This window comes from Sorangium sp. So ce119 (genome assembly GCF_051524405.1).
GTDB lineage: Bacteria > Myxococcota_A > Polyangia > Polyangiales > Polyangiaceae > Sorangium > Sorangium cellulosum_G.
The window spans coordinates 5,532,420-5,644,926 of sequence record NZ_CP150310.1 but is presented as its reverse complement, the minus strand read 5'-3'; the positions used below and the strand labels follow the sequence as shown (position 1 = coordinate 5,644,926).

The 112,507-nt window shown below is 72.6% G+C and carries 105 protein-coding genes (2 of these 105 only partly in view); 53 read left to right on the top strand and 52 right to left on the bottom strand.

Features of this window, described 5'->3' with window-relative positions:
* A protein-coding gene (locus tag WME76_RS21260) for an AraC family transcriptional regulator (RefSeq protein ID WP_437961898.1) crosses the window boundary here: on the top strand, positions 1-537 show its 3' portion. It extends 429 nt beyond the left edge of the window; the window shows 537 of its 966 coding nt (coding positions 430-966); the start codon falls outside the window, past its left edge; its stop codon occupies positions 535-537.
* 3 nt (positions 538-540) lie between these two features.
* On the opposite strand, the gene WME76_RS21255 is transcribed toward WME76_RS21260, so the two are convergent.
* On the bottom strand, positions 541-1,131 hold the full coding sequence (locus WME76_RS21255) for an ATP-dependent Clp protease proteolytic subunit (RefSeq protein WP_437962136.1): 591 nt from the start codon (positions 1,129-1,131) through the stop codon (positions 541-543).
* Between the two features lie 126 nt (positions 1,132-1,257).
* Here WME76_RS21255 and WME76_RS21250 point away from each other — a divergent pair, with 126 nt between their 5' ends.
* A complete protein-coding gene (locus WME76_RS21250; RefSeq protein ID WP_437961897.1) occupies positions 1,258-2,142 on the top strand; it encodes an AraC family transcriptional regulator in 885 nt (294 codons plus the stop codon).
* Positions 2,143-2,450: 308 nt separating this feature from the next.
* Complete coding sequence (locus tag WME76_RS21245; protein ID WP_437961896.1) at positions 2,451-3,404, top strand: transposase; 954 nt, start codon at positions 2,451-2,453, stop codon at positions 3,402-3,404.
* A 502-nt stretch (positions 3,405-3,906) separates the two neighbouring features.
* Here WME76_RS21245 and WME76_RS21240 read toward each other — a convergent pair.
* Positions 3,907-5,136 (bottom strand): hypothetical protein, encoded by a 1,230-nt coding sequence (locus tag WME76_RS21240; protein ID WP_437961895.1) that lies wholly within the window; start codon positions 5,134-5,136, stop codon positions 3,907-3,909.
* A 192-nt stretch (positions 5,137-5,328) separates the two neighbouring features.
* On the opposite strand from WME76_RS21240, the gene mazG reads away from it, so the two are divergent.
* Positions 5,329-6,183 carry a nucleoside triphosphate pyrophosphohydrolase gene (mazG, locus tag WME76_RS21235; protein ID WP_436623163.1) on the top strand — a complete coding sequence of 285 codons (855 nt, stop codon included), beginning with the start codon at positions 5,329-5,331 and terminating at the stop codon, positions 6,181-6,183.
* A gap of 34 nt (positions 6,184-6,217) precedes the next feature.
* Here the strand turns inward: mazG and WME76_RS21230 are convergent, their stop codons facing one another.
* Both WME76_RS21230 and WME76_RS21225 read right to left on the bottom strand, forming a co-directional pair.
* A complete protein-coding gene (locus tag WME76_RS21230; RefSeq protein WP_437961894.1) occupies positions 6,218-6,817 on the bottom strand; it encodes a hypothetical protein in 600 nt (199 codons plus the stop codon).
* Positions 6,814-7,401 carry an RNA polymerase sigma factor gene (locus tag WME76_RS21225; protein ID WP_437961893.1) on the bottom strand — a complete coding sequence of 196 codons (588 nt, stop codon included), beginning with the start codon at positions 7,399-7,401 and terminating at the stop codon, positions 6,814-6,816. The genes WME76_RS21230 and WME76_RS21225 overlap by 4 nt, the downstream gene beginning before the upstream one ends.
* A 290-nt stretch (positions 7,402-7,691) precedes the next feature.
* On the opposite strand from WME76_RS21225, the gene WME76_RS21220 reads away from it, so the two are divergent.
* From WME76_RS21220 to WME76_RS21205, 4 genes are all read left to right on the top strand, one after another.
* Positions 7,692-9,326, top strand: coding sequence for a SulP family inorganic anion transporter (locus WME76_RS21220; RefSeq protein ID WP_437961892.1), 1,635 nt, complete (start codon positions 7,692-7,694; stop codon positions 9,324-9,326).
* 105 nt (positions 9,327-9,431) lie between these two features.
* Positions 9,432-12,503, top strand: coding sequence for a YbcC family protein (locus tag WME76_RS21215; RefSeq protein ID WP_437961891.1), 3,072 nt, complete (start codon positions 9,432-9,434; stop codon positions 12,501-12,503).
* Entirely contained in the window at positions 12,493-13,926 is a 1,434-nt protein-coding gene (locus tag WME76_RS21210) for an NADH-quinone oxidoreductase subunit 5 family protein (protein WP_437961890.1), read from the top strand. The genes WME76_RS21215 and WME76_RS21210 overlap by 11 nt, the downstream gene beginning before the upstream one ends.
* Complete coding sequence (locus tag WME76_RS21205; protein ID WP_437961889.1) at positions 13,923-15,470, top strand: complex I subunit 4 family protein; 1,548 nt, start codon at positions 13,923-13,925, stop codon at positions 15,468-15,470. Before WME76_RS21210 ends, WME76_RS21205 begins: the two co-directional genes overlap by 4 nt.
* A 74-nt stretch (positions 15,471-15,544) precedes the next feature.
* Here the strand turns inward: WME76_RS21205 and cysK are convergent, their stop codons facing one another.
* Positions 15,545-16,435 carry a cysteine synthase A gene (cysK, locus tag WME76_RS21200; protein ID WP_437962135.1) on the bottom strand — a complete coding sequence of 297 codons (891 nt, stop codon included), beginning with the start codon at positions 16,433-16,435 and terminating at the stop codon, positions 15,545-15,547.
* 234 nt (positions 16,436-16,669) lie between these two features.
* On the bottom strand, positions 16,670-17,530 hold the full coding sequence (locus WME76_RS21195) for an endonuclease/exonuclease/phosphatase family protein (protein ID WP_437961888.1): 861 nt from the start codon (positions 17,528-17,530) through the stop codon (positions 16,670-16,672).
* Positions 17,531-17,642: 112 nt separating this feature from the next.
* Here WME76_RS21195 and WME76_RS21190 point away from each other — a divergent pair, with 112 nt between their 5' ends.
* The 3 genes from WME76_RS21190 (at position 17,643) to WME76_RS21180 (ending at position 20,457) form a co-directional block, all read left to right on the top strand.
* On the top strand, positions 17,643-18,074 hold the full coding sequence (locus tag WME76_RS21190; protein WP_437961887.1) for a hypothetical protein: 432 nt from the start codon (positions 17,643-17,645) through the stop codon (positions 18,072-18,074).
* A 151-nt stretch (positions 18,075-18,225) separates the two neighbouring features.
* Complete coding sequence (locus WME76_RS21185; RefSeq protein WP_437961886.1) at positions 18,226-19,224, top strand: SDR family NAD(P)-dependent oxidoreductase; 999 nt, start codon at positions 18,226-18,228, stop codon at positions 19,222-19,224.
* 87 nt (positions 19,225-19,311) lie between these two features.
* The gene (locus tag WME76_RS21180; protein WP_437284030.1) at positions 19,312-20,457 is read left to right on the top strand and encodes a DegT/DnrJ/EryC1/StrS family aminotransferase; all 1,146 of its coding nucleotides are present in this window, start codon (positions 19,312-19,314) and stop codon (positions 20,455-20,457) included.
* Here WME76_RS21180 and WME76_RS21175 read toward each other — a convergent pair.
* Positions 20,446-21,156 carry a nucleotidyltransferase family protein gene (locus WME76_RS21175; RefSeq protein WP_437961885.1) on the bottom strand — a complete coding sequence of 237 codons (711 nt, stop codon included), beginning with the start codon at positions 21,154-21,156 and terminating at the stop codon, positions 20,446-20,448. The genes WME76_RS21180 and WME76_RS21175 overlap by 12 nt on opposite strands.
* 188 nt (positions 21,157-21,344) lie before the next feature.
* On the opposite strand from WME76_RS21175, the gene WME76_RS21170 reads away from it, so the two are divergent.
* Both WME76_RS21170 and WME76_RS21165 read left to right on the top strand, forming a co-directional pair.
* Positions 21,345-21,698 carry a hypothetical protein gene (locus WME76_RS21170; RefSeq protein WP_437961884.1) on the top strand — a complete coding sequence of 118 codons (354 nt, stop codon included), beginning with the start codon at positions 21,345-21,347 and terminating at the stop codon, positions 21,696-21,698.
* An 11-nt stretch (positions 21,699-21,709) separates the two neighbouring features.
* Positions 21,710-22,078, top strand: a complete 369-nt coding sequence (locus tag WME76_RS21165; protein ID WP_437961883.1) for a hypothetical protein — start codon at positions 21,710-21,712, stop codon at positions 22,076-22,078.
* 8 nt (positions 22,079-22,086) lie between these two features.
* Here the strand turns inward: WME76_RS21165 and WME76_RS21160 are convergent, their stop codons facing one another.
* Complete coding sequence (locus tag WME76_RS21160; protein WP_437961882.1) at positions 22,087-22,830, bottom strand: tetratricopeptide repeat protein; 744 nt, start codon at positions 22,828-22,830, stop codon at positions 22,087-22,089.
* A 121-nt stretch (positions 22,831-22,951) separates the two neighbouring features.
* Between WME76_RS21160 and WME76_RS21155 the strand changes: the two genes are divergently transcribed.
* Together WME76_RS21155 and WME76_RS21150 are read left to right on the top strand one after the other, a co-directional pair.
* On the top strand, positions 22,952-23,377 hold the full coding sequence (locus tag WME76_RS21155; protein WP_437284026.1) for a tellurite resistance TerB family protein: 426 nt from the start codon (positions 22,952-22,954) through the stop codon (positions 23,375-23,377).
* 160 nt (positions 23,378-23,537) lie between these two features.
* Positions 23,538-24,395 (top strand): serine/threonine protein kinase, encoded by an 858-nt coding sequence (locus tag WME76_RS21150; RefSeq protein ID WP_437961881.1) that lies wholly within the window; start codon positions 23,538-23,540, stop codon positions 24,393-24,395.
* 168 nt (positions 24,396-24,563) lie between these two features.
* On the opposite strand, the gene WME76_RS21145 is transcribed toward WME76_RS21150, so the two are convergent.
* Positions 24,564-25,196: an FKBP-type peptidyl-prolyl cis-trans isomerase gene (locus WME76_RS21145; protein WP_437961880.1), complete on the bottom strand. Its 633-nt coding sequence runs from the start codon at positions 25,194-25,196 to the stop codon at positions 24,564-24,566.
* A gap of 121 nt (positions 25,197-25,317) precedes the next feature.
* Between WME76_RS21145 and WME76_RS21140 the strand changes: the two genes are divergently transcribed.
* From WME76_RS21140 to WME76_RS21095, 10 genes are all read left to right on the top strand, one after another.
* Positions 25,318-27,180, top strand: coding sequence for a hypothetical protein (locus tag WME76_RS21140; protein ID WP_437961879.1), 1,863 nt, complete (start codon positions 25,318-25,320; stop codon positions 27,178-27,180).
* 15 nt (positions 27,181-27,195) lie between these two features.
* Positions 27,196-28,077, top strand: coding sequence for a matrixin family metalloprotease (locus WME76_RS21135; protein ID WP_437961878.1), 882 nt, complete (start codon positions 27,196-27,198; stop codon positions 28,075-28,077).
* Positions 28,078-28,125: 48 nt separating this feature from the next.
* Entirely contained in the window at positions 28,126-29,448 is a 1,323-nt protein-coding gene (locus tag WME76_RS21130; RefSeq protein WP_437961877.1) for a hypothetical protein, read from the top strand.
* A gap of 146 nt (positions 29,449-29,594) precedes the next feature.
* Positions 29,595-29,834 (top strand): hypothetical protein, encoded by a 240-nt coding sequence (locus tag WME76_RS21125; protein WP_437961876.1) that lies wholly within the window; start codon positions 29,595-29,597, stop codon positions 29,832-29,834.
* A gap of 18 nt (positions 29,835-29,852) precedes the next feature.
* Entirely contained in the window at positions 29,853-30,377 is a 525-nt protein-coding gene (locus tag WME76_RS21120) for a DUF6596 domain-containing protein (RefSeq protein WP_437961875.1), read from the top strand.
* Complete coding sequence (locus tag WME76_RS21115) at positions 30,377-30,661, top strand: hypothetical protein (protein WP_437961874.1); 285 nt, start codon at positions 30,377-30,379, stop codon at positions 30,659-30,661. Before WME76_RS21120 ends, WME76_RS21115 begins: the two co-directional genes overlap by 1 nt.
* 216 nt (positions 30,662-30,877) lie before the next feature.
* Positions 30,878-31,450, top strand: a complete 573-nt coding sequence (locus tag WME76_RS21110; protein ID WP_437961873.1) for a hypothetical protein — start codon at positions 30,878-30,880, stop codon at positions 31,448-31,450.
* Between the two features lie 4 nt (positions 31,451-31,454).
* Positions 31,455-32,738 carry a radical SAM protein gene (locus WME76_RS21105; RefSeq protein ID WP_437961872.1) on the top strand — a complete coding sequence of 428 codons (1,284 nt, stop codon included), beginning with the start codon at positions 31,455-31,457 and terminating at the stop codon, positions 32,736-32,738.
* A 142-nt stretch (positions 32,739-32,880) separates the two neighbouring features.
* Positions 32,881-33,513, top strand: coding sequence for a TetR/AcrR family transcriptional regulator (locus tag WME76_RS21100; protein WP_437961871.1), 633 nt, complete (start codon positions 32,881-32,883; stop codon positions 33,511-33,513).
* On the top strand, positions 33,510-34,469 hold the full coding sequence (locus WME76_RS21095; protein ID WP_437961870.1) for an alpha/beta fold hydrolase: 960 nt from the start codon (positions 33,510-33,512) through the stop codon (positions 34,467-34,469). Before WME76_RS21100 ends, WME76_RS21095 begins: the two co-directional genes overlap by 4 nt.
* Before the next feature lie 31 nt (positions 34,470-34,500).
* Here WME76_RS21095 and WME76_RS21090 read toward each other — a convergent pair whose 3' ends face one another.
* From WME76_RS21090 to WME76_RS21080, 3 genes are all read right to left on the bottom strand, one after another.
* Complete coding sequence (locus tag WME76_RS21090) at positions 34,501-35,430, bottom strand: aldo/keto reductase (protein ID WP_437961869.1); 930 nt, start codon at positions 35,428-35,430, stop codon at positions 34,501-34,503.
* Between the two features lie 94 nt (positions 35,431-35,524).
* Positions 35,525-36,358: an ABC transporter permease gene (locus WME76_RS21085; RefSeq protein ID WP_437961868.1), complete on the bottom strand. Its 834-nt coding sequence runs from the start codon at positions 36,356-36,358 to the stop codon at positions 35,525-35,527.
* A complete protein-coding gene (locus WME76_RS21080) occupies positions 36,351-37,220 on the bottom strand; it encodes an ABC transporter ATP-binding protein (RefSeq protein WP_437961867.1) in 870 nt (289 codons plus the stop codon). Before WME76_RS21080 ends, WME76_RS21085 begins: the two co-directional genes overlap by 8 nt.
* Positions 37,221-37,583: 363 nt before the next feature.
* Between WME76_RS21080 and WME76_RS21075 the strand changes: the two genes are divergently transcribed.
* A complete protein-coding gene (locus WME76_RS21075; protein WP_437961866.1) occupies positions 37,584-38,789 on the top strand; it encodes a PAS domain S-box protein in 1,206 nt (401 codons plus the stop codon).
* Between the two features lie 64 nt (positions 38,790-38,853).
* On the opposite strand, the gene WME76_RS21070 is transcribed toward WME76_RS21075, so the two are convergent.
* Positions 38,854-39,762 (bottom strand): LysR substrate-binding domain-containing protein, encoded by a 909-nt coding sequence (locus WME76_RS21070; protein ID WP_437961865.1) that lies wholly within the window; start codon positions 39,760-39,762, stop codon positions 38,854-38,856.
* 119 nt (positions 39,763-39,881) lie between these two features.
* On the opposite strand from WME76_RS21070, the gene WME76_RS21065 reads away from it, so the two are divergent.
* Positions 39,882-40,085, top strand: a complete 204-nt coding sequence (locus tag WME76_RS21065) for a hypothetical protein (RefSeq protein ID WP_437961864.1) — start codon at positions 39,882-39,884, stop codon at positions 40,083-40,085.
* Here the strand turns inward: WME76_RS21065 and WME76_RS21060 are convergent.
* The 4 genes from WME76_RS21060 to WME76_RS21045 form a co-directional block, all read right to left on the bottom strand.
* A complete protein-coding gene (locus tag WME76_RS21060; protein ID WP_061617136.1) occupies positions 40,058-40,294 on the bottom strand; it encodes a hypothetical protein in 237 nt (78 codons plus the stop codon). The genes WME76_RS21065 and WME76_RS21060 overlap by 28 nt on opposite strands.
* A gap of 29 nt (positions 40,295-40,323) precedes the next feature.
* Positions 40,324-40,593: a hypothetical protein gene (locus WME76_RS21055; RefSeq protein WP_155798462.1), complete on the bottom strand. Its 270-nt coding sequence runs from the start codon at positions 40,591-40,593 to the stop codon at positions 40,324-40,326.
* Between the two features lie 256 nt (positions 40,594-40,849).
* On the bottom strand, positions 40,850-42,904 hold the full coding sequence (locus WME76_RS21050) for an OPT family oligopeptide transporter (protein ID WP_437961863.1): 2,055 nt from the start codon (positions 42,902-42,904) through the stop codon (positions 40,850-40,852).
* A gap of 193 nt (positions 42,905-43,097) precedes the next feature.
* Positions 43,098-43,763: a hypothetical protein gene (locus WME76_RS21045; protein WP_437961862.1), complete on the bottom strand. Its 666-nt coding sequence runs from the start codon at positions 43,761-43,763 to the stop codon at positions 43,098-43,100.
* A gap of 102 nt (positions 43,764-43,865) precedes the next feature.
* On the opposite strand from WME76_RS21045, the gene WME76_RS21040 reads away from it, so the two are divergent.
* Positions 43,866-45,326: a thioredoxin family protein gene (locus WME76_RS21040; protein WP_437961861.1), complete on the top strand. Its 1,461-nt coding sequence runs from the start codon at positions 43,866-43,868 to the stop codon at positions 45,324-45,326.
* Between the two features lie 20 nt (positions 45,327-45,346).
* On the opposite strand, the gene WME76_RS21035 is transcribed toward WME76_RS21040, so the two are convergent.
* The 5 genes from WME76_RS21035 to WME76_RS21015 all read right to left on the bottom strand — a co-directional run bounded on the left by WME76_RS21035 (position 45,347) and on the right by WME76_RS21015 (position 48,840).
* Positions 45,347-46,156 carry a hypothetical protein gene (locus WME76_RS21035; RefSeq protein WP_437961860.1) on the bottom strand — a complete coding sequence of 270 codons (810 nt, stop codon included), beginning with the start codon at positions 46,154-46,156 and terminating at the stop codon, positions 45,347-45,349.
* A 148-nt stretch (positions 46,157-46,304) separates the two neighbouring features.
* Positions 46,305-46,496: a YgiT-type zinc finger protein gene (locus tag WME76_RS21030; protein ID WP_433937795.1), complete on the bottom strand. Its 192-nt coding sequence runs from the start codon at positions 46,494-46,496 to the stop codon at positions 46,305-46,307.
* A gap of 12 nt (positions 46,497-46,508) precedes the next feature.
* Complete coding sequence (locus WME76_RS21025) at positions 46,509-46,826, bottom strand: DUF4258 domain-containing protein (RefSeq protein WP_437961859.1); 318 nt, start codon at positions 46,824-46,826, stop codon at positions 46,509-46,511.
* A gap of 213 nt (positions 46,827-47,039) precedes the next feature.
* Positions 47,040-47,885 (bottom strand): aldo/keto reductase, encoded by an 846-nt coding sequence (locus WME76_RS21020; protein WP_437961858.1) that lies wholly within the window; start codon positions 47,883-47,885, stop codon positions 47,040-47,042.
* Positions 47,886-47,934: 49 nt separating this feature from the next.
* Complete coding sequence (locus tag WME76_RS21015) at positions 47,935-48,840, bottom strand: PP2C family protein-serine/threonine phosphatase (protein ID WP_437961857.1); 906 nt, start codon at positions 48,838-48,840, stop codon at positions 47,935-47,937.
* A gap of 57 nt (positions 48,841-48,897) precedes the next feature.
* Here WME76_RS21015 and WME76_RS21010 point away from each other — a divergent pair, with 57 nt between their 5' ends.
* The 3 genes from WME76_RS21010 to WME76_RS21000 all read left to right on the top strand — a co-directional run bounded on the left by WME76_RS21010 (position 48,898) and on the right by WME76_RS21000 (position 53,206).
* Positions 48,898-49,794: a phosphotransferase family protein gene (locus WME76_RS21010; RefSeq protein ID WP_437961856.1), complete on the top strand. Its 897-nt coding sequence runs from the start codon at positions 48,898-48,900 to the stop codon at positions 49,792-49,794.
* A gap of 227 nt (positions 49,795-50,021) precedes the next feature.
* Positions 50,022-51,833 carry a protein kinase domain-containing protein gene (locus tag WME76_RS21005; protein WP_437961855.1) on the top strand — a complete coding sequence of 604 codons (1,812 nt, stop codon included), beginning with the start codon at positions 50,022-50,024 and terminating at the stop codon, positions 51,831-51,833.
* On the top strand, positions 51,830-53,206 hold the full coding sequence (locus WME76_RS21000) for a sigma 54-interacting transcriptional regulator (RefSeq protein WP_437961854.1): 1,377 nt from the start codon (positions 51,830-51,832) through the stop codon (positions 53,204-53,206). The genes WME76_RS21005 and WME76_RS21000 overlap by 4 nt, the downstream gene beginning before the upstream one ends.
* On the opposite strand, the gene WME76_RS20995 is transcribed toward WME76_RS21000, so the two are convergent.
* Positions 53,166-54,194 carry a hypothetical protein gene (locus WME76_RS20995; protein WP_437961853.1) on the bottom strand — a complete coding sequence of 343 codons (1,029 nt, stop codon included), beginning with the start codon at positions 54,192-54,194 and terminating at the stop codon, positions 53,166-53,168. The two genes, WME76_RS21000 and WME76_RS20995, sit on opposite strands and share 41 nt — an antisense overlap.
* 1,453 nt (positions 54,195-55,647) lie before the next feature.
* Between WME76_RS20995 and WME76_RS20990 the strand changes: the two genes are divergently transcribed.
* A complete protein-coding gene (locus tag WME76_RS20990) occupies positions 55,648-56,619 on the top strand; it encodes a glycoside hydrolase family 43 protein (protein ID WP_437961852.1) in 972 nt (323 codons plus the stop codon).
* Between the two features lie 181 nt (positions 56,620-56,800).
* Here the strand turns inward: WME76_RS20990 and WME76_RS20985 are convergent, their stop codons facing one another.
* The 5 genes from WME76_RS20985 to WME76_RS20965 form a co-directional block, all read right to left on the bottom strand.
* Complete coding sequence (locus WME76_RS20985; protein ID WP_437961851.1) at positions 56,801-57,418, bottom strand: glutathione S-transferase family protein; 618 nt, start codon at positions 57,416-57,418, stop codon at positions 56,801-56,803.
* 138 nt (positions 57,419-57,556) lie between these two features.
* A complete protein-coding gene (locus WME76_RS20980) occupies positions 57,557-58,327 on the bottom strand; it encodes a YkgJ family cysteine cluster protein (RefSeq protein WP_437961850.1) in 771 nt (256 codons plus the stop codon).
* A gap of 6 nt (positions 58,328-58,333) precedes the next feature.
* Positions 58,334-59,017, bottom strand: a complete 684-nt coding sequence (gene ung, locus WME76_RS20975) for a uracil-DNA glycosylase (RefSeq protein ID WP_437961849.1) — start codon at positions 59,015-59,017, stop codon at positions 58,334-58,336.
* 7 nt (positions 59,018-59,024) lie between these two features.
* Positions 59,025-59,657, bottom strand: a complete 633-nt coding sequence (nth, locus tag WME76_RS20970; protein WP_437961848.1) for an endonuclease III — start codon at positions 59,655-59,657, stop codon at positions 59,025-59,027.
* A gap of 36 nt (positions 59,658-59,693) precedes the next feature.
* Complete coding sequence (locus WME76_RS20965; protein WP_437961847.1) at positions 59,694-60,836, bottom strand: penicillin-binding transpeptidase domain-containing protein; 1,143 nt, start codon at positions 60,834-60,836, stop codon at positions 59,694-59,696.
* A gap of 780 nt (positions 60,837-61,616) precedes the next feature.
* Here WME76_RS20965 and WME76_RS20960 point away from each other — a divergent pair.
* Both WME76_RS20960 and WME76_RS20955 read left to right on the top strand, forming a co-directional pair.
* Entirely contained in the window at positions 61,617-63,959 is a 2,343-nt protein-coding gene (locus tag WME76_RS20960) for an SdrD B-like domain-containing protein (protein ID WP_437961846.1), read from the top strand.
* Between the two features lie 145 nt (positions 63,960-64,104).
* A complete protein-coding gene (locus WME76_RS20955) occupies positions 64,105-64,608 on the top strand; it encodes a hypothetical protein (RefSeq protein ID WP_437961845.1) in 504 nt (167 codons plus the stop codon).
* A 34-nt stretch (positions 64,609-64,642) separates the two neighbouring features.
* Here the strand turns inward: WME76_RS20955 and WME76_RS20950 are convergent, their stop codons facing one another.
* Positions 64,643-65,188 (bottom strand): EF-hand domain-containing protein, encoded by a 546-nt coding sequence (locus WME76_RS20950; protein WP_437961844.1) that lies wholly within the window; start codon positions 65,186-65,188, stop codon positions 64,643-64,645.
* Between the two features lie 217 nt (positions 65,189-65,405).
* Here WME76_RS20950 and WME76_RS20945 point away from each other — a divergent pair, with 217 nt between their 5' ends.
* Positions 65,406-66,389 carry an aldo/keto reductase gene (locus tag WME76_RS20945; RefSeq protein ID WP_437961843.1) on the top strand — a complete coding sequence of 328 codons (984 nt, stop codon included), beginning with the start codon at positions 65,406-65,408 and terminating at the stop codon, positions 66,387-66,389.
* 33 nt (positions 66,390-66,422) lie between these two features.
* On the opposite strand, the gene WME76_RS20940 is transcribed toward WME76_RS20945, so the two are convergent.
* Positions 66,423-67,172, bottom strand: a complete 750-nt coding sequence (locus tag WME76_RS20940) for a hypothetical protein (protein ID WP_437961842.1) — start codon at positions 67,170-67,172, stop codon at positions 66,423-66,425.
* 238 nt (positions 67,173-67,410) lie between these two features.
* On the opposite strand from WME76_RS20940, the gene WME76_RS20935 reads away from it, so the two are divergent.
* The 4 genes from WME76_RS20935 (at position 67,411) to WME76_RS20920 (ending at position 70,210) form a co-directional block, all read left to right on the top strand.
* Positions 67,411-67,902 carry a hypothetical protein gene (locus WME76_RS20935; protein ID WP_437961841.1) on the top strand — a complete coding sequence of 164 codons (492 nt, stop codon included), beginning with the start codon at positions 67,411-67,413 and terminating at the stop codon, positions 67,900-67,902.
* Between the two features lie 140 nt (positions 67,903-68,042).
* Complete coding sequence (locus tag WME76_RS20930) at positions 68,043-68,924, top strand: DUF2391 family protein (RefSeq protein WP_437961840.1); 882 nt, start codon at positions 68,043-68,045, stop codon at positions 68,922-68,924.
* Complete coding sequence (locus WME76_RS20925) at positions 68,921-69,361, top strand: hypothetical protein (RefSeq protein ID WP_437961839.1); 441 nt, start codon at positions 68,921-68,923, stop codon at positions 69,359-69,361. Before WME76_RS20930 ends, WME76_RS20925 begins: the two co-directional genes overlap by 4 nt.
* A 12-nt stretch (positions 69,362-69,373) precedes the next feature.
* Positions 69,374-70,210 carry a class I SAM-dependent methyltransferase gene (locus WME76_RS20920; protein WP_437961838.1) on the top strand — a complete coding sequence of 279 codons (837 nt, stop codon included), beginning with the start codon at positions 69,374-69,376 and terminating at the stop codon, positions 70,208-70,210.
* Between the two features lie 711 nt (positions 70,211-70,921).
* On the opposite strand, the gene WME76_RS20915 is transcribed toward WME76_RS20920, so the two are convergent.
* The 6 genes from WME76_RS20915 to WME76_RS20890 all read right to left on the bottom strand — a co-directional run bounded on the left by WME76_RS20915 (position 70,922) and on the right by WME76_RS20890 (position 77,032).
* Positions 70,922-71,245, bottom strand: a complete 324-nt coding sequence (locus WME76_RS20915) for a hypothetical protein (RefSeq protein WP_437961837.1) — start codon at positions 71,243-71,245, stop codon at positions 70,922-70,924.
* Positions 71,242-71,907, bottom strand: coding sequence for a hypothetical protein (locus tag WME76_RS20910; protein WP_437961836.1), 666 nt, complete (start codon positions 71,905-71,907; stop codon positions 71,242-71,244). Before WME76_RS20910 ends, WME76_RS20915 begins: the two co-directional genes overlap by 4 nt.
* A 217-nt stretch (positions 71,908-72,124) precedes the next feature.
* Entirely contained in the window at positions 72,125-73,135 is a 1,011-nt protein-coding gene (locus WME76_RS20905) for a DUF6602 domain-containing protein (RefSeq protein WP_437961835.1), read from the bottom strand.
* Positions 73,136-73,272: 137 nt separating this feature from the next.
* Complete coding sequence (locus tag WME76_RS20900; protein ID WP_437961834.1) at positions 73,273-74,562, bottom strand: vWA domain-containing protein; 1,290 nt, start codon at positions 74,560-74,562, stop codon at positions 73,273-73,275.
* A gap of 185 nt (positions 74,563-74,747) precedes the next feature.
* Positions 74,748-76,106 carry an AAA family ATPase gene (locus WME76_RS20895; protein WP_437961833.1) on the bottom strand — a complete coding sequence of 453 codons (1,359 nt, stop codon included), beginning with the start codon at positions 76,104-76,106 and terminating at the stop codon, positions 74,748-74,750.
* Between the two features lie 338 nt (positions 76,107-76,444).
* Positions 76,445-77,032: a hypothetical protein gene (locus WME76_RS20890; RefSeq protein WP_437961832.1), complete on the bottom strand. Its 588-nt coding sequence runs from the start codon at positions 77,030-77,032 to the stop codon at positions 76,445-76,447.
* Between the two features lie 352 nt (positions 77,033-77,384).
* Here WME76_RS20890 and WME76_RS20885 point away from each other — a divergent pair, with 352 nt between their 5' ends.
* Positions 77,385-77,978: a Uma2 family endonuclease gene (locus WME76_RS20885; protein ID WP_437961831.1), complete on the top strand. Its 594-nt coding sequence runs from the start codon at positions 77,385-77,387 to the stop codon at positions 77,976-77,978.
* 70 nt (positions 77,979-78,048) lie between these two features.
* On the opposite strand, the gene WME76_RS20880 is transcribed toward WME76_RS20885, so the two are convergent.
* Positions 78,049-79,044: a hypothetical protein gene (locus tag WME76_RS20880; RefSeq protein ID WP_437961830.1), complete on the bottom strand. Its 996-nt coding sequence runs from the start codon at positions 79,042-79,044 to the stop codon at positions 78,049-78,051.
* A 160-nt stretch (positions 79,045-79,204) separates the two neighbouring features.
* On the bottom strand, positions 79,205-80,245 hold the full coding sequence (locus tag WME76_RS20875; RefSeq protein WP_437961829.1) for a hypothetical protein: 1,041 nt from the start codon (positions 80,243-80,245) through the stop codon (positions 79,205-79,207).
* Between the two features lie 491 nt (positions 80,246-80,736).
* Between WME76_RS20875 and WME76_RS20870 the strand changes: the two genes are divergently transcribed.
* Positions 80,737-81,216 carry a DUF3995 domain-containing protein gene (locus WME76_RS20870; RefSeq protein ID WP_437961828.1) on the top strand — a complete coding sequence of 160 codons (480 nt, stop codon included), beginning with the start codon at positions 80,737-80,739 and terminating at the stop codon, positions 81,214-81,216.
* Between the two features lie 4 nt (positions 81,217-81,220).
* Positions 81,221-81,814 carry a TetR/AcrR family transcriptional regulator gene (locus tag WME76_RS20865; RefSeq protein ID WP_437961827.1) on the top strand — a complete coding sequence of 198 codons (594 nt, stop codon included), beginning with the start codon at positions 81,221-81,223 and terminating at the stop codon, positions 81,812-81,814.
* A gap of 20 nt (positions 81,815-81,834) precedes the next feature.
* Here the strand turns inward: WME76_RS20865 and WME76_RS20860 are convergent, their stop codons facing one another.
* From WME76_RS20860 to WME76_RS20850, 3 genes are all read right to left on the bottom strand, one after another.
* The gene (locus tag WME76_RS20860; protein WP_437961826.1) at positions 81,835-82,548 is read right to left on the bottom strand and encodes a hypothetical protein; all 714 of its coding nucleotides are present in this window, start codon (positions 82,546-82,548) and stop codon (positions 81,835-81,837) included.
* Between the two features lie 4 nt (positions 82,549-82,552).
* Positions 82,553-83,029, bottom strand: coding sequence for a MarR family winged helix-turn-helix transcriptional regulator (locus WME76_RS20855; protein ID WP_437961825.1), 477 nt, complete (start codon positions 83,027-83,029; stop codon positions 82,553-82,555).
* 159 nt (positions 83,030-83,188) lie between these two features.
* Positions 83,189-84,400, bottom strand: coding sequence for an epoxide hydrolase family protein (locus WME76_RS20850; RefSeq protein ID WP_437961824.1), 1,212 nt, complete (start codon positions 84,398-84,400; stop codon positions 83,189-83,191).
* A gap of 625 nt (positions 84,401-85,025) precedes the next feature.
* On the opposite strand from WME76_RS20850, the gene WME76_RS20845 reads away from it, so the two are divergent.
* Positions 85,026-87,104: a TonB-dependent receptor plug domain-containing protein gene (locus WME76_RS20845; protein ID WP_437961823.1), complete on the top strand. Its 2,079-nt coding sequence runs from the start codon at positions 85,026-85,028 to the stop codon at positions 87,102-87,104.
* A 121-nt stretch (positions 87,105-87,225) separates the two neighbouring features.
* Here the strand turns inward: WME76_RS20845 and WME76_RS20840 are convergent, their stop codons facing one another.
* Together WME76_RS20840 and WME76_RS20835 are read right to left on the bottom strand one after the other, a co-directional pair.
* Positions 87,226-87,858 carry an NUDIX hydrolase gene (locus WME76_RS20840; RefSeq protein ID WP_437961822.1) on the bottom strand — a complete coding sequence of 211 codons (633 nt, stop codon included), beginning with the start codon at positions 87,856-87,858 and terminating at the stop codon, positions 87,226-87,228.
* An 83-nt stretch (positions 87,859-87,941) separates the two neighbouring features.
* The gene (locus WME76_RS20835; RefSeq protein ID WP_437961821.1) at positions 87,942-89,639 is read right to left on the bottom strand and encodes a carboxylesterase/lipase family protein; all 1,698 of its coding nucleotides are present in this window, start codon (positions 89,637-89,639) and stop codon (positions 87,942-87,944) included.
* Positions 89,640-89,983: 344 nt separating this feature from the next.
* Here WME76_RS20835 and WME76_RS20830 point away from each other — a divergent pair, with 344 nt between their 5' ends.
* Positions 89,984-91,966, top strand: coding sequence for a hypothetical protein (locus tag WME76_RS20830; protein ID WP_437961820.1), 1,983 nt, complete (start codon positions 89,984-89,986; stop codon positions 91,964-91,966).
* An 81-nt stretch (positions 91,967-92,047) separates the two neighbouring features.
* Here the strand turns inward: WME76_RS20830 and WME76_RS20825 are convergent, their stop codons facing one another.
* The gene (locus WME76_RS20825; RefSeq protein WP_437961819.1) at positions 92,048-95,116 is read right to left on the bottom strand and encodes a GAF domain-containing protein; all 3,069 of its coding nucleotides are present in this window, start codon (positions 95,114-95,116) and stop codon (positions 92,048-92,050) included.
* A 338-nt stretch (positions 95,117-95,454) separates the two neighbouring features.
* On the opposite strand from WME76_RS20825, the gene WME76_RS20820 reads away from it, so the two are divergent.
* Complete coding sequence (locus tag WME76_RS20820) at positions 95,455-95,862, top strand: hypothetical protein (RefSeq protein ID WP_437283968.1); 408 nt, start codon at positions 95,455-95,457, stop codon at positions 95,860-95,862.
* A gap of 57 nt (positions 95,863-95,919) precedes the next feature.
* On the opposite strand, the gene WME76_RS20815 is transcribed toward WME76_RS20820, so the two are convergent.
* Positions 95,920-96,408, bottom strand: a complete 489-nt coding sequence (locus tag WME76_RS20815) for an N-acetyltransferase family protein (protein ID WP_437961818.1) — start codon at positions 96,406-96,408, stop codon at positions 95,920-95,922.
* 108 nt (positions 96,409-96,516) lie between these two features.
* Here WME76_RS20815 and WME76_RS20810 point away from each other — a divergent pair, with 108 nt between their 5' ends.
* Positions 96,517-98,376 carry a hypothetical protein gene (locus WME76_RS20810; RefSeq protein WP_437961817.1) on the top strand — a complete coding sequence of 620 codons (1,860 nt, stop codon included), beginning with the start codon at positions 96,517-96,519 and terminating at the stop codon, positions 98,374-98,376.
* Positions 98,377-98,425: 49 nt separating this feature from the next.
* Here WME76_RS20810 and WME76_RS20805 read toward each other — a convergent pair whose 3' ends face one another.
* From WME76_RS20805 to WME76_RS20785, 5 genes are all read right to left on the bottom strand, one after another.
* Entirely contained in the window at positions 98,426-100,228 is a 1,803-nt protein-coding gene (locus tag WME76_RS20805; RefSeq protein WP_437961816.1) for a carboxypeptidase-like regulatory domain-containing protein, read from the bottom strand.
* A gap of 64 nt (positions 100,229-100,292) precedes the next feature.
* Positions 100,293-100,904 carry a DUF4382 domain-containing protein gene (locus tag WME76_RS20800; RefSeq protein ID WP_437961815.1) on the bottom strand — a complete coding sequence of 204 codons (612 nt, stop codon included), beginning with the start codon at positions 100,902-100,904 and terminating at the stop codon, positions 100,293-100,295.
* A 357-nt stretch (positions 100,905-101,261) separates the two neighbouring features.
* Positions 101,262-102,539 carry a sulfate reduction electron transfer complex DsrMKJOP subunit DsrP gene (gene dsrP / locus WME76_RS20795; protein ID WP_437961814.1) on the bottom strand — a complete coding sequence of 426 codons (1,278 nt, stop codon included), beginning with the start codon at positions 102,537-102,539 and terminating at the stop codon, positions 101,262-101,264.
* Positions 102,540-102,554: 15 nt separating this feature from the next.
* Entirely contained in the window at positions 102,555-103,457 is a 903-nt protein-coding gene (locus WME76_RS20790) for a 4Fe-4S dicluster domain-containing protein (RefSeq protein ID WP_437961813.1), read from the bottom strand.
* Positions 103,454-104,080, bottom strand: a complete 627-nt coding sequence (locus WME76_RS20785) for a hypothetical protein (protein WP_437961812.1) — start codon at positions 104,078-104,080, stop codon at positions 103,454-103,456. The genes WME76_RS20790 and WME76_RS20785 overlap by 4 nt, the downstream gene beginning before the upstream one ends.
* 228 nt (positions 104,081-104,308) lie before the next feature.
* Between WME76_RS20785 and WME76_RS20780 the strand changes: the two genes are divergently transcribed.
* From WME76_RS20780 to WME76_RS20760, 5 genes are read left to right on the top strand one after another with little or no spacing between them, the layout of a single operon-like run.
* A complete protein-coding gene (locus WME76_RS20780) occupies positions 104,309-104,551 on the top strand; it encodes a hypothetical protein (protein WP_437961811.1) in 243 nt (80 codons plus the stop codon).
* Positions 104,551-106,971, top strand: coding sequence for a molybdopterin-dependent oxidoreductase (locus WME76_RS20775; protein WP_437962134.1), 2,421 nt, complete (start codon positions 104,551-104,553; stop codon positions 106,969-106,971). Before WME76_RS20780 ends, WME76_RS20775 begins: the two co-directional genes overlap by 1 nt.
* Positions 106,968-107,741, top strand: a complete 774-nt coding sequence (locus WME76_RS20770) for a diheme cytochrome c precursor (RefSeq protein WP_437961810.1) — start codon at positions 106,968-106,970, stop codon at positions 107,739-107,741. Before WME76_RS20775 ends, WME76_RS20770 begins: the two co-directional genes overlap by 4 nt.
* Positions 107,738-108,250 carry a 4Fe-4S dicluster domain-containing protein gene (locus tag WME76_RS20765; RefSeq protein ID WP_437961809.1) on the top strand — a complete coding sequence of 171 codons (513 nt, stop codon included), beginning with the start codon at positions 107,738-107,740 and terminating at the stop codon, positions 108,248-108,250. The genes WME76_RS20770 and WME76_RS20765 overlap by 4 nt, the downstream gene beginning before the upstream one ends.
* Positions 108,243-108,584 (top strand): hypothetical protein, encoded by a 342-nt coding sequence (locus WME76_RS20760; protein WP_437283956.1) that lies wholly within the window; start codon positions 108,243-108,245, stop codon positions 108,582-108,584. The genes WME76_RS20765 and WME76_RS20760 overlap by 8 nt, the downstream gene beginning before the upstream one ends.
* Before the next feature lie 172 nt (positions 108,585-108,756).
* On the opposite strand, the gene manA is transcribed toward WME76_RS20760, so the two are convergent.
* Together manA and WME76_RS20750 are read right to left on the bottom strand one after the other, a co-directional pair.
* A complete protein-coding gene (gene manA, locus WME76_RS20755) occupies positions 108,757-109,956 on the bottom strand; it encodes a mannose-6-phosphate isomerase, class I (RefSeq protein ID WP_437961808.1) in 1,200 nt (399 codons plus the stop codon).
* A gap of 45 nt (positions 109,957-110,001) precedes the next feature.
* Entirely contained in the window at positions 110,002-110,985 is a 984-nt protein-coding gene (locus WME76_RS20750) for a PAS domain-containing protein (RefSeq protein WP_437961807.1), read from the bottom strand.
* A 428-nt stretch (positions 110,986-111,413) separates the two neighbouring features.
* Here WME76_RS20750 and WME76_RS20745 point away from each other — a divergent pair, with 428 nt between their 5' ends.
* Positions 111,414-111,539 carry a hypothetical protein gene (locus tag WME76_RS20745; protein ID WP_437961806.1) on the top strand — a complete coding sequence of 42 codons (126 nt, stop codon included), beginning with the start codon at positions 111,414-111,416 and terminating at the stop codon, positions 111,537-111,539.
* Between the two features lie 9 nt (positions 111,540-111,548).
* A protein-coding gene (locus WME76_RS20740) for an MmcQ/YjbR family DNA-binding protein (protein WP_437961805.1) crosses the window boundary here: on the top strand, positions 111,549-112,507 show its 5' portion. The gene runs 202 nt beyond the window's last position; 959 of the gene's 1,161 nt are visible here — the first part of the coding sequence; the start codon lies at positions 111,549-111,551; the stop codon falls past the right edge of the window.

Here is a 112,507-nt window from a genome sequence, read left to right as displayed (position 1 = left end):
GCGGCCGACCAAGATGGCTCCTCGTCGGGCGCTGACGCCCGCACGGACGAGGAGATGATCATGAACGTGACGGTGAAGACGCTGCCGAGCTACCACGTGGCCTATATCCGGAACATCGGCCCGTATGGCCCGGAAGGCGGCGTCCGCGAGACCTGGCAGCGCCTCGCGCGCTGGGCGGCGGCGCGCGATCTGTGGACCGCGGACCGCCTCTGCCTCGGCATCGCGCACGACAATCCCAAGGTGACAGCGCCGGCCAGGTGCCGCCACGATGCGGCGATCGTGATCCCGGATGGCCTCAAGGCCGATGGCGACGTCAACGTGACCGAGGTCGCCGGCGGCAAGTACGCCGCGGGCCTGTTCGTCGGCGGCGGGAGCGAGATCGGCGCCGCGTGGGACCACCTCTTCGGGCGGTGGCTCCCGGAGAGCGGTTATCAGCCCGACCACCGGCCCTGTTTCGAGCTCTACCAGGGCGAGTTCCACGATCCCAAGACGAACACGTTCCGCTGCGAGCTCTGCTTGCCGGTGCGGCCGCTCTAGCGACTAGACCTCCAGCGCGCTCTCGATCACGCGGTGCACGAGGCCGTATTCCTTGGCCTCGCGCGCCGTCATCCACAGGTTGCGCTCGGTCTCCTGCGCGATCTTCGCGGGCTCCTGGCCGGTCGCCTCGGCGAAGATGCGGTTGAGCCGCGCGCGCACGGCCATGATCTGGGCCGCCTCGATCTCGATCTCCGACGCGGGGCCGCGCACGCCGCCGAGCGGCTGGTGCAGGAGGAAGCGCGTGTTGGGGAGCGCGAACCGGTTCTCCCTCCGCGCGGCAACGTAGATGAGGGCGCCCGCGCTGGCGACCCATCCGGAGCCGATCATCTTGACCTCGGGCCGGATGAAGCGGATCACGTCGTGGATCGTGTCCCCCGACTCGACGTGCCCTCCGGGCGAGTGGATGAGGACCCGGATCGGCTCCTCGCTCTCGTTCGCGAGCGCGAGGAGCTGCGCGGTCGTGGTCTGCGCCAGCTCGCTCGTGATCTCCCCGAAGATCAGGACCGTCCGGCTCCTGAGGAGCCTGTGGCGGATCTCCTCAGGCAACGCGCGGGGGAGCGGCTGCTCCTCGCTGGGGGGCGCCTCGAAACGCATCATGGGAAGGATGTTGCGGCCGCTCCCGCCCGCGCGCCATGACCGGGAAGCGCGGAGTCATGCCCGCGCGTCTCGACCCGCGAACGAGCGCTGGACGAGCGGGCCCGGGGCGGGCAACCATGCGCCATGGCGGACGAGATGGAGCGGCAGCTTCCTCGCGGCGTGGCGGTCTCGCGGCGCCATGGGGCGCCGCCGTGGGGCGTGAGCGCGGGCGATCCGCCGAGCCTTCACGTCGTCGTGCAAGGCTCGTTTTTCCTCGCGCAGGACGGGGCGCGCGTCCTCGGGATCGAGCCCGGCGACGTCGTGCTCCTCGGGGCCGGCCCGCGTGGGGACGCGCCCCGCGAGCACAGCCTCCGCTGCGTCGCGCCGCCGTCCGGCGCCGCGAGCGCGCCGGCGGAGCTGCTCTCGGCGACGTACGCGGCCGAGCCCGATGGGGCGCTCGCCGGCCTCGCGTCGGTGGTGCACCTGCCCGCGGGCGAGGTGCGGCGCGCGCAGGGGCTCTCGGCCGTCGTGAGCCTGCTGCGCGCCGCGCTCGCGGAGCCGTCCGCGGGGCAGGAGCGGCTGGCGCGCTCGCTCCTCGAGCCGCTTCTCGCCTACACGCTGCACTGCCACGGGCGCGCGCGCGACGGGGGTGCGGCGCGCGCGTTCGATCGGCGCGTCGCGCGCGCCCTCCAGCTCATCCAGGAGAAGCCGGCGGCGCGGTGGACCATCGAGGCGCTCGCGAGGGCGGCGGGCCTCTCCCGCGCGGCATTCGCGCGGCGCTTCCTCGCCGAGCTCGGTGTGCCGCCGCTCCGCTACGTCGCGGAGCTCCGCATGCAGCGCGCGGCCGAGCTGCTCGCCGAGGGCGACCGCTCGCTGGCCTCGGTCGCGGCGGAGGTCGGGTACGACTCGGAGTTCGCGTTCAGCCGCGCGTTCAAGCGCCACACCGGAGAGGCGCCGGGCGCGTTCCGCCGGCGCAGCCGCTCTCAGGGCGCCCCGTTCCGCGTGCCGCCGGTCCGCGCGGCGGCGTGAGCGCCTCTCGCGGGGCGACCCGACCCGGGTTGGGCGGGGGGGGCGACCCGACCCAGGTTGGTCGATCCGACCCAGGTTGGGAGCAACCAGCAACCCGACCCACGTTGGGCGACCTGACCGAGATCGAAGCGACCCGGTGACCGACCTCGGGCTCGCAGTAACGTGGGGCGCGCAGCAGCCCAGGTTGGGGCAGGGGCCAGCTGCCCAGGGTGGCGGACCGCCAGGCGGGCGCCACCCACGGCAATCCGCAAGTCATTGAATTCATTGACCGCGATCCCCGGCACGGCATTTGTCAATGTACGCCAGCCATGAGCCAGCCCCGTGAGATCGCTGCCGGCGCCACGTACCTGATCACCCGTCGTGTCCTGCGACGCCATCTTCTCCTCCGCCCCGACGCGGCCATCACCCAGCTCCTTGTCTACGCCCTCGCAGTTTCGAGCCGCCGCTACGGCATTGAGGTCCACGCGTTCTGCGCAATGTCATCGCATGTGCATCTCGTCGTGACCGATACGGAGGGCGTCCTGCCGCGTTTCTTGCAATTCTTCCACCGCATCGTCGCGCTCGGCACGAAGGTGCTGCGCAAGTGGGAAGGACCCGTCTGGGACCACGAGGCGACGAGCGTGGTGCGGCTGCTGACGCGCGCGGCGGTGGTGGAGAAGATCGCCTACGTCCTCGCGAATCCTGTTGCCGCAGGCCTGGTCCGGCATGCGCATGAGTGGCCGGGCGCCCACGTGGATGTGGGCGAGCTTGGCCGCGGGGTGCTACGCGCGGCACGTCCCGCTGCGTATCTCGATCCACAAAATCCGCAGTGGCCGGATGAAGTAATGCTCCCGCTCGCGCTGCCGTCCGTCATCGAGCAGGACGGCGCAGAGGGCTTTCGCTGCCAGGTAGCAGCCGAGATCGAGCGACAGGAGGCGCAGGCTCATGCGGAGCTGCAGAAGCAAGGGTTCCGCTTTCTGGGCGCCGATCGCGTCACCAGGATCTCCCCTTACGAGCGGGCTACGAGCTTCGAGGTTCTGCGAGAGCGCAACCCGACATTCGCGGTCGGCCGTGGGCAGGGGGGCGCATGGCAAGCCGCAGCTGCTGCGGTGCGGGCATTTCGTGCATCGTATCGCGCGGCGCTCGAACGGTGGCGTGCCGGTGTACGCAGCGCTGTATTCCCGGCGGGGACCTGGTGGATGCGCATCTTCCACGGCGCAAGCGTCACCGGGATGCGCGCGTTTCATGGCGACGGTCTGAACGACGTCGTGCTTCCGGCATAGGCACTGAGCGGGTGCGCCACAGCACAATGGGCAAGTGCGGGCCGTGGTTTGACGCCTCGTCGTGATTGCGTACGCCTGCGGAGACGAAGAGAGCGGCTGAGAATTCGCGCGCTGCATGCACGGATGCATGTGATGTGCCGCGTTGGCCACGAACGCAGCGGCTTCAGGGCCGGGTTGGTACAGGCTCGGCTTGAGCGCTTCTGTTTGGGCGCGTAGACGTGTCCAGGCCGACCTGGGTCACTCGCCCCAACCTGCACTCACCCCAACCTGGGTCACTCACCCCAACCTGGGTCACTCACCCCAACCTGGGTCACTCACCCCAACCTGGGTCACTCACCCCAACCTGGGTCACTCACCCCAACCTGGGTCGGGTCACTGCCAACCTGGGTCGGGCTGTGAACCCGCACTTACTACTCACCCCAACTTCGGTCGGACCGAGAGCCCGGGTCGGATCATCCCGGGGCAGGACCACCCCGGTCGCGTCACCCCGTCGCGGGTCGCGTCATCGGGCCAACCCGGGTCCGTCACTCCCCGCCTGGCCTTTTCCCGTCGCGATTCCCGCGAAGGCTGCCGCGAAGCGCCGCCGGTACTCCGCATCTTCGATCAGCTTGTCGCGCAGCGTCCGCGACATCTCGACATGGTAGAACGGCGCGCCCATCTGCCGCGACCAGCGTGCCTGCACGTTCGTGGCGCCGCCGAGCTTGTTGATATCGGCGGGGTAGGCGAGGACCTTCCCGTCGCTCACGACCGCCCGCAGCGGGGCGAGCAGCCGCTCCAGGTCGGCGCCGGGCCCCACGGCGCTGGCGATGGCAGCGGCGTCTGCCGCCGAGCTATCCTGAAATCCGTGGAGCTGTACCGCCGGCATGCCGGGGAAGCTCTGCAGCAGCGCCCGGTGCGCCGACAGGAAGAACGACCGCTCGGCGTGCGCCACATCCGCGAAGGCGAGCGACGCGACCAGCCGCTCGCGGGCGGCGCGTCTCTCCCCCCGGGCGCCGCCGCCCGCCCCCAGATCGCCGCCGCCCCCGCCGTGGCCCCGCCCGCCGGCCGTCCTGGCGCCGCCGCCCGTCGTCTCGCCGTCCGCGCCCTCATCTCCGGCGCCCTCGCCGCCCGCGCCCTCTCCTTCTTCCGCGCCCTCGTCGTCCCCGGCGGCGTCACCCGGCTTGGGGCCCCCGCCGTACCGGTGTGACGTATTGACGACCAGCGCCCGCGCCCGTTGCGCGTCGAACACGGCGAGCGCGACGGGCAGCGTCCCTCGGTCGAAGAAGGTGTGCGGCGCCTCGACGATCAGCGGCGCCGCCGCCCCTGTGCGCAGCACGACGGCGGCCGCGCCCCGGCGGCGCTTCTTCTCCTTCGGCTCCTCGGAGAGCACCCAGAGGTCGCGCCCCGGGACCGCCCGCAGCCCGAACCCCGGTGGGGCTACCGGCGGCGGCAGCTTGTTCTGCGCGGCGAGCCCGGCCGCCGCGACCCACGCCACATACGCCGTGTCCTCCGCGTCGTCCGGCGGCTCCGCGATGAGCCGGCGCCCCCCCTTGCGCAGCGGGGCGATCTGCTCCCCCAGGGCCTCCTGCTCGCCGCTGTCCGGCTGGGCCGCGATCACGGGCTCCGCCGCGGAGTCACCCGGGTTGGGCGCCGCGGGGTTCGGCGCCGCGCCCGGCGCGCTCCCGATGCTCCGACACACCCCCTGCGAGCACCCGGCGATCGTGAACAGCACCACATAGACTGCGCTCTTCATGGGCGTCCTCGCCGCCGGACTCCGACCACCTCTGCACTTTTCGCATGCCACGACCCGTGAATCCAGGCTGACCGCTCGGCGGCCGGACCTCCCGTCCCTGCGGCCGCCCCGGCCCCCCGGCCGGCTCGCCCGTCCCCTCGGCTGGGCCGCCCCGCCTCCTCAGCGGGGACGGTTTGCGCTAGTAGCTTCCGCATGCCGCGTCCCTTCGAGCCCGTGGAGGCGCCGCCGCTCGCTGAGCAGGCGGGCCGCACGTTCCCGCGCCTTGTCGAGCTGATGCAGCGCCTCCTGGCGCCCGACGGGTGTCCGTGGGACCGCGAGCAGAGCTTCGCGACGCTCCGGCGCTACGTCCTCGAGGAGGCCTGCGAGGTCATCGACGCGATCGACGGCGGCGACCGCAAGGAGCTGTGCGCCGAGCTCGGCGACCTCCTGCTCCAGGTCGTCTTCCAGGCCGAGCTCGCCCGGGCCGAGGGGGCGTTCGGCCCGGACGATGTGGTCGCGGCCATCTGCGAGAAGCTCGTGCGGCGCCACCCCCACGTGTTCGCCGACGAGAGCGCCGAGAACGCCGACGAGGTGCTCCAGAACTGGGAGCGCATCAAGGCCGCGGAGCGGGCCCGCCAGGGCAAGGACCGCGGCGTGCTCGGCGGCGTTCCCCGCAGCCTGCCGGCGCTCACGCGGGCGCAGCGGGTGGGCGAGAAGGTCGCGCGCGTCGGCTTCGACTGGCCGGACGCGCGGGGCTCGCGCGCGAAGGTGGAAGAGGAGCTCGGGGAGCTCGACCGGGCCTTCGAGAGCGGCGATCCCGCCGCGATCGAGGAGGAGCTCGGCGACGTGCTCTTCGCGCTCGGGAACCTGGCGCGCCACGCCGGCGTCGACGCCGAGGGGGCGCTGCGCCGGACGACCGACAAGTTCACCCGGCGCTTCGAGCACGTCGAGCGGCGGGTCGTCGAGCGCCACGGCGGCTGGCCCGCCAGGGCGTCGGACGACACGCTCACGCTGGAGGAGCTCGACGGCTACTGGGACGAGGCCAAGCGCGGCGAGCAGCGGACCTGACCGCCGCGCGCCGGCTTCCGGGGCTCGCTCGGGCTCAGTCGCGCACCGCGGTCAGCACGAAGCGCTCGCGCACGCGCGCCTCGTTCGACTCGTGACGCACGTGGATCTCGTAGCGGCCCGGCTGGGCGACCGCCACGCTGAGCGGCGCCTCGCCGCGGTAGCGCGTCAGCCGGTGCGAGCAGCGCTCCTGCTGACAGTGCCGCTCCAGCGCGCCGCCCTCGCCGTCCGGCAGCCGCACGCGCACGTCCTCGGGCACCTCGAGGTGAACCACCGCCGGCTCGTCGGCGTGGCGATGCGTCCACAGATCGAGGTGCATCCACGCGTGCCCGTCGTCGGGCAACGCGAGGGCGCGCTCCTCGGAGCGCTCGATCGCCGGCGAGCTCACGCCCCTGTCCACCGCCACGACGATCGCGAGCGCGACGGCGGCGAGCGCCGGCGCTGCGATGAGCGCGCTCCACCCCCATCGGCCGCTCGCCCGCCGGGGGGCCGGCGCGACAGGGCGCTCCGGCGGCTCGGGGAGCCTGCTCAGCGCGCGCTCGACGAGCGCCTCCGACGGGCTCACCGAGCGCAGCGCTCGCAGGCTCGCCGTCAGATCCGGCGGAATCGGAGGCAGATCATGGTCGTGTCCGCTCACGTCGAGCCCTCCCGCACCGCGATGACCCGTTGCGCCGCCAGACGCTCGTAGGCGTCGCGTAGCCGCGCGCGCCCGCGGGCATGGCGGCTCTTCACCGTCCCCTTGGGGATCCCGAGCACCTCGGCCACGTTGTCATAACCGAGATCCTCGATATCGCACAGCACCACCACGGTGCGAAACTCCTCCGGTATCTCTTGAAGGCAGGCGAGGAGCACCCCCGTGTCCTGGCTCAGGATCGCGATCTCCTCGGGGCTCTGGACCTCGGCGTGGGGCACCACGCCGAGCACCTCGGTGCACGCCTCGATGAGCCGATCGAGCAGGCCGCGGCGCCGCGCCTCGGTCCGGTACGCCTCCAGGTACTCGTGACGCGCGATCCCGCAGAGCCACACCCCGAGGTCCGCGCGCCCCTCGAACGACGCCGCGTTCAGGTAGGCCTTGAGCAGCGCGTTCTGGAACAGATCGTCCGCCTGATCCCGAGCCCCGCACAGCGAGATGCAGAATCGATAGAGGCGCGGGAGCGCCGGGCGCACCGCCGACTCGAACTGCGCGCGCGATTCACCGAGGAGGGGTCGCGATCCGGTCATGAGGGCCGTTCGAGCATCGGGAGCGTCGAGGGCCTGGACTCTAGCGTGGAATGGACGACGGGGTAGCGCTCGCTTGTCGCGCCGCGGCGGCGTGACGAGCGGCGCCTCGATCGGGGCAGCGCTGTGCATCGGCGTCCCTGGGACGGAACGGACCCGCGGGGAGGTTCCGACGCATCGCGCGAAATTTCATCACCCGAGCGGGAACCTCGGACCGGGTGGTCCCGTCCTGGGGCGTGTCCTGACGAACAGCGGGCCCACACCATCCCCGTAACTCCGAGGCCGAGCACCGCATGCCCACGTCGAGCATCTCGAGCGCACCTGTGTCTTCAACCTGGAAGGACGACCTGGTCTCCGGGTTCCTCGTCTTTCTGATCGCCCTGCCGCTCTGCCTCGGCATCGCGATGGCGAGCGGATTCCCCCCCATCGCAGGCGTGCTGACCGCCGTCGTGGGCGGGATGGTCGCCACCTGGCTCGGCAGCGCGCCGCTGACCATCAAGGGGCCCGCCGCGGGCCTCATCGTCATCGCGCTGGGCGCCGTCCAGGAGCTCGGCGCCGGGGACAACGCCGTCGGCTACCGCCGCGCGCTCGCCTGCATCGTCGTCGCCGCGGTCACGCAGATCGCCTTCGCGCTGGCGCGCGCCGGCAAGCTCGGCGACTTCTTCCCTTCCTCGGTTGTGCACGGGATGCTGGCGGCCATCGGGATCATCATCTGCTCGAAGCAGATCCACACGCTCCTCGGCGTCGCGCCCGCGGCGAAGTCGCCGGTCGGCCTGCTCCTGGAGATCCCGCGCAGCGTGGCCCGGCTGAACCCCGAGATCGCCGCGATCGGCGTCCTCTCGCTCCTCCTCCTGTTCGGCTATCCGCTGGTGGCCGGGAAGGCGCGGTGGGCGCAGAAGATCCCCGCGCCGATGCTGGTGCTGGCGATCTCCGTGCCGCTCGCCTACGCGTTCGATCTCGAGCACGAGCACACGTACACGCTCGCGGCGACCCACACGACGTACGCGATCGGGCCGAGCTTCCTGGTCAACCTGCCGGGCAACCTGCTCCAGGCGTTCGTGTTCCCGGACTTCAGCCACGTCGGCACGCCCGCGTCGATCAAGTACATCATCATGTTCTCGCTGGTGGGGAGCATCGAGTCGTTGCTCTCCGCCAAGGCCGTCGACTCGCTCGATCCCGAGAAGCGCCGCTCCGACCTCGACAAGGATCTGCTCGCCACGGGCGCCGGCAACCTCATCGCGGGCCTGCTCGGCGGACTGCCGATGATCTCCGAGATCGTCCGCAGCTCCGCGAACATCGGATACGGCGCGAAGAGCCGCCTGTCGAACTTCTTCCACGGCGCGTTCCTCCTGCTCTTCGTCGCCTTCGCGCCGGGCCTCATCCACCGGATCCCCCTCGCCGCGCTCGCCGCCATGCTCACCTTCACGGGCGTCCGCCTCGGGTCCCCGAAGGAGTTCGTGAAGACGCTCCGCATCGGCAAGGAGCAGCTCGTCATCTTCGCCACCACGGCCGCGCTGTGCATCGCCGCGGATCTGCTCGTCGGGGTCGCGGCCGGCATCCTCGTGAAGATGCTCATCCACCTGATCAACGGCGCCCCGCTGCGGATCCTCTTCCGGCCCGAGGTGGAGGAGCGCGTCGAGGGAGGGCGGGTCGTGCTGCGCGTCAAGCACGCGGCGGTGTTCAGCAACTACCTCGGCATCCGGCGGCGGCTCGCGAAATACGCGGACGCCTCGAGCATCGAGATCGATTTCGCGGACGCCCGCCTCGTCGATCACACGACCATGTCCAACCTGCATGAGCTGGAGAGCCTGATGGCGCGCCAGGGCCGGACCTTGACCCTCGCGGGCCTCGGCGATCATTTCCAGATGTCGTCACACCCGCTCTCCGCGCGGAAGAGGGTCCTTGTCAGCCCCGTCGCGGGGCGCTGAGTCGAGGCGACGCCCGACGTCGACCGCCGCGAGAGGGGCGCACACGGGCGAGGCTCTCCAGGAACAACCCTCCTCCGGCATGAACAACCCTCCTCCGGGATCGCCATGAGCAGCGAGCTTTCTCACGATCTCCCCGCGAGCGCCGCCCGCGAGGAGCGCCTGCGCGCCGCGGTCGATCGCGCCGGGCACTTCCTGCCAGCGCAGGGGCCCATCGGCGTGTTCGTCCACCACAACACGCTGCACGCGTTCCAGCACCTGCCGTTCCACGACGCGCTGGCCGCGGCGAGCGCCGTCTTCGACGCCGAGCCGTACCTCTCCGAGGCGGAGTACCGCGCCCACATCGCGGCAGGTCGCATCGACGACGAGGACCTCGAGGCGGCGCTCGCCGAGCGGTTCGCCGCGCACCCGGACGAGCGCTCTCCGGGATGTAAAATGCCGCTGTCACGGCACGAAATCGAGCGGATCGCCCTGCGCCACCCGATCGAGGAGGAGACCGCGGCGGGCCTCCTGTGGCGCATCTCCGAGGCGGGGGAGACGCGCAGGCTCCGGGCCGACGTCCCGTCCGAGCGGCGCAGGCGCATCCTCCAGCGCACGGAGCGCTGGCTCGAGGAGCACCCCGAGATCGCGGCGGGCCTCCTCGACCGAGGCGCTCGCGATCCGGAGTCGCGCGCCGCCCTCGCGCTCTGGGACGCGTGCCGCGCGGCGCCGCTGCCGCCCGCCCCGCCCGCGGAGCCGCCGCTTGTCGAGCGCGTGGGCGTCGACAGGTCGCACCGCGATCTGCTGCTCGCGCTCGCGGTCGAGGACCCGGCCGACCTCGTCGATCCGCTCCTGATCCGGTTCCTCTGCGCCTACCTCGACGAGGGCGTCGCGCACTGGACCATGCCCGATCGGGCGCAGGGGCTCTGGCGCTGCTTTCGCGGCATGGTGCTGGAGGGCTCGCGGCCCGCCGCCCCGGCCTTCGCGGGGCTCGACGCGGAGCTCCGCCGCCTCGACGCGGAGGGCCTGTCGCCGCCGGCCATCGCCGCCCGCGCCCTCGACGAGCTCGGCGTCGCCGAGGAGCGCTGGGAGGGCTACGCGACGCGCGTGCTGCTCGAGCTGCCGGGCTGGGCCGGGATGATCCACCGCCTGGAGCACACCCCGGGCGACCGGCCCGCGGGCGCGCCGCCCGCGTCGCTGATCGAGTACCTCGCCGTGCGCCTGACCCTCGCCAGACGCGCGCTGCGCGACGTCGCGCGCCGGCGGCTCGGGTACGAGGGGCCCCTCGCCGGGCTCGTCGAGCACGCCCGGCGCGCCGCGCGGCCGCCAGCGCCGCCGCCGCGCTCGCCCGACCACGCGCGGCCGTTCCGCCTGTTCCAGCTCGCCCAGCTCGCCGGCCTCTCGGCCGCCGAGATCGAGCCGCTCTCCACGGCGGAGCGCGCCTGGGCGCTCGAGGCGCTCGAGGCCTTCGACGAGGTCGCGCGGCGGCGCGCGCTGCACGAGGCGTACGAGCGGCACCACCGGGTCGAGGTGCTGCACGGGATCGCCGCGAACCTCCGCCGCCCGGAGGAGGACCGCGCCGTGACGGAGCCCCGCTTCCAGGTCGCCTTCTGCATCGACGACCGCTGCGAGGGCCTCCGGCGGCACTTCGAGGAGCTCTCGCCGCGGCACGAGACCTTCGGCGTCGCGGGGTTCTTCGGCGTGCCGATCCGCTACCGAGGGCTCGACGACGCCGGCCACGTGAGCCTCTGCCCCGTCGGCGTGGAGCCGGCGCACGAGATCGTCGAGCGACCCCACGAGGAGGAGGCGGCGCGCCGCCGACAGGCCCGCCGCAAGCGGTGGGCGCGGCTCCTGCACGCGCTGGGGCGCGGCAGCCGCACCATGGCGCGCGGGATGCTGCTCACGCCGACCCTGGGCCTGCTCTCCACCGTCCCGCTGGTCGGGCGCATCCTCTTCCCGCGGGCGGCGGCGCGGCTGCGCCGCGCGCTCGAGCGGCGCCTGCTCCCGGCGGTGCCGACGCGGCTCCACAGCCCGCGCGGCGAGGGCTCCCCCGCGGCCGGCGAGGGGCGGCCGTTCACCGCCGCGGACAGGGCGGCCCGGGTGGCGGCCACGCTCGAGAACATGGGGCTCACCCGCGGGTTCGCGCCGATCGTGGCCGTGCTCGGCCACGGCTCGACCAGCGTGAACAACCCGCACCAGTCGGCGTACGACTGCGGCGCCTGCGGCGGCCGCCACGGCGGCCCGAACGCGCGGCTGTTCGCGGCCCTCGCGAACGACCCCGAGGTGCGCGCGCTGCTCGCCGCGCGCGGGATCGACATCCCGGAGGGGACCTTCTTCGTCGGCGGCATGAACAACACGACGACGGACGAGATCGTCCTCTACGACGAGCACCTCGCGCCGGCGTCGCGCCGCGGCGAGCTCGCGGCGCTGCGGGCCGCGCTGGACGCCGCGCGCGAGCTGCACGCGCACGAGCGCTGCCGGAGGTTCGCGTCGGCGCCGCGCGAGGGCGACCCCGCGCGGGCGCTCGCGCACGTCGAGGCGCGCGCCGCGGACCTCAGCGAGGCCCGGCCCGAGCTCGGGCACGTGACCAACGCCGTCTGCGTGGTCGGCCGCCGCGCGCTCACCCGCGGGCTGTTCCTCGACCGCCGGGCGTTCCTCGTCTCGTACGACCCGACGCAGGATCCGGCCGGCGCGATCCTCGAGCGCGTCCTGCTCGCGGTCGGGCCGGTCGGGGCGGGGATCAACCTCGAGTACTACTTCTCCTGCGTCGACAACCGTCGCTACGGCGCCGGCACCAAGCTCCCGCACAACCTGGCCTCGCTGCTCGGGGTCATGGAAGGGTCGCTGAGCGACCTGCGCACCGGGCTGCCGAAGCAGATGATCGAGATCCACGAGCCGGTGCGCCTGCTCGTCGTCGTCGAGGCGAGCACCGAGCTCGCCGCCGCGCTCTGCGCGCGGCAGCCGGCCCTGCGCGAGCTCATCTGCAACGGCTGGATCCAGCTCGCCTGCGTCGATCCGGCGACGCGCAGGATCGCGCGCTTCACGGGCGACGGCTTCGCGCCGTTCGCCCCCCCGGATCACCCCTTGCCGGCGGTCCAGCGCTCCGCCGACTGGTACGCCGGGAGGTCCGGCTTCGTCCCGCCTGCGCTCGTCCGCGCCGCGTCCACGCGGCCCCCCGAGGTCCTCCGCCATGCCATCTGACATGCTGCTCGGCCAGCTCGCCGCGCTCGCCGTGCTCTCCCCGGCGGCGGCGTTCGCCGCGCTCGGCTCCTACCTGCTGCTGCTGCGCGCGCCGAGCGAGCGCGTCGTGTCGCGCGTCGTGCTGTCGGCGCTCTCGATCTCGCTCGCGGCCTCGCTGGCGATCTGGGGCTCGGCCGTGGCGGCGCCCTACGCCTTCACGCCGGTGGCGCTCGGCCGCTGGTTCGAGACCGGCAGCTACGCGTTCGAGATCGTCCTGCTCGTCGATCGGCTGTCGGCGACGATGATGGTGCTCGTCTCGCTGATCGCGCTCCTGGTCGGCCGGTTCTCGGTGGCGTACCTGCACCGGGAGGCGGGGTTCGCGCGGTTCTTCCTGCTCCTCGCGCTGTTCTCGACGGGCATGCTGGCGCTCGTGTCGGCGGGCACCATCGATCTGCTGTTCGCCGGCTGGGAGCTGGTCGGCGCGACGAGCGTGCTGCTCGTGGCGTTCTTCCACGAGCGCGCGGCGCCGCCGCGGGCCGCGCTGCGCGTCTACGTCACGTACCGGCTCTGCGACGTCGGGCTGCTCGGGGGCGCGGTGCTCATGCACGACGTCGCCGGCTCCTCGCAGTGGGGCGAGGCCTTCGGCGCCGCTGCCTGGCCCGGGACGGCCGCGCCGCTCGGCCCGGGGGCGGCCACGGCGCTCGCGCTGTGCCTGCTGCTCGCCGCCATGGGCAAGAGCGCGCAGTTCCCGCTGGGCAGCTGGCTGCCGCGCGCCATGGAGGGGCCGACGCCCTCGAGCGCGCTCTTCTACGGCGCGATCTCGGTGCACGCGGGCGTGTACCTGATGCTGCGCGCGGCCCCGCTGCTCCAGCGCACGCCCGCCGCCAGCGCGGTGATCGCCTGCGTCGGGGCGGCGACGGCCCTCTACGGCACCCTGGTGGGGCGCGCGCAGGCGGACGTGAAGAGCGCGCTCGCGCACGCGACCATGTCGCAGGTGGGGCTCATGTTCGTGGAGATCGGCCTCGGCCTCTACTGGCTCGCGCTCGTCCACCTGTTCGCGCACGCGTGCCTGCGCTGCCTCCAGATGCTGCGCGCCCCCTCGGCGCTCCGCGACGCGCAGGAGATCCGGGCCGCGCACGCGGGCGAGCCGCTGCTGCCCCTCGGGGTGGCCGGCCGGCTCCTGCCCGCGGCGCTCGTGCGGCGCGCGTACTGGCTGTCCCTGGAGCGGTTTCACCTCGAGGCGCTGCAGGAGCGGTTCATCGCGGCGCCGCTGATGCGCCTCGGGCGCCTGCTCGACCAGAGCGAGCGCCGCTGGGTGGCGGCGCTGAGCGGCTGGCCCGAGCGGGCCGCCGTCGATCCCGGGGAAGAGGGCGCGCCCGGCGCCCCCGAGCGCGCGATGGCCTTCGAGCCCCCCGCGCCCGGCGCGAAGCGGGCTCGCTCGTGAGCGCCTTCCCGCTCCTCGCGGCGCTCATCCTCGCGCCCGCGGCCGCGGCGTTGCTCGCCTCCCGGGCGCGCGGCGACGAGGGCGCGCGCCGCGTGGCCCTCGTCGGCGCGGCGCTCACCTTGCTCCTCTCGCTCGCGCCGCTCGCGCTCTCTCTCTCCGGCGTCACGCTGGAAGCCGGCGGTCCCGCCCTGCCGCTCCTCGGGGCGCGCCTCCGGCTCGGCCTCGACGGCTACACCGTCGCCCTGCTCCCGCTGCTCGGCGTCGTCCTGCTCGCCCTCGTCGCCGCGGGCCCGCGCGCCGCGCTCGATCGGCCCACCGCCGCGGCGCTGCTCGCCACCGCGAGCGCCGCCCTCTGCGTGCTCTGCGCGCTCGACCTCGCCCTGCTCGCCGTCGCGTGGATCGCCGCGCTCGTGCCCGTGGAGCGCCTGGTCGCCAGGAAGGGCGCCGAGGACGCGCTCCTCCGGCGCACCTGCCGCATCTTCCTGCTGGGCGGCACGGCGCCGCTCGTCGTGGCGATCGGCGCGATGGCCGCGCTCGCCGCGCGCCGCGGCGCTGCCCTGCCGTTCGACGTCGAGGAGATCGCCCGCGTCGGGATCCCCGAGGCGTGGCAGTCGCCGCTGTTCGCGCTGGTCGGGATCGCCGTGCTGATGCGCATGGCCGCCGTGCCGTTCCACGGCTGGCTGCCCGTGCTGCTGGAGCGCGGGCCGCTCGGCGTGACCGTCCTGCTCGCCGAGGTGCAGGTCGGCGTCTGCGTGCTCCTGCGCGTCGGGGTGAAGCTCCTGCCGGCGGCCTGCGCCGAGGACATGCCGATCCTCGCCGTCATCGGACTGATCAGCGCGCTGCACGGCGCGGTGCTCGCGCTCGCCCAGACCGATCTGCGCCGGATGCTCGGCTACCTGGTCTCGAGCCAGAAGGGCCTCGTGCTCCTCGGGATCGCCACGCTGAACGCCGAGAGCGTGAGCGGCGCGCTCCTGCAGAGCGTCGCGTCGACGATCGCGATGACCGGGCTCGCGATGGTCATCGGCGCGCTCGAGGCGCGCACCGGCACGACGGACACGCGGGAGCTCGGCGGCCTCGTGGCCCGGACGCCGCGCCTGGCGGCCTTCTTCTTCCTGCTCGCGTGCGCGGCGATCGGGACGCCGGGGGCGCTCTCGTTCGTGAGCGAGGATCTGCTCCTGCATGGAATTTTACACGTCCACCCCGTGCTGGCGGTGCTCGCCCTTGCGGCGGCGGCGATCAACGGGATCACGCTGTTCCGCACGTTCCAGCGCGCCTTCCTGGGCCCGCCCGCGCGTCGCCGACCGGGCGCCGCGGTGGAGGCGCTCGTGCTTCGTGAGCGCGCGTTCCTGCTGGCCTTCGTGGCGCTCACCGCGGTCCTCGGCGTGGCCCCGACGCGGCTGCTCGCGCTGCACGAGCCGGTGGTCGAGCGGGTCCTCCACGACGTCGCCCGCGACGGGCGGCGCGCGCGCCGGGGAGGTGAGGAGAGGACGTCCCTCGACGAGGGCCGCCGGGCTCCTCGTCCGGAAGGAGCTCCGTCGCGCTGAGGGGGCGCGCGTGCAGGCCGCGCGCCGCAGCCCCACGCGGTCCCGCGCGGCTCGGCCGCGTGGCCTCGCGCGGCTCAGAGCAGGTAGCGCTCCCCCGAGTCGGGCAGCACCGTCACGATCGTCCCCTGGACCCTGCGCGCGATCTCCACGGCCGCGTGGACGTTGGCGCCGGAGCTCGGCCCGACGAGGAGCCCCTCCTCGCGCGCGAGCCGGCGCACCATGCGGGACGCGCCCGCCTCGGTCACCGTGAGGATCTCGTCGATGAGCGAGCGCTCGAGGATCGCCGGCACGAAGCCGGGGCCGAGGCCCTGGATGCCGTGGGGGCCGGCGCCTCGCCCCGAGAGCACGGCGCTCTTCGTCGGCTCGACGGCGCAGATGCGGACCGCGCCGCCGAGCCGATCCCTGAGCACGCGCCCGCAGCCGGTCAGCGTGCCGCCGGTGCCCACGCCGGCGACGAAGGCCGCGATGTCGCCGCCGGTCTGCGCCAGGATCTCGAGGCCGGTGGCGCGCGCGTGGGCGCCGGGGTTCGCCGGGTTCTGGAACTGCTGGCTCATCCAGGCGCCGGGGGTCGCCTCGCAGATCTCGATCGCGCGGGCGACGGCGCCCGCCATGCCCTGGCCCTCGGGCGTGAGGACGATCTCCGCGCCGTACGCGCGGAGGATGTGCCGGCGCTCGACGCTCATGTCCTCGGGCATGACCACCACGCACCGGTAGCCGCGCACGGCGGCGATCATGGCGAGGCTGATCCCCGTGTTGCCGCTCGTCGCCTCGACGATGGTCGCCCCTTGTTTGAGGGCCCCCTCGCGCTCGGCGCAGAGCACCATGCCGAGCGCGGCCCTGTCCTTGACGCTGCCGCCCGGGTTCATCGACTCGAGCTTGCCGTAGATGACGCCGCCCCCCTCCGGCGAGACGCGGGCGAGGCGGACGAGCGGCGTGCCGCCGATGAGCGACAGCGCGTCGGGCACCACCGGGCCGACGCGCAGGGCGGGCGAGGGAGCTGAGCGCTCGTCGGGCGCGTCGGGCGCGTCGGGCGGGCTCGGCGCGCCGCCGCCCGGGGCTCGAGGAGACGACATGCAGCCAGTGTACACGTGAACAGGGCGCCCTCGAGAAAGCCGGGGAGGGCGACCAGGAAGCCGGGGAGGGCGGCAGGGGAGCCGGGCGCGCGACAGCGACCGCGGACCAGCCCGCCGGGCAGGCTCCTACATCGAGATCTCCGACAGCACCCCGTAGTGATCTGACGCGGCGACGCCGTCCTCGATCTCCTCGAAGACGACCCGCGACGAGAGCGGCTTGCCCCGCCCCTGCTTGTCCGGGCCGCGCACGAAGATGTAGTCGATGCGGCGCGGGTACTCGTTCGTGACCGCCGCGAACGGGTTCCGCACGGGATCGAACGTGAACCCCGGGCCCTTGCCCGTCTGGTCGAACGTGTCGGCGAAGTACACGCTCTTCTGGTTCAGGGCGTGCAGCCCCTTCATGAACCGGATCTCCGTGGCCTCGGGCTGCGCGTTGAAGTCGCCGACGACCACGGGCGGCAGCCCCTCCATCGGCGCCTCGCGCAGGACGATCTCGGCCACGGCCGCGACCTGCGCCTCGCGCACGGCGCCGTGGTGGAACTTCCAGTTCAGGTGGGTGACGAAGAACGGGAGCACGCCGTGCGGCGACGCGAGCTCCGCGAGCAGGATCGCGCGCTTCTCGTCGGTCTCGCCCGTGGGCAGCGGGAACGCCTGGCTCCGCGCGACCGGCCAGCGCGACAGCACGGCGTTGCCGAAGAGCACGCCGCCGCCGAGCTCGTGCGCGGGGCCGAACGCGACCTCGTAGCCGAGCCCCTCGGCGATGTCGTCGGCCAGCGATCGGCCCTCGTACGACATCACCTCCTGGAGCCCGACGATGTCGGGCGCGAGCTCGCGGACGCCCTTCCGGATGAGGCCGAGGCGCGCCTCCCACGGATCGTGGCGGTTCCAGATGTTCAGCGTGAGCACGCGCAGGGAATTGCGGGCAGCGACGCCGGCGCGGCCGTGCGCGGAGCCGCCGGCGCCGGAGCCTTCTCGCGGACCTTCCATGCCGACGGGCTACGCCAGATGCGCGTCCGAATCCAGCCGTGATACGAAGGGGCCCGGCGCAAGCCGCCGCCCTTCCGGCGCGGAAGGGCGACCTTGACCGGGAGAACCCTGAATGATCGCGTGTGCTCCTCGACGGGGGCGGCCTGGAACGGCCTCCTCCGGATCTCGAACCCCGTTCCGCCTCGCCGGCGGCCTCGTCCTGCTCGCGCTGCTCGCCGGCTGTGACAGCAAGATGGAGCCCAAGGAGTGCGACAAGCTCCGCGGCGACGCCTTCGAGATGGTGAACAAGGCGCAGCACTGCAACACGGACGCCGACTGCCGCCAGAGCGAGTGGCCGGGCTGCGCGAAGCCCATCAGCAACGCGACGTTCGACAAGATCAAGCCCCTCGCGGAGAGCTACAAGACGGGCAAGTGCGAGGAGCCCAAGGTCGACTGCAAGAGCCCGCCGCAGTCCTACTGCAAGCAGGGGCTCTGCGTGCACCGCGAGCTCGGCGCGCCCGAGGGGGCGGGGAACACGCCCACCGACCAGATCCAGATCCAGTGATCGCGGCCGCGCCGCGGTCCGGCCTGCGCTGCGGTCCGGGCGGCGCCGCGCGTCGGCCGGCGCGCGGCCGGGCGGCGTGGCCGAGCGCAAACCTGCGCGCCGCGTCGCTACGCGCTTGACGCGCGAACCGGCAGGGGCCACGCACGCGGCCGTGAGCGAAGGCTTTTATCGCGGCAAGCGCGTCGTGGTGACCGGCGCCGGCGGGTTCATCGGCAGCCACCTCGTCGAGGCGCTGGTCCGGGAAGGCGCGCGCGTGAGGGCGCTCGTCCGGTACACCTCGGGCTCGCGGCGCGGGCACCTCGACCGGCTCCCCGAGGACGTCCTCGCGGGCGTGGAGGTCGTCCCCGGCAACGTGGAGGACGCGGGCGCGGTCCGGTCGCTCGTGCGCGGCGCCGACGTCGTCTTCCACCTCGCGGCCCTCATCGGGATCCCCTACTCGTACGTGGCCCCGCAGCAGTACGTCGCGACCAACGTGCAGGGCACGCTGAACGTCCTCGAGGCGGCGCGCGAGCACGGCGCGCGCGTGGTCCACACCTCGACCAGCGAGACCTACGGCACCGCGCGCTACACGCCGATCGACGAGGCCCACCCGCTGACCGGGCAGTCCCCGTACTCGGCCACCAAGATCGGCGCCGACAAGCTCGCCGAGAGCTACTACCTCTCGTTCGGGCTCGAGGTCGCGACGATCAGGCCGTTCAACACCTACGGCCCGCGCCAGTCGTCGCGCGCGATCATCCCGAGCGTGATGCAGCAGCTCGCCGCCGGCAGCGCCGCGCTCCGCATCGGGAGCACCGCGCCGGTGCGGGACCTCAACTTCGTGACCGACACCGTCGCGGGCTTCCTGCTCGTCGGATCGAGCGCCCGGGCCGTGGGGCAGACGCTCAACGTCGGGAGCGGGCGCGCCATCTCCATCGGCGATCTGGTCCGGCTCATCTTCGAGGTGACCGGCAAGCGCGCGGAGCTCGTGACGGACGAGGCCCGGGTGCGCCCCGACGCGAGCGAGGTGATGGTGCTGCTCGCCGACTTCCGCCGCGCCGCGGAGCTCGTCGGCTACGCGCCCCGCGTGTCGCTCGAGGAGGGGCTCGCGCGCACGTACGCCTATGTCGAGCGCCACCTCGCCGACTACCGTCCCCGCGAGTACGCAATCTGACGTTGCCGCCGTCGCCGTGACGCACGCCGCGCCGACCCGCGCGCAGCCGTAGACCGACCGACCGACCGGCCGGATGGATGACACACCATGTGGAAGATACCTCTCAGCGATCTCTCGTTCGGGCCTGAGGAAGCCGAGGCAGCGCGGCAGGTCGTCGCGTCGGGCTGGCTGACCATGGGGGAGCGCACGGCGCAGTTCGAGCAGAAGCTCGGCGAGGCGCTCGGCACCCCGCGGGTGCTCGCGGTGACGAACTGCACCGCCGCGCTGCACCTCGCGTACACGGCGCTCTCGGTGGGCCCCGGCGACGAGGTGATCTGCCCGAGCCTCACGTTCGTGGCGACCGCCAACGCCGCGCTCCTCTGCGGCGCCAGCGTGGTGCTCGCCGACATCGTGGGCGAGGGCGACCTCGGCATCGACCCCGCCGACGTCGCCCGCAAGATCACGCCGAGGACGAAGGCCATCGCGGTCGTCCACTACGCCGGCTACCCGTGCGACATGGACGCGATCTGCGCGATCGCGGCCGAGCGCGGGATCGCGGTGGTCGAGGACGCGGCGCACGCGCCGCTCGCGACCTTCCGGGGCAGGGCGCTCGGGACGATCGGCGACATCGGCTGCCTGAGCTTCTTCTCGAACAAGAACCTCGCGGTCGGCGAGGGGGGCGCCGTGATCGCGCGGGACGACGCGCTCCACGCGCGCATGCGGCTCCTCCGCGCGCACGGGATGACGACGATGACCCTCGACCGGCACAAGGGGCACGCGTTCACGTACGACGTCGTGGACGCGGGCATGAACTACCGCATCGACGAGATCCGCAGCGCCATCGGCCTCGTGCAGCTCGGCCGGCTGGCGGACGGCAACGCGCGGCGGCGGGCGCTCGTGGCGCGCTACCACGAGCGCCTCGCCGGGGTGCGCGGCCTCGGGCTCCCGTACCGCGATTTCTACGCGCGCGGGGTGGGGGAGAGCGCGCACCACCTGATGGCGGTGCTCCTGCCCGAGGGCGCCTCGCGCGAGGCCGTGATGGAGGCGATGAAGGCGCGCGGCGTCCAGACGAGCGTGCACTACCCGCCGATCCACCGCTTCTCGCACCACGGCGCCTCGGACCGGGTGCGCAAGGAGGGCCTCGCGCGCACGGACGCGATCGCGGGCCGCCAGCTCACGCTCCCGCTGCACCCGCGCATGCAGGACGCCGACGTCGACGCCGTGTGCGAGGCGCTCGCCGCGTCAGTCCGGTAGGTAGCGCTGCCGGTTCTTCTCGAACTCGTCCTGCGCCTCGGCGAAGTCGTCGCTCCTGCCGATGTCGAGCCAGTGGCCCCGGAAGGGGAAGGTGGCCACCTGCTCGCCCGCGTCGAGCAGCGCGTGCATGAGGTTGTCGAACCCGAACGGCCGGCCCTCCGGGATGAAGCGGAGCACGCTGCGGCTCATCGCGTAGATGCCCATGCTGACCCAGAACGTGTAGGTGGGCTTCTCGCGGAAGCCGACGACGCGCCCCTCGGGGCCGAGGTCGAGCACGCCGAGGTCGATCTTCGACGCGCGCTCGCACACGGCGACGGTGAGCGGCGCGCCGGCCGCCTCGCCCGTGCTGTGGAGCGCCGCGAAGTCGACGTCGCTCAGGATATCGCCGTTCATCACGAGGAAGCGCTCCGGCAGGTCGCGCTCGATGACGCGGAGCGGGCCCACGGTCCCGAGCGGCGTCTCCTCGCGCTGGTACGAGATGCGCAGCCCGTACCGGCTCCCCTCGCCGACGACGGCCTCGATGAGGGCGGCCTGGTGGCCGACGCACATCACCACGTCGGTGACCCCGGCGCGCGCGAGTTGCCGGAGGAGGATCTCGACGATCGTGTGATCGCCGATCGGCATCAGCGGCTTCGGGATAAGGGCGGTGTAGGGGCGGAGCCGGGAGCCTTTGCCGCCGGCGAGCACGACTGCCTTCATGCGGTGACCTATACCCACGCGCTGCTCGGACGGGGGACGATTCCGCAGAAATTCTCGCTCTCCCGGTCCGCCCCGTCCTCTCCGATTGACTCTCTTCCGGCTGCTCTTTAGTACTCGAAGAGCGTCCCGCGGCAGGCCAGCCCCCGCGAGGCGCAACTCCACTCTTGCAGGCGACTTGGGCAGCAATCATGACGATGGTACCCCCCTCCCGTACCCCCGCCAGGAAGCGCCGGAAGCTCGGATATCGAGGCAGCGGCACCTTCGCCATGTGCAGCCCCGGCCCGCTCCCGGGCGGCCCGCTCTTCCGGCAGCTCTGCACGCTCGCCGATCGCTTCGCCGCGTCCGACGATCCGGCCGCGGCGCAGATCGGGAGCGTGCTCTCGCTGCTCGCGTTCTACGCGACCAAGCCGAACGACCGGGATTTCCGGCTGCCGCTCGGCTCCTTCCTCATGGACATCGCCCTCGATGAGGAGGCGCGCGCGCAAGCTCAGGCGCCGCGCCCCGCGCCCATCCCGTACGGGCGCCGGCTCATCGCTCGCTGATCGGGGCTGGGATGAGCTCGCGAGAACTCCCGACGCGCCCTGCGGGGCGGAGCAAGCGGACGGCATCGGCCTCGGTCGTGCTGATCGTGAGCGCGAGCGAGCAGCTCGCCGAGCGTTGCCGCCGGCTGGTCTTCGTCGAGGGCGCCGACCTGCTCGCCTGCGACCTCGTGTCGCTGCGCGGGAGCGCCGCCTGGCTCAACCCGCTCGCCATCGTGATGACGCAGGACGTCCGGGCGTTCGATCCCGACGGGTTCACGGAGCTGTCGCGGCGCATCGGCGCCGAGCTCGTTGTGCTCCCGAGCGAGAGCGTCTCGGACACGCAGCTCACCGCGATGATCACGGCGGCGCTCGACATCGCGCAGCGCCGCCGGACCGACTGACGGCCGCGTCAGTCGCGCGGCGGCAGGACGTCGCCGGACCGGCTCGCCAGCAGGCATCCCTCGTCCAGGCCGAGCTTGCACGCCTTCGTGAACAGCTCGACCGCCTTCGAGCCGTCGCGCTCCACGCCCTCGCCCTTCGCGTGGAGGTGCCCGAGCTCGACGCAGGCCGGGGCGTTGCCGCGCTCGCAGACGCGCCGGAACAGCGCCGCTGCGCGCCCCGGGTCGGCGCTGGCGCCCTGGCCCTGGAGGTAGGCCCTGCCGGCCGCGAGGCAGCCGAGGTTCGCGCCCGCGTGGCACGCGCGCACGTGCCAGTAGAGCGCCGCCTCGTCGGCCCCGCCCGCGCCCTCCGCCCCGCCCGACGCGTCCGCGCGCGCGAGCCGATCGTGGTACGCGTCGCCGAGCCGCAGGCACCCGCGCGCGCTCCCCTCGACGCACGCGTCCTTGAACAGCCCCACCGCGCGCTCCACGTCCATCGAGACGATCGCGCCGCCCAGGTACATCGAGCCCAGCGTCACGCAGTCCTCGATCTGGTGATCGGCGCAGCCGTTCGTGCAGCCGACGAGATCGTCCCCCTCGCACGGCAGCCGCAGCGGCGGCGGGGCTGGTTCGGCCGGCGCCTCCGCGCGCGGCGCCGCAGCGGGGGCAGGTCGGGCGCCCCCCGCGGCGTGGCGCGGCGCGGGCGCGGCCGCGCCGCCGCAGCCGCCGAGGAAGAGCGCGACGAGGAGCGCCTGGGCGAGTTCGCGCACGTGCATGCTCGAACTCATGACACACCGGCCGCGCTCTCCCAATGCCCGCTCCGGGACGCGTCCGCCCGCGGCGCCCGCGCTCGCTCCGGGGCTGGTCCCGCGCCGGGCCCCGGTGTAGACGGATCCGATGCCCCAGATGAGCCCTCCTCCGCTCAAGACGCTCGACGAGCCCAACCTCGAGGCGCTGATCGAGCTGATGTTCCTCGCGGCCTTCGCCGACGGCGAGTTCAGCCAGGAGGAGAAGCTGCATTTCTTCCGGAGCGTGGAGTCGCTCACGGACCGCCGGATCCCCCAGAGCACGATGGACGAGCTCATCCAGACGGTCGTGACGCAGCTCCAGAAGGAGGGCCGCGCCGCCCGGCTCGCGTCGCTCAAGGAGCGGCTCCCCAGCCCGCAGGCCCGGAAGGTCGCCTTCTCCCTGGCCGCCCAGGTCGTCGTCGCCGACGGGATCGTCAGGACCAGCGAGCGCGAGCTCCTGCTCGACGTCGCCGCCGCGCTCGAGCTCGACCAGACCGAGGCCGCGGAGGTCGTGCGGAGGCTCGCCGCTTCATGAGCGTCCGGCCGCCCCCGGCGCGTCGCGCCCGGGGCGCTCGTGTGACTCGGCCAGGGAGCACAGCGCGCGCCGCGCGGGCGGCGCTGGCCGCGCGGCGCGTCCCGGCCCGCGCGCCGCGGGGTGAACGGCCGCGGACGTTTTCGGTTACGATGGCGCTGCCGTGACCTGGTCCTCCACTGGCAGCTTCCTGATCCCGTTTCCGATTCCGGGCTCAGCGCTGACCTCCACCCGGGGGACGTACGTCATCGGGGCGCTCATCGGCGACGGCCAGTACGGCTCGGTCTACGAGTGCAGCGGGCCGTTCGATCAGGTGTACGCCCTGAAGATGCTGCGGCCGGCCAACAAGCCCTACCAGGTCGTCAAGGACGAGTGGTCGCGCGAGATGCTCCGCCTGGAGAGCTTCCGCCACCCGAACATCGTCTACATCCACGACGCCTTCGAGGTGAACTACCTCTTCTACCTGGCGCTCGAGCGGTGCGACACGAGCCTCCGGGCGCTGCTCGGCACCCCGTTCCAGCCGCCGCTGCTCCTCGAGCTCGCGCGCCAGCTCCTGATGACGCTGCAGTACCTGCACGACAACGGCGTCGTGCACGCCGACCTGCACGCGGGCAACGTCCTCATCTCCCAGCTCGACCACAAGCCGATCGTCAAGCTCACCGACTTCGGCGTCGCCCACCAGCTCGACGGCGTGACCCGCTGGTTCCGCCCGCAGGTCGCGAACCCGAAGATCCTCGTGCCCGAGCTCGTGACGGCCGGCTACACGACGACGCAGAGCGACCTCTACCAGCTCGGGCTGCTCATGTACCAGATGCACACCGGCCAGCCGGCGATCGACGTGAACGCCTCGTACGAGGAGATCACGCGCCAGATCGCCGAGGGCACGCCGCGGCAGAAGGCCGAGGCGCTCGGCACGCCGCTCAGCCAGGTGATCGCCAAGCTGCTTCGCCGCCGCGACGCCTACCGCTACTACTGCGCGCGCGACGTCTGGGACGACCTGCGGCAGCTCCGCTGGGCGTAGCGCGATCGGCGCTGCGCCGCGCGCGCGTTCCGGGCCACGGGGCGAGTACCCGCTCGAGGTCTACGAGATCTTCCTCGAGGCGCTCGCGCGCGTCGCCTGAGCGCGGCGCCCTCCCGGCGCGGCCCCGCCGGGCGCGGCGCCGTCCGCGGGGACCGGCGCCGCGGCGGCTCACTTCGCCTCCGCCGGCGCCTCCTTCTTCTCGGCCGGCGCGGCGGCGGGCTTGTCCGCCTTGGCCGCTTCCGGCTTGGCCGCCTTGTCGGCCGCGGGCTTGGCCGCCTTGTCTGTCGCGGCCTTGCCGCCCTTGTCGGCCGCGGCGGCCGCGTCGTTCGGCGCGTCGCCGACGCCGAGCAGCTCGATGTCGAAGACGAGCGTCGCCTTGCCCGGGATCTTCGGCGGGCTGCCCGACTCGCCGTAGGCGAGGCGCGACGGGATCGTCAGCTTGCGCTTGCCGCCCACCTTCATCCCGACGACGCCCTCGTCCCAGCCCTTGATGACCTCCGTGTTGCCGAGCCTGAACTCGAACGGCTCCCGGCCGACGGACGAGTCGAACTCGGCGTTGTTCTTCAGCAGGCGCCCCGTGTAGTGGACGCGGACCCTGTCGCCGTCCTTCGCCTCCGGGCCGGTGCCCACGACGAGGTCTTCCTTGATCATGTCGGCCGGCTCCGGCTCGGCCGGCTTCACCGCCGGGATGGCGCTGCCCGGCGGCAGATCCGGCTCGGGGACCTTGTCCTCGCAGCCCGCGACCGGGCCGAGGACGACAGCGCAGGAGAGGGCGAGGAGGACGTTTCGAAGAGGCTTCATGGCGCCACGTCTTACGCACCCCGCGCGGGGCGATCAACGGTCACCCGCCGCGTCCGGCTCCTCCGGCGGGGCCGGGTTTCCGTTGCAGCGCTCCGCCCCGCGCGGTTAGGGTGCGCCCACCTTGGCTCGCGCGTTCTCCGTCGCCGCCCTGGCGATCGCCGAGGGCGGCGCCAATGCCGTCGGTGCGGTGCGCTTCACCTGCGCCGAGACGGAGCTCGAGGTGGAGCTGGTGCGCGTCGCCGGCTACGCCGAGGGGTTCGCCCTGGGCGCCGTGGCCGCGCCGGTCCGCTTCGGGGTCCCCTACACCGCCGTCCGCGGGCTCTTCCGGCGCGGCAAGGCCCTCTGCGTCGCCCTCGACCCGTCCGCGTGCTCGCCGCACAACTGCTTCGTCCTGGCGCGCTTCGAGGGCGATCTCCCCGGCGTGCCCGGCGTGTTCTCGCCGGCGGCGATGGAGGCGATGGAGAGCGCGTACCGCGCGCGCCTCCGCGCCCGCCTGGCGAGCTGGATCGCGCCGGCGCCGGTCGGCGTGCTCGCGGCGGCCCTGTCGCCCGACTACCTCGCGAGCGGCCCGCTCGGCACCGCGTCGCTCGCGCTGCTCGTCGCGCTCGCGACCTGGCTCGGGCTGCGCTTCGCCGCGCGGCTCGCGACCTGGGGAGGGCCGCCCTCGGACCGCCTGCGCGACGCGCTCGTCATGGAGCTGTCGCGCCGCATGGGCTTCGCTTCCGACCGGCTCGCCGCCTCGGACCCCGGCGCGCCGGCCGCGGCCGTGTTCGCGCCCCGGCCGACGCCGCTCGGCGCGCTGCCCGCGGCGCCGCGCGGCGCCGAGGAGGGCCTCGACGCGCTCCCGCTCCGGGCCCGCGTGCTCGTGCCCGCGGCGCTCGCGGTGGTCGGCATCGTGGCGACGATGGCGTTCGTGCAGCGGTTCGCGGCCCCCCGGGACCTCCCCCCGGCGGAGCGGCGGGCGGCGCGCGGCGTCGGGCAGGCGGCCCGCGGGGCCACCGCCGCGGTGCTCGCGAGCGAGGCCCGCGAGCGCGCCGAGCCGGAGTTCCCGCACTGCCTGTGCGACCGCGCCGACTCGCCGCTCTGGCGGGACGGGGTGCCGATCCTCAGCGTGCTCGGGTCGACCGGCCCGGACGACGGCGCGGGGGTGATCGCGCCGATCCTCGTGCGGGACCGCGAGGGCGACGAGGACGACGAGGACGACGAGCCCCGCGCGCGGGCGGGCGCGGCCGACGCGGACGACGCCGAGCGGGGCGAGGGGCCTGCCGACGCCGGCGCGGAGCCGGCCGACGCCGGCGTGCCCAGGCCGCGGCCGGCGCGCGGTCGCTACGATTTCGAGCTCGCGGTCGTGAACAACAGCGGCGCGTCCGTCAGCGACTTCCGCGTGCTGCTCACGTTCGCGCGGCGCGATCACCGCGGCGAGCGCGCCGGGATCACCGAGCGCGGGCTGTTCTGGGAGGGCGCGCTCCTGCCGGGGCGCGCGGTGAAGTGGCACGTCGAGGCGCCCGGCACGGAGGTGAAGATCGAGCCCGGCGTGACGGGCATGCTCGACGGCGAGACCGGGGTGGCCTCGCCCGACGCCTTCTTCCAGCTCACGCGCGCGCGCTACCGCGTCGTGCGCATCCACGCCGCGATGATGCTCGCCTGGCTCCGCGACCCGCGCGCCCGCGACGCGCTCGTGTCGCTCCTGCCCGCCCCGCCCCTGGAGGAGGCGAAGCTCGAGCGGATCCGGCGCGCGACGGCCGACGTCATCCCGTGCTCGGTGACGGCGGAGGAGGGGCGGCTGCGCGCGTGCCTCTTCAACGGCGGCGTCACCCCGGTGCGCGGCGTCACGCTGCGCGAGGCCGCCGCCGGCGAGGGCCGGACGCCGCGCGCCTGGCCGATCCCGGCGTCCCTGCCGGTCCACGAGGGGGTGGAGGTGAGCGTGCCCCTCGAGGGGGGCGAGGCCCCCGAGGAGCTCGAGGTGGTGCCGCAGGGCCGATGAGCCGATGATGAGGGGATGAAGCGACGCACCAGGGCCGCGATCGCCCTCGTCGCGGCGCTCGCCGTGCTGGCGCTGCTCGCCGGAGCCCGCGAGGCCGCCGCGTGGGCGCCGCTCGACCTCGAGGCCGCCCCGCGCTGGGGCGAGCTGCCGGTCCGCTATCACATCCACCAGAAATCGATCCCGGGGCCGCTGTCCGGCTTCGCGGCGGCCGGCATCGAGGCCGGGTTCGCGGCGTGGTCGAGCCCCGCGTGCACGGCGTGGCAGACCGAGCTCCTCGGCGACACGGACGACGGCCACGCCTTCGACGACGGCAAGAACGTGTTCCTCTGGATCAGCGACGTCTGGCCGGACGAGCTCGGGGCCGCCGACTCGATCATCGCGATCACGATGCCGGTCTGGGATGCCGACGGCGTCATCGACGACGCCGACATGGTGTTCAACGACGTGGGTTTCTGCTGGAACGGCACGGGCGAGGGCGGCTGCATCGACGTGCGGTCGATCGCCACCCACGAAGAGGGGCACTTCCTCGGCCTCGGCCACACGAACGTGCGCGGCGCGACGATGCTGGGGTTCTACCCGGGCGGCACGTCGGCGCGCACGCTCGAGGACGACGACATCGAGGGCGTCTGCGCGCTGTACCCGATCGGCGGGACGGCCGTCGCGAGCTCGGGCGCCGGCGCGGGCGGCGCGGGCGGCGCCGCGCCGGGGAGCGACGACGCGCCGCAGAGCGGCGCCGGCGGCCTGGAGGACGCCGGCAGCGACGCCGGCTGCTCCTGCTCGGGCGGCGGCGGGTCGCCGGGCAGCCGGGGTGCGCTGCCGCTCGCCGCGCTCGGTGCGCTGCTGTCGCGCCGGCTCCGGCGCCGCGGGGCCGCCCTGGCGCCACGCGAGCGCTCGTAGCGCGGGGGCCGCTTTACAACCCAGCGCAGCCGGGGCAAACGTGCCGCCATGCCCGCGCCGAGCACCGCAGCGTTCGACGCGGAGGTCGCGCGCGCCCTCCGCTCCCTTGGGGCCGACAGCTCAGCTCCGGCCCTCGATCCGCTCGGCGATCCGACCGGCGCGGCGCGCGCCCTCTCGGCAGAGGGCGGCGCTCCGCTGCTCCTCCGCGTGGCCCCCGAGCTCGGCGCATCGCAGCGCGACAAGGAGGCGGCCTTCGGGCCACCCCCGCGCGACCCCGTCTGGCTCCGGTTCGAGCGCGGCGCCAGCGTCCTCCGGGTGGCGCCCCTGCGGCTCGCGGACGCCGGCCAGCCGCGGTCCGGCGCGGGCGCCGCTGGCGGCGCGGACGGCGCGGGCGGGGCAGGGGAGCCTGCGGCCGAGCCGCGCGACGCCGTGCGCGTCGAGGTGACCTCGGAGCAGCGCCCGTGCTGCGGCGCCCCCACGTGCGCGCGCGAGCGGACCCACGTCGCCGCCTGGCTCGCGCTCGCGCCCGCGCCCGGTGGAGCGGGCCGCGCCGCGGCGGCGCAGCGCCTGCTCGTCGCCGAGGCGCGGGACCTCGAGGCCGCGCGGGCCGAGGCGCTCGTCGAGGCGGTGGCGGCGCCGCTCGCGGCCGCGCTGCGCGTGCCGCTCCAGACGGCGCGGGGCACCGAGCCGCCGGACGCCGTCGCGCCGCGCCCCCTCCCGGAGCCCGCGCCCGCGCCCGCCCTTGCGGCCGCCGCGCTGGCGCGGTTCGCGATCCGGAGCGAGGGCGAGCTCTTCGTCCTGCGCGACCACGCGAGCCACGGCCCGCGCGGCTCCGCGACCCGCAACGCCGTGATCGGCGGCGCGCTGCTGCTCCTCGCGCTCGCGCTGTGGATCCAGGTCATGCGGAGCGTCGCCGCGGGCGACAGCGGCATCGCGATCGGCGTCGGCAGCGCCGCCGCGCTGCTCTCGCTCGCGGGCTACGCGTTCCTCGGCGTCGCCCGGTTCTCGTCCCGGTACGCGGCGCGCTCCTCCCCGGTCGCGTCGTTCGGCGCGGGCCGCTTCGTCGTCGCGCCCTGGGTGAGCCGCACCGGCGCGATCGACCTGCGCCCCGAGGGCCGGCTCGGGGCCGCCATCTCCGCGGGCGAGGTCCACGCCGTCCAGGTGCAGCCCCGCGGCGACGGCTTCGCCGTCGAGATCGACACCGACCACGGCCCCATCGACGCCCTCCTGACCGATCGCGAGGACGTCGCCCGCTACTGGCGCGACGCGATGGACCGCGCCGTCGCGTCCGTCCGCCACCCCGGCGGCCCCTCCGCGAGGCAGCGCCTCCGCGCGCGCGCCCAGTCGCAGCAGGCCGCCACGGCGGGCTGACGGCGCTTCCTCCTCTTCCCGTGTCTTGCCCCGGCGCCCGGCCTCCCTCCGTGGCGTCTGCCGATCGCTCGCGAGCAGAAAAAAAGTGTCCGGCGCGGCGCCCCTCGAACGTCGGAGGGGCGAAGCGCCTGACAAGGAGACAGATCATGAGCGAGTTCGTTTTCCTGTACCGCGGCAAAGACTGGACGACCTCCCCGGCGGAGATGCAGCAGCGCATGCAGAAATGGTCCGCGTGGATGAAGGAGCTCGGCGAGAAGGGGCACCTCAAGAACCCCGGCCACCCCTCGAGCGCACCGGCAAGTTCGTGGAGGGCAAGCAGCGGGCGGTCGTCAGGGCGTGCGCAAGCTCGCCGTCGAACACAAAGAAAGGAACGAATTCAGGGGTGAGGACCCGAAGAAGGGCCGGTGGCGGCTGGAAGCGCGGCACGGACATCGCCCAAGTGGAAGAAGGCGCTCGCGGGCTCGGCGCGGCTGTTCGAGCTCACGGACGACGAGTTCTCCGCCCGCCTCTCGGCCGTCCAGCGCGCGCTCTACCTGCTCTTCAACGAGGGCTACCACGGCGCGTGCGCCCGGGAGGCGGTGCGGGCGGAGCTCTGCCGGGAGGCGATGCACCTCGCGGCGCTCCTCGTCCAGCACCCCCTCTCGTCGACGCCCGCCACGCACGCCCTCGCCGCGCTGATGTGCCTGCACGCGGCGCGCCTCCCGGCGCGCGTCGACGCCTCCGGCCATCTGAGCTCGCTGCTCCACCAGGACCGCTCGCGCTGGGACCGCGCGCTCGTGGCCGAGGGCCAGCGGCTCCTCGATCTCTCGGCCACGGGCCCCGAGCTGACGGAGTACCACGTCGAGGCCGCCATCGCGTGGTCCACGCGAGCGCGGCGCGCGCGGAGGACACGAGCTGGGAGACCATCGTCTCGCTCTACGACACGCTGATGGCGATCCGTCCTTCCCCCGTCGTCGCCCTCAACCGCGCCATCGCCGTCGCGCAGCACGAGGGCCCGGAGCGCGGTCTGCAGGAGATCGGCGCGATCGAGGGCAGGGCCCGGCTCTCCGCGTATCCCTTCTACTTCGCCGCGCTCGGCGAGCTCGAGCTCCGCCGCGGCGAGCGCGAGGTCGCGGCCCAGCACTTCCGGTCAGCGCTCTCGCTCGCCCGCAACGCGATGGAACGACGCTTCTTCGAGCAGCGCCTGGAGGCGTGCGGCGACGGGGCTCCCTGACGCATGCATCCAGCGAGGCGTCCCCGGGCACCGGACCGCGGGTATGCCGACTTGCGCCGATCGCATGCCGGGTTGTGCCAGGCGGCCCCCTCGGTGGAGCGCTGACCTGGCCATTTTTCGTCATGATCTCGCGTGGCTCCGTGTCGTGACGGGGAGGGCGCGCGAGTTGCTTGGCGCGGGAGCGAGGCGCCAGCCTCGACGCGAAAGGACTTCCCCGTGCCTGTCCCCTTTCCCACGCTCGTCCCCTGTAGCTCCTGCGGTTGCCACGCGCGCCCCGGCGAGAGCGAGTGCCCGCACTGCGGCGCGGCCATGCGCACGGCGGACGGCGCTGTCCCGCGCACGAAGGTCGCCGTGCTCATGGGGCTGACGGCCGCCTTGCTCCAGCCGCTTGCCTGCGCCGCCGAGGTCACCGACCAGCGAGACCAAGCCAGCTCCAGCAGCTCGGGCTGGGGCGGCGACATCAACGTCGGTGCGGCGTACGGGGGCGGCCCCTCCAGCACGAGCAGCACGAGCGGGACAGGGGGTTTCGGCGGCGACATCAACTTCGGTGCGGCGTACGGAGGCGCCCCCTCGACCACCGCGACAGTGACAGGGGGCTTCGGCGGCGACATCAACGTGGGTGCGGCGTACGGAGGCGGCCCCTCGGTCAGCACGAGCGGGACAGGGGGCTCCGGCGGCGACGACAACGCCGGTGGCGCTGGCGGCGAGGACCCGTCGGTCGGCGGCTCCGGCGGCGCGGGCGGGGCTGGCGGCGGCCCCGCGGTCGGCGGGGGGAGCGCGGGGGAGTGAGCCGATGATCGCGCCGACCGAGATCCCCGTCCGCGCGCTCATGCCCGCGGACCTCCTGGAGGCGAAGCCGATCTACGCGGTCTGGGAGCTCACGATGAGGTGCGACCAGCCGTGCCAGCACTGCGGGTCGCGCGCCGGCGCCGCGCGCGACGCGGAGCTCTCGACCGAGGAGGTGCTCGAGGTCGCCGCGAGCCTCGTGCGGCTGGGCTGCCGCGAGATCGCGCTCATCGGCGGCGAGGCGTACCTGCGCGACGATCTCGCCGAGATCATCGCGTGCTTCGCGCGCAGCGGCATCCGCGTCATCATGCAGACGGGCGGGCGAGCCTTCACGATCGAGCGGGCGAACGCGCTCCGCGCCGCGGGGCTCACCGGGCTCGGGGTCTCGATCGACGGGCCGGCGCACGTCCACGACGAGCTGCGCGGCAACGTCGGCAGCCACGCGGCCGCGATCCGGGCGCTCGACAACGGCCGCGCCGCCGGGCTGATCACGACCGCCAACACCCAGATCAACCGCCTCAACGCCCACCTCTTGCGCGAGACGTGCGCCGAGCTGCGCGCGCACGGCATCCAGACCTGGCAGGTGCAGCTCACCGTGCCGATGGGGCGCGCGGCCGATCATCCCGAGTGGATCCTCGAGCCGTGGCGCGTCGTCGAGGTCATCGACACCCTCGCCGCCATCCAGCGGGAGGCGCTCGAGGCGCACGTGTCGGGCGTCCCGTTCAACGTGTTCGCGAACAACAACATCGGCTACTTCGGCCCGCACGAGCAGCTCCTGCGCTCGAGGCCTGGCGGCGGGGAAGCCCACTGGCGCGGCTGTCGCGGCGGCATCAACGCGATCGGCATCGAGTCCGACGGCACCGTGAAGGCGTGCCCCTCGCTCCCGACCGCGCCCTATGCCGGCGGCAACGTGCGCGAGCTCGGCCTCGAGCACATCTGGGAGCGCTCGGAGGAGGTCCGTTTCGCGCGCGATCGCGACGCGAGCGAGCTCTGGGGTCACTGCGCCACGTGCTACTACGCGGACGCCTGCCGCGCGGGGTGCTCGTGGACCGCGCACTGCACGCTCGGCAAGCGCGGCAACAACCCCTTCTGCTACCACCGCGTGACGCAGCTCAAGCGGCGGGGCATCCGCGAGCGGCTCGTCATGAAGCAGCGCGCGCCGCACGTGCCGTACGACCACGGCCTCTTCGAGCTCGTGGAGGAGCCCTGGGACGCGCCGGCCCCGCCGCCGCCCGAGCCGGTGGTGCCGAGGAACGCGCGCCGACGGCTTCCGGTCGCTCCGACGTCGTAGCGCTGCACGGACGGGCGGGCGCCGGGCGCCTCAACCCCGTTGCGGGCGCCTCAACCCCGTTGCGGGCGCCTCAACCCCGTTGCGGCGCCTCAACCCCGTTGCGCCTTGCGCTCCGCCCTCGACCATGCGATGAACACGTTCAGTGAACGCGTTCACTCAGAAGCCCGGCCGCCGCGACGCCCAGAAAGACGCGACGCGCGCCCGGATCCTCGAGGCCGCGCGCGACCACTTCGAGCGCCACGGCTTCGAGGCCGCGAACGTCCGCGCCATCGCCGCCGACGCCGGCGTCGCCGCGGGCACCGTCCTCCTCCACTTCGCCGACAAGCGCGACCTGCTCCACGCCGCGCTCTTCGACGACCTCGCCGCCACCGCCGCCGAGGCCGTCCGCGACGAGGAGCCCGGCACGCTCGAGCAGCGCCTCCACCGGCTCGCCGCCGCGTTCTTCGCGCACTACGCCCGCAGGCCAGCCCTCTCGAAGACGCTGCTGCGCGAGTCGCTGTTCGCCGACCCGCCGTGGCAGGCGCGCTTCGCCGAGCAGGTCGGCGCCGCGCACGGCCGCGTCGTCGCGCTGTTCGACGCCGCCCGCGCGGCGGGGGAGGTCGCCGACGACGCCGACGCCGCGCTCTTCGGCGTCGCCTTCTTCTCCTTCTACTACTTCGCGCTGATCGCGTGGGTCCAGGGCGCGCACCCGTCGCCCGTCGCCCTCGTCGATCGGCTCGTCGCTCAGCACCTCTGCGGCCTCCGCCCCGCAGCCAACGTCAGGAGGGCTCGATGACGTCATCCATCATGTTCCGCAGTCCCGAGGCGCGCGCGCGCATCGCAGCGTGGTTCGACAGGTTCCACGAGAGGCTCCCGGCCCCGACCCGATCGCGCGAGGTCTCGACCCGCTTCGGCGCCACGCACGTCCTCGTCGCCGGCCCCGAGGACGGCCCGCCGCTCGTCTGCCTGCACGGCGCGCTCGCGAGCTCCGCGCACCTCCTCGGCGAGCTCGGCCCGCTCCTCGCGCGCTACCGCGTCCACGCGGTCGACGTCATCGGCCAGTCGGTCAAGAGCGCCGACGTCCGCCTGCCGATCGACGGGCCCGCCTACGCCGAGTGGCTCACCGACGTCCTCGACGCGCTCGGCCTCGCGCGCGCCCACCTCCTCGGCGTGAGCTGGGGCGGCTTCGCGGCCCTGCGCATGGCCCAGGCGGCGCCCGCCCGGATCGACCGGCTCGTCCTGATCGTGCCGGCGGCCGTGGTCTCGGGCTCGCCGTGGCAAGGCCTCACGCGCATCGCGATCCCGATGGCCCTCTACCGCGCCTTCCCCTCCGAAGAGCGCCTCGCGCGCCTCGTCTCCGGGCTGTTCACCACGCAGGACGACCTGTGGTGCTCCTACTTCGGCGACGCCGTGCGCAGCTACCGGCTCGATTTCCGGCCGCCGCCGCTCGCCACGCCCGGGTCCCTCGCCGGGTTCACGCGGCCCGCGCTCGTGTTCGGCGCCGACGACGACGTGAGCTTCCCCGGCGCCAGGCTGCTCGCCCGCGCGAAGGAGCTCCTGCCACGCGCCGAGACCGAGCTGCTCGAGGGGTGCCGCCACTCGCCCCCCACCGACGACGCCTTCCGCGCGCGGCTCTGCGGGCGGATCGCGCGCTTCCTCGGGAGCGACGCCGCAACGGAGGTGGGCGACGCCGACGTCGCCCACGTCGCGCCGCCCCCCGCGTCACCCGGGCTCGCCGCCCCGGTCGCGTGACCCTCCGCCGCGTTTCGGTCGGCGAGCGCCCTCAGTGACCCGACACGTCGTCGACCTCGGCGAACGCCTCGACGAGGCGCGCGCGGGCCCGCGCCGAGAGCGGCGGGCCCTCGAGCGAGCGCACGTTCTCGAGCAGGTGCTCCACGCTGCTCGTCCCCGACAGGATCACGTGCGCGCCCGGCTCGTCCCGGCAGAAGCGGTACGCCACGTCCGGGATCGACGGGGCGTCCTCCCCCTCCAGCAGGCCGTCCAGCCCCTCGTCCGCGAGCCGGCGCGGCACCTTGCCCCGCGCCGCCAGGTCGGCGAGCAGCTCCTTGAGCCGCTCGGGCCGGCTCAGCGCGCGCCGGACCGCGAACATGATCAGCGTGCCGACGTTCCTCGCCCGCGTCAGCGGGAACACCTTCGTCCGCGCCGACTGGTTCAGCAGGTTGAACCCGACCATCACCACGTCCCAGAGGTCGTCGCGGAGCGCCTGGTCGAGCGTCGCGTGCGACGGGTCGGCGGCGAACGCCTCCGTGATGCCGAGGAAGCGGATCTTGCCCTGCTCGCGCAGCCGCAGGAGCACGGGGACGATCCGCTCGCGCAGGTCGGCGTAGTGCTGCGGGAGCACGCCGTGCAGGTGATAGACGTCGACGTGGTCCGTGCCGAGCCGCTCGAGGCTCGCGTGCAGCGACGACACCACGTCTTCCGGCCGCACGGGCGCCTCGAGGCGCGTCGTCTTCTTCGTCGAGATCACCACGCTGTCGCGCGGCACCTCGCGGAGCGCCTTGCCGATGAGCGCCTCGGTCCCGTACGCCTCCGCCGTGTCGACGAAGTTCACGCCGCGCTCGATGGCCGCGCGCACGAGCTGGAGCGAGTCGGCCTCGGCGATGCGCCCGGCGCCGAGCCGGCTGTCGCCGCCCGCGCCCAGGCCGAGCACGCTGACCTCCAGGCCGGTGCGGCCCAGGATGATGCGATTCACGTGATCCTCTCTCTTTCTCTCTGGACAGGGCAGCGTGCGCCGCGGCGCCCCGCCGGGAGGCGCGCCCGCGCGCTCCTCCCGAGGGCGCGCAGGCTCACTCCTTCGGAGCGACCTTCCACGCGGTGAAGCGACGCTCGAGGCGCATGAGCAGGGTATTGAACGTCAGCCCCAGCGTCGTGATCGTCAGGATGCCGACATACATGCTCGGGATCTGGAAGTTGTATTGCGCGTAGATGATGAGGTATCCGAGCCCCGCCTTGGCCCCGATCATCTCCGCCGCCACGAGGACGAGCAGCGAGTAAGCCCCCGCCAGGCGGACGCCGACGAAGATCGTCGGGACCGCCGCCGGCAGGATCACCTTGCGGAAGAGCTGGAGCGGCGACAGGCCCATCGTCCGCGCCGACTTGATGAGCAGCGGATCGACCCCGCGCACCCCGCTGATCGTGTTGAGCAGGATCGGCCAGGTGCACGAGTAGATCACGAGCGCCACCTTCGAGGCCTCCCCGATCCCGAGCAGCAGCAGGAACACCGGCAGGAGCGCGAGCGCCGCGGTGTTGCGCAGCACCTCGAGCAGCGGGTTGATCGCGTCCGCCACGCCCTTGTACCACCCGATCGTGAGCCCGAGCGGCACGCCCATCAGGATCGCCAGCGAGAAGCCGAGCAGGGAGCGGGACAGGCTCGCCTTGATGTGGCTCAGGAGCTGCCCGTTCTGGAGGAGCTGCCACCCCGTCGCCAGCACCTCGGAGAGCGGCGGCAGGAACGCCGCCTCCACGAGCCCGATCCGCGGCGCGGTCTCCCAGATCGCGGCCACGAGCAGCAATATCCCGGAGCGCGCCGCGGCGCGGCCGACCCACCTCCCCACCTCGTCGACGAGCTGCGGCTGCTGCGGCTCCTCGTGGAGCTCGATCGACTGCTCCAGGCTAGCCATTGACCGCCACCACGCCCGCCACAGGGCGGCTCTCCGCCGCGCGCTTCTGCTTCTTGATCCGCTCCTGCTCCTCTGCCTTGAGCACCTCGTCGCGCAGGAGCGACCAGATCTCGTGCCGGAGCCGGCCGAACTCCGGCGTCGACCGCGCGTCCTCGTAGCCCCGGATCTCCGGCGGGATCTCGATGACGTGCTTCACGCGGCCGGGCCGCGACGTCATGATCGCGACCCGCTGCCCGAGGAACACCGCCTCGTCGATGCTGTGCGTGATGAAGAGGATCGTCGTGCGCGACTTCTCCCAGATGCGGAGCAGCTCGGCTTGCAGCGACTCGCGCGTCTGCGCGTCGAGCGCCGCGAACGGCTCGTCCATCATCAGCACCTCCGGGCTGTAGGCCAGGCTGCGGGCGATGGCCACGCGCTGCTTCATGCCGCCCGACAGCTCGTGCGGATACCGATCCTCGAAGCCGGAGAGGCTGACCAGCTCGAGGTAGCTCTGCGCGATCTCCCGGCGCTGGGCCTCCGGGATGCCCTTGGCCTCGAGGCCGAACTCGACGTTCTCGCGCGCCGTGCGCCAGGGGAAGAGGGCGTATTGCTGGAACACGATTCCCCGATCGAGGGCCGGGCCCGTGATCGGCTTGCCGTCCAGCAAGAGCCGCCCCGTCGACGGCTTCGAGAGCCCGCCGAGCAGATCGATGAGCGTCGACTTGCCGCAACCGCTCGGCCCGACGAGGACCATCAGCTCGCCGGCCCTCACGTCGAGGCAGAGGTTCTCGATGGCCGTGAACCGCGCGCCCTCCTTCGCCCCCGCCGGACCCTTGATGGCGAACGTCTTGCTCACGTTCTGGAACTCGATCTTGTTGCTCATCGCTCCTCCTGCTGCCCATCCTCGACGAGGGCCCGGCCCGCTCCATCCCGCATGAAACGACCGCACATCCCGCAACCCGGCGCGCACCGTCGCCCGGCGCTGCGCTCCTCCGAGCGTGCCTGCGGGGGCTCCTCCTCGAGCACGCCGGGGGCGTTGAGCACGCCGCGTACCAACGGCGCGCCGCCTCACAGGACGCAAATCCGCTATAGCAGACGGTGACCTGCTGCTGGCGCAGCAGGCGCTGCTCGATGGGTGTTGCTGTGGCAGCAGGTGATCGACGTGGCCGAGGCGCGACGGCGATGGCGGCGCACAGAAGCGAGCCCTCTCGACGGCGGGCAAACGCTCAGGATAAATCTTGCGACCATGACCGTCTCCACTGCGTCACCGGAGGGAGTCGAGGCCGATGCGGCCAGACGCGCGCTCCTCCTCCAGCGGGCGCCGCTCGCGATCCTCGAGCTCAGCAGCGATCTCACCGTCCAGGACTGGAACGGCGCGGCCGAGCGCCTGTTCGGCCATGCGCGGCGCGAGGCGCTCGGTCGCCGCGTGGACGAGCTGCTGCCGGTGTCCGGCGACCCCGGGGCGTGGCGGAGGCTCCTCGAGGAGGACGGCCCGGCGCCTCGCGTCTGGCGTCACGTCACGAAGGACGGCGCCGAGGTGTGCTTCGAGTGGCTCCACGAGCGGCTCGTCGACGAGCGCGGGAAGGCCCGCGGCGTCGGGGTGTTCGGGCAGGACGTGACGGAGCGCGCCGAGCAGCTCCGCCGTTACCAGCAGAAGGAGCTGATCCTGCGGACGGTCACGCAGACGCTGCCGATCGTCGTCTGGGCGATCGATCGCGAGGGGATCTTCACGTTCCACGAGGGCAAGGGGGTCGAGAGCGCGGGGCTCCGGGAGGGGGAGCTCATCGGAAAGAACGTGTTCCATTACTACGCGGACAGCGACGGGAGAGCCGACCTGGAGCGGGCGCTCGCGGGCGAGGAGACCCACTCGGTGAACACGACGCACGGGGCGTTCTGGGAGAACTGGGAGATCCCGATCCGCGACGAGCAGGGCGAGGTGTACGCGGTCGTCGGCTTCACGCTCGACGTCAGCCCGGCGAAGCGCACGGAGCAGGAGCTCCGGAGCAAGCTGGAGCTGATCGAGCGGCAACAGCAGGTCATCCGCGACCTGTCGACGCCCATCATCCAGGTCTGGGAGGGCGTGCTGACGCTGCCGATGATCGGCGTGGTCGACAGCCAGCGGACCGCGGAGATCATGGACACGCTGCTCGACGCGATCGTCCGCATGGGCGCGCGCTACGCGATCCTCGACCTCACCGGCGTCGAGATGGTGGACACGAAGACGGCGAGCTACCTCCTCGATCTCGTCCGCGCCATCCGGCTGCTCGGCGCCGAGGGCATCGTCACGGGCATCCGGTCGAACGTCGCGCAGACGATCGTCAGCCTGGGGCTCGACCTGTCCAGCATCACGACGCTCGGGAACCTCCGCGCGGCGCTCCAGCACTGCATCCGCCAGATGGCCAAGGAGCGCGCGGCGTCCGGCGCGCAGCAGGCCGCGCCCGCGATGCGGTGACGGCGGTGTACGCTCCGCCGGACACCGCTCCTGGCGGGCTGGCGGTCCATTCCTCACCTCCTGTTCACGGCGCCGCCGCCCCCGGGCTCCCCATCGCCCTGGCGAGCGCCTCGACGAACACGCGGACAGCGGCGCGCGCGGGCGCGGCGTAGACCGCGAAGCTGGCGCGCTTCGACTCGTCGTACTCCGGCAGCACGCGGCGCAGCGCGCCGCTCGAGAGCTGATCCTGAACGACGTAGTCGGGGAGGTTGGCCAGGCCGAGGCCGGCGACGGCGGCGTCGCGCAGCGTCATCGTGTCGCTGGAGCGGAAGGTGCCGCTCACCGGGATGACGCGCTCCCCCTCGGGGCCCACGAGCGTCCACCGGGCGACGGGTTCCATGTTGAGCGTCAGGCAGTCGTGATCGGCCAGGTCCTCCAGGCGCCGCGGCGCGCCGTGGCGGCGCAGGTACCGCGGGCTCGCGCAGAGCACGCGCAGGTCGCCGGCGAGCCGCCGCGCGACCAGCGAGGCCGGGGAGATCTCGGCGGCCAGGCGCACCGCCACGTCGACGCGCTCGGCCACCAGATCGACGAGGCGGTCGGTGAGATCGAGATCGATGCGGAGCTCCGGGTACCTCGCGCGGCAGGCCAGCGCGGCGGGCGCGACGCGGATCGTGCCGAGGACCGTGGGCGCCGAGATGCGCAGCGTCCCGCGCGGCGTCCCGTCGAGATCCCCGACCGCGCGCTGCGCCTCCTCGATGTCCGAGAGGATCCGGCCGGCGCGCTCGGCGTAGAGGTTCCCCGCCTCGGTGAGGCTCACGCGGCGCGTGGTGCGCTGGAGGAGCTTCACGCGGAGGCGCTCCTCGAGCCGCGCGACCTGCTTGCTGACCGACGACGACGTGAGCCCGAGCGCCTTCGCCGCCGCCGAGAAGCTCTGCCGCCGCGCGACCTCGAGGAACGCCCTCATCTCGCCCAGGTGACCGCTCGCCGGATCCATCGCATTCTTTCCCTCCGCGACGCAATCCTCGTCGCCGGACCAGGATTATCACGCGTGGGCTCCAGAGCTACGTTCCTGGAGAGCGAGGCGATGGCTGCCCCGCTGTGAAGGAGGGTCCCATGCTCACGCAGGCTCGCGGTCACACGGGCGTCGCGCTGCTGTTCTTCATCCTCGTGGGGGCGCTGGCCGCGGATCATCTCGCGGCGCTCCCCCTGGCGCGCGGCGGAGAGGCGGCGCTGCGCGAGGCGCCCGGCGTCGAGCAGGCGGGCCGGCTGCCGCCGGGCGCGCTCGGCGCTCACGCCACGCGATCGATCGCGCCCTGAACGCCCTCCTGCTTGGAGCAGTGAGCACAGCAGTAGAACGCCCCGCCGGCCTCGATGCCGTGACCGACGATCCGGCAGGCGCAGTGGGCGCACACGGGCGCGAGCTTGTGAATCGCGCACTCGAAGCAGTCGAAGGTGTAGGTCGTGCCGCCCACCATGATCTGGAAGGCCTTGTCGTAGCTGTTGCCGCAGCAATCACACGTGTTCATGGAGACCTCTCGACGGTCAGGGGACATTGTCACACCGCAAGGCCAACACGGCCGGCGCTCGCGATCACGCCAGGGTCCTTCGGCGGCTGCCCCGGCGCCGGAGGGTCCTTGATCTCCGGAGAGGGCTCCCCGGGCTCGGGAGGAGGGGGCGGGGGATCCCGACGCGCCGGCTCGTCCGGCTCCGGATCGCCCCGCGGGGGCTCGCTCGGCTTCGGATCCCGCATCGGCGGATCCTGCTCGGGATCGCCGACCGGCGCGGGGCTGGGTGTTCCTCGGGACGGGGGCGCGTTCACTGACATCGATGTTCCTCTCCTCGCGCGTCCTCTCCTGCGGTCGTGTTGACGCGGCGCAGACAGGGCTGCACGAAGCGCGCCACGGCGCTCGCGAACAGGGCGGCTCGGCCGGGCGACGCGCCGCGCCCGCCGTGGCGCGCCGCCGCCCTCGGCAGCGCGCATTCCTGTCACACTGGGGCGGTAAGTCCCTGGGAGGGCCGGAGGGAGGGCCGGAGGGAGGGCCGGAGGGAGGGCCGGAGAGGCCCGCCCGGCCGGCGTCGCTTCACTTCGGCAGGAAGCTGAAGATCTTCCCGAGCGCCCTGGTGAGGCTCTCGGCCTCCAGGACGTCGGGCAGCACGAGCACGCCGAGCACGCTCAGGCCGATGCCCATCAGCGAGCCTCCGGCGATCACGCCGGCGCAGATGGCCTCGGTGTTCTCCGCGGCCAGGGCGTACCAGGGCCGCTTGACCGGCGCGGGCGGCGCCTCCGGGGCCCCGCCGGGCCCCGTCGTGCTCAGCCGCGACTCCTGCTCGCGCTTGCGGTGCCACCCGGCGGCGCGCCGCTCGAGCAGCCAGAAGAGGAACGAGCCGAGGAACATCGACCAGATGTCGGTGAAGTTCAGGATGAACGCGAGCCCGAGGGCGACCGCGGAGAGGGGGAATCGGTTCCTCGTGAGCTGCTTCGTGACCTCGACGAGGATGCCGATGATCGCGCCGATCAGCACCGCGGTCTTGGCCGTCGGGTGGAGGAAGTCGAGCCCCTTCATCAGCACCTCGGCGACCGCCTTCCACGTGAGCGCGCTCGGGACGGGGAGCTGCTCGGTCCCGTAACGGCCGATGTCTCCCTGGATGAGCACGAGGTACCAGACGGGCACCGAGAGCACGAGCCCCGCGATCGTGCCGAGCACGTGCCCCAGGGCCTGGTGGCGCGGCTTGCCGCCGAGCATGTAGCCCGGCTTGATGTCCATGAGCAGGTTCGCGGTGTTGCTCGCGACCTCCGCCGTGATCCCGGCGGTCATCAGGTTCGTCGTGATGTTCTTCGGCGCGAGGACGCCGTAGGTGAGCTGCGTCAGCTTGCCGAGCGCCCCGGTCGGGGTGATCGCCGTGATGGCCGTCGAGTTGACGGCGATGAGCGAGAAGATGAAGACGAGCGGGATCGCGAGGACCCCGAGCCACCATTCGATGCCGAACCAGACCTGCCCGAGCACGACGACGACCGCGCCGACGAGGGGCACGCCGATGATCGACACCTTCACCGGAAGCTCGATGTCCGCGAGCACGTCCCTCGCCCCGCCCTTCCTGGAGAGGCCCTTGAACGCGTCGAGGATCACCTTGGGCTTGGAGAAGAAGGCGTAGAGCGAGGAGGTCGTCATGCACGCGACGCCGCCCCACAGCGCCCAGATCGTGATCTGCCCGAACCCGTAGTGTCCGTTCCGCGGCAGGATGATCCCGTGCTGGATCAGGAGGGGGGCCAGGATCCAGTAGTTGAGCACCCCGCCGAGCAGGAGCGACACGCCGGTCCGGATGCCCATCAGGCCGCCCGTGGCGACGAAGATGAGGCTCGTGTCGAAGCGGATCGTGAGCTCGTTGAAGGGGATCCCCCGGATGCCCGGGGAGATGCCCCACCGCTTGAGCAGGTCCGCGAGGCGACCGTGATAGAGGATCTCGTCGTAATAATGGGGGATGCTCTTGAGCGCGAAGAGCGCGCGCATCACCTTGTCGTCGCGCAGGAGCTCGAGGGCGGCGCTCACGAGGCCGCCGCCGATGAGGAGCTTCGCCTTGAAGAGGCCCTCCTTCTCGTCGCTCTCGTGCAGCGCGTCCATGACGACGCCGGCGGCCATGCCCTCGGGGAAGGGGAGCTGCTCGTCGTTGATGAAGCGCTTCTTCATCGGGAAGGCGAAGAGCACGCCGAGGATGGCGAGGACGAACATCCAGATCATCGCCCGTCCCATGGGGATGATCGTGGTCGTGACCATCGAGTACGCCGCGAGGCTCGTGAAGAGCGGCGCGTTGATGTACCCGGCCGACGTCGCGATGGACTGCATCGCGTTGTTCTCGAGCACGGTCATGTCCCTGCCGAGGCCCATCCTGGAGAGGACCTTGAACAGGCCGAAGGCCAGGATCACGCTCGTGATCCCGACGCCGAGAGACCAGCCGGTGCGCGCCCCGATGTACACGTTGGTGAGCGACAGGAAGGCGCCGAGGAGCATGCCCGTGATGCCCGAGCGCAACGTGAGCTGGGGCATGTCGCCGCGGTAGACGTTCTTCAGCCACCATGTGTCCTTCTCTTCGAGGGACATGGCGTGAACCTGCTCCGGCGTGAGCTGCTTGATGGCCATTGCTCGGCGACCTCCGCGCACCTTGTACCATGGTGGGCGACGCCCCGTGCAGCCCTTCGGCGCGCCCTGGAGGCTGCGCCGACGGCGCAGCGCCGCTCATGCGGCAGCGCCGGCGCGCGCGCTCGCGCTGCGCGGAATTCGCGGTGTCGACGGAATTGCTGGGCTCGTGTCGCGGGGCTCGCGCGGGGCGCGATCAGTCGCTGTCTCGGCCGCTGCCGGCAAAGCCGTCTTCCCGGCGGGCGAAGAGGACGTTGAACGTGGTGAGGGTGCCGTAACAACCGGTGATGTACGCCTGGAGCTGGACCTTCTCTGCGTCGCTCAGCCCCTCGTGCGCGTTGATCTTCTGCTCCAGCACGCGGAGCTTGTCGCGGAGCATGACGATCTTGTGGAAGAACGCGTCGAGCGGGATGCGCTTCTCGGCCGTGCCTTCCTTTCCCGGGCGGAGGACGATCTCCCCGCCTTCCCAGCGGCCGCCCATCTCCGCGCGGCCGACGCCGAGCTCCTCGGACAGCACCTCGCGCAGCACACGACGGAACTCGTCGATATCCATGTCGATGTCGATCTCCCTTGGCAGCGTCGAACGGAAGGGCTGCGGCCCCGCGCCGGGCCGGCGCTCCGGTGACGGCGCCCGCTCGGGCGCCCGCGGCCTGCCGCCCGAGCCGCGCGGCTGGCCCGCGGCCCGGGGGGGCGGCGGCGGCGGCGGCGCGCCCTTCGCGCGGTAGCGGGCGCACGTCGCGGTCGCCTTGACCGGCGGCGGGTACACCTCGAGGGCGCACTCACCGACGCGGCCGCGCGCGGGATCCTCGTGCACCCGGGTGTATGCTGCGCAGCTTCCGCACCGGCCCGCGTAGTCGTTCACCGAGGCGCCACTCTACCAGCTTTGCGGGCCGCGGGGGGCGCGTTCCACGCGCGCCCGTGTCGCAGAGGGGCGACGCCGTCGCGACTGCGCTACCCTGGCGGCGTGCGTCTCCCCGCCTCTCCCTCGCTCCCCGCCCTCGCCGCCGCGCTCGCCCTCGCCGCCTGCGCGGCCGAGCCGCCGCCGCGCTCGCCCGCGACGACCCCGGCCGCCGGGGCGCCCTCGACCGCCGCCGCGGCGCCGCCGCCCGCCGTCAGGCCGGAGCCGGACGCGGCGCGGCAGCCGCTCGAGTTCATCCGCGATGACGTGCCGCGGGCGCTCGAGAAGGCCCGGGTCGAGGGCAAGGCGCTGTTCGTCGATGCGTGGGCGCCGTGGTGCCACACCTGCCTGAGCATGAAGCACGTCGTGCTGACCGATCCGTCGCTCCGCCCGTTCGCCGATCGGGTGGTGTTCGCCGACATCGACACGGATCGACCGGAGAACGCGCCTTTCCTCGAGCGACACGAGGTGACGGTGTGGCCGACGTTCTTCGTGCTCGAGCCGGCGAGAGGCGAGGTGGTCGGGCTCTGGCGCGGCGCGGCCTCGGTGCAGGAGCTGCGCGAGCTGCTCCGCGAGGCGCTGGCCGCCATGGACGCGCAGGCGGCCGCGGCGCTGCCGGCGGATGATCCCGGCCGCCTGCTGGTCGAGGCGAAGCGCGCCCACAGCGCCGGCGATCACGCCGCGGCGGCGACCGCCTACCAGCGCGCCCTGGCGAAGGCCGGGAAGGACTGGCCGCGGCGCAGCGAGGCGCTGCTCGGCCTCGTGGCGGCGCTCCGCAAGAAGGACGCCGCGGCGTGCGCGGAGGTCGGCAGGGCGCACGTGGCCGAGGTGAAAGGCGCGGCGCTGCCGGCCGATTTCGCGAGCGTCCTGCTCTCCTGCGCGGCCGCGCTCCCCGATCGCAACGCCCAGCGGGCCGCGCGCGAGGCGGCGGTCGCCCGGCTGCGCGCCATCGTCGCGAGCCCGCCCGCGGGCTCGAGCGCGGACGACCGGGCCGACGCCTGGGGAATCCTCGCGGACGCCCTCCAGGCGCTCGGCGACGCCGGCGGGGCCCGCGCGGCGAACGAGTCGAAGCTCGCCGTGCTGGAGCAGGCGGCGCGGGAGGCGAAGGCGCCCGAGGGGGCCGCCGCGCACGATTACGGGCGCGCCATGGCGTACCTCGCGCTCGGCCGCGGCGAGGAGGCGGTCGCGATGCTGAAGGAGCGCGAGGCGCAGATGCCCGATTCGTACGAGCCGCCCGCGCGGCTCGCGCAGGTGCTCCACGCGATGGGCCGCGAGGACGAGGCGCTCTCCGCGGTGGAGCGCGCGATCGGCCGCGCGTACGGCCCGCGCCGCCTGCGTTTCCTGAAGCTCCGCGCCGAGATCCAGGAGAAGCTCGGCCGGCGCGCGGAGCAGGTCGCGACGCTGCGCGAGGAGGTGGCCGGCTACGAGGCGCTCCCGAAGGGCCACGCCAGCCAGGCGTCCCTGGACGACGCGCGCCGGCGGCTCGCCGAGGCCGAGAGGGCGCAGCGCGGCGCGAAGAAGCGCTGAGGGGGGCGGCGGGCCCGCCGCTACAGGCAGCCGTCTGCCACGTTCACGCCGGCGGCGCGCAGGACCTCGGGCGCGGGCTCGCCCGGAAACGTGACCGTGACGTCGATATCGAGGGTGCACGGGATGATCGATCCCGTCGCGAGTTCCCACGACAGCGTCCCGGCGGCGCCCGTGGCGCCCACGGCCTCGCCGGCGGGGTTCACGGTCTCCGGCGTGCAATCGGCCGCCCCGTCGGTCAGCTCGACGCGCGACACGGCCCAGGTGTCCGGGAGCTCGACGTCGAAGCCCTCCGGCCCGCCCTCGACCGGCGCGTCGGCATACAGCCTCACGCACCGGTCCGCCTCCTTGTCGGCCTTGTAGACGATGATGTGATCGAGCCCGCCAGGCCAGTAGGAAGCAGCGTAGTCGACGCCCTCGGCCTTGAGGCACGAGGTGCTCTCCGAGACATCCACCCCGGCCCCCTGCGCCGTGCACGCGTTGCAATAGAACTGGCCGTCGCACCCGCAGACGCCCGGGCAGTCCGCGGTGCAGACCTCGGGCCGGTCGGCGCACTGGCCCACGGTGTCGAAGGTTCCGCAGGAGTCGTCGGGGAAGTCGCAGTACTCCTCCGCGCCGCAGCTCCCGCCGCTGCGCGCCCCGCAGGCGACCGGCGTCCCGCCGCCGCCCGAGGTCGAGCTCGTGGCGCCGCCCGCTCCGCCTGCGCCGCCCGCTCCGCCTGCGCCGCCCGCTCCGCCTGCGCCGCCCGCTCCGCCTGCGCCGCCCGCTCCGCCGCTGCCGGAAGGGGTGTCGACGGAGCCGCCGCAGGCGGCGAGGAGAAATCCGAAAAGCACTGAGCCAAGAAACGCGTGGTTCATGCGCACAGTATGCCACGGCGGGCCGAGAGGGGCCCTGCCGTCGGAGAGACGAAGCGAGAACCGCGGGGCTGTCGATGACGGGCCGAGGCCAGTCGCGGCACGACGGCGCCCCACGGACCGCCGATCACGCTGCCTCGATCTCGCGATCGAGCGCTTCGAGGGCGCGTTGAATGCGCGCGACCTCGGTCGATTCGAAGTAGGGCTCGCCGCATTGCTCGCACACCCATGCGGGCACCGCGTCCCAGCGCACGTGATAGCCGTTGCGGTCCACGCTGAACGGAGCATGGGCGCGCCTCATCTCGCCTCTGCAGTGCATGCATTGCATGGATCACTTCCTCTTTTTGAAGTCCGCGGACCACTGATCGGGATGGGGGATGTAAGCGGTGATGATCGCCATGTAATCCGGCTTTGGTGCGCAGACGACGTGGATGGGACGGCCGCTATCCCCATATCCCAGGACCAGGCAGCTATGGCCGCGCACGTCTTCTGGGTAGTCCTCGACCAACTCGCCGGCCGTGATCGCGGCGTCGATCTCGGCAGGCGAGATCATCCGACCGGGGCGGCTCATCTGGCGCACCGCGTGAGGAAGGAAGAGGATCTTCTTCGCCGCCGCCGCCCGTACTTGGTCGAGAACGCTTGCTTCCATCGGTCTGGGCCGCTTCTTCTGGCAGTATGCCCGAAACGCAGGTGAAGCTCCATGCCCGGGGAGTTCGACGCCTCCACGCTGCACATGGGCGGCGTTTGGAATGCCTGCGGGGACGGCGGGGCCTGATGGATGGGGGGCGGGCTCGAACGCGACCGGGGAGCTCGGCACAGATGGAGGTCCACCGACCCAACCTGGATCAGGTCACGCCGCTGCCTACAGCGTCGGCAGCACGCCGCGGTCGCGGCCGAGCGGGAACGCCGTGTCGAGGCGCGCGAGGTCCTCGCTGGTGAGGCGCAGGTCGCCAGCGGCCGCGTTGTCGAGCGCGTGCGCGGCGCTCGCGGCCTTGGGGATCACGAAGACCGGGTGGCGGCGGAGCAGGTAGCGCAGCGCGACCTGCCGCGGCGTGACGCCGCGGGCGGCGGCGATCGACCCGAGCACCTTGCCCGCCGTGCTGCTCGGGTCCGGGAACCGGCCCGAGCCGAACGGGCTGTAAGCCACGACCGCGATGCCGTGTCGCTCGCAGAGCGGCAGCACCCGGCGCTCGATCGCGCGCTCCAGCAGGTGATAGAGCACCTGGTTGCAGGCGATCTCGTTCGGCCCGGCGATCGCGATCGCCTTCGAGAGCTCGGCCTGATCGAAGTTGCTGACGCCGAAATGGCGGATCTTGCCCTGGGCCCTCAGGTCCTTGAAGGCGCGGAGGGTCTCCTCGAGCGGGTGCGATCCGGGCCAGTGGAGGAGATAGAGGTCGAGTTGATCGGTGCGGAGCCGCTTCAGGCTGCGCTCGCAGGCCTCGATCGTGCCGGCGTAGCTCGCGTTGCCGGGCAGCACCTTGGAGGCGAGGAACACCTCGTCGCGGCGCTGCGCGATCGCCTTGCCGACGAGCGACTCGACCGCGCCAGAGCCGTACATCTCCGCCGTGTCGATGTGCGTCATGCCCGCGTCGATGCCCCGCTGGATGGCGTCGACGCAGGCCGCCTCATCGTCGGTTTCCATCTGCCAGGTGCCCTGTCCGACGACCGGGATCTCGACCCCCGTGAACCCGAATGCGCGATGCTCCATGGAACGATGACCTCCCCTCCGTACCGAAAGGACAGCATGCGGCTCCCGCTCAGGGGCGGCGGGGCGGCCCCTCAGAATAGCGGGCGATCTCGACGACTTCCGGCGCGTTGTCGCGGTCCGGCGGGGCGAGCCACGGGCCGTCGAACCGCGCGACGAGCACGGTCACGTTGTCGCGGCCGCCGGCCGCGAGCGCGGCGTCGATCAGCGCGCCGGAGGCCGCCGCCGGGTCGGGGTGGGCGTCGAGCGTCGCGGCGATGTGCCGGTCGTCGAGGAGGTCGCTCAGCCCGTCCGTGCAGAGCAGCAGCGTGTCCTCGCGGCGGAGCTCCACGGCGGAGAGCGCGACCTGGAGCTGCTCCCGGAGCCCGAGCGCCTGGAGCATCACGCCCCGGTGCTCGAACGTGGCCGCCTCCTCGGGCCTCAGCTTGCCTGTCTCGAGCAGCGACTGGACGAGGGTCTGGTCGCGGGTGATCTGCGCGAGGGCCCCGCCGCGCAGGAGGTACGCGCGGCTGTCGCCGACCTGCGCGACCAGCAGGCGCTCGTCGCAGAGCGCGGCCACGGTGGCCGTGGTGCCGCTGTTCCGGTGCTGCGGGCTCCGGCGGGCGTTGTCGCGGACGGCGCGCCCCGCCACGGCGATCGCCTCGAGCAGCGCCCGCTCGAGCGCGTCGCTCGATCGCGGCGCGGCGCGGGCGAGGACGGCGTGGACCGTGCGCGCCGCGAGCCGGCTGGCCGCGTCCGGGGACGACGCGCCGCCGGAGCCGTCGTAGACGCCGAGCGACAGGGTGAGGGGCGGCTCCACGGTCAGCTGGGCGGCCGGCGCCCCGTGGGCGAGCCCGCGCGCGAGGTCGCTGATCAGGAAGGCGTCCTCGTTGTGCTCGCGGCTGAGCCCCACGTCGGTCGAGGCCGCCACGACGACCGACGCGGCGTGCTCGGCGGCGGACGAGCGGTACACGGGCATGCGCCCATCGTACTCCGGGGGCGCGCCCGGCGCCGCGCCTCGTGCATGATGTGGCGCATGAGGCTGCTTCCCAACCCCGAGCGCGCGTGGGAGCGCGCGGCGCACGTCGAGCCGCTGGATCGCGCCGGGATCGAGCGGCGCGTCGGGCCGTTCACCGGCGAGACCGAGGTGCTCTCCGGCGGTCGCGCCAACGTCAACGTGCGCCTCGGCGCCGAGCGCGTGCTGCGGGTGTACCGGCGCGATCCGGGCGCGGCGCCGAAGGAAGCCCGCCTGCTCGAGCGCGGCTGGCGGTCGTTCCGCGTCCCCGCGGTCCTGTCGGCGGGGGAGGACTTCCTCGTCCTCGAGTACGTCCCCCACGGCCCGCTCCAGGACACCGCGGCGTGCGGCGCGGCGGCCGGGCGCGCGCTCGCGGAGATCCACGCCGTCGGCTTCGACAGCGCGGGCTTCCTGGGGCCGGATCTCGCCGTCGCCGCGCCGTTCGCCGACTGCATGGGCGCGCTCCGGGCGTACGTCGACGCGGTCCTCGACAGGCTGGCTCCTGCCCTCCGCGGCGCGCTGGGCGAGCGCGTCGGCGCCTTCCTCGACGCGAACGCGGGGGCGCTCCGCGCGCTGGCGTCGGTCCCGGTGCTCCTCCATGGCGACTTCAAGGCGTCGAACCTGCACTGGCTGGCCTCGGGCGAGCTGCTCGTGCTCGACTGGGAGTTCGCGTATGCGGGGCCGAGCCTGATGGACGTCGGCCAGGTCCTGCGCTGGAGTCCTGGGCCCGAGTTCGTCGCGGCGTTCGCGGGCGCTTACCGCGCGAGCGCGCCGCTCCCCGATGGATTCGAGCGCTGGGCCGAGGCGTTCGACCTCTTCAACCTGGTGGGGCTGCTCGAGGGGGCGGAGCCGGGCTCGCGGCGGGCGAGCGATGTCCTCGGCCGGGTGCTCGCGACCCTCGAGGAGGACTCCTTGTGACCGCAACGGAAGCAATGGAAGCGAAGCGCATTGGCCCCTGCCGTCTCTCCTCCTGGTAGGTCGCGGGTCGGTGAGCGAGCGCGCGCAGGGGAGGCGACGTCTCGCGTGATGTGCGCAGGGTGGATTCCACGAGGAACGCGCCGGAAGCTCACGTCTGCGGGAGGCGCCGCTGCCGCCTCTGGATCACCCCTTCTGTTGGCCAGACCGCTGCGGTAACTATGGACTCCGTGCAGCTCCACCCCGGCGTGCGCGTCGACCGCTACACCCTGATCGAGCCCCTTGGCCGCGGAGGGCAGGGGGCCGTCTGGAAGGTCCACGACCCGCTCGATGGCAGCCTGCGGGCCCTCAAGCTGTTCTTCCTCGGCGGCCTGGAGACGGGCGCTGCGGAGCGCGCCCGGCGCGAGGCAAGAGCCGTCGCCGGCGCCGTGCATCCGGCCCTGATCCCCTGCCGCGCCCTCTTCGAATCGCCTGCGGACGGCGTCGTGGGGCTGGTGTTCGATTTCGTGCGAGGCCAGTCGCTCGCGGACGCGGCGACGCGGATGTCGCTCGCTCAGCGCGGCGCCGTGCTGGCCCAGATCGCGGCCGCGCTGGCCCATGTACATGGTCTGGGCCTCTTGCATCGCGATCTGAAGCCGGCCAACGTGCTCGTCACGGACGCGTTCTGGGGCGCCGCGGATGCGCCCGGCAGCGTGCGGCTCATCGACTTCGGGATCGCCGCGCCCGCCGGGAACCCGAGGCCGCTGACGGCCACGGGCGCGGTCATCGGCACCGTGCCGTACCTGCCGCCCGAGCTGCTCGCGCCCGGGCGCTGGCTCCCCCTGCGGGAGGGGTTCACCCGCGACGTGTTCGCGTTCGGGGTGCTCGCGGTCGAGCTGCTCTGCGGAGCCCATCCGACCGGGCTCTCCCCGGACGCGCCGGTGGAGGCGTTCGTCGACGCCTATGTCGCGGCGGAGCAAGGACATCGCCCCTGGCCCCCCCGGGTGCCCGACGCCCTCTGGGCCGAGGTGATCCGCGCGTGCCTCGAGATCCAGCCGCGGCGTCGGCCAACGCACGGCGCCGCGCTCCTGGAGAGGCTCGACGCAGCGGCGGCGGCGAACCCCGGGTATCCGCGCTTCGCGGCGCTGCGCGCGAGCGCGACGGATCCTCACCTCGGCCCGACCGAGCTCCAGGTGCATCCTGGACGCGCCTCCTGGTCCGGACCGCGATCGAGCGATCCGCCGCGCACCACGCCGATGCCGTCGCCGCCCTCCGCGGCGCTGCGACCCTCCGCCCCGACGCTCTCGCCGGCGCCTCCCACGGCCGCGCCGCGGCGCTCTGCGGCGACCCCGATCCCCGCACCGAGCGTGCGCGTGGAGGCGACCGCCACGCCCCGCAAGGCCGGTCAGTCGGCGCTCCTCCTGGCAGCGGGGTTGGCGCTCGGGGTCGCTGTCTCCACGGGCGCAGCCATGCTCGCCGGTCGCGCGGAGCCGGAGCCCGAGCAGCCGGTGGCCATGACAGCGCCCGTTGCGCCGGGCATCGTGTCGGTGCTGCCCGAGCCGATCCCGGTCGCGCCGCCGGAGACATCAGAGGTCACGCCCTGCTGCAGAAAGGGGGGAGACTGCCTCTCCAGAGGGATGGCTTGCCAGTCCGCGCCGTGCGAGGACGTCCCCTTGCCGGATCGTTCCTGGCTGTTGCGGCTCATCGGGGTAGGCCGGCGGCCGGACGTCGAGAGCGGGTTCAGCGAGGACATGTCCAGGACCCACCCGGCCGCTGAAGCCTGCGTGCACCGAAGGTCGACGGGCGAGGAGATCTGCGTCCCGTTCACGCGGGAACCGGGAGCACGGAGCGAGCCCGATCGACTGCCGATCACGACGGCCGAGCTGGTGCGCGGCGACGTCGTCGTCCGGGTGACGGAGGCAGGCGTGCCGCTCTCGCAGGGGGCCGTCGCGTCCAACCACGACTGGCTGAAGAGCGGCGTGCTGTGCCAGGGCCTGTGGCTCTACGTGGGAGAGAAGGCCAGCGCGTCGGTCCGGGTCGCGGTCGCGCTGGACACCGAATGAGGGACGCGCGGCCGGATCGCAAGGGTGCCACCCCCGCCGGTGTTACCGAGGACGGCGCGAGGACCACCCGCCCGCCGCGCGACGTGCCCACGGACGAGCACCGGCCCCCGACCGGCACGCTCGGGGACAGGGGAGCTCCTGCGCTGCTCGCCGCGTTCCCGGCCAGCGTCGTCGTGCCCCTGCCGTCCGCCGGGGTCGCCGTCGGGCGGGCGTGGCTCGCGGCGGCGGGCCTCAACGACACGAAGGTCTCGACCAACCACCTTCGCCTGACGCGGGCGGGAGGGCGGCTCCAGGTGGAAGACGTGGGCTCGCGCAACGGGACATGGCTCGACGGCCACCGCCTCCCGGCGCGCGAGCCGGTGCCGCTCGAGGACGGGTCCGTCCTGCGCGTCGGCGAGACCCTGCTCGTCTATCGCGAGACCTACGCGGGGCGAGCCGCGCCGGAGCCGGCGATCGGCGGACTCGCGGGGCCGTGGGGGCTGCGCGCTGCGCGCGAGGAGCTCGACCGGCTCGCCAGGCGGCCCGTGCGCAACGTGCTCATCACGGGGGAGAGCGGGACCGGCAAAGAGATGCTCGCCGAGGCGGTCGTGCAGGCGCTCGGGCGCTCGAGGGGGCATTTCACGCGCGTGAACGTGGCGGGCATCGTCGCGAGCGTGTTCGAGGGGCAGCTCTTCGGCTGGGAGCGCGGCGCGTTCTCGGGGAGCGCCGCGAGCAACCCCGGGCTGCTGCGGGCGAGCGCCGGGGGCGCGGTGTTCCTCGATGAGATCGGGGAGCTGCCGGTCGAGCTGCAACCCAAGCTGCTGCGGGTCCTCGAGAACCAGGAGGTGCTCGCGGTGGGCGCGACGCAGCCGGCGCGCGTGGATATCGCCGTCGTCGCGGCGACCAACCGCCCGCTGGAGGAGGCGGTTCAGCAGGGAAGGTTCCGCCTCGACCTGCTGGCGCGGTTTCCGGTGCGCATCGCGCTGCCGCCGCTGCGGGAGCGACCCGAGGATGTGTTCGCGATCCTGCGGGCGCTCTGGGAGCGCTCGTACGGGCCGCTGGATCTGACGCGCGTGCGCGTGGACGTCGAGGCGGTGGAGCTCATGATGCTGCACGACTGGCCCGCGAACGTGCGGGGCGTGGATCGGCTGGTCGCGGCGGCAAACCCGGCTACGGGGCTCAAGCTCTCCATCGTGGAGCAGGTGCTCGGCGTGCGCGCGGCGGCCGTTGCAGCGCCGCCGCCGACGCGGGAGGCGATCCTGGAGGCGCTCGAGGCCTGCGGCAACAACCAGGTCCAGGCGGCGAAGCGACTCGGGCTCTCACGAGCTCAGCTCGTGCGGCGGCTCAGGGCATTCAGAAACGAGGCCGGCGAGCGGCCATCGCGGAATCGGTGACCCGCGCGCTGGTCCGGAGAGTGGTTGAAGGCCGGCGCATTTCCGTCTCGCGCACGGGTTCCGCCACAGGGAGCATGCATGCCCGGCGCATGACATCGACAGCGATCTCGAAGAACCTCCGCTCGACATCCGGATACTCCGGGTGGGTGAGGATCAGGTCCGCGCGCAGCCTCCAGAGGTGCGCGTGCCGTGCAAAGTAGAGCTCCAGGGATTTGATCTGTGGCAGAGATTGCCCCTCGCGCCGCGCCCGCTCGGCCAGAATCAAATAGGCGACGAGCTGGCGCACCATGGGTCGCTCCACATTGTCACGGGCAGACACCTTCAGATCGATCAGGCGTCCCCCCACGAGGAGGTCCGCATCGGCTCCGCCCACGACCCTGGAGTAGCGGCCGAATGTGGGGTTCAACACCACTTCGGCGCCGTCGAGAAGCGCATCGAACGCAGCATGCTCCAGGAGAGAGATGACCTGCTCGCGCAGCTCAGGCGCATTGTCGGCGAACAGATCATCTCCAAGGTAGCCTGCGCGGTAGATGGCGTCGAGCCTGGCTAGCTTGAGCGAATGCTCGGCGAGCCGGATCATCCAGGCGCGATCACAGGCGTGCCTTTGGACGTGCTTGCGGAGGAACGTCCGCGCGTTCTCGACGCGTCGGCGTGCGCGCCGGACGATGCGCTGGAGCTGTTCGCTGTCGACGAGAGCGCCTGGCGCTCCGCCGAGGCCGAACGGGCTGCCGGCGGCACGCATTCTCGCCAGCCTTCCCTCGATCCATTGGATCGAGCCCTCCGCGACCCAGGGCTGCTCGCGCGCTTGTGGGCAGCGACGCAGCACATCGAAGCGCAGCGCGTAGTCGAACGCGGTGCCGACGAGGCGCGGGTTGCATGACGATCCGAGTACCTTCATCGCGGTCCGCTGCGCCCGGCTGTAGGAAGGGATGACTCGATCCAAGGTATCCCGTACGTCCTGGCGCTGAACGAGCTGGGTGACGCTCATGCTCATGACCTCCTGTCGCGTGTCGCTCTGGAGCACCCGGCATGCCGACGGCGGGCTGCGCGTTTCGCCTCGCAGCCCGCACGCGCGAGGCCGGCGCTCGGTGCTTCGAGCTGCCTCGCGGCTGATCGCGATCACCCGAGCGATCGCGCGCGCGGATCGCGATCACCTCGCGGCGCAGGAGCCTGGCTCGGACGGGCCACCGTCGTCGCCCGATCTCGAGCGCCGACCGGATGCCCGCATACCGATCCCTTCCGTGAGACGGTGGTCGGCGACTTGCATTGTCGGCCCGAAGCACATGATAACCCCCATCTCGCGTGCTTCCACGTCGCCTTCTCACGTACCTAGCAACTGGCACGCTGTGCCCGCGGCGATCGCCCTCGCGGTCCTGTCGCTCCTGATCGCGGCGCCGCTCGCACTCCTCCTCCTGGTCCTTTGGGCTGCTGTCCTGGTCGTCGCCAGCGCTGGTCTCCTCAAGGCTACGGGGGGCATGGATCCGCGGGCCTTCGATGCCGTCCTCGATCTCACTGGCGTGGTGATCGCCTTCGCGTCCGGGATGGTCTTTGCAGGCAAGCTCGTCGAGAGCGGGCAACGCCGAACGAGCGCTGTCGCGAGGACCTCGGCGCCGTGTGCGCCGTGGCTGTTCCGGCATCCATTTGCGGGTCTAGGCTGCGCGCTGCTGATCATCGATCTCGTCCTCTTGCCGCTCGCCTACGCGGGCGTCATCACGGCGCCGAGCTCGATCCGTGGCGCAGGCGTCATCGGGGGAGCAGCGCTGCTGCTGATCCTCGCGGCTTGCGCGCTCTTCGGGGCATGGTGGCGGGCGACGCGCGCGCTCTGGGCCGGCGCGCGACGATCCCCGTTCTTCGCGGGCGCCGTGACGACGTGCGGCCTCGTCGCCGTCGTCGGCGCTTATCTCCTCGCAAGCGCTGCTCTCGGCCTCTCCTCTGCTCTCCAGCGTGAAAGCTCGTCGCCCGGAGCTGCGTCTCTGGCAGGCTCGCAGCTCGTCGAGGCTTGCCCCGCGGGTGAACCACGAGCTCCGGCTGGCGGCGCTCGACGTCCACCGAGGCCTGCGCAGCGTGCGCGGGCTCTTGCGGCGGCTCACCAGGACGGTGGTCCAGCCGACCGATGTGCTCCGCGCTCGCTCGAGACGGCCGCCACCTGGTCGTGCTCTGCCACGACCCTTCACGCGGTGATCCCGGGCCTCCCGGGGCAGACGTGTCCCTGACGCACGACGTGGAGCACGCCCGCGCACCTCATCGGCGCACCCCTCGAACGGCGGTGGCCCCTGCTACCAGGTTGGATTAGAGTCGCGCCCCGATGTACCCCCGAGCCGCCTCCGTGCTGCCGCGGCACCCGCGACGCCGGCGCGGCGGCCGCGCATCGCGCTGGCTCCTCCCCGCCGGCGCGTGACCGGCGCCTGTGATCTGATCAACGCACCACCCCACGGAACACCATGTCGCGACCGAAGCCCCTGGTCTCCCATATCTTCACCGCGGACCCGCGCGCCCACGTCTTCGAGGGCCGCGTGTTCATCTACCCGTCGCACGACGTCGAGTCCGGCATCCCCGAGAACGACAACGGGGACCACTTCGACATGCGGGACTACCACGTCCTCTCCATGGGGAGCATCCCCGGCGAGGTGACGGACCACGGGGTGGCGCTCGACGTCAAGGACATCCCCTGGGCGGGGCGGCAGCTCTGGTCCGGTGACGCGGCGTACAAGAACGGCACCTACTATCTCTACTTCCCGCTCAAGGACCGGAACGACGTCTTCCGCACCGGGGTCGCCACCAGCAAGCGGCCAGAGGGGCCCTTCAAGCCGGAGCCCGAGCCCATGAGGGGCAGCTACAGCATCGACTGCTCCACCTTCCAGGACGACGACGGCGCGCACTACATGTACTTCGGCGGCATCTGGGGCGGGCAGCTGCAACGCTGGCGGCGCGGGGAGTACGACCCCGCCGTGCCGCCCGAGCCCACGGAGCCGAAGCCCGCCATCGGCCCGCGCGTCGCGCGCCTGAGCGACGACATGCTCCAGTACGGCGAGACGCCGCGCGAGATCCGCATCCTGGACGAGAACGGCGAGCCCATCCTGCAGACAGACCACGAGCGCCGCTTCTTCGAGGCGCCGTGGATGCACAAGCACAACGGCAAGTACTACCTGTCGTACTCTACCGGCGACACCCACCTGCTTGTCTACGCCACGGGCGATAACCCGTACGGCCCCTTCACGTACCAGGGCGTCGTGCTCACCCCCGTGCTCGGGTGGACGACGCACCACTCCATCGTGGAGTTCGAGGGCAAGTGGTGGCTCTTCTATCACGACTGCGAGCTCTCCGGCGGCAAGACGCACCTGCGCAACGTCAAGGTCACGGAGCTCAGCCACCGGCCCGACGGCTCCATCGTGACGATCGACGGCAGCGTGTGAGTCGTCCGGCAGGGGCGGCCAGCCGCGGTGCTCGCCGGTGACGCGGTGGCTCCCGGCTGGCCCTCTGCCTTCGTTGCCGCTCCCGGCGCCGGAGACGCGCGCGCGTCCCCGGCGCGCGGGTTGCCTGACTACCTGGCTCGCCGGCGCGCGGGGCGGCCTGAACGAGCCAGGGCGACGGCGATCAGGACGAGGCCTTCTGCCATGACGGCCGCGCGCTGATGCGCTTCCACCAGGCCGCGACGTTCGGTCGATCGGTGATGAGCTCACCGACCTTCGAGATCACGAGACACTGGAGGTACGGCATCCACGCGATGTCGGCCAGCGAGAAGCTCGAGCCGGCGAGGTACTCCTGGCCGGCGAGCGCCCTGTCGACCACGTCGAGCGCCCGCGCGATCTCCCCGCTGGACGCCTGGACGACCGACTCATCGCTCTGCTGGCCGCGCATCGGGTGGATGACGCGCTGGAAGAGGATCTTGACCGCAGGCGTGGAGAGATACGACTGCTCCACGCTGAGCCACTGATCCATGAGCGCCCTGGCCCTGAGCTCGGTCGGCGTCAGCGACGCGCCCGGGAGCTTCTGGTCCAGGTAACGCATGATCGCCCGCGACTCGTACAACGTGAAGTCCTCGTCCTCGAGCGCCGGGATCACGCCGAAGGGGTTGCGCGCGAGGTGCTCGGGCGTCTTCTGCTCGCCCTTCATCAGATCGACGAGCACGAACTGCGCCTCATGGCCCTTCTCGGCGAGCACCGTCAGCACCTTGCGCGTACACGTGCTCATGGGATGTCCGTAGAGCTTCATGCGAGACTCCTTTCGTAGGTCGTTGTCGAGGGTTGCTTCGTGAGACGCCGACCGGCGGCGACCTCTGCGGCGCGCCAGAGTAAACGGATTTGCCGGCCTGCCAACGCCAGATCGCGTCCGCCGGTCCGCGGCGCGCGATCACGCCTCGCGCCGCCGGTCCTCCTGCCACTCGGCGTCGCGGGCCGCGGCGAAGACAGGGAGGCGCGCGAGCCACCGCTCGCCAGCGTTCGGGCGCTCGAGCGCGATGCGCAGCGCCGCGATGAGCTCGAGCGGGGCGGCGTCGAGGCCCTGCTCCTTCGCGGCCCAGCCCAGCCCGGCGAGGACGGCGTTCGCGACCTCGTAGCTCGGGCGGTGCATGGGCGCCGTGGGGACGGCCGCGGGCGCGGCGAAGTGGCGCTCGCACGCGGCGGCGTCCAGGGAGTTCCAGCCCGCGCACACGATCGGTCGGACGGCGTGGATCGAGCAGGCGCCGCGCTCGTCGAGGAGCGGGCAGGGGACCCGGGCCTCGGCGCGCTCGAGGCGGGTGAGGCCGCGCGTCGCGGCGTCGGCGGCGCGGACGCGCTCCTCGAGCGCGGCGAGCTCCGCCGCGGGCCGCGTGGCGCGCAGGTGCGCGGCGATGCGGAGCACCTCCGGCGCCAGCACGAGCACCTTGCTCACGCAGCAGGTCGCGCACCCGGCCCGGCACGCGATCGGCCGCCCGGGCGGCTCGGCGGCCGCCGCGGCCTCCTCGAGCGCCTCGGCGCGCGCGAGCGCCGCGCCCGCGGCCGCCACGGCGCCCGCGCAGCCGCCCGCGCGCCGGCCGAGCGAGAGCCCGAGCGCCGCGCGCTCGCCGTCGGCGATGCCCTCGAGGACGGCCGGGGTGTACCGCGTCGGCGGGGCGAGCGGCAGGGCGCGCTTCTGCCGGCGCACCGCGCGCTACCCGAGCTCCGGGAGCCGCCAGTCGATCTCCTCGGCGCCGCGGGCGCGGAGCGCGGCGTTGATCGACGAGAACGGCTTGCTGCCGAAGAAGCCGCTCCTCGCCGACAGCGGCGAGGGGTGCGCCGCCTTGATGATCGTGTGGCGGCGCGCGTCGATGAGCTTCGCCTTCTTCTGCGCGTGGCCGCCCCAGAGCACGAACACCACCCCGTCGGGCCGGTCGTTGACCTTCCTGATCACGGCGTCGGTGAACGTCTCCCAGCCCTGGTTCTTGTGCGAGTTCGGCGTGTGCGCGCGGACGGTGAGCACGGTGTTCAGCAGCAGCACGCCCTGCGTGGCCCACGCGGTGAGGCAGCCGTGGCCCGGGATCGTGAAGCCCGGGACGTCGACGAGCGCCTCCTTGTACATGTTGGCGAGCGACGGCGGCGGCGGGACGCCCGGGCGCACCGAGAAGCACAGCCCGTGGGCCTGCCCCTCGTCGTGGTACGGGTCCTGGCCGAGCAGCAGCACGCGGACGCGCTCGTACGGCGTGAGCCGGAACGCGGCGAAGACATCCTCCTCGGCCGGGAAGACGCGGTGCGCCTTGCGCTCTTCCTCGAGGAAGCGCGTGAGCCGCTGGAAATAGGGCTGATCGAGCTCTCCGGCGAGCACGGCGTGCCACGAGTCGTGCAGATCGTTCGTCATCGCGCGCTCACACTCCTTCCTTCGGGCAGAGCGCGCTCATGCGGCACTCCGCGCATTTCGGCTTCCGGGCGACGCAGGTGTAGCGGCCGTGCAGGACCATGGCCGGGCCGAAGAAGGTCCATTGCTCCCTGGGCACGATCCGCATCAGGTCCTCCTCGATCTGCTCGGGCTTCTCGCGCTTCGAGAGGCCGATGCGCCCGCTGAGGCGCGCGACGTGCGTGTCGACGATGATCCCCGAGGGGAGGTCGAACGCCGTGTTGAGCACGACGTTCGCCGTCTTCCTGGCCACGCCCGGCAGCGACGTGAGCTCGTCCATGGTCCGGGGCACCTCGCCGCCGAAGCGCGCGACGAGCGCCTGGCAGGCGGCCTTCACGGTCTTCGTCTTCTGGCGGTAGAAGCCGGTGGGCTTGAGCTCCTCCTCGAGCACCTCGGTCGGCGCGTCGGCGTACGCCTGCGCCGACGGGTACTTCTTGAAGAGCGTGGCGGTCACCCGGTTGACGCGCTCGTCCGTGCACTGCGCGGCCAGGATGGTCGCGACGAGCAGGTCGAGCGGCGTCTCCCAGTCGAGCTCGTAGCGGGCGTCGGGGTAGTCCTCGCGCAGGTGCTGGAGGACGAGGGGGATGCGGTCTCGGGCGCTCATGCGGTCGCCCAGGGTAGCCCAGGCCGGCGCCGCCCGTCACCGCCGCCGGGCGACGGGCCCCGGGCGCCTGCGGCCGAAGTAGGTCTCGAGGAGCTCGCGGCCGACGAGGTTCGCCTTGGTGCGCCAGGTGATGTCGTTGGCCAGCATCACGGAGACGGCGATCTCGGGGCGATCGGACGGCGCGAACGACGCGAACCAGGAGAACATGCGCGACGGGCTCCCGCCGACCAGCGTGCCGGTCTTGGCGGCGACGGGCATGGAGCCGAGGGCGCGGGTGCCGTCCGGCTTGCGGAACGCCTTGGCGCACGTGCCCCGGCGCGTCGTGACCTCGAGCATCGACCGGAGGGTGCGCGCGACGTCGGCCCGCAGGCCGCGGCCGTCGGTGCTGCGCGTCGAGGGCGCGGCCGCGTCCCCGCGGGCCTGCGCGCCTGGCGGCGCGAGCAGCGAGAAGCGGACGCGCTCGCCGTCGTTGGCGATGGTCTGCATCGCGAACAGGGCGCCGAGCGGGCTGAGCTTGCCGCTCCAGAAGCCCGCGGCGGCGCGGGCGAGGCCGAGGGAGTCGGCCGGGACCTCGGCGGCGCTCGGCGCGACGGGGATGTCGATGGGGACCTCGCCGTCGAAGCCGAGGTCGCGGGCCGTCTGGCGCAGGTCGGCGGGCGTGAGGTGCTGGCCGGCGAGGCGGGCGAACACGCCGTTGATGCTGCGGCCGAGCGCCTCGCCGAAGACGGTGCAGGTGTCGCCGCGCCCCTGGAGGTCTCGCGCGCGGATCGCGCTCATGCCGCCCGTGTAGCAGACGGGCGTCGCGACGTTGACCTTGCGGCCCTCGAGGAGCGCCGCCGCGGTGACGATCTTGAAGAGGCTCGCGCTCGGGGCGACCGGCGTCGCGACGTAGTCCCGGTCGCCGCGGCTCGCCCAGACGAGGATGCGGCCGGTGCGGACGTCGGAGGCCACGATGGCGCCCTCGGGCGCGCCGGAGCGGGCGAGGAGGCGCTCGGCGGCGCGCTGGAGCTCGGGGTCGAGCGTGAGGCGCACCTGCTTGCCCGCCGCGCCGACGGTGGCGTGGACCGCGCCGCCCTCGACGTGGAGCTTTCGGACGCCCGGCGGGGCCGGAGATGCTGCCGCCGGCGCGAGCCACACGGCGGCCGCGGCGGCGAGCGCGAGGTGGAGACGCGAACGCACCCGGGGCTGATGCCAGGGCGGGCGCGCGCGGGCCAAGTTCCGCGCAGCGCCGGGTTCGACGCGAACGCCACGCGCAGGATCGAGGTCCACGCGGCGCCCCGGTGTCCGTCCTCGATGGGACATACCGTCGATTTTTACAATTTTTACAAGATGGGTAGGGCAGCAATGCACGTGTCCTGGACCAGCGCGTGTCCACCCATTTTGCCTTGGTCGCCTGTATCCCGCACAAGAAAAAGATCTGGACATTCGAAGTGCGGATTCATTATCTTGAAAAATGGTCCTGTGCGCATTCAGCACCAAATTGGGGCCAACCTCGTTGTACTCGATCTGGTTCTGTTGAGCTCCGAGCGACGCTGACCGCTGACCGCTGCCGCGTGCAGCGGCCAGCGGTCGGTGCTGAGTGCGCCGTGATCCCGCTCGGCCACAGCGCTCCTTTCCATGGAGCGTGAAGGCCCGAGGCGAGGTGCCCAGAAACGTCACCACGTGGCCACGTGGCCGCGAATCGTCGCTGGCGCGATGTCTGTTTCTGGGGGTGTCCCTCGCAAATGTCTGGACAGTTCGGTAGTCGCGTTGTTAATTGGATACTGGACCTGTGCGCATCCGCTCTCCGATTTGAGCTGACGCCTCGCGCACCTGATTGGATCGTGATCAGTCCGCGGGGCGCGGTCCGACCGGAGCCCATGAAACCGACCTTCGCCTGACCCGCGTGTCATGGCGCATTCGGCTCGGATGACGCTCCATCGTGGTTCGATCCCAGCAAGGACCTCAAAGGAGCCACCCATGAAACAGATGACCGTCGCCTCCTCCGCCGCTCTCGCCACGCTGCTCATCAGCGCCTCTGCCCTCGCCACCACCGCCGCGCCGACGCCCACGTGCACCGTGATCCAGCGGGGTGTCCTCGGGGACATCTACAACGCCGAGATCTGGAGCCTCGCCCCGAGCTATCACGTCCCGACCCCCTTCGAGGTGAACACGGGGTACTCCAGCACGGTCGGCGAGAAACGAGCCCTGTTCGGCTTCGAGCTCGGCGCCATCCCCGCGAGCTCGCTCATCACCTCGGCCAGGTTCTATGTCCTGACCTACAGCAGCACTACCCAGATCGTCCGCGCCCACCGGGTGCTCGCCCCCTGGACCGAGAACGACGTCACCTGGAACAACCTGGGCGGCATCGATCCGACGTCCTTCACGTCGTTCCAGTCCGGCGGCTCGGCCTGGCGCGAGCTCGATCTCACCGAGCTGGTCCAGGAGTGGGTGAGCGGCGTCTCGCCCGCCCACGGGATCCTCCTCGAGGAGGACGAGAACGGCAAGACCTCGTACAGGGGCAGCGCGCACACGGACCTGTCCCAGCGCCCTTTCCTCGAGGTCTGCTACACGACGCCGAAGGGCTCGATCGGCGACAAGGTGTGGTTCGACGCGAACGCCGACGGCCTCGAGGACGCCTCCGAGCTCGGCATCTCCGGCGTCGTCGTCGACCTCTTCGTCGATGGGAACTGCGACGGATCCGCCGATGGACCCCCGATCGGGACGACCGCGACCGACGCGAACGGGTTCTATCGTTTCGGCGAGCTCGAGGCGGGCTGTTACGCCGTCGCCGTCGATGACGCGACGCTGCCGCTCGGGCACCTCCTGACCACCGACGACGAGCCGATCGCCGTGTCGCTCGACGCGGGGGAGAACGTGACCGACGCCGACTTCGGCTACGTGACGTACTCGTCGATCGGCGACACCGTCTGGCTCGACAGCGACGCCGATGGGCTCTACGAGCCAGACACCGGCGAGCTCGGCGTCAACGGCGTCCTCGTCGAGCTGTACCACGATGGCGTCCTCCTCGACTCCACCGTCACCGGCGACAGCCCCTACAGCGGCCAGCCCGGCTTCTACCTCTTCGACTCGCTCCCCGCGGGCGCCTACTCGGTGGTCATCACCGCCGACAACTTCATGGAGAGCGGTCCGCTCGCCGGACAGGAGCCGTCGGCCGATCCCGACGGCGGGCTCGACAACACGGGCAACGTCTCGCTCGGCTGGGCCCAGGACCTGCTCGACGCGGACTTCGGTTACCAGCTCTCCTGCGGCAACGGCGTCTGCGGCGGCGACGAGAGCTGCTCGACCTGCGCCGTCGACTGCGGCGTCTGCCCGCCGCTCTGCGGCAACGGCGCCTGCGAGATCGGCGAGGACTGCGGGAGCTGCAGCGCCGATTGCGACGTCTGCGCGCCCGTGTGCGGCGACGGCACCTGCGACCCGAGCGAGACCTGCGGGAGCTGCAGCGCCGACTGCGGCGCCTGCCCGCCCGTGTGCGGCGACGGCGCCTGCGAGGCCGGCGAGGACTGCGGCACCTGCTCGGACGACTGCGGCGCATGCCCCGCGGTCTGCGGCAACAACGCCTGCGAGAACGGCGAGGACTGCGCGAACTGCGCCGGCGACTGCGGCGCTTGCCCCGCGGCCTGCGGCAACGACATCTGCGAGGCCGGCGAGAACTGCCTCGAGTGCCCGAGCGACTGCGGCATCTGCCCGCCGGTCTGCGGCAGCGGCGTCTGCGAGGTCGGCGAGACCTGCGGGAGCTGCGCGGCCGACTGCGGCGCGTGCCCGCCGGTCTGCGGCGACGGCGTCTGCAAGGCGGGCGTCGAGGACTGCTCGAGCTGCGCGGCCGACTGCGGCGCTTGCCAGTGCGCGTCCCCCGGCACCGGCACCCCCGGCTACTGGAAGAACCACCCGAACGCGTGGAAGGTCTCGAAGCTGACCATCGGCGGCAAGACGTACACGAAGGCTCAGCTCCTCGACATCATCAGCCGTCCGACCCGGGGCGACGTCACGTACATCCTCGCGAAGCACCTCATCGTCGCCAAGCTCAACGTCGGTATCGGCAACCAGTCGAGCTGCATCGAGCGCACCATCGCCGCGGCGGATGAGTGGCTCCGGCGCAACCGCCTTGGCAGCAATGTCAGGGACAGCCGCTGCAACTCGCCGTGGACGACCGGCGAGCCGCTCGCCGAGAAGCTCGACGCGTACAACAACGGCCGACTCTGCGCGCCCCACCGCGATGACGTCGATTGTGGCGGCGGCGAGCACGGCGGTCACCACGGCCACAACGGCCACCACCACGACCACGGCTGCCGCGGTCGGTAAGAACCGGGCCTGCCTCGCCGCCGGGGCGTCCCCCCCGGCGGCGGGGTCCTTCGCCCGGACCGGGACGACGCGTTCGTCGTCCGCGCTGCGCCCGTGCGCGCTATGGTGTCGACTCCCGGCCGGGGCCGGGGGTTCCCTGTTGCCCATGCCGCCGACCCGCCTGCTGCGCAGCGCCGAGATCCCCCAGGCCGACAACCTCGCGAACGTGCGGCGCGTGCTCGACGCGCTCGCGACAGGGGTGGCCGCGAAGGAGCAGATCGCGGAGCAGACGGGCATCTCCCTGCGCCACGTCGGCTATGCGCTCGCGGCCGCGCGCGTGCTCGGGTGGCTCGGCGACGACGACGCCTCGGTCACGCCCGCCGGGCACGCGCTGCTCGCCGCCCCGGCCGGCACCCCCGACGAGCGGGCGCACCTGCGGCGCGCGATCTTCGCGTGCGACGTCGTGAAGGAGGTCGCGCCCGATCTCTTCGAGCCGGCGGCGCCCACCCCCTCCGCGCTCGCGCGGCGCATCTTCCGCTTCACCGCGGGCATCGGCAAGGAGACGGCGCGCCGGCGCGCGCAGACGCTGCTCGCCTGGCGGAAGCAGGTGCTTGAGCAGCAACTGCCCCTCTTTCCCGGGCGCTCGAGGAAGCGCGGCGTGGCCGGCTGATCTCGCCGGCCGGCGCCGCGCGTCCGCCGCGGAGCTACCGCGCTGCCGGCTGCTTGCGCGGCTGCTTGTGGGCGCCGCGCGCCGCGCGCAGCTCGTCCGCGGTCAGCTTGTTGTCGCGGTTCGCGTCCGCCGCCTTGACCCGCTCCCAGCGCTTCTCGCCCACCTCATCCCGGGTGAGGAAGCCGTCGCGGTTCTTGTCCTTCCGGGCGAAGCGCTCCTTCTGCTTCGCCTCGCGCGACTTCCTGTGCTGCTCGGCGTGCGCCTTGAGCTCCTCGGCCGACAGGGCGCCGTCCTTGTTGGTGTCCGCCGTGGCCAGCCGCTTCTGCGCCTTCTCCGGCAGCTCGGAGACGGCCAGCTTGCCGTCCCCGTTCTTGTCGAAGCGCTTGATCATGCGGGCCGGATCCCTGGGGCGGTGCTCGCGGCGCGCGTCCTTGTCGTTGCGCGGCGCCGCCGTGCCCTCCGCGCCGCCCGCGGCGTAGGCCGCTCCGCCGCCGGCGAGCACGGCCGCCGAGAGGAAGGTGCCGAGGACGAGGCGACGGATCGCGCTGCGGGCGGTGTTCGAGACGAGGGGGCGGTTCATCTTGGTCGTGCTCCTTGGTGCAAGGGCCAGCCTGTTCTTGCCGGCTTCTGGTGGTGAGACGCGCCCCGGCCGGCCCTCCCTACGCGCCTCTCGAATTTTTTCTGGAGCGGGCGCCTCGCCGCTCTGTCCGCCCCCTTGCTTCGAGCGCGCTCCGACTCTTACGGTGGCCTGCGTCGAAGCGCCGCGGCCCCTCGCCTCGGCGCCAAGGAGGCACACCATGCACACGCGAAAGCTCGGTCCTCTCCAGGTCTCCGCCCTCGGCCTCGGCTGCATGGGCATGAGCGATTTCTACGGCGACCGCGACGAGGCCGAGTCGATCGCGACGATCCATCGCGCGCTCGAGCTCGGCGTCACGCTGCTCGACACAGCGGACATGTACGGGCCCTTCACGAACGAGGAGCTCGTCGGCCGCGCCATCGAGGGCCGGCGCGATCGCGTCGTCCTCGCCACCAAGTGCGGCGTCGTCCGCGATCCCAGCGACCCCAACGTCCGCGGCATCGACGGCTCGCCGGAGTACATCCGCAAGGCGTGCGATGCGAGCCTGCGGCGCCTGCGCGTCGACGTGATCGACCTGTACCAGCTCCACCGCGTCGACGCGAAGACGCCGATCGAGGACAGCGTCGGCGCGATGGCGGACCTCGTGAAGGCCGGCAAGGTGCGCGCGATCGGCCTCTCGGAGGCGGGCTCGGCGACGCTCCGGCGCGCCCACGCGGTGCACCCGCTCGCGTCGGTGCAGACCGAGTACTCGCTCTGGACGCGCGACCCCGAGGACGACGTGCTCGCCACGTGCCGCGAGCTCGGCATCGGCTTCCTCGCCTACAGCCCCCTCGGTCGCGGCTTCCTCACGGGGCAGATCAAGCGGTTCGAGGACCTCGCGCCGGACGACTACCGCCGCATGTCGCCGCGCTTCCAGGGCGAGAACTTCCAGCGGAACCTCGATCTCGTCGCGAAGGTGGAGGACATCGCGCGCGAGAAGGGCGTGAAGGCGTCGCAGCTCGCGCTCGCTTGGGTGCTCGCGCAGGGGGAGTTCATCGTCCCGATCCCCGGCACGAAGCGCCGCAGCTACCTCGAGGAGAACGTCGCCGCGGCGTCGATCGCGCTCACCCAGGGCGACCTGCGGCGCCTCGACGAGGTGATGCCGAAGGGCGCGGCCGCCGGCCTCCGGTATCCGGAGCCCGGCATGACGCTCGTGAACCGGTGAGCGCCGCGCCCTCCCGCAACCCGGGGGCGGCGTTCATGCCACCGCGACTTCCGGCACCCCCGGCTGCCGGAGGACGCGCAGCGGGCCCTCGGACGAGACAAGGCCTGCGAGCGCCGGGTCGGTCATGACCTCCAGGATGTCGCGGTCGGCGCCGTCCACCGTGCACCGGCGGCGCACGAGCCGGACGACCTGCGAGTAGTCCACGTGATCCAGGTCGTGCGCGAGCCCGGGCGGCTGCCACAGCGCGTGCTGGCCGTGCCGGTGGGCGGCCTTCGGATCGTACCAGCCGTAGTTCGCGGCCCGGTCGCGGCTCCCGGCGAGGCGGTTCGTGAGCACCCAGTGCTTGCCGACGTTCTCGATGAGCCCGGCGCGCCCGGCGACCCGCTCCTCGACGCGGCGGTGGTGCTCCAGCATGCGCGAGGTGTTCGCCATCGTCGGGTCCGGGGCGCCGATGCACGGCGGGATCCGCACGCTGGCCTGCTCCCAGACGAGGTCGCAGAGGCGCGTCGTCAGCATCGCGCACTCGAGCAGATCCGCGAGGCGCTGCGTCGTCCGCGCGGAGGCGTTGATCCGGACGGAGTCCTCCGCGTCGCCGATGCGGAGCGCGTCCGCGCTCACGAGGAAGGTCGCGCGGTGCTCGCCGTGCTCGCTGTGCACCGGCGCCCAGCAGATGGGCGCCAGCAGGCCGCCCTGCGCCGCCTCGAGGACGGCGTCCTCGCGCGCCGCGCAGGCGCGCTCGGGGAGGCGTGCGATCCAGTCCGTGCCTCGTACGACCTCTGCCATGCTGCCCCCCCGGCGAGCGCGCCCCGGTCGGCCGCGGTCGGCGCGGCGCTGTCCGATGGGCGTCGTGAGCTGATCGGCTCGCCCGTTCATTGTGTGGAGGGCGCCCGAGCGCCGCAAGTCGCGCGGCGCGCAGGGCTGTCGCGGGCGCAGCGACGTCGCTCGCGCCGCGCGGCCATCGCCCTCGCCCGCACCTCGGCTCCGCTTTGCGCAGCTCGCCCGCCAGCCCTAAGCTCCGCCCATGTCGCCCCTGGAGAGCCGGTCCTCGTCGCGTCACCCCAGGCCGTTCCGGGCTGTCCGCCTCCTCCTTGTCGCCTGCGCCGCCCTGGCCGCGCCGGCCGCCGGCTGCGGCTCCGGCGGCGCGCAGGGCTCCGGCGGGGCCGCCGCCGAGATCGCCTCGATCGACGCGCGCCTGCGCGGCACGTTCCGGCTCGTCCGCTTCGATCCCGAGGTGCCGCTCGAGCCGATGCTCGCGTCGATGCTCGAGTTCCAGTACGCGCACCTGGTCATCCGCTTCGACGGCCAGCGCATCCTCGGCGACTCGCCCGGCCTCCACGTCGACCGCGCCTACGAGATCCGCGAGCCCGCGTGGAACCGGTTCAAGATCATCTCCTACGACGAGGCGGGGCTCGCTTACGAGGCGGTGTGCGAGTTCTCCGGCGAGAAGGAGCTCATCGTGTACGCGCAGACGCCGCCCTGGAAGGGCGTGGCCACGCTTCGACGGGCGCAGTAGCGGCGCGGGCGCAGTAGCGGCGCGGGCGCAGTAGCGGCGCGGGAGCAGTAGCGGGCGAGCCGCCGCGCCCTCTGGCCCGCGTCGCCCGCGTCGCGCGGCCGACCGGCTGGCCGGAGATGGTGTACAAGGGGCGGCGCGACGTGGCCGAACCGAGACCGCAGCAGAAGAGCGATCCGCACGGGTGGCGCCGGGAGGCGAAGGACCTCACCGGGGCGATCGCCGGCGGCGCGATCGTGGGGATGCCCCTGCTGTACACGATGGAGATGTGGTTCCACGGGATGATGCTCCCGGCGTGGCACCTCGGGGGCATCCTTGCGTTGACGCTCGTCGTGACCTTCCTGTGCTCGCTCGAGTCCGGCTTCCGGAACGAGGACACGCTCTTCGGCGTCGGCATGGAAGCGGTGACGTCGGTCGGGATCGGGATCGCCCTCTCGGCTGCGATCCTGGCGTTGATCGGCGAGATCACCCTCGACCGCGCGCCACGCGAGGTCGTCGGCAAGATCATCCTGCAGGCGGCCGCGGTGAGCCTCGGGGTGGCGTTCGCGAACGCGCAGGTCCGGGAAAAATCCCGCACCGGGGATGATGAGGAGGCGGAGAAGCCCCCGGAGGGGGATCCGGAGGCGCTGCAGCTCAGGGCGGACCTGCGGGACTTCTCGGCCGCGGCGGCGGGCTCGCTGCTGTTCACGCTGAACATCGCCTCGACGGAGGAGGTCGTGCTGATCGCGTCGCGGCTCTCGCCCTGGCGGCAGCTCGCGATCCTCGGGGTGAGCGTGGCGCTGTGCTACGTCATCCTGTTCGCCTCGGGGTTCGAGCGGCACGAGGTGTACGTCAAGAGCCTGTTTCAGAGCCGGGGGTTCGAGACGCTGATGACGTGCGCCGTGTCGCTGCTGGTCGCGCTGGCGCTGCTCGGCCTGGTCGGGGAGCGAGAGGCGACGAGCGATCTGCCCACGCTGGTGGCCAGCGTGGTCACCCTCGGCCTGCCGGCGATCGTCGGCGGCGCGGCGGGGAGGCTGGTGGTGTGAGCGAGGCGCGAGGGCAGGGGAAGGACGCCGGCGGCGCCGGCGAGGGCCGGCGGGTCGGAAGGCGCCTGGCCGAGTGGGTCTCCGTCGCCATCAGCGCGGCGTTGATCCTCGGCCTGGCCGTGTTCCTTGTGTACGAGGGGCTGACGGGATCCAGGGGCTCGGTCGTGCCCGAGGTCCGCGCGCTGCCCGATCGGGCCGAGCAGCACGGCGACGTGTGGGTCTTGCCGGTCCGGGTGAAGAACCAGGGCAGGCAGATGCTGGGCGACCTCGGCGTGGAGCTCCGGTACACGCCGCCGGGAGCCCCGCAGCCGGAGCGCGTCGAGGCGACGATCGACTACCTCGGCAAGCGATCCGAGCAGGAGGTGTACTTCTATGTGCCGGGCGATCCGCGCGGCATGTCGATCGAAGCGCGGGCGCTGCACTTCCAGGTGAAGTGAAGGGGTCGTTCCATGGATGCCGCCGCTCTCTCGCCGAACGAGCGCTTCCTGCTCGATTTTCACCGGTCCCATGCCGGGGCGACCTCCGAGTTCTTCGGCCCCGCTCGGACGCCTGAAGGCGGCGACTCCTACGACAGGCTCGCTGCCGTCGTCCCCGAGGGGGACGAAGCCGTCGTGCTCGACCTGGGCTGCGGCGATGGCCTGCTGCTCGAACGGATCCGCCAGCGCCGCGGATCGTGCGCGAGGCTGATCGGGCTCGACATGTCCGCAGACGAGCTGGCCGCCGCTGCGCGACGGCTCGGGCCGGAACTCCGGCTGCTCAACGAGCGCGCCCAGGCGATCCCGCTCCCACCTGCGTCCGTCGACGTGGTGCTCAGCCACATGGCGCTGATGCTCATGGGCGATCCGGCGAGCGTGATCGCCGAGATCCACCGCGTGCTGCGGCCGGGGGGCGTCTTCTCGGCGATCGTGGACGGAGGACCCGCGTCGAGCGATGGCTTCGCGTGCTTCGTCGAGGCGTTGCGCCGGACCTATCGCGCGACGGGTCGACAGCCGCTCCAGCTCGTCCATCCCGCCTTCACGTCGCAGCAGGCATTGCTGGACCATCTCGGCGAGGCCGCGGGGTTCTCGGGGGCGCGCGTGGAGGAGCTGTCCGTCTCCCGACGGGAGCCTCCAGCGCGGCTCTGGGAGCTGATGCTCCTGACCTACGACATGGTCTATCTCTCCCCCGGAGAGGTCGAGCTCGTGCGTCGTGATTTCCTGGACGCCGTCGAGGCGCTCCGGGACGCCGAGGGCCTGGTCGGGTGCTCCATCGGCCTGCGCCAGTTCACCGCCCGCAAGCGCGGATGAGCCATCTCCGAGCGATCACGAGGATTTCAGTCCTGTTCCCTGGAATGCTTCTTCGCGATGAGAAAATTGCCTTCGATTATGCAATGCGCTGGGTGTGCACGTTGAGTGATAAAATTCGATCCGTGATCGCAATGCCGTGATCGGATGCGTCGCGCATCCTGGTTCAGCGCTATTGAGCTTGCGTCACGGCTCGCGCGGCTCTAATTCCGCCCACGACGAGTTCGGTCAGGGAGCCGGAGCGAGATTTCAACGCCAGGGCGCAAGGACGCCAGGGTGCAAGAAGAACGCTATCCATGCCTTCTTGCATCTTTGCGCTCTTGGCGGCTTCGCGTCGAGCTCTCTCTCCTCTCTCGAGGCAGGTCCCTGGCAGGATTTCTGCCCCGCGGCGCTGGAGGTCGTGGACTCACGATCGGCTCATTGCAGGGGAGTCGATTCCCTGGGGAGACATCGTGTCGCAACGCCACGAAAGGGCGTCGGGCGAGAAGCTCGCACGGCGTGCTGCTGACGAGGCTCGGGCGGTTCAGCGCCCGCCCGGCGAACGTGCGCAGGCGGATGGCGCGCCGCGCGTACCTCACGAAGCGGGTCGCCCGCACGCAGCCGGAGCCGACCTGCTGGCACCCCAGCCCGCCTGGAGGGGCCGGCGGGCGGGACGACCGTGGCTCAGCGAGCCCTACCTCGTCGAGCCGCTCGTCGCGCCGTCGCCGGCGCCCCTCAGCCAGTCCGCCGAGCGCCCTGGGCCGTCTCGCCCTCGCGGCGGTCCGCGTCGCGCCGGAGGCTCCTGACCTGCTGCGCGAGCGTGCCGACGCGTCGCTCGATCCGCCGTCGGAAGCTCTCGAATCGTTGCTCCAGGTCGAGGAGGCGTCGCTCGTGGTCCACGGGCGTCCTCGTCTCCGCCGGATCTGCGTGCCTGTCGACGGCGTCGAGCGTCAGCATCATGAACTCCGGCTCGCCGGCGCTGGAGGACGGCGGCTTGGGATCGATCTCGGTCCAGCTCCTGGACGACGGGCGCGGCGCGCGGCGGTTCGTCCGGGTCACGGCGCCTTGAGGAACGCGTCGACGCCTTGCCATACCGCACCTTCCAGCGCTGCTGCCATGTCCGGGCCCAGCGGCAGCGTATGGCGCCCCGAGGCCGCGACCACGAGCTCCCCCTCGCGGAGCCGCGCGACAGAGAGCCGGTGCACCGGGCCGCTCGGCGGATGGATCGACCACGCGACCGCGGTCTGGGCCAGCTGGTGTCCGCCCTGACGCACCGGCTTCGGCTTGAGCCTGAGCGCCGGAGCCGGCACGTGGGCCGCCTCGTCGACAACGAAGGTCGCCGTCACCTCGACGCTCACGGCCTCCTTCCCCGGCGTCCCTGGCCAGTCCGCCGAGAGGCGTCGCAGCACCTCGGGCCACCCGCCGACAGCGCGGCTGGAGCTCTTGATCTGCCGCGGCGTCGGCCCCTCGGGCAACAGCTCCCAGCGCAGCTTGAGCCGCGCGTTCGCCTCGGCGCCGGGCGAGGGGCGTAGATCGCCGTACAGGTACAGCGGCCCGATCCCGCCGGTCGGGAGCGCATAGAAGTACGACGCGTAGTCGACCTTCCTCTCGCTCGTGCCCGCGCCCGGCATCGCCGACATGCCCGTGGCCTCGGCGAGCCGACGCCACTCCCTCCCGGAGGCGCTGGCATGGATCACGGCCTCCAGCGAATCGAGCACCACGCCGCTGCCCCTCGACCTCGGCTCCGACCGGTCCCCGCTACTGCTCCTCGCCCGCGCAGCACGTCCCGACACAGATAAGTGATCTATATCGCCTTTGTTGAACAGTCGAAATAATTGCCACTTACAGGCAATTTGTGGGGTTTTGAGTGTGTTTGGATGGCGAAATGTACGTGTCGCTGCGACGTAGGGCGCCCTGTCGCAGGTGCGCTGTTTCCGTTCAGTCCCTGGGACGAAGCGACCTGCGCGGGTCGCCGGCGGGGTCGATGAGCTCGAGCCGGACGTTCCCGTGCTCGTCTTCCGCCCTCCGGAGCTGCTCGCGGAGCATACGCCGCCACGGGATCTCGCCGAGCAGGATGTCATCAATCGCCCATGCGAGGTGCTTCATGGCGGCCCCCAGCGCCTTGACGCCGTTCGTGAACACGAGCTCCGTGTCGGGCGTGATGAAGGGCCGTGATTCCAGGCCCCCCGCGGTGGAGATCGCGGGCGTCATCAGGACGGTGTCCGCGGCGATCACGTCGGGGAGGTGTTCGGCGCGGGTGCCTGTCTGCTGGATGGCTGCGATACGCCGCTTCACGGCCTCGGCCGGGTCGCTCTCGAGGTGCCTGTCGACCCGGAGGTTCAAGGCCCACACGGCCGCGTACCAGGGGTTGCGGATCGCGGGGAAGCCCGGGCTACGCTGGATGATCCCCGAGCGCAACAGGAGCCTCGGAGCGATCATCTCCAGCGGCACGCCGTCGCGCCGCAAGCTCTTCAAGGCCGCCACCTGGCTGCACGCCTTCACGAGGGATTGACCCCGGTGTTTCACGGGCACCGTCTCCTGGACGTAGAGCGTGTGCTTGACCTCGATGTACGCGAGCACCGCCTCGGCCGGCACGCGTTCCTTCTTGTCCATGCCGCGGTCTTCTCGAAGCCTGCGCAGCGTTCGGAAGCGCGCGGCGTCGTAGATGATGATGTCATCGCCCTGCTTCCGCCCGGCGCTGTCCACCACCCAACCGCGACACATGCCCACGCGCCGCGGGAGGAAATCCTTGAGGGTGTCCCAGAGCGTGCTCTCCAGCTCGTTGCCGAGCTCCAGGATCTCGAGGCGGCGGAGCTTCCGGAGCTCGGCGTCCAGGTGCTCGGCGCTCTCCTCGAACCACCCGCCGTAGAACTCTGTTTGCGGCGGATCCTCGTCGCCGCCGACCGGCGCGCCTCGGCCGCGCCTGGCTGCCGCTGTCCCGGGTCCCACGGCCCTCTTCCTGCTCGTACGTGCCACGACGCTCCCTGCCGCTGATGCGCGCCCTGTCCATCACCGGCCGCCCGACCGGCACGCGCCTCGGTCGGACGCCCTTCCTCGACGCGCCGCGCGCTTCTTGCGCGCGATCTTCACCCCCGCCGCGGCTTCCGCTCGAGCCACGCGCGCTCGCCCCACGGGCACGCGAACTCGAGCGGCTTCGTCAGGATCCAGAGCACCGGCAGCGGCGGCGGGGCCGGCGGCGTGGGCCCGGCGCCGTCCGTGAAATAGATCACCCCGGAGACCCTCCGCGCCGCCAGGAACTCCGGCGCGAACACAGGCCGCAGGTCGGTCCCGCCGCGGCCGGCCACGTCGCCGAGCCGCCCCTCGAAGGCGTACACGCGCGCCACCTCCGTGTCGCACTCGGCCACGGTGATGCGCGCGACCTCGCTCATCGCCTGGAGCTGCCGGGCGATCTCCTCCAGCTCCTCGCGGCGCATGCTCATCGACGTGTCGATCGCCACGAGCACCGACGGCCTCGCGATCGCCCGGGGCGCGTACGTCCTGCCGGGCACCTCGCCCACGCGGCCCGGGAAGCGCCGGTTGGGGCGCGCGTACGTGTGCACCGGCGCGCGCTCCCTCGCCACGAACATCCGCAGCGCGGTCTTCCAGTCGAGGGGGTGCGCGCGCGGGCCGAGCACGTCGGTGAGCTCCTCGATGAGCCGGCCGGGCGTCTTGCCCGCGAGCAGCAGGCCGGGCAGGTCCACGGGGTCGCCGTCACCAGCGAGTTCGCTCGCCTCCTCGGCGGCGCGCAGCAGGAGCTGCCGCGTCTGCTCCACCGCGCCCGGCTCCCGCGACGGGCGGCGGAGCACGCGGTGGTCGTCGACCGCCTCGCCGCCCCGCTGCGGGAGCTTGCCCTCCCGCGCGGCGCCCACGAGCAGGTCGTAGCGCTCGAGCGTGCTCTGGCCGCCGCGCAGGCCGATCGCGGCGTACGGCTGCCAGCGGATCGGGTCGGGCAGCGGCTCCTCGATGTACTCGTTGGCCGACATCTCGAGGGCGAGGTCCATCAGCTCGGGCTCGTCCGCGCCCGCGAACTTCGGGTGGCAGAGGTGCCCGAGCGCCACGTGGTGCACCTCGTGCAGGAGCACGCCCCGCAGGAACAGGGGCTCGCTCATGAACGACTCCACGTTGACGTGGAGGAAGAAGCGGCCCTCGAACATCGAGACCGCCATGCGCTTCACCGACGGATCCGCGACCGGCGCGAGCCGCCCGAGGATCGCCGCGTAGCAGGGGTACCGCTCCAGGAACCCCGGATCGCGCACGAAGGCGTCGAGCCACGCCGCGAGCGCGTCCTCGGGCACCTCGCCGCGCCCCGCGGTCTCAGGCCCCGGTTTCGCCGTTCCCGTGCCCGGATCGTCGCCCCCCCGCGCCGGTTTCGCCATTCCCGGCCCCGGATCGCCGCCCCCCCGCGCCGGTTTCGCCGTTCCCGGCCCCGGATCGCCGCCCCCCCGCGCCGGTTTCGCCGTTCCCGGCCCCGGATCGTCGCCCCCCCGCGCCGGTTTCGCCGTTCCCCGCGCCGTCGCGGCGTCGTCCCCCGCCGGCTTCGCGGCGTCCCTGCCGCTGCCCCTCATTGCGGCCGGATCGGCGTGACGCCGTGCTTCTTCAGCGCCCCCGCCAGCCGGAGCGCCCAGCGCTCGGGGAGCTGCGCAAGGAGCTGCCCGAGGCACGCCCGCGCCACGTTGCTCCGCCGCACCTCCACGAGCTTCGCCTGCTGCGCGAGGTGCGCCGACAGCGCCGTCACCACGAGGCCGATCCGGTGCTGCCGCAGCGGGTCGGCGCGCCACGCGAGCACCTTCTGCTCGGCGGCGCTGCCCGCGTAGTTCTGGAGCAGCTCCTCGGGCCGGACGTCCACGAGCTGCGTCGCCGTCGCGTTGCCGCCGAGCGCCTCCTGCAGGCGCTCGCGGTGGTCGCCCGGCAGGTCCCCGAGCAGCGCCTCGAAGGCGGCCAGCGACAGCTTCCGCTGCGCCGCCAGCACGCCGACCTCGGGCCCCTCGAGCAGCGGCGCGAGACGCGTGGTCACCTCGTCGAAGCGGTCGGTCTCCCCGCGCTCGCGGGCCGTGCGCAGCGCCTTCCCCGCGGGCGAGGTCGGGCCGTAGTCGGCGAGCAGCGCGCGCAGGTCGAACGGCAGCTTCGTCGACCAGGACTCCTTCGACGCGAGCAGGAGCTCGACCCAGCTCGGGGGCAGGTAGCCGCCGAGCGCGTCGCGCAGCAGCACGCCGTCCGCGAGCTCCTCGGGGCGGAGCGCGCCGAGCACGTGCGACGCGTACGTCCACGTGCGCGGCGGCACGTCCTCCAGGATGCGCTCGTGCGCCTGCCCCAGCGCGACCACGCCCGGGTGGATCCCGTTCTCCTGCGCCCAGGCGAGCCACGACGCGCGGTCGGCGCGCACGCTCAGGTTGAGGAACCTCGCCCGGAGCGCGCGATCGAGCGGCGTCACCTGGTAATCGGCGGACTCGGGGTTCACGGCGGCGAAGCACACCCAGCCCGCGGGCAGCTCGTACTCGTGCAGCCGCCGCGCGCTGAGGAGCTGGAGCGCCGGCTGCTGGATGTACCGCTCCGCGCGGTTGAGCTCCTCGAGCATCAGGATGCCCGCGCCGTCCTGAGGCAGCACCGAGGGCGCCGCGTACGCGGTCCGGTTGTCCCGGATGACCGGCAGGCCCACGAGGTCGGGCGGCTCGAGGAGGCTCAGGTCGAGCACGACGGTGGCGATGCCGAGCCGCTCGGCGAGCTGCCGGACGAGCTCGCTCTTGCCGATCCCCGTGGGCCCCTCGAGCAGCACCGCGCGCCGGGCGCGGTAGGCCAGCTCGAGCACGGCCTCGAGCCGCGGTCCGACCGGGATGGGCGCGGATCGCCCTTCGAGGAGGCTGGGTGAAGTCGCCGCGGCCGGCCTGCCCGGCGCGTTGCCATCGGTTCTGGGCTTCGTCACGTGGCGTCGGTAGGGGAGGTGCGGCGCGGGAGGCGCGAAGAAAAAACGCCGCGGCCCGGGGCCGAGCGGTGCTCGGCGTTCCGTGCCCGGCGGGCCTTCGGCGTTCTTGCTGCCGGGTTGACCCGAGCTCTAGCAGCCGGTGCGCGGCCTGTCATTCGCCGGCGGCGAGATAGGCGGCTGCGCGCTCCGGCGTCGAGGACGCGGCTCGAGCGCCGAGGACGCGCTCAGGCGCCGAGGACGCGCTCAGGCGCCGAGGACGCGCTCAGGCGCCGAGGACGCGCTCAGGCGCCGAGGACGCGCTCAGGCGCCGAGGACGCGCTCAGGCGCCGAGGACGCGCTCAGGCGCCGAGGAGCAGCCCGAGGGTGGTCGCGAGCGCGGCGTCGCTCCACGACGACAGCCCGCGGGGCAGCAGGACAGTCACCTGGTGAGGCTGGCCTCCGCAGCTCCGCGCCCCCTCGTAGTACCGTCCCGATCGGGTGAGCTCGTAGCTGCAGCGCCCGATCACGCCGGTGAGCTGTCGCTCGTCCAGCCGGTAGTCGGAGAGGGCGCCGGCCACGAGGCCGCGCGCGCGGAGCCCCGTCTCTGCCCGGGTCACCGAGAGCTCCAGCGGCATGCCGCCCACGACGCCGGTCGCGCCCTGGCCGGTCGCGGTGACGCTCACCGCCTGGTTGAACGCGACGCCCCGGACTGCCTGCCCGCCGCGCCCGCTGTCCGGAGGGTACACACCCACGTCGACGTCCGGCCCGAGGACGCGCCCCGGCTCGATGTCCGCGCTGACGAGCTCGCCCGTGGCGGTGAGCAGGATGAACTCGCCCGGCCCCGCCGCCCCGAAGATGTCCTCGCGAGCAGGGGAGTCGGCGGCCGGCGCCGGCCCGCACGCGGCGCCGAGCGAGAGCGAGAGACAGAGCACAGGGAGCAGCCTCATCCGCATCGCAACACCTCCGCGCCGCGCCGGCGCTCCCACCATGACACCTGCGGCGTGAGCGCGGTAGATGCCTGCGATCAGCTTGGAAGCCCGGAATTCAACGCAAAGACGCAAAGGCGCAAAGACGCAAAAAAAAGAGATCTTTTCATTGCGTTCTTGCGCCTTTGCGCCTTTGCGCCTTTGCGTTGAATTCTCGCTCCCTCTTCGCCTTTTCAATCCGCTTGTCGCTCTGGAGCAGAGCTGAGGAGGGGAGCGATGGACCACGTTGCCCCGGAGGCGTTGTCGCGCGGCGCCGACGTCGCCGGGCAGGGCCCGGTTTCGCGTGGGGTCCCGCCGTGGTACCCTGCGGCGCATGTCGACCTCCGCGGGCCGGGTCCCTCCGCGTGCGACCGCCGCGGACCTGCTCGCCATCCCGGAGGACCAGCGCTACCACGAGATCATCGGCGGCGAGCTGGTCCGGAAGGCCACCCCGGCCGGTGAGCACGGCGGGACCCAGGCGGCCCTCACCGGCGTCCTCTTCGACCCCTTCAACCGCCGCCCCGGCGGTCGCCGCCCCGGCGGCTGGTGGTTGCTCACCGAGGTGGAGATCGAGCTGGAGCCCGCGGAGGTCTACCGCCCGGACATCCTCGGCTTTCGCCGCGAGCGCGTCCCGGAGCGCCCGAGGGGCAACCCCTTGCGCGTGCGACCCGACTGGATCTGCGAGGTGCTGTCGTCCACCAACGCGCGCAACGACACCGTGAAGAAGATGCGCGTCTACCACCGATGCGAGATCCCGCATTACTGGATCCTCGATCCCAGGGAGGAGACGCTGACCGTCTATCGGTGGACCCGCGATGGCTACTTGACCGCGCTGCTCGCGGAGCGCGGGGAGCGCGTCCGGGCGGAGCCGTTCGACGCCCTCGAGCTCTCGGTCGGCGTGCTCTTCGGCGACGACGCCGAGGACTGACGCGCTCGTCCCTGGCAGGCCGACCGACGCGCCGCGCCGGCGCGCGCGGCCGGAGCCGCGCGGCCGGCCCTCAGCGCGGCTGCTCGATCGGGGCGCAGGTCGACACGCCCGCTCCGACGATGCGGAAGCCGATGTTGGTCATGTAGGCGGTGTCGATCGACCCGTCGGAGGGGCGATAGCGGCTCACGTTCGTCGTCCGCGACGCGGACTGCGGGGCGGTGTAGAAGTAGAAGTCGCCGCCCCAGAACGAGAAGGCCCATGCGCTCGGGGTCTCGATACCTGGCAGGGGCGTCGCCTCGATGATGTCGCCGGTCTCCTTGTCGATCTCGGCGAGCTGGACCGGCGAGGTCGTGAAGAAGCCGAAGAGGCGCCCGTCGCCGGTGCCGGTGAGCTCCGCCGACTGGCCGCGCAGCGAGCCGCTGAACTCGCCGACCGGCGTCACCGACGTGCCGTCGATCCTCCCGAGCCCGATACCCGGCGTGCTCGTGGTGCCGGCCACGAAGAGCTGCTCCGCCTCCGGGCGCGAGAGGTCGCTCGAGAAGCCCATGCCGAGCCGGGACCAGTCGCGCGGGAGCGAGGCCCCGGTGGGCTCGCAGCTCGCGTCCTCGGTGCTGACCTTGAACAGCGTCCCGGCGCTGTCGTCGCCATAGACGTAGTTGACCCACGCCACCGCGTCGCGGTCCACCGCCATCGAGTTCGGATCCATGTCGGTCTGACAACCCAGGACACCGATCCTCGTGAACTCCTTGCGATCGGGCCTGAAGCTGTAGAGCTCGTTGTCCTGTGAGAGCACGTACACGAGCTCCGCCCGCTCGATGCACCCGCTCTCGCCCTCCCCGCTCTCCCCGCTCCCGCTGCCCGCGCCGGCCCCGCCGGTCCCGGCGCCGCTGCCGAACACCTCGTCCTCGCCGCCCGCGCCGCCCCCGGGCTCGCCGCTCGCGCCGCTCCCGGTGTCGCTCCCGCCCCCCGGGCGCGGGCGGTTGTCCGTGGCGGACGAGCCACCGTCGGACGCGCTGCAGCCGCTCGCCGCGAGCGCCATCCAGAAGCACCATCGTGCGATTCGCATATCCGCTCTCCCTTTCGCGTGATTCGGTCTTATAGCGCGCGGAGCGCGCGCCCGGGTACCCGAAGTCACGCCTTTCTTCGGACGGTCGCCGCGCGCGCTCTGCGAGGGACGCAGGCGCACGCCCGTGTCACGTGATGAGCCTCCGCGGCGGGCGGAGTCATCAGGGCACAGCGATGACCTCGTCCGACTGGCAGCAGAAAAACGACGCTCCCTCCGGCGTCACCTCCCCGGCGGCGACTCCGCCCGTCGGAGCGCATGAGCCCGGCTCGTCCTTGATCCACACGGCATCCATGCTCTCGATCCGCAGGTCCGGCCCCGCGACGCACTTCGGCCCCGCCAGCGTCACCGTCTCTGCGCCGAGGAGCTGCCCGCACGAGGCGTCCTCGTAGACCGACACGAGCGCGGTGCACGCGCTGCCTTCGAGCGGTCCGCACCCGCACGGCGTGCAGCTCCGCGTGTCGTCGAAGCCCTGGTAGAGCTCGCGCAGATCCGGGTACTCCTCAGGGCACCTGGGCGCGCCGGAGCGGAGATAGCGAATGCACATCGCGAAGCCCGTCGGCAGCGGCATGGGCGCCGCCACGCACATCTTGCCGGGCTCTCTGCACGTGTGCTTGTCCGCGGAGCCCGCGCAGCCGCGCGCCCGGGCGCCCCACGGCGTAGGCAGCGCCCCTGCGGGATCGATCGCCGGCGCGCAGCCGCTCACCGTCGGCGCCTCGATGCGCAGCGAGCCGAGCTCGCCCGAGCTCACCGCCGCCGGCGCCGTGCACGCGCCGCTCCACCCCTCGGGCGCGTCGAACGACGTGGGCGCCGCCCCGTCGCACGCCGCCGAGGCGCTCCCCGTCAGCCCCCGCGGCAGCTCGCACGAGGGCTCGGTGCACCGGCACGTCGGGCAGACGTGCTCGGCGCCGGAGCCGCCGTACCCGTCGAACACGACGAACGGCGCCTCCGCCGGGCACTCCGGCACAGGCGCCTCGTCGGCCGCGTCGCTCGTCCAGAGCACGATGGGATCGTCGAACCCGAGGGGCGGCAGGGGAAGACAGCCGCCCTCGCACACGGCGCACGGGTCGTCGCACTCGTAGGCATCCAGCCCGTAGCACGGGTCGTCGCACGAATAGAGCTGGATGACGCCGCCGCTCCAGCAGCCCGCGAAGCTCCCGGCGACGGCGAGCGCGATCACGATCGGGTACCTCTTCATGGTCATGGCCTTCTCTGGAGCTGTCTCGGTCCGGCTTTCCGACAGGGTGTCGCCGCGCCGCCCTGATCTCCCGGCGCCGCCACCCCTACCTCTCCTCGTGCTCCGCCGCGCCGGCGCGGCGACCCGACCGGGGCGCGCGACGCCAGCGTCGATCCGGAGCCAGGGAGTGCCCGCACACCGGACTCCATACTTGGACCAGCGAACGCGGGAAAGCCCGATCTCGCGCGCAGACTCGATAAGTTGAGCGCATTCCGAATGCGTCGCCTGGATTATCAAATCTCGTGCGCGATGTGCGATGCGCGATGGCGAGATTCTCGCCCTCTGATACGGAAAGCGGCTGTTGAGCCATGGCGTTCTCCCGAGACGCATCGGGCCATGCCGGAGGTGGAGGTCAGGACGGACGGACAGGGGCCGCCGCGTGGACCCGGGCTCGAGCGGCTCGGTCCTTGTCGACCAACAAACAATACGGTATGGTATGATCGGAAGGTGAGGCACTCATGGATCCACTTGTACCGAGCGCCCTCCGGGCGGGGGGCGTCGAGGTCCCATGGGGGGACGTGTTCGCCTGGACGTCGAGCGGGGCCCTCGCGGCGCTTGCGGCGGTGCACGTCTACTGGGGCCTGGGGGGCGCATGGCCCGGGGATGCCCGGCACGAGAAGGTGGAGATCGTGGTTGGGCTCCCGAAGGGGAGCCCCTTTCCTTCCGCCGGCCCGTGTCTCGTCGTGGCCTTTCTCCTCGCGTCGTCCGCTGCGCTCGTGCTGGCGCAGCGATACGGCCGCGACGCGTCGCCGGCCCTGCTTCGGCTCGGCGCGTGGGCCGTCGCGCTCGTGCTCGGAGCGCGGGGCGTGGGCGGCTTGTTCGAGGCTCGCCTGCGGCCCCCCACGCGCGCGTTGCCGTACCACCGGATGAACCGGCTGGTGTACTCGCCGCTCTCGCTCGCCCTCGCGGCCACGGTCGTGGGCGCCGTGCTGGGCTGACCCCGTGGCGCGCACCTCGCGGAACGACTGGCTCGACGAGGGGCTCGACGCGCTCCGCGACGGCGGCGAGGGCGCTCTGACGATCGACGGGCTCTGCGCCCGGGTCGGCCGGACGAAGGGCTCGTTTTATCATCACTTCCAGGACATCGCGGCGTTCTTCGAGGCGCTCCTCGCGCGCTGGGAGGAGCGACAGACGTCGGCGCCCATCCACCATGCCGAGGGCGGCGGATCGCCGGAGCAACGGCGAGATCGGCTCTCGGCGATGGTGCGATCGCTGGACGGCCGGCTCGATCTCTCCGTGCGCGCGTGGGCGCTCCGTGACGAGCGCGCCTCGGCCGTGCTCCGTCGGGTCGACGCGCGCCGCGTCGACTACCTCGCGTCCCTGCACGCCTCCGAGGGGCGCGCGCGAGACACCGCCTTGCTGCTCGCGCGGCTGGAGTACGCGGCCTTCATCGGCGCGCAGCAGCTCTTCGCCGACCTCTCGGACGAGAGCACTCGCTCGCTGGAGCGCGCGCTCGATCGCGCCCTCGAGCTCCTGGCAGAGGACCGGCCAGCTCCGCGGCTGGAGGGCTCGACGGGGAGACGCCGCGCGCGGTAGGCCCCGGCGACCGGGCGCGCCTACGCCTGCGATCGCTCGAGCGCGTCCACGGCGTCCAGCGCCGCCTGGATCTGCGCGCGCTCCTCGTCGGAGAGCGGCGCCTCGCCGATCGCGGCGCGCAGGGCGCGGGCGCGCTCCGCTTCGCCCAGGACGACGGCGAGCTCGAGCCGGGCGGCGAGGGCGCGCGCGCGCTCGAGCGGGGCGTCCGGCGCTTCCCCGGCGAGCGCCACGTCGAGCACCTTGGCGGCCGCGGCGTCGTCGTTCTTGAAGTCGCGCAGCCGCGCCGCCGCGCGCAGCGCCTTGCCCAGCCTCGAATTCGAGCGCGACCCGGCGGCCCCCTCGTCGTAATCGTCCGGCGCGCCCCGCTTGATGAAGATGACCGAGTTGCCTGCGACATCGACCACGGTGAAGCGGCTCTGCCCCTTCCTCATGCGCGAGATCCGGGGAAAGCCGGCGATCGGCACCTTGCCGTACGCCTGCCGTAGGCCTTCCGCGAAGGTCCCGTGGAGGCGCTCGAGGTCGGACACGAGCACCAGGCACGCGCTGTACGACTCCCTGGGATCCAGCTTCTTGAGACCCATGAAGTGCAGGTGGACGTCGCCGCGGCGCGTCGCCGCGTACACGTTCGGCGTCGTCTGCTGGTGGGTCACCTCGAAGCCCAGGGCGCCGTAGAACGCCAGGGTATCGCGCATCGACACGCACGGAAGCACGGGAATCGTCGTCGGCTCGCCCATGAGATCACCCCTTTCGCGCCGGTCTCGCCGGCGATGATGCGTCTTCCTCGAGCACCTGCCGCGCCTGTCGCAGCGCATCGACGGCGGCGCGCAGGCTCGACGGGTCAATCCGCTTGCCGAGCCGGTCCGCCCACGCGGCGTGGCGCGCCTCGACCTGCCGCAGGGCCTCGCGCCCCGCCTCGGTCATCGAGATGAGCTTGGCCGTGCGGTGGTGCGGGTTCTCGACGTACTCGACGAAGCCCTCGCGCTGGAGCGCATCCGCGATCTGCTGCACGCCCTGGCGCGTCAACCCCATCATCCGCGCGACGTTCGAGACCGGCGCTGGGCCGTGGTCCACGACCCCGAGCACCTGCCAGCGCGCGCTCGTGAGCCCCGCCGGCCTGGCCAGGAGATCCCCGGCCTCGAGCGCCAGACCGTTCACCCGGAACACCTCGACCACCAGCTCGCTGAACGCGGTCGCCGCCGCGGTGAGCTTCGTCATTCGCAAGGCTTTGTCACATCGACAAATCCTTGTCAACTTCGGCGCCCGTGCGGCATGCGACGGCCGCGACGTCCCATGTCCTGGCCCGCCGCGCCGGCGGCGCTCGCTCCGGCGTCCTCGCGGTGGGGCACGAGCCGAGGACGCGCGTCCGCGGGCTCGTCAGGCCTGCGGCGTCGCTCGCCCGCGGAAGCGGCGGAAGAACGCGCGCACGTCGCCGATGAACAGGTCGGGCTCCTCCATGGCCGCGAAGGTGCCGCCGCGCTCGAGCTCCGACCAGTGCACGATGTTGTTGTCGCGGGCGGCGAACCTGCGAATGGGCGCGATGATGTCCCGCGGGAACACCGCGACCCCGGTCGGCACGGTCGCGGGCCTCACGTCGACGGCGAGATCGGCCTCGTCCGGCGTGTCCGGCGTCTCCACGAACGAGCGGGCCGACGAGCCGGCGGTGTTGGTGAGCCAGTACAGCATCACGTTGGTGAGGATGCGATCGCGGTCGATGGCGTCCTCGGGGGTGTCCTTGCAGTCGGTCCACTCCTTGAGCACCCCGACGATCCAGGCGAGCTGGCCGACCGGCGAATCCGAGAGGCCGTAAGCCAGCGTCTGGGGCCGAGTCGACTGGATCTTCTTGTAGCCGTACAGCTCCCGCAGGTAGTGGTCGGCCTTCCCGAGCCGGGCCTGCTCGATGTCCGTGAGCCCGACGAGCTCTTCGGGATCTCCGGACGGCCACGAGACAAGCCCGTTCGTGTGCACGCCGATCACGCGGTCGGGGGCGACGATCCCGACCTCGCGCGAGATCCACGTGCCCCAGTCGCCGCCCTGGGCGCCGTAACGTGGGTAGTCGAGCCGGCGCATGAGCTCGGCCCAGGCGACCGCGATCCGGCGCGCGCCCCACCCGGCCTCGCGGGTCGGCCCGGAGAGGCCGTATCCGGGGAGCGAGGGGATGACCAGGTGGAACGCGTCCGCCGGATCGCCGCCGTGGGCGCGAGGATCGGTGAGCGGGCCGATGACGTCGAGGTACTCCACCACGGAGCTCGGCCAGCCGTGCGTCACGATCAGCGGCAGCGCGCCGGGCTCGCGCGAGCGCACGTGGAGGAAGTGGATGTTCTGGCCGTCGATCGTCGTCGTGAACTGCGGGTGCTCGTTCAGCCGCGCCTCGTGCCGGCGCCAGTCGTAGGCGGTGCGCCAGTGGTCGGCGAGGTCCTTCAGGTACGCGAGCGGGACGCCGTACGACCAGTCCGTCGACGGCAGCGAGGGCAGCGCGTCGGGCCAGCGCGTGCGGGCGAGGCGGTCGCGCAGGTCGTCGAGCGCGGCCTGCGGCGTGTCGATGCGGAACGGCCGGATGTCGCTGTCGAGAGGGACGGGCAGGTTCATCCGTACTACGTAACGTACGACGTACGGTTTGTCAACGAGGGGGTCGGGTGACGCGAGGTCGTGGCGGGGAGCGCAGGGGAAGCGCGAGGCGCGCGCGGCAGGGCGCCGCCGTGGACGGCGACGGCGCGCTCGCCTGGAGGGGCGAGCATGTCGCCGCCTCGGGCGCGCTGTCGCATGTCAGACCTGCAACCAGAAATCTCAGAATCGAAAGGCGTCAGGGGCAACCTTAGGGTTAACCCCATGAAGTGAGCCGGGCTGGACCTTGGCCCGTCTCCTGCTAATCAGGGTGGACAGAGCGCCTGTGACGGCTTCCCCCCCCCCGCCGTCGAACGGGCGCTCTGTTTTTTTGTGCCCTTCGGGCGCGGTGCGCCGCGCGGAGGCGCTCCGGCGCGGGCTGGTATCTCGGGTGAGAAATCCCGCCAGGGCTCTCTCCGCGGATCGCTGGCCGGACTCCTGGTGCGTGGAACTGGCCGTGAGCGCGTGGCCTCGCGCCGCGCGCGGATGTCCTCGGCGGCACGGGGCGCGCGCCGCGTCGCCCTGGCTTTCGCCGGGCGGTCGGATTTGCTAACTCCGGGGCGCCCGTGCGTTCGTTCCTCATCCCCGGCGGCGCATCAGCGACATCCGCGTGAGATCCCCCAGCGCACTCCTCGCCATCGCGCTCGCCGTCATCGCCAGCCTCCGCGCGGGCGAGGCGCGCTCCCAGCCTGCACCCCGCCCGACCGACGCGTCGCCGCCTGACGCCGCCCCGCCGTCGCCTGCCGCGCCCCCCGGCGACCCGCCTCCGGCCGAGCCACCGACGCCCGCTGTCCCCGCCGAGGCGCCGGCGGGGATCGAGGTGACCGTCGAGGGCAACCGGGCCCCGGCGGGCTCCGTCTCGCTCTCGCGGCGCGACATCCGCGAGCTGCCCGGCGCGCTCGGCGACCCCTACCGCGCCATCGAGGTGCAGCCCGGCGTGACCACCATCGCGAGCGGCATGCCGTACTACTACATCCGCGGCGCGCCCCCGGGGAACATCGGGTACTTCTTCAACGGCATCCAGGTCCCGCTCCTGTTCCACGTGGGCGCCGGCCCGAGCGTCATCCCCGCCTCCATGGTCCAGCGCGTCGAGATGCACCTCGGCCCGTACCCCGCGGACATCGGGCGGCTCGCGGGCGCGGCGATCGAGGCCGAGAGCGCGCCGCCGTCCGACGTCTGGCGCGGGGAGGGGAGCCTCCGGTTCGTCGACCTCGGCGGCGTCGTCGAGGGCCCCATGGACACGGACACCCACGTCCTCGTCGGCGGCCACTACGCCGCCGGCGCCGCGCTCGCCTCCGCGCTCGTGCCGAGCGTCGACGTGGGCTACGCCGACTACCAGGCCCGCATCGTCAACCGGCTCGGGCCCGAGGAGCGCTTCACCGTCCTCTCGTTCGGCGCGTACGACTACCTCGCCAGCATCGACGAGGACGCCGGCGACGAGGGGCGGAACGTCCTCCTCGACAGCGACTTCCACCGCCTCGACCTGCGCTACGACCGCGACGAAGCCGCCTCCGGCGCGCGCGTGCGCGCCGCGCTCACCTTCGGCCTCGACCAGTCCCGCGGGGTCGGCGTGGAGAGCGCGCGGGCCTGGAAGCTCAACGCGCGGCTGAGCCTGGCCAGGCCCCTCCTCGGCGGGCGCGCGCTCCTGCGCGCCGGCATCGACGCCGCCGTCGACCGCTACGACGTGACGCCGCGCCCCAGCGCGGCGGACGGCGAGCCCGACGGGGCGGACGGCGAGCCCGACGACGCTCCCGCCGAGGGGACGGCGCAGCTCGACGAGAGCTTCCCCGAGCTCTTCCGCAGCCGGCTCGACCTCGCGCTCGGCGCGTGGGCCGACGCGCTCATCGTGCTCGACGAGCGGTCGACCATCACGCCCGGCGTGCGCGTCGACCACTACACCTCCCTCGGCGCGACAGCGGTCGCCGTGGACCCGAGGATCGTGGGCCGCTTCGGGATCGGCGAGCACGTGCGGCTCATCCCCGCGTTCGGGCTCGCCTCGCAGCTCCCCGGCCTCGCCCCGCTGCCGGCGCTCCAGATCGGCGGCATCCCGGGCGGCCTCCAGCGCAGCCTGCAGTCGAGCTTCGGCGTCGAGGCGAACGCCGGCCCCGTCAATTTCAGCGCCACGGTGTTCCGACAGGTGACGATCGGCCTGAGCGACCCGATCGGCACCGGCCGCGGCACGAACCTCAGCACGGAGCGCTTCCTCGCGCGCAGCCTCGGCGACACCTACGGCCTGGAGCTCGGCGCGCGCGGCGCGCTCCGCCGCGACATGTTCTTCCTCGCGTCGTACACGCTGTCGCGCTCCACGCGCACGCGCGAGCAGCGGACGATCCCCTCCGCCTACGACCGGACGCACGTCGCGCACGTCGCGCTGCTCTACGACCTCGGCAAGGGCTGGCGCGGCGGCATCCGCCACGTCTTCTACACCGGCTTCCCGGCCGACGAGATCACCCCGGGCCGCCCCGCGCGCGAGCACCCGGACCGCATCCAGCCGTTCTACCGGCTCGACATGCGCCTGTCGAAGCGCTGGGCCCTGAGCGAGCGCAGCTACCTCGGCCTCGTGTTCGACCTGCAGAACGCGACGCTCACGAAGGAGGTGTTCGACGTGAGCTGCGACGACCGCGGGTGCACCCCGCAGACGATCGGGCCCGTCACGATGCCGGGGCTCGCGATCGAGGGCGGGTTCTGAGGCGGGGCGCCGCGCGGCTCGTCAGCCGTGCGCCTCGCTCAGCGCGGTTTCTCCGCTCCTTCATCCAGCGCCCGATCGCACGGGAATCGTCCCCGCACGGGCGAGCGCCCGGGCCGGCGGCTCACCGGTGGAGCACCTCGAAGAGCTGCTCCAGCATGCGGTAGGTCAGCCCCCAGACGACCCGCTCGTCCACGCGCAGGCAGGGCAGGTGGACGACGTTCCCCTCGTGCGTGTACGCGTAGGTCGACGCGCACTCGCCGCGCGCCAGCGGCCCGAGCGGCGTCCAGAGCGCCTCGGCGACCTCGTCGCTCAGGGTGAGCTCCGGCGTGGAGCCCAGCGCGAAGACGAACGGGGAGATGACCAGCCCGACGCGCCGCCCGCGCACGACCGCGGGGAGGTCCGGCAGGCGGGCGAGCAGGGCGCCGTGCGCCGCAAGGTCGATCCCGACCTCCTCGCGCGTCTCGCGGATCGCTGTGTCGAGCAGGCTCGAGTCCGCCGCGTCGCGCCGCCCGCCCGGGAGCGCCATGTGCCCCGACCACGGGTCGCGCGGGTGCTCGGCCCGGCGGATCAGGAGGAGCTCGGCCTCGCCGGGATCCCGGTCGCCCATGGGCTCCTGCGCCGTCCCCGGCGCCCCTGCCGGCGCCCGCAGGATCGCGGCGACGGCGGCCTGGCGCTCCTGCGTGAGCGCGTCGAGCGCGGCCTCGCGCCCGGCGAGCCGGGCCACGATCGCGGAGAGGTCGTAGGAGGGGAGCACGGCGTCGAGGATAGCATAGGAGCTACCGGTACTTACGTGCCGAGCTCGGCGGGCGGGGGGGACGGGCGACGGTCGACGAGGCGCTACCGCTGGCGCTGCTCCGCGGCGACGCTGTCCCACAGGTCGCAGAGGTCCTTCCTCAGCCCGGATTGCACGGAGATGGTCATATCGAGGACGAGGTGCTCGTCCGTCTCCGCGTCGTACTTCGGCCACGCCACCGCGTCGCCGCCGTTCGGATCACCGCTCTCCGCGTGGCGCGACCAGTACCCCCCGATCGCGCGCGACAGCTCGAGCTCTTCCTCCGTGAGCGGGGCAGGGAGGAGCGTCCCCGGGGTGCCGAACACATACCGGATCTCGGCCGAATGGAAGGCCCCGAGGTCGCCGAACAGCGAGTCCTCGGGCGCGTGGGTGAAGTGATAAAGGTACGTGTCCACGCCGGCCTCCGCGATCGCGCGCGCCGCCCGCCGCGTCGGGCACACGAAGAAATAGTCGCCGAGGGCCGCGGTCGCCGCCGCCAGCGGCGAGCCGAACGTGTCGCTCGGGTAGCCGGCCACCACGTCCTCGCCGCGGCCGGGGGCGAGGTGCTCGGCGAACGCCAGGAAGGCGGCGTCGTCGTCGATCGTCGTGCCACCCGCCGCGACGAACACGGTGCCCTCGTCGGCGTTGCTGCCGAGGATCGTCGGCACCTTCTCGAAGGTCCCGGCCTCGAGGAGCTTGCCCGGCGTGTCGGGGAGGTTCCAGCCGTCGATGACAGGGAACCAGCGCGGACCTTCGCCGAGGAGGATGTCGGCGGCCGGCGGCAGCGCGGTCGTGACCTCCTCGGCCGACTTCTCGCGCAGGCACTCGAGCACGGAGGGCGCGTCGCCGCAGCCGAGCGCCTCGACGAGCGTCCCCCCCTGCGCGACGGCCGCCTCCTCGGGGACGAGGACATCGCACGGCCCGCTCTCGATGATCGCGCGCTGGAACAGGCCGGCGCTCTCCGGCGACACGAGGTGCGCGCAGATGCTGATGCCGCCGGCGGACTCGCCGAAGACGGTGACCTTGCCCGGATCGCCGCCGAACGCGCCGATGTTGGCCTTGACCCACGCGAGCGCGGCGCGCTGGTCCTCGAGGCCGTAGTTGCCCGTCGAGGGGTGATCGGGATCCTCCGATTTGAGCTCCGAGAGGGCGAGGAACCCGAGCGGGCCGAGGCGGTAATTGAAGGTGACCACCACCGAGCCGGTCGTCTCGGACAGGCGCTGACCGTCGTACTCGGGCAGGCCGCCGCTCCCGACCTCGAAGGCGCCGCCGTAGATCCACACGAGGACGGGCAGGGACGAGGACGCCGGGCCTTCGGGCGTCCAGACGTTCACGGTGAGGCAATCCTCGCTCGAGCTCGGGTCGAAGCCCGGCGTGAGCATCATCGTTTGCGCGCAGGCGGGGCCGAGCTCGGTCGCCTCCAGCGTCTCGGTCCACCCCTCGTGGGGCGCGGGCGGCTTCCAGCGCAGCTCCCCGACGGGCGGCGCAGCGAACGGGATGCCGAGGAACGTGCGCGTCGAGCCGACGAGCGCGCCCTCCACAGGACCCTTGTCGGTCTGGACGAGCAGGGAAGCAGGCTCATCGCTGCCGCCGGCGCCGCCGTCACCGCCGTCACCGCCGTCACCGCCGCCACCGCCGTCACCGACGGCGCCACCGCTGCCGCCGGCGCCGCCGCTGCCGGCCGGGGCGAGCTCCTCCGAGCCGCAGGCCGCGACGAGCAGGCCAAGAAGAAGTGTGTACGACAGCGAGAATCGAATAGGCATGATCGTCTCCGTGAGATTCAAGTCGAGGGTGCGGGATTCCGGGGTGGCCATCGGCGCGTCGACCCGGGCGAGCACGGCGCGCTCGCTGCGGATCCGGCGATCGCGGCGGCGGGGAGCGCGGCAGCGAGAACGCAAGATGGGGTAGAGGGCGCCGCCGGCCGGCGGCGTGGGGCGCTGTGCATCCGCCGATTCAACCACGGAGCGCGCGGTGAATAGCACTGGATTTTTCGGCGCACCGATGGGCTCGATGTGCGCGTCGAGGCCTGTGTGCCGGCCTCATGTCCGTCGTGCGGCGGCGAAAAGCGGCCTTGACAGCGCGAATGGCTATCACGTCTGCTGCGCACATGACAATTCTTCGCGAGGACGGGGGCGCGGGCGACGTGCATCGAGCGGCACGGGCGAGGAGATCGCGGCGCCGCGCCGCCCGCAGGGCGGGGTCGGGGGGATCCCGGCTGCTCTCGTGCATCGCCGTCGCCGGCGCGCTGGCCGCGAGCGCCTGCGGCTCGGACCCGAGCCCCGGCGGCGCCGGGGGTGGCGCGGGCGGCACGGCCGGCGCGGGCGGCACGGCCGGCGCGAGCGGCAGCGCGGGCGGCGAGGGCGGCGAGGGCGGGGCCACCACGACGACCGGCACCGGGGGCGATGGGGGCGAGGGCGGCGAAGGTGGCGGGGGCGACGTCGCGCCGGTCATGCCGGAGATCCACCCCGAGGCGTTCGGCACGTTCGACACGTCCGAGCTGACGGTGTTCGCGTTCAGCCAGGTGGAGGTGCACCAGTCGGATCCGCAGGTGATCGAGCTCGCGCCGGACATGGTGCCGAGGGCGTGGCAGCGCTGGCGTGACACAGGGCTCGCGATCGAGGAGTACGACGCCGATTACCTGGCGAGCTGCCGCGAGCGCGGCGTCCGCTTCGTCGCGGGCAGCACCGCCTCGGTCATCTTCGCGGACGAGGTCGAGAGCGAGGAGCAGTTCCTGGAGCAGGCCACGCGGAACGCCGCCGGCGAGCTCGTCGCCCACGACCAGATCGTGGAGGGCGCCCACCGGGCGAGCATGGCGTCCCCGAGCTACCGCGCACGCCTCATCGAGCTGGGCAAGGTCCAGATCGATCTCGGCGTGGACGGGCTGAATTTCGACGAGATCAACGGCGGCTACGGGGGCGCGCAGTACGACGGCAACGAGGGGTTCGACGACCATCACGTCGCGGACTTCGGAAACTACCTCTGTCGCAAGCACGGCGGCCGCCAGGACGACTGGCAGGAGGGCTTCGGCATCGCCCCGGAGGACGGCCTCGATTGCTCGGGGGCGCCGGAGACAGCGGGCAGGAGCTTCGATTTCCGCGGGTACCTGGGGCGCATGAACGCCACGGAGAAGCCGTTCGACAGCAGGAACAAGCTGCTCCTCACGGAGTGGGGCTGGACGGTCGGCAACCGCCCGGACCCGCAGGTCGGGACGTTCGTCGAGATCTACCCGGCGCTCGTCTACTGGCAGGAGGTCGTGCTCGAGCTGCGCCGCTACGCGCGCGAGGAGCACGGCCGCGAGATCTTCATCACCTCGAACGGCGTCGTCCCGTTCGTCGATCTCCAGAGCGTGGGCCTGTACGACTGGAACATCGACGGCGACGGCCCGCGAGGCATGGACTGGGTGCCGATCGTCGATGGACACCTGGATGGGACCGTGTCGTTCCAGGCGGCGCTGCGGGGGCTCAAGGCGCGCTCGAAGCGGATTCAAGAGCTCGTCGGCGGCAAGGAAGTCCCCCTGATGCTGTTCCTCGACTGGCCCAACGACATGATGAATCGCTACTACGGTCTCCCGCTGGAGGAGCGGCAGGACTACTTCCGCGTCTTCGCCGCGGAGGTCTACGCGAACGGCCTGTACTTCGCCCTGCCGCTGCACACGACGACGGACGAGAACACGGCGACAGCGCTCGAGATGATGGACTTCTTCGCGCGGTTCCGCGACTTCTACAGGTCGCACGCGGACCTGTTCCACGGCGCGACCGACCTGACGGGGCCCGTGAGCCTCTCGTTCGAGGCGTGCGCGTCCGCGGAGGATCCCGGCGCCTGCGCGGAGCAGAAGAAGACCAGCCACAACCTCGTGCGGCTCGCGGACGGGCGCACGGTGCTCCACGTCATCAACCACGAGTACAGCGCAGGCGTGGTGGAGCAACAGGGGGTGACGGCGAGCTTCCCGGTGGACACGGCGCCCGCGGCGGTCACGGTCGCCTCGCTGGACTTCGAGGAGGACCGCGAGGTGCCCTTCACCTACGAGGACGGCGTCGTCACGGCCGAGGTGGGGGCGCTCCAGGCCTCCGTCGCGATCGTCGTCGAGTGAGCGCGGCCGCCGGCGCCGGGTGAGCGCGCCGCCAGCCGTCCTGGGGGCCGGCCGCGGCGGCTCGCGCGACGCGCGCCGGGGTCAGCCGCCTTGCCGGCGGGCCGCGGCGGCCTGCGCGACGCTGGCGACGAGGCGCCGCAGCTCGGCCGCGTCCACGGGCTTGGTCAGGTGGTGGTCGAACCCCGCCTCCCGGGCTTGCCGCCGGTCGTCCTCGGTCCCCCAGCCGGTGAGCGCCACGAGGACGAGGCCGGCGAAGCCCGGCTCCGCCCGCAGCCGCCGGGCCACCTCGTACCCGCTCATGCCCGGCAGGCCGATGTCCAGGAACACGACGTCCGCGCCGAGCTCCCGCGCCGCCGCCAGCGCCTCGGGGCCGGTGTGGACCGCCCGGGTGCGATGCCCGGACATCCGGAGGAGCAAGGCCAGGCTCTCCGCCCCGTCGACGTTGTCGTCCACGACGAGGATCCGGAGCGCGGCCGCGGCGTCGCGCCCCGCCGGCCCCGGCGACGAGCGCCTCGACGCGGGCTCCTCGGCCGCGGCGAGCGGGAGCCGGACGGCGAACGTCGACCCGCAGCCAGGACCGTCGCTCTCGGCGTGGACCGTCCCGCCGTGCAGCTCCACGAGCCGCCGGACCAGCGTCAGCCCGATCCCCAGCCCGCCCTGGGCCCTGTCGATCGACCGGACCACCTGGGTGAACATGTCGAACACCTTCGGCAGCATGTCGGCCGGGATGCCGACCCCGTTGTCCACCACCCGGACGACAACGCCGGCCCCCTCGCGCTGGGCGGTGAGCCGGATGACGCCGCCCCGGGGCGTGTACTTGGCCGCGTTGTTGAGCAGGTTCGCGAACACCTGGGCGAGCCGGGTCGGATCCGCGTCGAGCAGCAGCGGCTCCGCCGGGAGCCGGACCGCGAGCTCGTGCGCGGCCGCCTCGATGAGCGGCCGGCTCGTCTCCAGGGCGCCGTTCAGGACCGACCGGAGATCGACCCGCTCCCGCCGCAGCTCGACCTTGCCGCGGGTGATCCGGGACACGTCGAGCAGGTCGTCGACCATCCGGACCATGTGCCCGATCTGCCGCTCCATCATGGCGAGGATCTTCCGGGCCTGCTCCCCGCTCCCGGCGACCTGGAGGATCTCGAGGCCCGTCCGGATGGGGGCGAGCGGATTGCGCAACTCGTGGGCGAGGGTGGCGAGGAACTCGTCCTTCCGCCGGTCCTGATCGCGGAGCTGGTCGTACAGCCGGGCGTTCTCGATCGCGACGGACGCGATGTGGGCGAGCTGGACGAGGATCGCCTCGTCGCTCTCGGTGAACTCCCCGTCGTGCTTGTCGGTGAGCTGGATGAGGCCGAGGTTCTCCCCGCTCCGGCCGATGAACCGCGCGACAAGCCAGCCCCGCATCGGCCCCGACGTCGATGCGGCGCTCAGCGCCTGCGGCCCGTCGTCCCCGGAGGCAAGGCTGGCGATCGCCTGTCTGGCGCCGATGAGGGCCCGGGCCTGCTCGGTGATCCCCTGGAGCACGCTGTCCAGGGACCCGGACGCGTGGATGGTGAGCGCGGCGTCGGCCACCTGGCGGAGGAGCCGGCCCTGCTCCCGCTCCCGATCGAGCAGCTTCGCGAGCCGCTCTTCATCGCGCTTGCGGTCGGTGATGTCGACCGTCACCCCGTCGAACCGGCGAGGCGCGCCGTCCGGCGCGTAGGCCGTCCCGCCCAGGGCCCGGATCCACTTGAGCGCCCCGGTGGCCGGATCGACCGTCCGGTAATCCACGTTGTACGGGATCCGCTCGCGGATCGACGCCTCCATCGCTCGCCGCGTCGGCTCCCGATCGTCCGGGTGCAGGCGGTCGTAGAATGTATGTATGCTTATGTCGGCGTTGCTGGGAAACCAGAAGTGGTCCTTCACCCGGTCGTCCCAGATCAGCTTGTCGAACGGCAGGTCGCAGTACCAGAAGCCGACGCCGGACAGCCGGACCGCGTAGTCGAGCCGCTCGTCGCGCTCCCGCACCGCGCGGGCCACGCGGGCGCGCTCGATGGCCTCCCAGCAGCGGCCCACGATGAGCCGGACGAGCGCCACCTCGTCGGGCGTCCAGCGCCGCGGCGTCTTCTGGTGGACGGCCATCGCGGCGGTGAACTTGCCGGACTTGTGCAGCGGGACGCAGATGACCGCCTGGATCCTCGTCGCCCGGTAGGCCGTGAGGTCCTGTCCGGCCCGCGGGTCGGCGTCGACGTCGTCCATCACGTACGGCGCGTTCGCGAACATGCACCGGACCAGCTCGGGCCCGAAATCGGCGACGGGCCACCGGCCGACGATGCTCGGGACGCCCCGCGTGTAGTCGCCCGTGATGACGTAGACGCGCTCGTCCTCGACCTCGGCGTAGGCGCACCGGTCCGCCCCGAGGTGCTCGGCGAGCATGCGCGCCGTGACGGCCATGACCTCGTCGGGGTCGGAGAGCGGCTGGGTGGCGGCGGCGAGGTTGGCCAGGAACCGATGCCGGCCCTCGCTCTCGCGGAGCGCCTCGGCCGCCCGCCACGCGTCCCGCGCCCGGGCGAGCGCGCGGACGGCCGTCGCGGCGAACCGCGACAGGCTGGAGATGAGCCGGACGTCCTCGGCGTCGAACTTCCGCTCCTCGTTGTGGGCGAGGACCCAGACGGTGCCGATCGGCGTGTCGTTGTCGTGGAACGGGACGGTCAGCGCCTCGACGACCGTCGGTTCGACGTCGTCGTCCGACACGAAGTGGCGGGCGGGGCGATGGAAGAGGAGCGCCTCGCCGCGGTCGAGGACGGTGCCGCAGAGGCTCGGGCTCCGTGGCATCACGCCGCCGAGGTGGTGCGCGAGCGCCCCGGCGATCGCGCGCCACCGGAACACGTGCCCGCCCTCCCCGTCGTCCTCGAGCACGCTGATGCCCGCCGAGTCGGCCCGGCAGAGCTCGAGGAGCAGCGACGCCAGCCTCGGGAGGACGTCCTCGAGGGGACCGGCCATCGCGGTGGCGAGGGCGAGCAGGGCCCGGTTCTCGGCCGCGTGGTCGGGCAGCCGGGTCGGGCGGCGCGCCAGCTCCTCGGTCCGCAGCACCCCCTCCAGTCCGACCGCTTCCGGCTCGGCCGCCTCCCCGGCGGGTGATCGATCCCGGAGGTCGAAGGGGGGCGGCTGCGCGTGCATACCTCGTCGGAACCTTGCGGACTCGAAGGGGGCCCAGGGTACTGGACCCGTCGGCCCAGCGCAAAGCGCGGCCGGAATCTGTGTGGGTAAGTGTGGGGGCGATCGGGTGACGGGCCGTATCGTCCAGGGACGACAGGGGCTCTTCGCGCGGCGCGGCTCGACTGTCCAGCCGGTGTTCTTCTCCTCGCTCGCGCGTGTTGCGCGCTCGACTCGAGCGGATGCCGCATCCCGAAGCCCGCATGCACGCCAGCGGCAGGAGGAGGCGGACTCGACAGTCAAGAGAGAAGGGGAGCGCGGCTCCACGCGACAGGCGGTTGGGATAGACTACGTGGGTCGCCATGCTGGAGATCCTGCGCAATGCTCATTACGTCGTCATCGTCAACCCGGCGATGAAGCTCGCGAGGATCACGCGCAGCGCGGTGCCGTCGGAGTCTGTTGCGCAGTTCGAGGAGGGGTGGATGGAGGTGAGCCGCGCGCTCGACCGGGTCGGCCGCGACGGGCTGTCCCTGCTCGTGGACCTGCGCTCGGCGGTGGGGAGGAACGATCCCGCGTTCGAGGCGGCGATGCAGCGGTTCCGGCCCATCGTGATGAGGGGGTTCCGGCGCGTCGCCATCCTCGTGCGGACGCCCGCGGGGGCATTGCAGATCCACCGCCATTTCCGGGAGGACGGGGTCGATCGGATGATCGGCAGCGACGAGGCGCGGCTGCTCGAGTACCTCTCCGAGGCGCCGCCGCGCAGCCGCTGAGGGGAATCACCGCCGACGGCTCGTCATCGGAGAGCCCTCACGCGCAACCAGCGTGCGCTACGGGTCTTCCTTGCCGGGCCCAGGCGCGAGCCACTTCGTCATCATCCGGCGCTCGTGGTCGGCGAAGCCGCGGCGGCGATACCACGCGTACGTCTCTGCCTTGTCCGGCTCGACCTCCAGGTGGAGGGCGCGCACGCCCGCCTCGCGACAGCCCTGCTCCGCGCGGTCGAGCAGCCGCGCCGCGTGGCCGCGCCCGCGCGCCTCGGGCCGGACGTACAGCTCGTCGACGAACGCGTCCCGCCCGTGGAACTCGAGCGAGAAGCCGAATCCGACGGCGCAATAGCCGGCCACCTCGCCCCCGGCGACCAGGACCCACACGCCCCCGAGCGAGCGATCCGTGACGAGGGCGCTCAGCGCCGCGAGCGCGCGATCCGGGGAGAAGGGGTATTCGTCCTCGGCGTAGTAGGCCCGCATGAGCGCGTGGACCTCGGCGACGTCGGCGCCCTCGGCGCGACGGATCTCGATGGACGTGGGGGAGAATCGCATGGCCGCCTCCTGCGCAGCGCCGCGCGCTCGTCCCTCCCGCGGGCCCGCGCTGCGCCTTCACGGACTCCGCTCTTCACGGGCGCCGTTCGATGATAGCCTCTCGCCGGGATGCGCGCTCTCTCCCGGCCTCTCCTGGCGCTGCTCTCGGCCGTCTCCGCCGCCGGCTGCGCGGCGTCGCAGCCGCCGGCGCCGCGCGCAGAGCCGCCGCCCCCGCCGCCGCTGACGATGACCGACGTGCGCGCCCTCTTCGGCGAGGTCTCCGCGGCGCGCGGCCTCCCGGAGCGGGCGCTCGTGCCGGTCGCGCTGCTCGACGCGCCGAGCTTCGCCGCGGCCCTGCAGCGCCGCATCACCGGAGCGCCCTCGCAGGAGGAGATCGAGCGGCGCGCCGGCTTCCTGCTCGCCTTCAACCTCGTCCAGCAGGTCGGCCCCGGCGCGGGGCGCCCGAGCTCGATGCGCGAGGTCCTCGAGGAGCAGGTCTCCGCGTTTTACGACGACGACATCGGCCATATCGTCGTGCGCGCCGCGCCCGCGCGCACCGAGCAGGACGCGCGAGAGCAGCGGGCCGTGCTGGCCCACGAGTTCCAGCACGCGCTCCAGGCGCAGAACTTCGGGCTGCCCGACCTCGGCGCCCTCCCCGGCGAGGAGCGCCGCCTCGCGCAGCTCGCCGTGATCGAGGGGGACGCGACGCTCACCATGATGGCCTACCTGTCCGCCGACGCCGGCGCCCCGCTCGGCCGGACGCTGCGCCGGGCCTCGGAGCTCTCGCGCCAGCTCTCCCTGGACGCGCTGCCCCACCGCGACGGCAACGCGGCCTTGCGCGCCGCGCTGCCGATCGCCCGGGAGCGGCTGCTGTTCCCGTACGCCGCCGGCGCGGCCTTCGTCGCCGACATCTACCGCGCGGGCGGCTTTCCGCTGGTCAACCACCTCTACGCGCGTCCGCCGGCGTCGACCGAGCAGGTGCTCCACCCGCAGAAATACCTCGACGGGGAGCCGATCGTGCCCGTGCGCGCGCCCGGGTCTCCGCCCGGCTACCGGACGCTCGGGGGCGAGCCGCTGGGCGAGCTGCAGACCCGGGTGGTCCTGGAGCGCTGCGCGCCGGCGGCCGAGGCGCGGATCGCCTCGGAGGGGTGGGGCGGCGACGCGTTCAGCGTGATCGGCGACGGGGCGCAGGGCGTCGCGCTCTTGTGGAGCACGGCGTGGGACACCGAGCGCGACGCCGAGGAGTTCGAGGCCGCGCTCCGCAAGGATCCGGGCTGCTGGCGCGGCCTCCGCCTGGGCGAGGGGCCGAGCGCGCGCGCGGTGGACGGCGCGTTCGTGGTGCTGCGCGAAGGAGCGCGGGTCGCCTTCGTCCGCGGGCTCCCGGAGCCGCTCGCGACCGCGACCGCGCGGGACCTCCTCACGCTCCCCGGCGCGCCCCCGCCGCCGTCGCCCGTGGGCGCGTTCCAGGTCCCGCCGAGGTCTCCGCCGCCCGCGCCGTGGCGGGGCTTCGTGCAGGGCGCCCAGTACCGGAGCGACTGGCTGGGCGTCTGGGCGCTGCTCCCCGCCGGCGTCCCCGCCACGACGACCGACGAGGAGCTGGAGCTCCGGCTCGGCCGCACGGACATCCTCGTGCGGAGCGGGCTCGTCGTGTCCGACCGGGTGGTGACCCCCAGGCTCATCGAGAAGCTGTTTCGCGACGTCGCGACCGGCTTCGCCCGGGCCGCCGGCGAGCGCCCGCTCGTGATGGTGAGCGGCGGGAGCGTGGCGCACCCGCTCGGGCCGGCGATCGAGCGGACGTGGGAGGTCGCCGGGACCAGCGTCGCGCTCCGCGCGGTCGTGGTGCCCGTGTGCGGCGGGACCGGCTCGTATGTCTTTCTCCAGACCTGGGCAGACCCTTATGCCCGCTCGGTCCTCGACGGGTGGCTCCACTCGTTCCGGTGGCTGTCGCCGGGGAGACCGCCTGTGTGCGAGGCGCTGGATCCGCGCTGATCGCCGGCGCGACCGCCGTGCGGCCGGCCGGCGAGCCGACCAGGCGCCCCTACTGGCCTGCGACGTAGAAGACGCCCCGCAGATCCTCGGTCGCCGAGATGGGGCCGGGCTCGCCGCCCGGAGCGCGCCAGGAGGTCACGCGGAACTGGTAGTACATGCCCGGATCGAGCGGACCGCCGTACTCGACCGAGACCTCCTCTCCGCCGCTCGCGCCCGGGACGCTCGGCCCTGCGCACGTCTCGTCGTCCGCCAGGCACCACACGAGGTCGCCATAGGCGTTGTAGACGACCACCGTATAGAAGTCCTCGCTGGAGTCGTCGGCCCACCGGAGCGTGGGCGCGCTCGTCACCGGCTCGGGATCGGCCGCGCCCGGGCCGATCACCGTCAGCGCCTCGGTGATCTTGAACGAGGTCGCCAGCGAGATGTCCTCGCCGGGGCTGGGCATCTCCACGGTGACGAGCTGCGTGCCGGCGATGTTCGGATCGGGATCTCGGACGAGGCCGTCGTTCTCGAACGCGGCGAGCACCACATACTCGCCCGCCGGGACGTTGGAGATGCTGAATTCGCCGCTCACGTCGGGCGGCCCGCTCAGCGGCGTGCGCAGCCCTCGCGGCACCTCCCCGCGCACGAAGGTGTCGTTGAAGGTCGACGCGACGACGAGCACGACGCTGGTGGTCGAGCCGCCGGGCGCGTTGACGATGTTGATCGTGCCGGAGAGGGCGCCGAGGGCGGCGTCCGAGCGCGACAGATCCACGCCCGTGAGCGCCTCCTCGCCCACCTCCGCGGTCGCCGGATCGAGCGCGAGGCCCGCCGCGTAGCCGCTCACCGAGTAGCTGCCGCCCGGCACGTTGAAGATGGTGAAAGCGCCGCCGCGGTCGGTCACCGCGCTGAACCCCTTGCCGCCGCCGTCCTCGGCCACGACGAGCACACCACCGGACTCCTTGTCCGCGAGCACCGAGCCCGAGATGCTCGGCAGCCCCCGCTGGTCCTGGGGCAGCGCGATCAGCGCGATGTCCGTGAGCGCGGTCTCGATACCCCACCCGTCGTCGCCCGATGTCGCCTCGCTCGAGGCGATCGGCAGCGCGGTGCGGAGCCCGCCGGGGAAAGGCTGGTAGTCCTGCGCGCTCGCCCGCAACGTGAAGACGACGTCCTCGATCGGCGCGCCGTCCTCCGCGCGGGGGACCGGCACCTCGAGCACGTAATTCCCCGCGGCGTCGGTGGTCGTCACGTCCGTGAGCGCGGTCGCCTGATCGTCGAGCGCGAGCACGAGCGCGCCCTCGATGCCCGAGGCGCTCTCCGAGTCGAAGACGCTCCCCTTCGCCAGCACGGGCGGGTAGCAGGCGTGGCCGCCAGCGACCAGCTCGGCGCAGGTCAGCCCGCCGGCGCACAAGGGGTCTTCCGGGTCGCACTCGCCGCCCTCGGCGATGCCGCAGAGCCCCGTGCCGTCCCGCGTCTCGCCGCAGACCGCGTCGTCGAGGCAATGATCGGGGCCCGCCGGATCGCACGCGCCGCCGGGCGGGATCTGGCAGGTGCCGTCCGCGCCGCACACCGCGCCTTCCGCGCAGAAGTCGCTGAGGTCCCCGGCGCAGGAGGCGCCGACCGGGATCCGGCAGGTGCTGTCCTCACCGCAGACGGCAGCGTCGAGGCAGTAATCGGCGCCGCCGGCATCGCAGCCGGCGCCGGGCGGCGCGTAGCAGATGTGGTCTTCGCCCCCCGCGGCGCACACGAGGCCGTTCGGACAGCCATCCTCCGGATCGCATTCGTCGCCGACCTTCTCCGGGTCGGGGCCGCAGCCCAGCGCGACGAGCGGGAGAGCGACAGCGACCAGCCGGGCGTACTCGGCAATCTTCATCGAGATGTCCTCCATGTTGTGTTGAGGTCCCCTGGACGTGGATCGGGTCGAGCGGCGGCGCGGCTCAGCGCTCCTTCGCGGTGACCTTGATGACCGGATCCAGGCGATAACCGCTCTCGTCCTGGGTCAACGAGCTCGCCTGGTCGACGTCGAGGGTGAGGTGCAGCGTGTCCCCGGAGCTCACCTCGATCCCGCCCGCCGTCACGATCTTGAGCCCCGACTCCGAGCAGGAAGGACAGGAGACCGGGATCCTGACGGGCCCGTCGACGAGCTCGGCGCCGGCGAGCACGAGCCGCACCTGCGTGACCTTGCCCGCGGGGACCTCGTTGGATCCGAGGAACTCCTCGATCGACATCGCGTCGCGGAGGTCCACCTCGGCCTCGCCGCTGAAGACGGTGATCCAGCCTGCTTCGTCCGCGCCCTCGGTCGATCCTTCGTCCTCTCCGCGCGAAGCGGCGTCCCCTTCCGCGTCCCCCGCGACATGGACGCTGACCTCGGCGATCGTGAGGGCGAGGCGCATCTGCGCGGCCGCGCCGGTGTCCCCCGCGGGCGGCGCGGCGACCTGGAGCGGCTGGGCTGTCACCCCCACCTCCACGGTGCCGTCGCCGCCACCACACCCCGTCACGGCGAACGCGAACAAGCTGAAGAAGACCACGTGCGATGAGAAAGCGCGCATACCACTCTCCTCCGGTAAGGGCGATCGGCGATCAGGCACACTGGCTTGCTGCCTCGCAGCGCAGCCCGTCGCCTGGGCGGTCCGAAGATGCCCTTACAGTGCTCGAGCGATCCTCTCACGGCTCAGGTTTCAGCTCGACCGGCGGAGTGTCCCTTTCCGGACCAGCGACCACGATGGCCGACACGCGATCTCGTCTGACCGCGGAGGTGTGGTGAGCGGCGCGCCCCCTCACACAGCTGGGTCGTTGTCAGAGGAGCGGCGCGGAGGCAGCGTATCCGGCGCGGCGGAGGATCCCGGGTCGCCGCTCGCGACGCCGGTCGTCGCGCGCGGCCGTGGGGGAGGGGGAGCCGCTCCCGGCTACTCCGCCGCGGCGGGCTCCGCCGTCTTCTCTGCGCTGTCCGTGTCTCCGCTCGAATCGGCCGACAGCTCGCCGGTGAGCACCGTCAGCGCGACCTTGATCGCGATCGTGAGCACCATGAACCCGGCGGCCCAGATGCCGGCCGTGATCTTCCACTCGGCCATGGAGGGCACGTACTCGACGAGCTCGTGCAGGGTGCTCGGCACGAATCCAGGGATGATGAGCCCCATGCCCTTCTCGATCCAGACGCCGGCGAACGCGGCGACGCAGGCCGCGTCGAGCCAGGCCCTGCTCCTGCGGCTCGCCGGCAGGTGCAGGATCACCGCGGAGGCCACGTTGAGCGCCACGGCCGACCAGATCCAGGGCACGAGCGCGCTCTTGCCGTGCAGGCCGAAGAACAGGTAGCTCACCGCGGCGCCGTGCGTGCCGCCGGTGTAGAGCGACGTGAAGAGCTCCGAGCCCAGCATGAACAGGTTGAGCAGCACGGTCACGCGGAGCACCGAGGTGAGCGTGCGGATCGGCCCGTCGCCCACGCGGAACCGGGTCAGCCGGGCGACGAGCTGGAGCAGCAGGATGACGAAGGCGGGGCCCGTGATGAAGGCCGAGGCGATGAAGCGGGGGGCGAGCAGCGCCGAGTTCCAGAACGGCCGGCCGCCGAGGCCCGAGTAGAGGAACGCCGTCACCGTGTGGATCGACACCGCCCAGCCGATCGACAGGAACACGAACGGCAGATACCACTTCTTGTCCGGCTTCTTGCCGAGGTACCGCGTGTAGATGAGGTAGCCCGAGATGTGGAGGTTGATGAACAGGTAGCCGTTGAGGACGATGACGTCCCACGTCAGCATCGAGATGGGCCAGTTGAACCGCCCGATCCCGGGCAGGATGTGCCAGAACCTGTCGGGCCGCCCCATGTCGGCCACGATGAACAGGAGGCAGACGACGATGGCGGCGATCGCGAGCAGCTCGCCCAGGATCACCACGTCGTGCATCTCGTGGTCGTCGTAGAGGTACGCCGGGATCACCATCATCACGGCGCCCGCCGCGAGCCCCACGCCGAAGGTGAAGTTCGCGATGTAAAGGCCCCATGAGACGTGGTCGCTCATGCCGGTGACCTGCATGCCCTCGGTGAGCTGGTGCGCCCAGGCGTTCGCGCCGACGAGCGCGATCGCCGTGAGCACGGTCATCCAGAGATAGAAGCGCCACGAGCCCTCGAAGCTCTGGCCGATGACCCGGAGCAGGAAGCGCGGGTAGGTGATGGCGTGCGTGTCCTTGCGCATCGTGGCTCCGCTCGCTCAGACGTCGAAGAAGTAGAAGAAGCGCGGCCGCGTGCCGAGCTCCTCCTTGAGGACGAAGATGCGCTTGTTCTCGAGCACCCAGCGGATCTCGCTGTTCGGATCCAGGAGGTTGCCGAAGACGCGCGCGCCCGTGGGGCAGGCCTCGAGACACGCGGGCATCCGGCCCTCGCGCGTCCGGTGGAGGCAGAAGGTGCACTTTTCCACGACGCCCTGCGGCCGGATGCGGTTCGACAGGTAACCCTGGTCCGGGTTGATCTCGTCGGCCGGTATCTCGGGTTTCGTCCAGTTGAAGCGCCGCGCGTGGTAGGGGCAGGCGGCCTCGCAGTAGCGGCAGCCGATGCACCAGTTGTAGTCGACGGCGACGATGCCGTCGGGCTCCTTCCATGTCGCCTGGACGGGGCAGACCTTCACGCACGGCGCGTTGTCGCACTGCTGGCACTGCACCGGGAGATAGTACTTGCCCTTCGCGGGGACGGCGTGCTCGTACGTCGCGTTTCCCTTCTCCATGTCGAAGCTGCCCTGCTCCATCTCGAGCACGCGGATGTAGGAGTTGTTCGTGCGCCGATCGTGGTTGTTCTCCACGTGGCACGCCTCGACGCACTTGCGGCAGCCGATGCACACGCTCAGGCTGAGCGCGTAGCCGAACTGCACCCCTTCCTGCGGGCGGACGTCGCGGATGGTGACCTCGCGGCCATACTCCTCCTGCGTCTGCTGCTCGAGGCGACGGATGACGTCGCCGAGCTCGTCCCGGGTGAGCTCCTTGTAATGGCGCTGAAGGAAGTCATCGAGCGAGAGATCCTTGCTCCACGCGCGCAGCGGCTCCATCGCGTAGGCGAACGCGGAGGCGCCGAGCGTGCCTCCGAGCACCTTGAGCGCGACGCGCCTCGACGGCTGGGTCATCGGTGGGCTCCTTCTCCGGTTCCTGTGGCGTGGTCCCCCACGAAGCGGTCGCGCGGGGGGAGGACGGGCGTCGAGGGCTGGAATGCCGGCACGTGAGGATCGTGGCAGTCGACGCAGTGGTTGCGCATCCGCGCGCCGCCCGCGTAGCTGCCGCTCATGCCGCCGTGCGCCCCCTTCGCGTAGTCGCGGAGCTGCGGGCCATGGCACTGCGCGCAGAGCTGCATGGCGTCGCGCATCGGGAGGATCGTGCCGTCGGCCTTGCGCAGCGTGTCCTGGTCGCCGATCACATGGCACGAAGCGCAGCTCAGCCCGCCGTGCTCGAACCTCAGCCCGACGTGGAACTCGTCGAGCTCCGCCGTCGAGGCGGGCAGCGCCTCCGGCCGGCGCAGCGAGTGGCACGTGACGCACGCCGCGCGGATCGGCCGTCCGAGGGAGTCCCGCTTGTCGCTGGGGACGCCGGAGAGCTTGTCAGGAAGGTGGATGGTCGCGGAGGCGACCGGCGTCGCGTCGAGCGCGGGGCGCAGCTCCAGCGGCTGGTCGCGATCCTTGCAGCCGGCCGCGTGGGCCAGACACAGGAGGCCCACAATCGCGGCGGCCCCGGGTAGATGAAGAGAGGAGTGCACGTCGCCGTCCGCATCGCACGCCACGTGCCACCGCGCGAGTCCAGGGCGGCGCCGCGACCATCGTCCCGGGCGGAGTGCAGGGCGCGCGCGGGGACGCACGGTTTGCGCGTGGCCCGTTCTCCGGGCGCCGGCGGATCTCCGGTGAGCCGCGGCGCGCAGGTCGCAATCCGCCGGCTTCCCAGGGGCGCTCCGCGTGGCCCGGGCTTTGCGAGCGCGGACGGAAGCGCCATGCCCATCAGTGCTCTTGTCATCACCCTTGCCGACGAACCCAGCGCGCGTGAGCGCGCGTGTCGCTCGCTCGCCGGAGAGACCGCGCTCTCGCTCGGGCCTCCCTCCGGCTCCCGGCTACCCGCGGTCGCCGAGACGGAGTCGCTGCTCGAGGGGGCAGAGCTCCTGGAGCGGGTGCTCCTCATCGACGGTGTGGACTTCGTCGATCTCGTATCGGTCGACTTCACGGATCTGGAGGCGTGATGGAGCGCCGTGACGTGCTGAAGTACGCCGCGATGGGCGCGGCGACCGTGGCCGCGAGCCGGCTCGCGCTGGGCAAGGACGGGGTCGCCGCCGCCGAGGCGGCGCCCGCGGCGCGCGTCGCCTCCGACGTGGTGTGGAACAAGGCGCCGTGCAGGTTCTGCGGCACCGGCTGTCACGTGCAGGTGGGCGTGAAGGGGGGCCGGGTGGTCGCGGTCGCGGGCGACCAGAGCGCCGACGTCAACAAGGGCCTGCTCTGCGTGAAGGGGTACCACGTCGGCCTCGCCCTCTACGGCAAGGACCGCCTGACGAGGCCGCTCCTCCGCAAGAACGGCAAGCTCGAGCCGATCGGCTGGGACGAGGCCATCGAGATCATCGCCAGGCGCGCGATGCAGAACCCGGCCGGCTTCGCGCTGTACGGCAGCGGTCAGTGGACGATCCCCGAGGGGTATGCCGCGAACAAGCTCGTGAAGGCGGGGATCGCGAACAACCAGATCGACCCGAACGCGCGCCTCTGCATGGCGTCGGCGGTGACGGGCTTCCTCTCGACCTACGGCGTGGACGAGCCGGCCGGCTGCTACGAGGACCTGGACAGGTGCGATGTCCTGATCATGTGGGGGAACAACCCCGCCGAGATGCACCCCGTGCTCTTCTCGCGCGTCGTCGACCGGCGCTCGCGCGGCGAGCAGGTGCTCCTCATCGATCTCACGACGCGGCGCACGCGCACCTCGGCGTTCTGCCAGCACACGCTCTATTTCAAGCCGAACACCGATCTTGCGATCGCGAACGGCATCGCGCACCTGCTCGTCGAGCGCGGGACGTTCGACCGGACGTTCGTCGAGAAATTCTGCAACTTCCGCCAGCGGACCGAGCCGGCGACCCTCGACGGGCGGCCGATGAGCTTCGAGGAGTACAGGAAGGCCCTCGCCGAGTACACGCCGGAGCGGGTGGAGGCGATCTCGGGGGTCGCCGCGAAGGACATCCGGATGCTGGCGGATCTCTTCGGGCGCCGCGACCTGCGGATCACGAGCCTCTGGTGCATGGGGATGAACCAGCACACCCGCGGCACGGCGATCAACGATCTGGTGCACGGCGTTCACCTGCTCAGCGGCCATTTCGGCAAGCCCGGCGACGCCCCGACCAGCCTGACCGGCCAGCCGTCGGCCTGCGGCACGGTGCGCGAGGTCGGCACCCTCGCCCACGGGCTCCCTGGCGGCCTCGTCGTCACGAACGGCGAGCACCGGCAGAAGGCGGAGCACCTCTGGAACCTGCCCGAGGGGCGGATCAACCCGAAGCCCGGCTACCACACGGTCGACCTGTGGAAGCGCTTCTCGACGCCGAAGGAGCAGGGAGGCGACATCGACACCATCTGGGTGATGGTGACCAATCCAGGCCAGTCGCTGCCGAACACGAACGAGCTCTTCGACGCGAGCCGCAAGATCCCCGGCAAGTTCCTCATCGTGTCCGACGTCTACCCGACGGCCACGGTGCGCGCCGCGGATCTCGTCCTGCCCTCGGCCATGTGGGTCGAGAAGAACGGGATGTTCGGCAACTCCGAGCGGCGCACGCAGCAGTGGTTCAAGATGGTCGATCCGCCCGGCGAGGCGCGGGACGATGGATGGCAGATCATCGCCGTGGCGCGCAAGCTCCACGACATGGGCTTCGCCGGGATGAAGGACAAGGACGGGCGTTTCCTGTTCGACATCCGGAAGGACGGCAAGGAGGTGCCGGTCTGGGACTACAGGCACTATCACGACGTCAACGTCGACGAGCACCTCTTCGAGGAGTACCGCAAGTTCACCCGCTACAAGCACAAGGACCTCGCGCCTTACCGCGAGTACGTGAAGGCGCGGGGCCTGCGCTGGCCCGTGGTCGAGCAGCCCGACGGCTCGTGGCGGGAGACGCGGTTTCGCTTCTCGCGGTTCGACGATCCCTACGCCACGAAGGACGAGATCCAGTTCTACCACTCGGTGACCAGGGACGACCGGGCGCTCATCTGGTTTCACCCCTACGAGCCGCCGCCCGAGTCGCCCGACGCCGACTATCCCTTCTGGCTGTGCACGGGCCGCGTGCTCGAGCACTGGCACACGGGCTCGCTCACCATGAGGATACCCCAGCTCCAGCGGGCGATGCCGCAGTCGTACCTGGAGATGAACCGCGAGGACGCGCGGAAGCTCGGGGTCGGCGACGGCGAGGTCGTGATCCTGGAGAGCCGGCGCGGCGCGCTCGAGCTGCCGGTCTGGATCGAGGGTCGTGGCGCGCCCCCGCCCGGCACGGTGTTCGTACCCTTCTTCGATGAGACGGTCATGGTGAACCGCGCGACGCTGGAGGCGCACGATCCGCTCTCGAAGCAGCCGGACTACAAGAAGTGCGCGGTCCGGATCCGGCGCAAGCCGCAGGGCAGGAAGGGAGAGGCGCGATGATGAGCGCCCGCAGCCTGCACGTCGGCCTCGCGGCCGTCGTCGCCATCACCGCGGTGGGCTTCTTCTCGGGGGTCCGCGGCACGGATCAGGGGGTGGCGGCGCTGCGCGGTGATTCGCCGCCGCCCGCCGCGAGCGTCGAGGCGCGCAGCTATGCCGACATGCGCGAGCGCGCGCACGGCCCGAACGCGGGCATGTACGAGGGCGCCTTCGCCCGGCTGGAGGCGGCGCACGACGGCCTTTACGCGCCGGTGGAGCAGTCCGAGGCCGACCGCGACGCGGCGCTCGATCGGCGCGCCACCCGCCGCGCCTACGACGGCGCGCCGCCGACGATCCCGCATCGCATCGAGCAGCTCGGCGCCCCGGATTGCCTGTCGTGCCACGAGAGCGGGCTGCGGGTCGCGAACCTCACCGCGCCCAGGATGAGCCACCGGCGGTACGAGAGCTGCACGCAGTGCCATGTGGTCGGCGATGACCCGAGGCCGCTCGCGGAGACGCCGCCGGCGCCCGACAACAGCTTCGCGGGCCTGGCCTCGCCGCGGCGAGGCGCGCGCGCCTACGAGGGCGCGCCGCCGACGATCCCGCACCCGACGCTGATGCGCTCGGAGTGCGCGAGCTGCCACGGTGTCCACGGCGCGCTCGGCATGCGCTCGACCCACCCGTACCGGCAGAGCTGCACGCAGTGCCATGCTCCCTCGGCCGAGCTGGATCAGCGCGCGCCGACGCCTCTCTCGGCGTGGCCCGCGCCGGGCCTGGGAGCGGACAGGCCATGATCGCCGAGCGGCCGAGGATGCGCCGGCGGGATCTGTTCCGGATCTTCTCGCCGAGAGCCGAGGCGCCGCCGACGGCGGCCGTTGCGGCCGTTGCGCCCGCGGCGGCCGTTGCGCCGGCGCCGGCGGCGGCCTTCTCGCTCGACGCGTTCTATGCGCAGCGGGCGGGCTCCGGGGCGGTCACCGGGGAGACGATTCCCACCTTCGGGATCACCGCGCCCGCCGAGGCGCCCGCGCCGTCGTCACGACGGGGAGGGGCGGGGTGCGCGCTGCCGCCCGGCGCTGTCCCGCGGCTCCTGCCGCACGCCTGCATCGCGCTCGAGTCGTTCTGCTCGGTGTGCGTGGAGCGCTGTCCGGCCGAGGGCGCGCTGGTGATGGAGCTCGGGCGACCGAAGCTCGACGAGGAGAGGTGCACCGGCTGCGGCCGTTGCGTCGAGGTCTGTCCCGCGCCGGTGCGCGCCTTCTCCGTCGTTCCGCGTGCCTTGCAACAGGGAGCTATGCGCCATGCTTGAGACGGAGATCGGTCCCGAGATCCCGCTGCCGCCCTTGCAGGAGGCGGTGCTCGATGAGGCGACCCTCGACCAGCTCTTCCTCGACATCGCGGCGGCCGCGGAGCGCGTCTCGGTGTCGCTCAAGGCGGGCGCGACGGCCCGCGCCGGAGACCTCCCGCGGGCCGGGAGCGGGGGCGACGAGCTCGCCGTCGCTCGTCGCGCGCTCGGCGACGGGACGGCGCTCGGCGTGCAGATCCGCTATCGCTTCGCGGGCTCGGCGTGGTGCGACACGCTGCTCCGGCTGCCCTCCGGCGTGCGCCTCGTGCGCGTCCGGATCGAGGATGCTCTCGGGTAGTTCGTTGCGCCGGCGCGGCTCCGTGGGGTGAGAAGAGGAAGAGAATCAACCACAGAGGCACAGAGGGCACAGAGGAGAGAAGAGAAAGAGGGAGAGATCTGCGCTCTGTGATGGTCTGTTCTCATGGGCAGAGGCAGGGAAGCCTGTCCTGCGGGCGTCGCTCGGCTCCGCCTCAGAGGCCGACGGTGGCGCGGAAGAACTGGCCCTCTCCCTCGATGGCGTAGCTCCCCGAGGCGAACGGGACGAAGATGGAGCCGCCCTGGCGCAGATCGCGGGCGACGCCGCGCGCATCGGTCAGCGACGCCCGTCCGCGGGTGCACAGCACGATCTCCGGGCCGCGGCGGTCGACCGCCCTCCAGGTCGACGCGGCGTCGAGCTCGATGCGGGAGAGCAGGAACTCCGGCGCGGGGGTGTCGTAGAACAGCTCTGCGCCGACCCGGCGCGGCACGACGGGATCGACGCGCCACGGGGAGAAGTCGAGGACGCGCACGAGCTCGTCGACGTCGACGTGCTTCGGCGTGAGCCCGCCGCGGAGCACGTTGTCGGAGCTCGCCATGATCTCGATACCGACCCCGCGCACATAGGCGTGCAGCCGGCGCGGGGGCAGGTACAGCGCCTCGCCCGGCTCGAGGTGAACGTCGTTGAGCAGGAGCGCGATCACGACGCCGATGTCGCCCGGGTAGAGCTCGTGCAGGCGGAGCGCCCAGCCGCAGGCCCGCGCGAGCCAGCCGCCCGCCTGCGCGCGCGCCCGGCACGCCTCGACGACCGAGGAGACGACCTCCCGCCGCGCCGCCGGAGCGAGGGCGAGGAGGCCCTGGAAGAGCCGCGCGACGGCGGCCGCGTCGACCGGCCCGGCGCCGCGCGGGACGAGCGCGTCGGCCGGACCTCCGGAGAGGAGCGCGAAGACCTCCGGCAGGGCGGCGGCCGGACGGAAGCCGCAGAGCGCGTCGAACGGGGTGAGCGCGCAGATGAGCTCGGGCTTGTGGTGCGGGTCGCGGTAGGTGCGCTCGGGGGCGTCGATGGGAATGCCGGCCGCGTTCTCCGCGTCGAACCCGCGCCGCGCCTGCGCCTCGTCCGGGTGCGCCTGCAGCGACAGGGGCTGGTCGGCCGCGAGCACCTTGAGCAGGAAGGGGAGCCGCGCGCCGAAGCGATCGACCGTCGGCCCGCCCAGAAAGGCGTCCGCGCTGCGGGCGATGGCGTCGATGAGGCGCTCTCGGTTGCCGTCGAGCTCGATGCTCGACGAGGCCGCCGGGTGGGCTCCCATCCAGAGCTCCGCTTGCGGCTTATCGGAGGGGCCCTGTCCGAGCAGCGTCGCGATGGCCTCTCGCGAGCCCCAGGCGTACTCCTGAACACGGTTCTCGAGCGAAAACATGGGCGGCTCCTGTGAGGCCCACCCTACAGGAGGGCTCCGGGAAAGTCAGCGATCGAGCGCGTGGGCGATGCCGCTCTCCAGCGTCGCCCGCGTGACGATGCTGGAGAGATCGGCGCCGAGCTCGACCAGCGTCTGGGCGATCTTCGGCTGGATGCCCGTGAGGATCACTGTCGCGCCGAGCAGCTTCACCGCCTGGGCCGTCCTGAGCAGCGCGTTCGCGACCTCGGTGTCCACGACGGGCACGCCCGTGATGTCGAGGATCACCTTGCCTGCCTCGTGGGTGACGATGCCGGTGAGCAGCGTCTCCAGGACGCGCTGCGCGCGGCGCTGGTCGACATTGCCGATCAGCGGCATGACGATGACGCCCTTCGCGATCGGCATGAGCGGCGTGGAGAGGGCGCGCAGGCTCATCTCCTGGGCGCGGATGATCTCGGCCTGGAGCAGCCGGTTCTCCTCCTCGGCTCGCCTGGAGCTGCTGATGTCGGTCGAGATGCCGCAGATGCCCTGGAGCTCCCCGTTCGCGTCCCTGAGCGCGAACTTGATCACGGCGAAGTGGCGGAGCTGCCCGTCAGGCAGGACGGCGCTCTCCTCCCACTCGATCGTGCGGCCCGTGGTCAAGGCCTCGGAATCGGAGGCGAGGAACGTATCCGCGCGCTCTCTCGGGAAGAGCTCATGATCGGTCTTCCCGGCGATCTGGTCCCACGTGAGGCCTGTCCAGCGCAGGAAGTACCCGTTGGCCAGGATGTAGCGTCCCTCGGTGTCCTTGACGAAGAACATCATGGGCGCGGCCTCGACGACCGCGCGGAGCAGGTCGACGGCCTGGCGCATGGCGTGCTCGCGGCGCTGCTCCCCGTCGGCGTCGGGGCACGCGGCGCGCTGCGGCGATGCAGGCAGCGAGCTGGGATCAGGCTCACGCCGCGCGAGCGCCTGCCGCAGCTCGGCGAGCTCGCGGCGGAGCTGCTCGTTCTGCACTCTCAGGGGCTCGTCGTCGCGCTGCAGAGCGTCCCGGGGTGTATCGTCCTCAGCCATGCTCAGCTCGCCTCGCATCGTATGCTCCGCTGGCCGCTTCGGCCCCCTTCCGGAACGGGCGGGCGAATCGACACGCACGTAAGCGCGTCGTGCAGATACTGTCAAGGCTGTTCCCTCCGCGGCAGCCGGGCGCGTTGCGCGCGGTCGAGCGATGCGCGCGACGGTGAAGCGGCAGAGGCTGCGGCGCCGGGGAACGCACGGACGGCGTAGTTGGCCACGATGGATCGGCTGTCCGCCGTGCTCCGCAACGCGGGCGCGCAGGGGACGATATTCGTTCTTCCCGCTTCACGCTGGGTGAGTATTCCAGGGAGCACCGCACGTGCCGAGGTGGCGGGCCTCGGGATCGTGGGGCCGCTCCAGACCCAGGAGTGACGAGATGCGGTCCCTTCGCGCGTCCCTCATGGGCGGCGGCAGGATGGGGATGATCGGTGAGGACGTCCTGGTGGGGGAAGCAGAGGGGCTCGGCGGACGAGAAGGCGACGTTCGGGATCGAGCCGCTCGGCGTCCGAGGCGGCGCGCGGCTCCGGCTTTACGCGATCCAGCGAGCGCTCTAGGCTCGCCGCATGATGACGACGAAGGACGACGCGAGGTTCACGCCCATCCTTGCGAGGCTGCGCGACGCCGTGCTGGCCTACCCCGAGGCGGTGGAGGAGTTTCCCTGGGGCGACCGCGTCGCCAAGGTGCGCGGGAAGATCTTCGTCTTCCTCAACACCCACGAGGGGAAGCTCACGGTGACCGCCAAGCTCCCCGAGTCGGGCGAGGCCGCGCTCATGCTGCCGTTCGCGGAGCCGACCGGGTACAACCTCGGCAAGAGCGGGTGGGTGACAGCGCGCTTCGGCCCGAAGGACAAGGTGCCCGAGGCGATGCTGCTCGAGTGGATCGAGGAGAGCTACCGCGCGGTGGCGCCGAAGCGAGCGCTGCAGTCGCTGGACGGCGCGGCCGCGGGGGCGAGGAAGAAGGGGGCAAGGAAGACAGGCGCGGCGAAGGCGGCGAAGACAGGCGCGGCGAAGGTCGCGGCGGTGGAGAAGAAGGGCGCGGCGAAGGTCGCGGCGGTGGAGAAGAAGGGCGCGGCGAAGGTCGCGGCGGTGGAGAAGAAGGGCGCGGCGAAGGTCGCGGCGGCGGGGAAGAAGGGCGCGGCGAAGGTCGCGGCGGTGGAGAAGAAGGGCGCGGCGAAGGCTGCGGCGGGGAAGACAGGCGCGGTGAAGGCCGCGGCGGGGAAGACAGGCGCGGCGAAGGCTGCGAAGGCGGGGAAGACAGGCGCGGCGAAGGCCGTGGCGGTGGAGAAGAAGGGCGCGGCGAAGGCCGTGGCGGTGGAGAAGAAGGGCGCGGCGAAGGCCGTGGCGGTGGAGAAGAAGGGCGCGGCGAAGGCCGCGGCGGCGGGGAAGAAGGGCGCGGCGAAGGTCGCGGCGGTGGAGAAGAAGGGCGCGGCGAAGGCCGCGGCGGCGGGCAAGACAGGCGCGGCGAAGGTCGCGGCGGCGGGCAAGACAGGCGCGGCGAAGGCGGCGGCGGGGAAGACAGGCGC

Bases quoted from the DNA above. Each gene is read 5' to 3' on its own strand.
- manA (WP_437961808.1), bottom strand. From the start codon at position 109,956: ATGTTTTCGCTCGAGAACCGTGTTCAGGAGTACGCCTGGGGCTCGCGA.
- WME76_RS21060 (WP_061617136.1), bottom strand. From the start codon at position 40,294: ATGAACACGTGTGATTGCTGCGGCAACAGCTACGACAAGGCCTTCCAG.
- WME76_RS20800 (WP_437961815.1), bottom strand. From the start codon at position 100,904: ATGCGCGCTTTCTCATCGCACGTGGTCTTCTTCAGCTTGTTCGCGTTC.
- ung (WP_437961849.1), bottom strand. From the start codon at position 59,017: ATGACGAACGATCTGCACGACTCGTGGCACGCCGTGCTCGCCGGAGAG.
- WME76_RS20825 (WP_437961819.1), bottom strand. From the start codon at position 95,116: ATGCACGCGCAGCCGCCCCCCTTCGACCTCCGGGATCGATCACCCGCC.
- WME76_RS21165 (WP_437961883.1), top strand. From the start codon at position 21,710: ATGAGCTCGCGAGAACTCCCGACGCGCCCTGCGGGGCGGAGCAAGCGG.
- WME76_RS20810 (WP_437961817.1), top strand. From the start codon at position 96,517: ATGCGCGCTCTCTCCCGGCCTCTCCTGGCGCTGCTCTCGGCCGTCTCC.
- WME76_RS21245 (WP_437961896.1), top strand. From the start codon at position 2,451: ATGAGCCAGCCCCGTGAGATCGCTGCCGGCGCCACGTACCTGATCACC.
- WME76_RS21240 (WP_437961895.1), bottom strand. From the start codon at position 5,136: ATGAAGAGCGCAGTCTATGTGGTGCTGTTCACGATCGCCGGGTGCTCG.
- WME76_RS20775 (WP_437962134.1), top strand. From the start codon at position 104,551: ATGGAGCGCCGTGACGTGCTGAAGTACGCCGCGATGGGCGCGGCGACC.
- WME76_RS20860 (WP_437961826.1), bottom strand. From the start codon at position 82,548: ATGGGCGAGCCGACGACGATTCCCGTGCTTCCGTGCGTGTCGATGCGC.
- WME76_RS20960 (WP_437961846.1), top strand. From the start codon at position 61,617: ATGAAACAGATGACCGTCGCCTCCTCCGCCGCTCTCGCCACGCTGCTC.
- WME76_RS21115 (WP_437961874.1), top strand. From the start codon at position 30,377: ATGGCGATCCGTCCTTCCCCCGTCGTCGCCCTCAACCGCGCCATCGCC.
- WME76_RS21170 (WP_437961884.1), top strand. From the start codon at position 21,345: ATGACGATGGTACCCCCCTCCCGTACCCCCGCCAGGAAGCGCCGGAAG.
- WME76_RS20750 (WP_437961807.1), bottom strand. From the start codon at position 110,985: ATGGCTGAGGACGATACACCCCGGGACGCTCTGCAGCGCGACGACGAG.
- WME76_RS21160 (WP_437961882.1), bottom strand. From the start codon at position 22,830: ATGCACGTGCGCGAACTCGCCCAGGCGCTCCTCGTCGCGCTCTTCCTC.
- WME76_RS21225 (WP_437961893.1), bottom strand. From the start codon at position 7,401: ATGACCGGATCGCGACCCCTCCTCGGTGAATCGCGCGCGCAGTTCGAG.
- WME76_RS20990 (WP_437961852.1), top strand. From the start codon at position 55,648: ATGTCGCGACCGAAGCCCCTGGTCTCCCATATCTTCACCGCGGACCCG.
- WME76_RS20995 (WP_437961853.1), bottom strand. From the start codon at position 54,194: ATGAGCGTCACCCAGCTCGTTCAGCGCCAGGACGTACGGGATACCTTG.
- WME76_RS21195 (WP_437961888.1), bottom strand. From the start codon at position 17,530: ATGGAAGGTCCGCGAGAAGGCTCCGGCGCCGGCGGCTCCGCGCACGGC.
- WME76_RS21080 (WP_437961867.1), bottom strand. From the start codon at position 37,220: ATGAGCAACAAGATCGAGTTCCAGAACGTGAGCAAGACGTTCGCCATC.
- WME76_RS21055 (WP_155798462.1), bottom strand. From the start codon at position 40,593: ATGTCAGTGAACGCGCCCCCGTCCCGAGGAACACCCAGCCCCGCGCCG.
- WME76_RS21175 (WP_437961885.1), bottom strand. From the start codon at position 21,156: ATGAAGGCAGTCGTGCTCGCCGGCGGCAAAGGCTCCCGGCTCCGCCCC.
- WME76_RS20850 (WP_437961824.1), bottom strand. From the start codon at position 84,400: ATGAACCTGCCCGTCCCTCTCGACAGCGACATCCGGCCGTTCCGCATC.
- WME76_RS20805 (WP_437961816.1), bottom strand. From the start codon at position 100,228: ATGAAGATTGCCGAGTACGCCCGGCTGGTCGCTGTCGCTCTCCCGCTC.
- WME76_RS20835 (WP_437961821.1), bottom strand. From the start codon at position 89,639: ATGCCTATTCGATTCTCGCTGTCGTACACACTTCTTCTTGGCCTGCTC.
- WME76_RS20885 (WP_437961831.1), top strand. From the start codon at position 77,385: ATGTCGACCTCCGCGGGCCGGGTCCCTCCGCGTGCGACCGCCGCGGAC.
- WME76_RS20790 (WP_437961813.1), bottom strand. From the start codon at position 103,457: ATGACCCAGCCGTCGAGGCGCGTCGCGCTCAAGGTGCTCGGAGGCACG.
- WME76_RS21030 (WP_433937795.1), bottom strand. From the start codon at position 46,496: ATGCACTGCAGAGGCGAGATGAGGCGCGCCCATGCTCCGTTCAGCGTG.
- WME76_RS20920 (WP_437961838.1), top strand. From the start codon at position 69,374: ATGGATGCCGCCGCTCTCTCGCCGAACGAGCGCTTCCTGCTCGATTTT.
- WME76_RS21105 (WP_437961872.1), top strand. From the start codon at position 31,455: ATGATCGCGCCGACCGAGATCCCCGTCCGCGCGCTCATGCCCGCGGAC.
- WME76_RS20820 (WP_437283968.1), top strand. From the start codon at position 95,455: ATGCTGGAGATCCTGCGCAATGCTCATTACGTCGTCATCGTCAACCCG.
- WME76_RS21215 (WP_437961891.1), top strand. From the start codon at position 9,432: ATGAGCAGCGAGCTTTCTCACGATCTCCCCGCGAGCGCCGCCCGCGAG.
- WME76_RS21075 (WP_437961866.1), top strand. From the start codon at position 37,584: ATGACCGTCTCCACTGCGTCACCGGAGGGAGTCGAGGCCGATGCGGCC.
- WME76_RS21125 (WP_437961876.1), top strand. From the start codon at position 29,595: ATGAGCGAGTTCGTTTTCCTGTACCGCGGCAAAGACTGGACGACCTCC.
- WME76_RS20815 (WP_437961818.1), bottom strand. From the start codon at position 96,408: ATGCGATTCTCCCCCACGTCCATCGAGATCCGTCGCGCCGAGGGCGCC.
- WME76_RS20770 (WP_437961810.1), top strand. From the start codon at position 106,968: ATGATGAGCGCCCGCAGCCTGCACGTCGGCCTCGCGGCCGTCGTCGCC.
- WME76_RS20890 (WP_437961832.1), bottom strand. From the start codon at position 77,032: ATGAGGCTGCTCCCTGTGCTCTGTCTCTCGCTCTCGCTCGGCGCCGCG.
- WME76_RS20830 (WP_437961820.1), top strand. From the start codon at position 89,984: ATGACAATTCTTCGCGAGGACGGGGGCGCGGGCGACGTGCATCGAGCG.
- WME76_RS21070 (WP_437961865.1), bottom strand. From the start codon at position 39,762: ATGGATCCGGCGAGCGGTCACCTGGGCGAGATGAGGGCGTTCCTCGAG.
- WME76_RS21135 (WP_437961878.1), top strand. From the start codon at position 27,196: ATGAAGCGACGCACCAGGGCCGCGATCGCCCTCGTCGCGGCGCTCGCC.
- WME76_RS20955 (WP_437961845.1), top strand. From the start codon at position 64,105: ATGCCGCCGACCCGCCTGCTGCGCAGCGCCGAGATCCCCCAGGCCGAC.
- WME76_RS20760 (WP_437283956.1), top strand. From the start codon at position 108,243: ATGCTTGAGACGGAGATCGGTCCCGAGATCCCGCTGCCGCCCTTGCAG.
- WME76_RS20855 (WP_437961825.1), bottom strand. From the start codon at position 83,029: ATGACGAAGCTCACCGCGGCGGCGACCGCGTTCAGCGAGCTGGTGGTC.
- WME76_RS21050 (WP_437961863.1), bottom strand. From the start codon at position 42,904: ATGGCCATCAAGCAGCTCACGCCGGAGCAGGTTCACGCCATGTCCCTC.
- dsrP (WP_437961814.1), bottom strand. From the start codon at position 102,539: ATGCGCAAGGACACGCACGCCATCACCTACCCGCGCTTCCTGCTCCGG.
- WME76_RS21010 (WP_437961856.1), top strand. From the start codon at position 48,898: ATGAGGCTGCTTCCCAACCCCGAGCGCGCGTGGGAGCGCGCGGCGCAC.
- WME76_RS21220 (WP_437961892.1), top strand. From the start codon at position 7,692: ATGCCCACGTCGAGCATCTCGAGCGCACCTGTGTCTTCAACCTGGAAG.
- WME76_RS21250 (WP_437961897.1), top strand. From the start codon at position 1,258: ATGGCGGACGAGATGGAGCGGCAGCTTCCTCGCGGCGTGGCGGTCTCG.
- WME76_RS20950 (WP_437961844.1), bottom strand. From the start codon at position 65,188: ATGAACCGCCCCCTCGTCTCGAACACCGCCCGCAGCGCGATCCGTCGC.
- WME76_RS20940 (WP_437961842.1), bottom strand. From the start codon at position 67,172: ATGGCAGAGGTCGTACGAGGCACGGACTGGATCGCACGCCTCCCCGAG.
- WME76_RS21190 (WP_437961887.1), top strand. From the start codon at position 17,643: ATGATCGCGTGTGCTCCTCGACGGGGGCGGCCTGGAACGGCCTCCTCC.
- WME76_RS20870 (WP_437961828.1), top strand. From the start codon at position 80,737: ATGGATCCACTTGTACCGAGCGCCCTCCGGGCGGGGGGCGTCGAGGTC.
- WME76_RS20985 (WP_437961851.1), bottom strand. From the start codon at position 57,418: ATGAAGCTCTACGGACATCCCATGAGCACGTGTACGCGCAAGGTGCTG.
- WME76_RS21210 (WP_437961890.1), top strand. From the start codon at position 12,493: ATGCCATCTGACATGCTGCTCGGCCAGCTCGCCGCGCTCGCCGTGCTC.
- WME76_RS21025 (WP_437961859.1), bottom strand. From the start codon at position 46,826: ATGGAAGCAAGCGTTCTCGACCAAGTACGGGCGGCGGCGGCGAAGAAG.
- WME76_RS20780 (WP_437961811.1), top strand. From the start codon at position 104,309: ATGCCCATCAGTGCTCTTGTCATCACCCTTGCCGACGAACCCAGCGCG.
- WME76_RS21145 (WP_437961880.1), bottom strand. From the start codon at position 25,196: ATGAAGCCTCTTCGAAACGTCCTCCTCGCCCTCTCCTGCGCTGTCGTC.
- WME76_RS20945 (WP_437961843.1), top strand. From the start codon at position 65,406: ATGCACACGCGAAAGCTCGGTCCTCTCCAGGTCTCCGCCCTCGGCCTC.
- WME76_RS20880 (WP_437961830.1), bottom strand. From the start codon at position 79,044: ATGCGAATCGCACGATGGTGCTTCTGGATGGCGCTCGCGGCGAGCGGC.
- WME76_RS21065 (WP_437961864.1), top strand. From the start codon at position 39,882: ATGCTCACGCAGGCTCGCGGTCACACGGGCGTCGCGCTGCTGTTCTTC.
- WME76_RS21180 (WP_437284030.1), top strand. From the start codon at position 19,312: ATGTGGAAGATACCTCTCAGCGATCTCTCGTTCGGGCCTGAGGAAGCC.
- WME76_RS21085 (WP_437961868.1), bottom strand. From the start codon at position 36,358: ATGGCTAGCCTGGAGCAGTCGATCGAGCTCCACGAGGAGCCGCAGCAG.
- WME76_RS20765 (WP_437961809.1), top strand. From the start codon at position 107,738: ATGATCGCCGAGCGGCCGAGGATGCGCCGGCGGGATCTGTTCCGGATC.
- WME76_RS21000 (WP_437961854.1), top strand. From the start codon at position 51,830: ATGAGGGACGCGCGGCCGGATCGCAAGGGTGCCACCCCCGCCGGTGTT.
- WME76_RS21020 (WP_437961858.1), bottom strand. From the start codon at position 47,885: ATGGAGCATCGCGCATTCGGGTTCACGGGGGTCGAGATCCCGGTCGTC.
- mazG (WP_436623163.1), top strand. From the start codon at position 5,329: ATGCCGCGTCCCTTCGAGCCCGTGGAGGCGCCGCCGCTCGCTGAGCAG.
- WME76_RS21095 (WP_437961870.1), top strand. From the start codon at position 33,510: ATGACGTCATCCATCATGTTCCGCAGTCCCGAGGCGCGCGCGCGCATC.
- WME76_RS20900 (WP_437961834.1), bottom strand. From the start codon at position 74,562: ATGGCGAAACCGGCGCGGGGGGGCGACGATCCGGGCACGGGAACGGCG.
- WME76_RS20875 (WP_437961829.1), bottom strand. From the start codon at position 80,245: ATGACCATGAAGAGGTACCCGATCGTGATCGCGCTCGCCGTCGCCGGG.
- WME76_RS21015 (WP_437961857.1), bottom strand. From the start codon at position 48,840: ATGCCCGTGTACCGCTCGTCCGCCGCCGAGCACGCCGCGTCGGTCGTC.
- nth (WP_437961848.1), bottom strand. From the start codon at position 59,657: ATGAGCGCCCGAGACCGCATCCCCCTCGTCCTCCAGCACCTGCGCGAG.
- WME76_RS21130 (WP_437961877.1), top strand. From the start codon at position 28,126: ATGCCCGCGCCGAGCACCGCAGCGTTCGACGCGGAGGTCGCGCGCGCC.
- WME76_RS21155 (WP_437284026.1), top strand. From the start codon at position 22,952: ATGCCCCAGATGAGCCCTCCTCCGCTCAAGACGCTCGACGAGCCCAAC.
- WME76_RS21255 (WP_437962136.1), bottom strand. From the start codon at position 1,131: ATGCGTTTCGAGGCGCCCCCCAGCGAGGAGCAGCCGCTCCCCCGCGCG.
- WME76_RS20935 (WP_437961841.1), top strand. From the start codon at position 67,411: ATGTCGCCCCTGGAGAGCCGGTCCTCGTCGCGTCACCCCAGGCCGTTC.